Origin of the sequence: Paraburkholderia kururiensis (assembly GCF_034424375.1) — a bacterium.
Taxonomy (GTDB): domain Bacteria; phylum Pseudomonadota; class Gammaproteobacteria; order Burkholderiales; family Burkholderiaceae; genus Paraburkholderia; species Paraburkholderia kururiensis_A.
The window spans coordinates 5611624-5724413 of the sequence record NZ_CP139965.1 but is presented as its reverse complement, the minus strand read 5'-3'; the positions used below and the strand labels follow the sequence as shown (position 1 = coordinate 5724413).

At 65.3% G+C, this 112790-nt stretch carries 107 protein-coding genes and 1 riboswitch (1 of these 108 running past the window's edge); of the genes, 40 read left to right on the top strand and 67 right to left on the bottom strand.

Features of this window, described 5'->3' with window-relative positions; all coding sequences use genetic code 11:
• Window positions 1-82: 82 nt before the first annotated feature.
• Complete coding sequence (locus U0042_RS25700; protein WP_114814270.1) at window positions 83-1285, top strand: MFS transporter; 1203 nt, start codon at window positions 83-85, stop codon at window positions 1283-1285.
• A gap of 200 nt (window positions 1286-1485) precedes the next feature.
• Here U0042_RS25700 and U0042_RS25695 read toward each other — a convergent pair whose 3' ends face one another.
• Complete coding sequence (locus U0042_RS25695; RefSeq protein WP_114814271.1) at window positions 1486-2028, bottom strand: ferritin-like domain-containing protein; 543 nt, start codon at window positions 2026-2028, stop codon at window positions 1486-1488.
• 44 nt (window positions 2029-2072) lie between these two features.
• Window positions 2073-2234, bottom strand: coding sequence for a DUF1328 domain-containing protein (locus U0042_RS25690; protein ID WP_114814272.1), 162 nt, complete (start codon window positions 2232-2234; stop codon window positions 2073-2075).
• Between the two features lie 360 nt (window positions 2235-2594).
• On the opposite strand from U0042_RS25690, the gene U0042_RS25685 reads away from it, so the two are divergent.
• The gene (locus U0042_RS25685) at window positions 2595-2732 is read left to right on the top strand and encodes an entericidin A/B family lipoprotein (protein ID WP_017777893.1); all 138 of its coding nucleotides are present in this window, start codon (window positions 2595-2597) and stop codon (window positions 2730-2732) included.
• Between the two features lie 298 nt (window positions 2733-3030).
• Window positions 3031-5097 carry an NADPH-dependent 2,4-dienoyl-CoA reductase gene (locus tag U0042_RS25680; RefSeq protein WP_114814273.1) on the top strand — a complete coding sequence of 689 codons (2067 nt, stop codon included), beginning with the start codon at window positions 3031-3033 and terminating at the stop codon, window positions 5095-5097.
• Between the two features lie 108 nt (window positions 5098-5205).
• Here the strand turns inward: U0042_RS25680 and U0042_RS25675 are convergent, their stop codons facing one another.
• The 21 genes from U0042_RS25675 to U0042_RS25575 form a co-directional block, all read right to left on the bottom strand.
• The gene (locus U0042_RS25675) at window positions 5206-6144 is read right to left on the bottom strand and encodes an EamA family transporter (protein WP_114814274.1); all 939 of its coding nucleotides are present in this window, start codon (window positions 6142-6144) and stop codon (window positions 5206-5208) included.
• 370 nt (window positions 6145-6514) lie between these two features.
• On the bottom strand, window positions 6515-9793 hold the full coding sequence (locus U0042_RS25670; protein WP_114814275.1) for a multidrug efflux RND transporter permease subunit: 3279 nt from the start codon (window positions 9791-9793) through the stop codon (window positions 6515-6517).
• Between the two features lie 16 nt (window positions 9794-9809).
• Complete coding sequence (locus tag U0042_RS25665; protein WP_232833535.1) at window positions 9810-10436, bottom strand: GNAT family N-acetyltransferase; 627 nt, start codon at window positions 10434-10436, stop codon at window positions 9810-9812.
• On the bottom strand, window positions 10433-10996 hold the full coding sequence (locus U0042_RS25660) for a GNAT family N-acetyltransferase (protein WP_114814276.1): 564 nt from the start codon (window positions 10994-10996) through the stop codon (window positions 10433-10435). The genes U0042_RS25665 and U0042_RS25660 overlap by 4 nt, the downstream gene beginning before the upstream one ends.
• Before the next feature lie 105 nt (window positions 10997-11101).
• Window positions 11102-12463, bottom strand: coding sequence for a TldD/PmbA family protein (locus U0042_RS25655; protein ID WP_114814277.1), 1362 nt, complete (start codon window positions 12461-12463; stop codon window positions 11102-11104).
• Complete coding sequence (locus tag U0042_RS25650) at window positions 12463-13899, bottom strand: TldD/PmbA family protein (RefSeq protein WP_114814278.1); 1437 nt, start codon at window positions 13897-13899, stop codon at window positions 12463-12465. Before U0042_RS25650 ends, U0042_RS25655 begins: the two co-directional genes overlap by 1 nt.
• Window positions 13896-15542, bottom strand: a complete 1647-nt coding sequence (locus U0042_RS25645) for an ABC transporter ATP-binding protein (RefSeq protein WP_419150465.1) — start codon at window positions 15540-15542, stop codon at window positions 13896-13898. Before U0042_RS25645 ends, U0042_RS25650 begins: the two co-directional genes overlap by 4 nt.
• Window positions 15542-16684, bottom strand: a complete 1143-nt coding sequence (locus U0042_RS25640) for an ABC transporter permease (protein ID WP_114814279.1) — start codon at window positions 16682-16684, stop codon at window positions 15542-15544. Before U0042_RS25640 ends, U0042_RS25645 begins: the two co-directional genes overlap by 1 nt.
• Window positions 16638-17687, bottom strand: coding sequence for a microcin C ABC transporter permease YejB (locus U0042_RS25635; protein WP_114814280.1), 1050 nt, complete (start codon window positions 17685-17687; stop codon window positions 16638-16640). Before U0042_RS25635 ends, U0042_RS25640 begins: the two co-directional genes overlap by 47 nt.
• An 8-nt stretch (window positions 17688-17695) precedes the next feature.
• Entirely contained in the window at window positions 17696-19582 is a 1887-nt protein-coding gene (locus U0042_RS25630; protein ID WP_114814281.1) for an extracellular solute-binding protein, read from the bottom strand.
• Between the two features lie 80 nt (window positions 19583-19662).
• The gene (locus tag U0042_RS25625) at window positions 19663-22401 is read right to left on the bottom strand and encodes a TonB-dependent receptor plug domain-containing protein (protein WP_114814282.1); all 2739 of its coding nucleotides are present in this window, start codon (window positions 22399-22401) and stop codon (window positions 19663-19665) included.
• Window positions 22402-22742: 341 nt separating this feature from the next.
• On the bottom strand, window positions 22743-23327 hold the full coding sequence (locus U0042_RS25620) for a helix-turn-helix domain-containing protein (RefSeq protein WP_114814283.1): 585 nt from the start codon (window positions 23325-23327) through the stop codon (window positions 22743-22745).
• A 275-nt stretch (window positions 23328-23602) separates the two neighbouring features.
• Window positions 23603-24814 carry a tetratricopeptide repeat protein gene (locus U0042_RS25615; protein WP_114814284.1) on the bottom strand — a complete coding sequence of 404 codons (1212 nt, stop codon included), beginning with the start codon at window positions 24812-24814 and terminating at the stop codon, window positions 23603-23605.
• Between the two features lie 66 nt (window positions 24815-24880).
• Complete coding sequence (locus tag U0042_RS25610; protein WP_114814285.1) at window positions 24881-25309, bottom strand: ExbD/TolR family protein; 429 nt, start codon at window positions 25307-25309, stop codon at window positions 24881-24883.
• A gap of 9 nt (window positions 25310-25318) precedes the next feature.
• The gene (locus U0042_RS25605) at window positions 25319-25741 is read right to left on the bottom strand and encodes an ExbD/TolR family protein (RefSeq protein ID WP_017777874.1); all 423 of its coding nucleotides are present in this window, start codon (window positions 25739-25741) and stop codon (window positions 25319-25321) included.
• 6 nt (window positions 25742-25747) lie between these two features.
• Window positions 25748-26647, bottom strand: coding sequence for a MotA/TolQ/ExbB proton channel family protein (locus U0042_RS25600; protein ID WP_114814286.1), 900 nt, complete (start codon window positions 26645-26647; stop codon window positions 25748-25750).
• A gap of 78 nt (window positions 26648-26725) precedes the next feature.
• Window positions 26726-27433 carry an energy transducer TonB gene (locus U0042_RS25595; protein WP_114814322.1) on the bottom strand — a complete coding sequence of 236 codons (708 nt, stop codon included), beginning with the start codon at window positions 27431-27433 and terminating at the stop codon, window positions 26726-26728.
• A 577-nt stretch (window positions 27434-28010) separates the two neighbouring features.
• Window positions 28011-28232 carry a pentapeptide MXKDX repeat protein gene (locus tag U0042_RS25590; RefSeq protein ID WP_114814323.1) on the bottom strand — a complete coding sequence of 74 codons (222 nt, stop codon included), beginning with the start codon at window positions 28230-28232 and terminating at the stop codon, window positions 28011-28013.
• Window positions 28233-28375: 143 nt separating this feature from the next.
• Window positions 28376-29155, bottom strand: coding sequence for a molybdopterin-dependent oxidoreductase (locus U0042_RS25585; protein WP_114814287.1), 780 nt, complete (start codon window positions 29153-29155; stop codon window positions 28376-28378).
• A gap of 11 nt (window positions 29156-29166) precedes the next feature.
• Window positions 29167-29823: a cytochrome b/b6 domain-containing protein gene (locus tag U0042_RS25580; RefSeq protein ID WP_232833536.1), complete on the bottom strand. Its 657-nt coding sequence runs from the start codon at window positions 29821-29823 to the stop codon at window positions 29167-29169.
• 23 nt (window positions 29824-29846) lie between these two features.
• Entirely contained in the window at window positions 29847-30710 is an 864-nt protein-coding gene (locus tag U0042_RS25575; protein WP_114814288.1) for a DUF1223 domain-containing protein, read from the bottom strand.
• Between the two features lie 447 nt (window positions 30711-31157).
• Here U0042_RS25575 and U0042_RS25570 point away from each other — a divergent pair, with 447 nt between their 5' ends.
• The 6 genes from U0042_RS25570 (at window position 31158) to U0042_RS25545 (ending at window position 38092) form a co-directional block, all read left to right on the top strand.
• Window positions 31158-31568, top strand: a complete 411-nt coding sequence (locus tag U0042_RS25570) for a GreA/GreB family elongation factor (protein ID WP_114814289.1) — start codon at window positions 31158-31160, stop codon at window positions 31566-31568.
• Between the two features lie 122 nt (window positions 31569-31690).
• A riboswitch (TPP riboswitch) is annotated at window positions 31691-31808 on the top strand.
• A gap of 92 nt (window positions 31809-31900) precedes the next feature.
• The gene (gene thiC / locus U0042_RS25565; protein ID WP_114814290.1) at window positions 31901-33862 is read left to right on the top strand and encodes a phosphomethylpyrimidine synthase ThiC; all 1962 of its coding nucleotides are present in this window, start codon (window positions 31901-31903) and stop codon (window positions 33860-33862) included.
• A 290-nt stretch (window positions 33863-34152) separates the two neighbouring features.
• Complete coding sequence (locus U0042_RS25560; RefSeq protein ID WP_114814291.1) at window positions 34153-34377, top strand: glycine zipper 2TM domain-containing protein; 225 nt, start codon at window positions 34153-34155, stop codon at window positions 34375-34377.
• 343 nt (window positions 34378-34720) lie between these two features.
• Complete coding sequence (locus U0042_RS25555; RefSeq protein WP_114814292.1) at window positions 34721-35155, top strand: hypothetical protein; 435 nt, start codon at window positions 34721-34723, stop codon at window positions 35153-35155.
• Between the two features lie 212 nt (window positions 35156-35367).
• Window positions 35368-36966: an L-lactate permease gene (locus U0042_RS25550; protein WP_114814293.1), complete on the top strand. Its 1599-nt coding sequence runs from the start codon at window positions 35368-35370 to the stop codon at window positions 36964-36966.
• A 163-nt stretch (window positions 36967-37129) separates the two neighbouring features.
• The gene (locus U0042_RS25545; RefSeq protein WP_114814294.1) at window positions 37130-38092 is read left to right on the top strand and encodes a DMT family transporter; all 963 of its coding nucleotides are present in this window, start codon (window positions 37130-37132) and stop codon (window positions 38090-38092) included.
• Between the two features lie 104 nt (window positions 38093-38196).
• Here the strand turns inward: U0042_RS25545 and U0042_RS25540 are convergent, their stop codons facing one another.
• The gene (locus tag U0042_RS25540; protein WP_232833537.1) at window positions 38197-38829 is read right to left on the bottom strand and encodes a LysE/ArgO family amino acid transporter; all 633 of its coding nucleotides are present in this window, start codon (window positions 38827-38829) and stop codon (window positions 38197-38199) included.
• 10 nt (window positions 38830-38839) lie between these two features.
• Complete coding sequence (locus tag U0042_RS25535; protein WP_232833538.1) at window positions 38840-39598, bottom strand: 2OG-Fe(II) oxygenase family protein; 759 nt, start codon at window positions 39596-39598, stop codon at window positions 38840-38842.
• A gap of 180 nt (window positions 39599-39778) precedes the next feature.
• On the opposite strand from U0042_RS25535, the gene U0042_RS25530 reads away from it, so the two are divergent.
• Complete coding sequence (locus U0042_RS25530) at window positions 39779-40534, top strand: NBR1-Ig-like domain-containing protein (protein ID WP_232833539.1); 756 nt, start codon at window positions 39779-39781, stop codon at window positions 40532-40534.
• 587 nt (window positions 40535-41121) lie between these two features.
• Here the strand turns inward: U0042_RS25530 and bamC are convergent.
• The 4 genes from bamC to U0042_RS25510 all read right to left on the bottom strand — a co-directional run bounded on the left by bamC (window position 41122) and on the right by U0042_RS25510 (window position 43963).
• Window positions 41122-42342, bottom strand: coding sequence for an outer membrane protein assembly factor BamC (bamC, locus tag U0042_RS25525; protein WP_114814295.1), 1221 nt, complete (start codon window positions 42340-42342; stop codon window positions 41122-41124).
• Window positions 42343-42555: 213 nt separating this feature from the next.
• Window positions 42556-42744 (bottom strand): hypothetical protein, encoded by a 189-nt coding sequence (locus tag U0042_RS25520; RefSeq protein WP_232833540.1) that lies wholly within the window; start codon window positions 42742-42744, stop codon window positions 42556-42558.
• A 183-nt stretch (window positions 42745-42927) separates the two neighbouring features.
• Window positions 42928-43491, bottom strand: coding sequence for a hypothetical protein (locus tag U0042_RS25515; protein ID WP_114814297.1), 564 nt, complete (start codon window positions 43489-43491; stop codon window positions 42928-42930).
• Between the two features lie 133 nt (window positions 43492-43624).
• A complete protein-coding gene (locus U0042_RS25510; RefSeq protein ID WP_114814298.1) occupies window positions 43625-43963 on the bottom strand; it encodes a nucleotide pyrophosphohydrolase in 339 nt (112 codons plus the stop codon).
• Window positions 43964-44047: 84 nt separating this feature from the next.
• On the opposite strand from U0042_RS25510, the gene U0042_RS25505 reads away from it, so the two are divergent.
• From U0042_RS25505 to U0042_RS25470, 8 genes are all read left to right on the top strand, one after another.
• Window positions 44048-45832, top strand: a complete 1785-nt coding sequence (locus tag U0042_RS25505; protein ID WP_114814299.1) for a VRR-NUC domain-containing protein — start codon at window positions 44048-44050, stop codon at window positions 45830-45832.
• A complete protein-coding gene (locus tag U0042_RS25500) occupies window positions 45829-48177 on the top strand; it encodes an ATP-dependent DNA helicase (protein WP_114814300.1) in 2349 nt (782 codons plus the stop codon). The genes U0042_RS25505 and U0042_RS25500 overlap by 4 nt, the downstream gene beginning before the upstream one ends.
• A 505-nt stretch (window positions 48178-48682) precedes the next feature.
• Window positions 48683-48880: a hypothetical protein gene (locus U0042_RS25495; protein ID WP_026122052.1), complete on the top strand. Its 198-nt coding sequence runs from the start codon at window positions 48683-48685 to the stop codon at window positions 48878-48880.
• 51 nt (window positions 48881-48931) lie between these two features.
• On the top strand, window positions 48932-49066 hold the full coding sequence (locus U0042_RS25490) for a hypothetical protein (RefSeq protein ID WP_327205004.1): 135 nt from the start codon (window positions 48932-48934) through the stop codon (window positions 49064-49066).
• A gap of 12 nt (window positions 49067-49078) precedes the next feature.
• The gene (gene phaP, locus U0042_RS25485; RefSeq protein ID WP_114814301.1) at window positions 49079-49651 is read left to right on the top strand and encodes a TIGR01841 family phasin; all 573 of its coding nucleotides are present in this window, start codon (window positions 49079-49081) and stop codon (window positions 49649-49651) included.
• A 183-nt stretch (window positions 49652-49834) separates the two neighbouring features.
• Window positions 49835-50578: an acetoacetyl-CoA reductase gene (phbB, locus tag U0042_RS25480; RefSeq protein ID WP_114814302.1), complete on the top strand. Its 744-nt coding sequence runs from the start codon at window positions 49835-49837 to the stop codon at window positions 50576-50578.
• A gap of 35 nt (window positions 50579-50613) precedes the next feature.
• A complete protein-coding gene (locus U0042_RS25475; RefSeq protein ID WP_198665394.1) occupies window positions 50614-50769 on the top strand; it encodes a hypothetical protein in 156 nt (51 codons plus the stop codon).
• 123 nt (window positions 50770-50892) lie between these two features.
• The gene (locus U0042_RS25470) at window positions 50893-51162 is read left to right on the top strand and encodes a hypothetical protein (protein WP_114814303.1); all 270 of its coding nucleotides are present in this window, start codon (window positions 50893-50895) and stop codon (window positions 51160-51162) included.
• Here U0042_RS25470 and U0042_RS25465 read toward each other — a convergent pair.
• Together U0042_RS25465 and U0042_RS25460 are read right to left on the bottom strand one after the other, a co-directional pair.
• Window positions 51159-52061, bottom strand: a complete 903-nt coding sequence (locus U0042_RS25465) for a sterol desaturase family protein (RefSeq protein ID WP_114814304.1) — start codon at window positions 52059-52061, stop codon at window positions 51159-51161. The genes U0042_RS25470 and U0042_RS25465 overlap by 4 nt on opposite strands.
• Before the next feature lie 230 nt (window positions 52062-52291).
• Window positions 52292-52876, bottom strand: coding sequence for a Uma2 family endonuclease (locus tag U0042_RS25460; RefSeq protein WP_114814305.1), 585 nt, complete (start codon window positions 52874-52876; stop codon window positions 52292-52294).
• 480 nt (window positions 52877-53356) lie between these two features.
• Between U0042_RS25460 and U0042_RS25455 the strand changes: the two genes are divergently transcribed.
• Complete coding sequence (locus U0042_RS25455) at window positions 53357-53566, top strand: hypothetical protein (protein WP_114814306.1); 210 nt, start codon at window positions 53357-53359, stop codon at window positions 53564-53566.
• A gap of 36 nt (window positions 53567-53602) precedes the next feature.
• Here U0042_RS25455 and U0042_RS25450 read toward each other — a convergent pair whose 3' ends face one another.
• Window positions 53603-53875, bottom strand: coding sequence for a DUF1488 domain-containing protein (locus tag U0042_RS25450; protein WP_114814307.1), 273 nt, complete (start codon window positions 53873-53875; stop codon window positions 53603-53605).
• Between the two features lie 395 nt (window positions 53876-54270).
• On the opposite strand from U0042_RS25450, the gene U0042_RS25445 reads away from it, so the two are divergent.
• Entirely contained in the window at window positions 54271-56235 is a 1965-nt protein-coding gene (locus tag U0042_RS25445; protein WP_198665395.1) for a diguanylate cyclase, read from the top strand.
• Window positions 56236-56940: 705 nt separating this feature from the next.
• Window positions 56941-57417 carry a hypothetical protein gene (locus U0042_RS25440; RefSeq protein ID WP_198665396.1) on the top strand — a complete coding sequence of 159 codons (477 nt, stop codon included), beginning with the start codon at window positions 56941-56943 and terminating at the stop codon, window positions 57415-57417.
• A gap of 72 nt (window positions 57418-57489) precedes the next feature.
• Here the strand turns inward: U0042_RS25440 and U0042_RS25435 are convergent, their stop codons facing one another.
• Together U0042_RS25435 and U0042_RS25430 are read right to left on the bottom strand one after the other, a co-directional pair.
• Window positions 57490-58782 carry an NRAMP family divalent metal transporter gene (locus U0042_RS25435; RefSeq protein ID WP_114814310.1) on the bottom strand — a complete coding sequence of 431 codons (1293 nt, stop codon included), beginning with the start codon at window positions 58780-58782 and terminating at the stop codon, window positions 57490-57492.
• 295 nt (window positions 58783-59077) lie between these two features.
• Complete coding sequence (locus U0042_RS25430; protein ID WP_198665397.1) at window positions 59078-59233, bottom strand: hypothetical protein; 156 nt, start codon at window positions 59231-59233, stop codon at window positions 59078-59080.
• A gap of 90 nt (window positions 59234-59323) precedes the next feature.
• Between U0042_RS25430 and U0042_RS25425 the strand changes: the two genes are divergently transcribed.
• Window positions 59324-60129, top strand: a protein-coding gene (locus U0042_RS25425; RefSeq protein WP_327205003.1) for an IS5 family transposase whose coding sequence is annotated in 2 segments (ribosomal slippage) — window positions 59324-59654 and window positions 59654-60129 — 807 coding nt in all. Because the reading frame shifts where the segments join, the coding sequence is not laid out codon by codon here.
• A 355-nt stretch (window positions 60130-60484) separates the two neighbouring features.
• On the opposite strand, the gene U0042_RS25420 is transcribed toward U0042_RS25425, so the two are convergent.
• Window positions 60485-61290 (bottom strand): IS5 family transposase gene (locus tag U0042_RS25420; RefSeq protein ID WP_155773625.1). Its coding sequence is split into 2 segments (ribosomal slippage): window positions 60485-60960 and window positions 60960-61290, totalling 807 coding nucleotides; the frame shifts between segments, so codons are not numbered across the junction.
• Between the two features lie 449 nt (window positions 61291-61739).
• On the opposite strand from U0042_RS25420, the gene U0042_RS25415 reads away from it, so the two are divergent.
• Window positions 61740-62870 (top strand): porin, encoded by a 1131-nt coding sequence (locus U0042_RS25415; protein ID WP_419150541.1) that lies wholly within the window; start codon window positions 61740-61742, stop codon window positions 62868-62870.
• Window positions 62871-62961: 91 nt separating this feature from the next.
• Here U0042_RS25415 and U0042_RS25410 read toward each other — a convergent pair whose 3' ends face one another.
• The 4 genes from U0042_RS25410 to U0042_RS25395 all read right to left on the bottom strand — a co-directional run bounded on the left by U0042_RS25410 (window position 62962) and on the right by U0042_RS25395 (window position 67404).
• On the bottom strand, window positions 62962-64317 hold the full coding sequence (locus U0042_RS25410) for an LLM class flavin-dependent oxidoreductase (protein ID WP_114814844.1): 1356 nt from the start codon (window positions 64315-64317) through the stop codon (window positions 62962-62964).
• Between the two features lie 36 nt (window positions 64318-64353).
• Window positions 64354-65703 carry an LLM class flavin-dependent oxidoreductase gene (locus U0042_RS25405; protein ID WP_114814845.1) on the bottom strand — a complete coding sequence of 450 codons (1350 nt, stop codon included), beginning with the start codon at window positions 65701-65703 and terminating at the stop codon, window positions 64354-64356.
• On the bottom strand, window positions 65700-66047 hold the full coding sequence (locus U0042_RS25400) for a DUF3088 domain-containing protein (protein ID WP_114814846.1): 348 nt from the start codon (window positions 66045-66047) through the stop codon (window positions 65700-65702). Before U0042_RS25400 ends, U0042_RS25405 begins: the two co-directional genes overlap by 4 nt.
• 133 nt (window positions 66048-66180) lie before the next feature.
• On the bottom strand, window positions 66181-67404 hold the full coding sequence (locus U0042_RS25395; protein ID WP_114814847.1) for an acyl-CoA dehydrogenase family protein: 1224 nt from the start codon (window positions 67402-67404) through the stop codon (window positions 66181-66183).
• Window positions 67405-67730: 326 nt separating this feature from the next.
• Between U0042_RS25395 and U0042_RS25390 the strand changes: the two genes are divergently transcribed.
• Window positions 67731-69086 (top strand): LLM class flavin-dependent oxidoreductase, encoded by a 1356-nt coding sequence (locus U0042_RS25390; RefSeq protein WP_232833592.1) that lies wholly within the window; start codon window positions 67731-67733, stop codon window positions 69084-69086.
• A gap of 23 nt (window positions 69087-69109) precedes the next feature.
• Window positions 69110-70075 carry an aliphatic sulfonate ABC transporter substrate-binding protein gene (locus U0042_RS25385; RefSeq protein WP_114814848.1) on the top strand — a complete coding sequence of 322 codons (966 nt, stop codon included), beginning with the start codon at window positions 69110-69112 and terminating at the stop codon, window positions 70073-70075.
• Window positions 70076-70213: 138 nt separating this feature from the next.
• Here the strand turns inward: U0042_RS25385 and U0042_RS25380 are convergent, their stop codons facing one another.
• From U0042_RS25380 to U0042_RS25360, 5 genes are all read right to left on the bottom strand, one after another.
• Window positions 70214-71065 (bottom strand): transporter substrate-binding domain-containing protein, encoded by an 852-nt coding sequence (locus tag U0042_RS25380; RefSeq protein WP_114814850.1) that lies wholly within the window; start codon window positions 71063-71065, stop codon window positions 70214-70216.
• On the bottom strand, window positions 71062-72720 hold the full coding sequence (locus U0042_RS25375) for a rhodanese-like domain-containing protein (RefSeq protein ID WP_114814851.1): 1659 nt from the start codon (window positions 72718-72720) through the stop codon (window positions 71062-71064). The genes U0042_RS25380 and U0042_RS25375 overlap by 4 nt, the downstream gene beginning before the upstream one ends.
• Window positions 72721-72756: 36 nt before the next feature.
• The gene (metC, locus tag U0042_RS25370) at window positions 72757-73947 is read right to left on the bottom strand and encodes a cystathionine beta-lyase (RefSeq protein WP_114814852.1); all 1191 of its coding nucleotides are present in this window, start codon (window positions 73945-73947) and stop codon (window positions 72757-72759) included.
• A complete protein-coding gene (locus U0042_RS25365; RefSeq protein WP_114814853.1) occupies window positions 73947-74579 on the bottom strand; it encodes a cysteine dioxygenase family protein in 633 nt (210 codons plus the stop codon). Before U0042_RS25365 ends, metC begins: the two co-directional genes overlap by 1 nt.
• 79 nt (window positions 74580-74658) lie before the next feature.
• Entirely contained in the window at window positions 74659-75519 is an 861-nt protein-coding gene (locus tag U0042_RS25360; protein ID WP_269814068.1) for an amino acid ABC transporter ATP-binding protein, read from the bottom strand.
• A gap of 315 nt (window positions 75520-75834) precedes the next feature.
• Here U0042_RS25360 and U0042_RS25355 point away from each other — a divergent pair, with 315 nt between their 5' ends.
• The 3 genes from U0042_RS25355 to U0042_RS25345 are packed head-to-tail and all read left to right on the top strand — an operon-like array spanning window position 75835 to window position 78279.
• Window positions 75835-76686: a transporter substrate-binding domain-containing protein gene (locus U0042_RS25355; protein WP_114814854.1), complete on the top strand. Its 852-nt coding sequence runs from the start codon at window positions 75835-75837 to the stop codon at window positions 76684-76686.
• 2 nt (window positions 76687-76688) lie between these two features.
• On the top strand, window positions 76689-77432 hold the full coding sequence (locus U0042_RS25350; RefSeq protein WP_114814855.1) for an amino acid ABC transporter permease: 744 nt from the start codon (window positions 76689-76691) through the stop codon (window positions 77430-77432).
• A 58-nt stretch (window positions 77433-77490) separates the two neighbouring features.
• Entirely contained in the window at window positions 77491-78279 is a 789-nt protein-coding gene (locus tag U0042_RS25345; protein WP_114814856.1) for an amino acid ABC transporter permease, read from the top strand.
• A gap of 22 nt (window positions 78280-78301) precedes the next feature.
• Here U0042_RS25345 and U0042_RS25340 read toward each other — a convergent pair whose 3' ends face one another.
• The 7 genes from U0042_RS25340 to U0042_RS25310 form a co-directional block, all read right to left on the bottom strand.
• Window positions 78302-79363 carry an ABC transporter substrate-binding protein gene (locus U0042_RS25340; RefSeq protein WP_114814857.1) on the bottom strand — a complete coding sequence of 354 codons (1062 nt, stop codon included), beginning with the start codon at window positions 79361-79363 and terminating at the stop codon, window positions 78302-78304.
• A gap of 26 nt (window positions 79364-79389) precedes the next feature.
• Window positions 79390-80127, bottom strand: coding sequence for an ABC transporter ATP-binding protein (locus U0042_RS25335; RefSeq protein ID WP_114814858.1), 738 nt, complete (start codon window positions 80125-80127; stop codon window positions 79390-79392).
• Window positions 80120-80947: an ABC transporter permease gene (locus U0042_RS25330; protein WP_198665421.1), complete on the bottom strand. Its 828-nt coding sequence runs from the start codon at window positions 80945-80947 to the stop codon at window positions 80120-80122. Before U0042_RS25330 ends, U0042_RS25335 begins: the two co-directional genes overlap by 8 nt.
• Before the next feature lie 10 nt (window positions 80948-80957).
• The gene (locus tag U0042_RS25325) at window positions 80958-82307 is read right to left on the bottom strand and encodes an LLM class flavin-dependent oxidoreductase (RefSeq protein ID WP_114814859.1); all 1350 of its coding nucleotides are present in this window, start codon (window positions 82305-82307) and stop codon (window positions 80958-80960) included.
• Window positions 82304-83980 carry a rhodanese-like domain-containing protein gene (locus tag U0042_RS25320; RefSeq protein WP_114814860.1) on the bottom strand — a complete coding sequence of 559 codons (1677 nt, stop codon included), beginning with the start codon at window positions 83978-83980 and terminating at the stop codon, window positions 82304-82306. The genes U0042_RS25325 and U0042_RS25320 overlap by 4 nt, the downstream gene beginning before the upstream one ends.
• An 86-nt stretch (window positions 83981-84066) precedes the next feature.
• A complete protein-coding gene (locus U0042_RS25315) occupies window positions 84067-85290 on the bottom strand; it encodes an acyl-CoA dehydrogenase (protein ID WP_114814861.1) in 1224 nt (407 codons plus the stop codon).
• 55 nt (window positions 85291-85345) lie between these two features.
• Window positions 85346-86506 carry an LLM class flavin-dependent oxidoreductase gene (locus tag U0042_RS25310; protein WP_114814862.1) on the bottom strand — a complete coding sequence of 387 codons (1161 nt, stop codon included), beginning with the start codon at window positions 86504-86506 and terminating at the stop codon, window positions 85346-85348.
• A 442-nt stretch (window positions 86507-86948) separates the two neighbouring features.
• Between U0042_RS25310 and U0042_RS25305 the strand changes: the two genes are divergently transcribed.
• Window positions 86949-87806, top strand: coding sequence for an IclR family transcriptional regulator (locus U0042_RS25305; RefSeq protein WP_232833593.1), 858 nt, complete (start codon window positions 86949-86951; stop codon window positions 87804-87806).
• Here the strand turns inward: U0042_RS25305 and U0042_RS25300 are convergent.
• The 3 genes from U0042_RS25300 to U0042_RS25290 all read right to left on the bottom strand — a co-directional run bounded on the left by U0042_RS25300 (window position 87803) and on the right by U0042_RS25290 (window position 90042).
• Entirely contained in the window at window positions 87803-88261 is a 459-nt protein-coding gene (locus U0042_RS25300; RefSeq protein ID WP_114814864.1) for a DUF6691 family protein, read from the bottom strand. The two genes, U0042_RS25305 and U0042_RS25300, sit on opposite strands and share 4 nt — an antisense overlap.
• Complete coding sequence (locus U0042_RS25295) at window positions 88258-88704, bottom strand: YeeE/YedE family protein (RefSeq protein WP_114814904.1); 447 nt, start codon at window positions 88702-88704, stop codon at window positions 88258-88260. The genes U0042_RS25300 and U0042_RS25295 overlap by 4 nt, the downstream gene beginning before the upstream one ends.
• 87 nt (window positions 88705-88791) lie before the next feature.
• Window positions 88792-90042 carry an OmpP1/FadL family transporter gene (locus tag U0042_RS25290; protein ID WP_114814865.1) on the bottom strand — a complete coding sequence of 417 codons (1251 nt, stop codon included), beginning with the start codon at window positions 90040-90042 and terminating at the stop codon, window positions 88792-88794.
• Window positions 90043-90168: 126 nt separating this feature from the next.
• Here U0042_RS25290 and U0042_RS25285 point away from each other — a divergent pair, with 126 nt between their 5' ends.
• Window positions 90169-90489 (top strand): ArsR/SmtB family transcription factor, encoded by a 321-nt coding sequence (locus U0042_RS25285; RefSeq protein ID WP_114814866.1) that lies wholly within the window; start codon window positions 90169-90171, stop codon window positions 90487-90489.
• Window positions 90490-90524: 35 nt separating this feature from the next.
• On the opposite strand, the gene U0042_RS25280 is transcribed toward U0042_RS25285, so the two are convergent.
• Complete coding sequence (locus U0042_RS25280; protein WP_114814867.1) at window positions 90525-91355, bottom strand: CmcJ/NvfI family oxidoreductase; 831 nt, start codon at window positions 91353-91355, stop codon at window positions 90525-90527.
• Window positions 91356-91405: 50 nt separating this feature from the next.
• Window positions 91406-91651 (bottom strand): hypothetical protein, encoded by a 246-nt coding sequence (locus U0042_RS25275; RefSeq protein ID WP_114814868.1) that lies wholly within the window; start codon window positions 91649-91651, stop codon window positions 91406-91408.
• Between the two features lie 351 nt (window positions 91652-92002).
• Here U0042_RS25275 and U0042_RS25270 point away from each other — a divergent pair, with 351 nt between their 5' ends.
• Together U0042_RS25270 and groL are read left to right on the top strand one after the other, a co-directional pair.
• Window positions 92003-92293 (top strand): co-chaperone GroES, encoded by a 291-nt coding sequence (locus tag U0042_RS25270; RefSeq protein WP_114814869.1) that lies wholly within the window; start codon window positions 92003-92005, stop codon window positions 92291-92293.
• A gap of 13 nt (window positions 92294-92306) precedes the next feature.
• Window positions 92307-93947, top strand: coding sequence for a chaperonin GroEL (gene groL / locus U0042_RS25265; RefSeq protein ID WP_114814870.1), 1641 nt, complete (start codon window positions 92307-92309; stop codon window positions 93945-93947).
• 137 nt (window positions 93948-94084) lie between these two features.
• Here the strand turns inward: groL and U0042_RS25260 are convergent, their stop codons facing one another.
• From U0042_RS25260 to U0042_RS25250, 3 genes are read right to left on the bottom strand one after another with little or no spacing between them, the layout of a single operon-like run.
• A complete protein-coding gene (locus U0042_RS25260) occupies window positions 94085-94840 on the bottom strand; it encodes an ABC transporter ATP-binding protein (RefSeq protein WP_114814871.1) in 756 nt (251 codons plus the stop codon).
• Entirely contained in the window at window positions 94837-95781 is a 945-nt protein-coding gene (locus U0042_RS25255; RefSeq protein ID WP_232833594.1) for an ABC transporter permease, read from the bottom strand. Before U0042_RS25255 ends, U0042_RS25260 begins: the two co-directional genes overlap by 4 nt.
• 11 nt (window positions 95782-95792) lie before the next feature.
• Window positions 95793-96758: an aliphatic sulfonate ABC transporter substrate-binding protein gene (locus U0042_RS25250; protein WP_419150540.1), complete on the bottom strand. Its 966-nt coding sequence runs from the start codon at window positions 96756-96758 to the stop codon at window positions 95793-95795.
• A 451-nt stretch (window positions 96759-97209) separates the two neighbouring features.
• Here U0042_RS25250 and U0042_RS25245 point away from each other — a divergent pair, with 451 nt between their 5' ends.
• The 6 genes from U0042_RS25245 (at window position 97210) to U0042_RS25220 (ending at window position 102806) form a co-directional block, all read left to right on the top strand.
• Entirely contained in the window at window positions 97210-98199 is a 990-nt protein-coding gene (locus U0042_RS25245) for an AraC family transcriptional regulator (protein ID WP_114814873.1), read from the top strand.
• Window positions 98200-98293: 94 nt separating this feature from the next.
• Window positions 98294-98860 carry a carboxymuconolactone decarboxylase family protein gene (locus tag U0042_RS25240; protein ID WP_114814874.1) on the top strand — a complete coding sequence of 189 codons (567 nt, stop codon included), beginning with the start codon at window positions 98294-98296 and terminating at the stop codon, window positions 98858-98860.
• Window positions 98857-100008 carry an acyl-CoA dehydrogenase family protein gene (locus U0042_RS25235; RefSeq protein ID WP_114814875.1) on the top strand — a complete coding sequence of 384 codons (1152 nt, stop codon included), beginning with the start codon at window positions 98857-98859 and terminating at the stop codon, window positions 100006-100008. The genes U0042_RS25240 and U0042_RS25235 overlap by 4 nt, the downstream gene beginning before the upstream one ends.
• A complete protein-coding gene (locus tag U0042_RS25230) occupies window positions 100005-100766 on the top strand; it encodes an ABC transporter ATP-binding protein (protein ID WP_114814876.1) in 762 nt (253 codons plus the stop codon). Before U0042_RS25235 ends, U0042_RS25230 begins: the two co-directional genes overlap by 4 nt.
• Before the next feature lie 26 nt (window positions 100767-100792).
• On the top strand, window positions 100793-101983 hold the full coding sequence (locus tag U0042_RS25225) for an ABC transporter substrate-binding protein (protein ID WP_114814877.1): 1191 nt from the start codon (window positions 100793-100795) through the stop codon (window positions 101981-101983).
• On the top strand, window positions 101976-102806 hold the full coding sequence (locus tag U0042_RS25220) for an ABC transporter permease (RefSeq protein WP_114814878.1): 831 nt from the start codon (window positions 101976-101978) through the stop codon (window positions 102804-102806). The genes U0042_RS25225 and U0042_RS25220 overlap by 8 nt, the downstream gene beginning before the upstream one ends.
• A 37-nt stretch (window positions 102807-102843) precedes the next feature.
• On the opposite strand, the gene U0042_RS25215 is transcribed toward U0042_RS25220, so the two are convergent.
• A complete protein-coding gene (locus U0042_RS25215) occupies window positions 102844-103395 on the bottom strand; it encodes a cytochrome c (RefSeq protein WP_198665423.1) in 552 nt (183 codons plus the stop codon).
• A 64-nt stretch (window positions 103396-103459) separates the two neighbouring features.
• Window positions 103460-104680, bottom strand: coding sequence for a sulfite dehydrogenase (gene soxC, locus U0042_RS25210; RefSeq protein WP_232833598.1), 1221 nt, complete (start codon window positions 104678-104680; stop codon window positions 103460-103462).
• A gap of 408 nt (window positions 104681-105088) precedes the next feature.
• Between soxC and U0042_RS25205 the strand changes: the two genes are divergently transcribed.
• Window positions 105089-106102 carry an MBL fold metallo-hydrolase gene (locus U0042_RS25205; protein ID WP_114814881.1) on the top strand — a complete coding sequence of 338 codons (1014 nt, stop codon included), beginning with the start codon at window positions 105089-105091 and terminating at the stop codon, window positions 106100-106102.
• 9 nt (window positions 106103-106111) lie between these two features.
• Window positions 106112-107212: a CobW family GTP-binding protein gene (locus U0042_RS25200; protein WP_114814882.1), complete on the top strand. Its 1101-nt coding sequence runs from the start codon at window positions 106112-106114 to the stop codon at window positions 107210-107212.
• Window positions 107213-107246: 34 nt separating this feature from the next.
• Here the strand turns inward: U0042_RS25200 and U0042_RS25195 are convergent, their stop codons facing one another.
• From U0042_RS25195 to U0042_RS25170, 6 genes are all read right to left on the bottom strand, one after another.
• Complete coding sequence (locus U0042_RS25195) at window positions 107247-109304, bottom strand: family 2A encapsulin nanocompartment cargo protein cysteine desulfurase (protein WP_114814883.1); 2058 nt, start codon at window positions 109302-109304, stop codon at window positions 107247-107249.
• On the bottom strand, window positions 109279-110211 hold the full coding sequence (locus tag U0042_RS25190; protein WP_014725921.1) for a family 2A encapsulin nanocompartment shell protein: 933 nt from the start codon (window positions 110209-110211) through the stop codon (window positions 109279-109281). Before U0042_RS25190 ends, U0042_RS25195 begins: the two co-directional genes overlap by 26 nt.
• A gap of 178 nt (window positions 110212-110389) precedes the next feature.
• A complete protein-coding gene (locus tag U0042_RS25185; RefSeq protein ID WP_114814884.1) occupies window positions 110390-110668 on the bottom strand; it encodes a helix-turn-helix domain-containing protein in 279 nt (92 codons plus the stop codon).
• Window positions 110665-111615 carry a serine O-acetyltransferase EpsC gene (epsC, locus tag U0042_RS25180; RefSeq protein WP_114814885.1) on the bottom strand — a complete coding sequence of 317 codons (951 nt, stop codon included), beginning with the start codon at window positions 111613-111615 and terminating at the stop codon, window positions 110665-110667. Before epsC ends, U0042_RS25185 begins: the two co-directional genes overlap by 4 nt.
• 112 nt (window positions 111616-111727) lie before the next feature.
• The gene (locus U0042_RS25175) at window positions 111728-112195 is read right to left on the bottom strand and encodes a rhodanese-like domain-containing protein (RefSeq protein WP_114814886.1); all 468 of its coding nucleotides are present in this window, start codon (window positions 112193-112195) and stop codon (window positions 111728-111730) included.
• Window positions 112196-112381: 186 nt separating this feature from the next.
• Window positions 112382-112790, bottom strand: the 3' portion of a protein-coding gene (locus tag U0042_RS25170) for an amino acid ABC transporter permease (protein WP_114814887.1). Its footprint extends 317 nt past the window's final position; the window shows 409 of its 726 coding nt (coding positions 318-726); its start codon lies off the right edge, out of view; it ends in the stop codon at window positions 112382-112384.

The window sequence follows — 112790 nt, the reverse complement described above, 5'->3', positions numbered from 1 at the left end:
GGCGGGGGTCCGGTATGATCGGCCGCTCGATGTCGGTCGAATTCCGGGCGTGCCGCCACGCCCGATCCCACGCCTAGCCGCCATGTCCACACCCGCTACCGATTCGCCCGCCGCCGGGCGTTCGCTTCCCGCGCTGCTGTTCCTGCTGGCCACCATTGCCGGCGTGGCGGTCGCGAACATCTATTTCAACCAGCCGTTGCTCGACGACTTCCGCCAGTCGTTCCCGCAGGACGCCTCGTGGATCGGCGCGGTACCCTCCGCCACGCAACTGGGCTACGCGGCCGGCATGCTGCTGCTCGCGCCGCTAGGCGACCGGTTCGACCGCAGGCGGCTGATCCTGCTGCAGATCGCCGGCATCTGCGTCGCGCTGCTCGTGGCGGCTACGGCCTCGACGCTCGCCGTGCTGGCGGGCGCGAGCCTCGCCATCGGCATACTCGCCACCATCGCGCAGCAGGCGGTGCCGTTCGCCGCCGAAATCGCGCCGCCCGCCGCACGCGGCCACGCGGTGGGCACGGTGATGAGCGGGCTCTTGCTCGGCATCCTGCTCGCGCGCACGGCGGCGGGCTTCATCGCCGAATACTTCGGCTGGCGCGCGGTGTTCGGCGCATCGATCGTCGCGCTCGTCGTGCTCGCGGCCGTCATCATGATGCGGCTGCCGCGCAGTCAACCCACCTCCACGCTCGGTTACGGCAAGCTGCTCGCCTCGATGTGGCATCTCGCGGTGGAACTGCCCGGCTTGCGCCAGGCGTCGCTCACGGGCGCGGCGCTGTTCGCCGCGTTCAGCCTGTTCTGGCCTGTGCTGACGCTACTGCTCGCGGGGCCACCGTTTCATCTCGGTCCGCAGGCCGCGGGGCTCTTCGGGATCGTGGGTGCGGCCGGTGCGCTCGCGGCGCCGCGCGCGGGCAAGTTCGCGGACAAGCGCGGACCCCGCGCCATCATCACGTTCGCCATTGCGCTCGTCGCGCTGTCGTTCGTGATCTTCGCGTTTTCGGGCGCAAGCATCGCGGGGCTCGTGGTGGGCGTGATCGTGCTCGACGTGGGCGTGCAGGCCGCGCAGATCTCGAACCAGTCGCGCATCTACGCGCTCAAGCCTGAGGCGCGCAGCCGCGTGAACACGGTCTACATGGTGGCGTACTTCATTGGCGGCGCCATCGGGTCGGTAGTGGGCACGACCGCGTGGCGCCTCTCGGGCTGGACCGGCGTGTGCATCGCCGGCCTCGTGTTTGCGGGGCTGGCCGCGTGGGCGCATGCGGCGCGCCACGAGAAGGGGCTCGCGGCGTCGTGAGGGCGGCGTACGCGTGAGCGCAGCAGCGTGCAGGAGAGCGCTGGCGCACCCGGTATAGCGAGGACATAGCGAGCCATGCATGCGCGCACGCCGGGCCGTAGCGCGTACGCAAACGCGGCAGCCCGCGTGGCCTTGGCATCATGCCGGCCACGCGAGCACCGCGCCGCTGCCGATCTCCGTCGCCGCCCCTCCGCTTACCTTCAGCCGCGCTGGTCGAGCAGGTCGGCCATGTCGTCCGCGTGCTCTTCTTCCACCGCCAGGATCTCTTCGAAGATGCGCCGCGTCGTCGTATCGCTGTCGCCCAGGTAGCGAATGATCTCGCGATAGGTGTCGATGGCGATGCGCTCCGCCACCAGGTTTTCGCGAATCATGTCCGTGAGGTCCGCGCCCGGCTTGTACTCCGAGTGCGAGCGCGCAGCGAGCCCGTCCGGCGCGAAGTCCGGCGCGCCGCCCAGTTGCACGATGCGCTCGGCAAGACGGTCCGCGTGCTCCTGCTCTTCCGATGCGTGCTGCGCGAATTCCTCGGCCACCGCTTCGGAATGAATGCCCTTCGCCATGAAGTAGTGACGCTTGTAGCGCAGCGTGCAGACAAGCTCGGTGGCGAGCGCGTCGTTGAGCAGTTTCAGCACGACTTCGCGATTCGCGGTGTAGCTCGATGTGACGGGCCCTTCGTCCATGTGCTGGCGCGCCTGCTCGCGGATCTTCTTCAGATCGAGCACGAACGGGTCTGTAGATTTCGACATTCTGGCCGCTCCTCGTTACGGTTGGGGTGAGTGGGTTGCCGCCTTCAATGCCTGATCACGCCCAGCAGCAGCGTGACGACAAAGACGACAAGGAAGATGTAAAAAAGTATCTTCGCGATCTCCGCCGCGCCGGCCGCGATGCCGGTAAAGCCGAATACGGCGGCGATGATGGCGATCACGAAAAACACGATGGCGTAATGAAGCATGACCTTTTTCCTCCGGTTGGCTGCGCGCGTCGGCGGCTTGCTGTGGCGGGCGGGTCGCTCGTTGTCGCTTTGTTGTTGCCTCGTCGCGAGGTACCGCGCGCCACCACATCCACGCGTCCATGCACGCAGTGATGTCGCGTTGAAATTCTCTTCGGCCGTTTGCTTTTCCGGTGTCCGGTCTTTCCGCGCCTGCGTTTGCGCTGAACGAAAACGCAGGCGCGGACGTCGCGGACACCGAAGCCAGGTGAGCAACCGCCGTTCCCGGCACGCTGCTGCGTTGCGGCGCCCGTTGGTGTGCCCATGCGGGCACGCCACTTGCGAATGCGCTGAAGGTTTCAAACAGAAAGGGAGAAAACCGGTATGACGACTCGACTCATCGCCTGGCTCGTACTCGCCTGCTCGACGGCACTCGCCGCCTGCAATACCGTGGCGGGCGCCGGACAGGACATCTCCAAGGGCGGGCACGCCATTACCAATTCGGCCGAACAGCACGAGTAGCAGCACGGCCGCGGGCCGCAGCGGGCCTCGCCGCGCTTGCACGCTTCTATGGCGGCGGGCTTGCTGCGCCGTTTGCGGTCGGCGTATTCCCCGCTCGTGGGTCCGCTCGCGGGCCCGAAACGCTGCATTTCAACGCTTCGTCGGAGCTCATGGCCAATCGAGGCGGCCGGCTCGCTGCCGGCTGCCGTCCCCGGCCTGACGAGTCCCCGCACCTCCTTCCGTTAGAACCTTCCTTCGACGGCGCCTTCCCCGGCGGCGTGTATCGTCATGCGCGTCCTCCTCTTTGCGCGTGACCCGCATGCCCTCGCCCTATCCGCATCTGCTCAGCGAACTCGACCTTGGCTTCACCACGCTCAGAAACCGCGTGGTGATGGGCTCCATGCATACCGGCATGGAAGATCGCTTCTGGCACTACCCGAAACTGGCGGCATACTTTCGCGAACGTGCGCGCGGCGGCGTGGGGCTCATCGTGACGGGCGGCATCTCGCCCAATCGCGAAGGCTGGCTGCTGCCGTTCGGCGGCACGCTCAATTCCGCGCTCGATCTGCACAACCATCGGCAACTCACGCGCGCGGTCCACGAGGAAGGCGGCAAGATCGCGCTGCAGATTCTTCACGCGGGCCGCTACGGCTATCAGCCGCTCGTCGTGTCGGCCTCGGCCGTGAAGTCGCCCATCTCGCCGTTCAAGCCGCGCGCACTGAGTGTTGCCGGCATCGCGCGCACCGTGCGCGCCTACGCGCGCTGCGCCCGGCTCGCGCAGCGCGCCGGCTACGACGGCGTGGAGATCATGGGCAGCGAGGGCTATCTGCTGAACCAGTTTCTCTGTCCGCGTACGAACCGACGCACCGACCATTACGGCGGCAGCATCGAAAACCGCATGCGTCTTGCCTGCGAGATCGTGGCCGCCGTGCGCGCCGCGTGCGGGCCGCGCTTCATCGTGATGTACCGGCTTTCCGTGCTCGATCTCGTGGACGGCGGCAACACCTGGGACGAAACGGTTCAGGTGGCGAAGGCGCTGGAAGCCGCGGGCGTCACGCTCTTCAATACCGGCATCGGCTGGCACGAGGCCCGTGTGCCCACCATCGTGACCTCGGTGCCGCGCGCGGCGTTCGCGCCGCTTGCGGCGAGGCTCAAGGCGGCGGTCGACGTGCCCGTGGTGGTGTCGAACCGCATCAACACGCCGGAGCTTGCCGAGCAACTGATCGCAGACGGCATGGGCGACCTCGTCTCGCTCGCGCGTCCGCTGCTGGCCGACCCGGAGTTCGTGGCCAAAGCCGCCGCGAACCGCGCCGCCGAGATCAACACCTGCATCGCCTGCAATCAGGCGTGCCTCGATCACACGTTCCGCAACGAACGCGCCACCTGCCTCGTGAATCCGCGCGCGGGGCGTGAGACCGAACTCGTCTACCGTCCGCTGGCGCCGGGCGAGCGCAAGCGCGCGGTAGCCGTGGTGGGCGCCGGGCCGGCGGGTTTGTCGGCGGCCACGGTGGCGGCGTTGCGCGGCCATCGGGTGACGCTGTTCGAGGCGCAGCCCATGATCGGCGGGCAGTTCAACCTGGCCATGCGCATTCCGGGCAAGGAGGAGTTCAGGGAAACGATCCGCTATTTCGAAAGCCAGCTGGCGCTTCATGGCGTGGAAGTGCGGCTCGGCACGCGCGTGGATGCGCCGACGCTGGCCGCCGCGGGCTTCGACGACGTGATCGTCGCGACCGGCATCGTGCCGCGCCGTCCGCAGATTCCGGGCATCGACGCGCCCAACGTGCTCTCCTACCTCGACGTGCTGAACGGTGCGCCCGTGGGGCGCCGTGCCGCGTTGATCGGCGCGGGCGGCATTGGCTTCGACGTGGCCGCGTTCCTGCTGCATCGCGCGGACGAGCCGTTGCCACAGCCGCGCGACGACTGGTTCGAGGAATGGGGCGTGGACGCCGAGGTGCGCGAACGCGGCGGACTCAAGCCGCCGCGCCCCGCCGACCCGCCGCGCGAACTGTGGCTGCTCCAGCGCAAGACCGGCAAGCCCGGCGCGGGCCTGGGCAAGACCTCCGGCTGGGTGCACCGCGCGGTGCTCGCGCGCAACGGCGTGCAGATGCTGGGCGGGGTCGCGTATCTCGAGATCGGCGCGCAAGGGCTCAAGATTGCGCGCGGCGGCGAGGAGCAGTGGCTCGAGGTGGACACGGTCGTGATCTGCGCGGGCCAGGAGCCGCTGCGCGAGCTTTACCCGGCTGCTCAAGGCCATCAGGGCAACCAACGCGCTCCGGTTGCCGAAGGCCGCACGCGCTATCACCTGATCGGCGGCGCGGCGCTCGCTGCGGAACTCGATGCGAAGCGCGCGATTCGCGAAGGCGCGGAACTGGCGGCGCGGCTCTAAAGGGCCTTGCTCGTCGCGCGTCGCGCCCCTGTCGCCTGTTGTTCAACCGCTGTTCGTGACCTGCGACGGGTCGCAAGCCGTAAGCGGATCACGCCCCGCAACAACCGGCTACTGCTGCGCCCGCTTGCGGTCGAACACGAACGACATGCCCACGCTCACGAGAATCACCACCGTCGCGACGATGGTGGACCGCGTCACCGGTTCGCCCAGCAGCAGCGCGCCCAGCGCCACCGCCACGATCGGGTTCACGTACATGCAACTGCTCGCCACGATGGGGCTCGTGTGGCGGATCAGGTAACCGTAGGCGACGTAAGCGGCCATCGTGCCGATCAGCATGAGGTAGACGAACGCGAGGATCGGGAGGAAGTGGATCTCCAGCATCCGCTCGCCCGTGACGAGCGCGACGGTCGTGGACATCGCGCCGCCCAGGCCGATCTGCAACGCGGTGGAGAGAAAGAGGTCCGACGGCAGCCGCAGGCGGCTTGCCAGATGCGCGCCGCCGGCCCAGAAGAGCGCGCCGCACAGAATCGCGAGGCTGCCGCCCGCGGTGCCCGTGGTCTCGCTGCCGCTGCTCAGGATCGCGATGCCCACCAGGCCGAGCCCCACGGCAATCCATTCGCCCTTCGCGATGGGCCGGCCCGCGATGGCGGCGATGACCGTGGCGAAGAGCGGCACGGTCGCCACCATCACGGCCGCCGTGCCGGTGCCCACGGTGCGCATGCCGAAAGCCAGCATGCCGCTCGAAAATCCGACCAGCATGGTGCCCACCATCCCGGCGTTGCGGACCTCGACGAGATCGGGCAGCACGGGGTTGCGCCGCATCGCGAACACGAAGAGGCCGATGCCCGCGAACAGATTGCGCAGCCCCGACATCAGCAACGGCGGGAACGAGCCGAGCGCGACGTGCACGGCCAGATACGTCGAGCCCCAGACGATGTAGACGACCATCAGCGCGAGCGCGACACGTCCGCCGCGCGTGGCGGGCAGGCGCAGTGCGAAGCGCGGGGAAAAACCGGTGGGTAAGCGCGTGGGCAGGCGAAAAGACATGGTTCAGTCCGCCCACCCGGCCGGGGCTGCCGACGCCGCTTGTGCCGGCCGGGCCCACGCCTGCACTGAAAAAATCGCGTGATGAAAACGCACGGCGGCGAACGGCGCACGGCAGGCTGGGCTGAACGGCATGGCGGTAGAACGGGAAGTGCTTGCAGTACGTGTGGAAGGAAACCGGCGCGGCGCCGGATGCGCGAGGAAGCGGACCCGCCAGCGGGCAACCCGACAACGAAGCCACCCCGCAACGGGCGCCGCCGCGCCCTCGCGCATTATGCAATAAGCGCGGCGCGCGGCCGTTATTGAAATGTAACGTGCAGGCCGGTCGGGGTTCGCGCCGGGGTTCGCGTCCGCCCGGCTAGTGCGGCGTGATTTACGAAGGCTCGGCCTCGCCGTCGCGCAGGGCGCCTCTCGTTCCGCTTCTCGTCCCTTCTCTCGTTCCGCTTCTCGACGCATCCCGCGACTCGGCATGCGGCCCGGTTGCTGCCTCGGCATAACCGGCGCGACGCGCCACGCTTTGCGCACGTGCAACGGCACGGCCCGCACGGCGCGCGCGGCGTGCGCTCCTCATCCGCGTCATCTGCATCACCACGCAGAACGCCACGGGCGTGAACACGAGACCGAGCAGCGTCGCGCCGATGATGCCGCCGAACACGCCCGTGCCGATGGAGTGCCGGCTCTCCGCGCCCGCGCCGCTCGAAATGACGAGCGGCACCACGCCGAGCAGGAACGCCGCCGAGGTCATCAGGATGGGCCGGAAGCGCATCGCGCAGGCATCGACGATGGCGCGGCCCAGCGGCACGCCGCGCGCGCAGAGTTCGCGCGCGAACTGCACGATCAGGATGGCGTTCTTGCCCGAGAGCCCGATCACCGTGACCATGCCGATCTTGAAGTAGACGTCGTCGGGCAGCCCGCGCACGAGCATCGCGCAGATCGCGCCCGTCACGCCGAGCGGCACGACCATCAGCACCGCGAGCGGCACGGTCCAGCTTTCATAGAGCGCCGCGAGCGCCATGAACACCGCGACGAGCGACAGGCCGATCAAAAGCGGCGTCTGCCGCGCGGCCTCGGTTTCGGCCTGCGCCGCTTCGGCCCAGTCCCACGCAATGCCGGTGGGCAGCGTGGCCGCGAGGCGTTCCATCTCGGCCATCGCCGCGCCCGAGCTGTAGCCGGGCGCCGCATGGCCGGACACGTCGAGTTCGGGGTAGCCGTTGTAGCGCGTGAGCATGGTGGGGCCGCGGGTCCAGTGCAGCGCCGCGAACGCCGAGAACGGCACCATCTGCCCCGACGCATTGCGCACGGAAAGGCTCAACAGGTCCTGGTCGCGCATGCGCGCCGACGCCTGCGCGCCCACCATCACGCGCTGCATGCGGCCGTTGGCAGGAAAGTCGTCGATGTAGGTCATGCCGAACGTGTTGCCCAGCACGTCGGCGATGGCGTCGAACGGCACGCCCATCGCATAGGCTTTCGCGCGGTCGATTTCGAGCACGATGCGCGAGGCGTCGGGCAGCGTGTCGGAATGGACGTCGGCGAGCACGGGGTCGTGGCGCGCCATGTCGAGCAGACGCTCGCGGCCCGCCTCGAGCGCTTCCATGCCCACGCCGCCGCGGTCTTCCAGATGGAACGAGAAGCCCTCGGCGTGGCCGAGCCCCGGCACGGAAGGCGGCAGTTGCGCCACCACGCTGCCTTCGGGGAACGTCGCGAAGGTTTTGTTGAGCGTGTCGCGCAGCGTCTGCGCATCGACGCTGCGCTTCGCCCAGTCCGTGAGTTCCACGAAGGCCATGCCCACGTTCTGGCCGCTGCCCTGATAGCTCCAGCCGACCACGGTCGTGACGTGGCCCACGGCGCGCTCGCGGCGCAACACCGCCTCCACGCGTTCGAGCGTGGCGAGCGTGCGCGCCTGCGTCGCGCCTTCGGGCATCTGCACCATGACCTGCAACTGGCCGCTGTCTTCGGTGGGCAGGAAGCCACCCGGCATGCGCGTATAAAGCAGCGCGCACACCACGGCGAGCGCCACCTGCACCGCAAAGACGGGGCCCGCGCGCCGCAGCAGCTTCACGACGAGCCAGCGGTAGCGGCCCGAGGCGCGCTCCACGCCCGCGGCAAAGCGCGCCGTGATGCCAGTTTCGCGGGCGCCGGCTTCGCGCGGTGCAGGCGCCTTCAGCAGATTCGCGCACAACGCGGGCGTGAGCGACAGCGCCATGAACGCCGACACGAGAATGGCCGCGATCATCGCAATCGCGAACTGCCGATAGATGCCGCCCACGCTGCCGGGAAAGAACGCCATCGGCACGAACACCGCCGTGAGCACGGCCGTCACGCCGACGATCGCGCCGCCGATCTGCGCCATCGCGCGCCGTGTGGCCTCGCGCGGCGGCAGCCCTTCCTCGTGCATGATGCGGTCGATGTTCTCCACCACCACGATGGCGTCGTCCACCAGAATGCCGATGGCGAGCACCAGCCCGAACAGCGTGAAGACGTTGATCGAGAGGCCGAACGCGTACATGGCGAGGAACGCGCCCATCAACGCGACCGGAATCACGACCGTGGGCACGAGCGTGTAGCGCAGGTCGCGCAGGAAGAGCCACATCACGCAGAACACCAGCACCACGGCTTCGGTCAGCGTGATGAGCACTTCGCTGATGGCGATTTTCACGAAGTGCGCCGTGTCGAACGGAATGGCCACCGCCACGCCGGGCGGCAAGGTCTTCGACACCTGCGCGAGCTTCGCGCGAATCGCGTTCGACGTTTCGAGCGCGTTGCCCGTGGGCGCGAGCTGGATGCCGACCGTGGCCGCCGGGTGTCCGTCGAGACGCGACCAGAACGTGTAGCTGTCGCGCCCCATCTCGACGCGCGCCACGTCGCCGAGGCGCACGGTCGCGCCGCCGGGCAGCGCCTTGAGCACGATGGCCGCGAAGTCCGCGGGCGTCTGCAACTGGCCCTTCACGGCGACCGAGGCGGTCAGCGTCTGCCCGGCCACCGCGGGCGCATCGCCGATCGCGCCCGCGGTCACCGCCGCGTTCTGCGCGCGGATGGCCGCCGTCACGTCCGCGGGCGACAGGTCGTATTCGCGCAGCTTCATGGGGTCGAGCCAGATGCGCATGGCCTCGTCGGAGTCCCATAGCTCGGCCGAGCCCACGCCGGGCGCGCGCTTCAGTTCGCGCAGCACGTAGCGGCTCATGTAGTTGCCGAGTTCGGCCGAATTGCGCGTGCCGTCCGTCGACGTGAGCGTGACGAGCATGAGGAACGTGTTGGCCGCCTTGTCCACCACGATGCCCTGCTGCGCCACCTGCTGCGGCAGACGCGGCTCCACCTGCTTGAGCCGGTTCTGCACGTTGACCATCGCGATGTCGGGGTTCGAACCCGGCGCGAACGTCACGTCGATTTCGAGGTTGCCGAGCGCGTCGCTCGTGGTCTCGTAGTGCAGCAGACCATCGATGCCGTCGAGCCCTTCTTCGATCACGCTCGCCACGTTGCTGTCGATCACCTCCGCCGACGCGCCCGGGTACGTCGCGCCGATCACGATGCGCGGCGGCGCGAGCCGCGGGTACTGCGCGACCGGCAACAACGGCACCACCAGCACGCCCGCCACGATGAACGCGAGCGCGACGATCCAGGCAAAGACGGGACGATCGATAAAGAACGACGGCAAAGGCAATGGCTCCTGCTTAGTTTGCGCGAGGCGCAACGACTGCCGAAGCAAACGGCGGCGCATCGACGTAGCGCGCCATGTGCAGCGCGTCGGCCAGCACGCCGTCGCGCATCGCATAGCCGCGCGAGCGCCCTTCTTCCACGAAGCCGAACTTGCGGTACAGCGTGATGGCCGCGGCGTTGTCCACGAACACCCTGAGTTCGAGGCGGCGCAGCCCGAGCGACTGCTCGGCGCAAGCAATGGCTGCGGCCAGCAGCGCGGTGCCCACGCCGCGGCCCGCATGAGCGTCGTGCACGGCGATGCCGATTTCGGCGCAGTGCGCGCGCCGCGGCGGCTGCGGGATGACGTCCACGTGGCCGATCACGCGCGAGTCGAGCGTCGCGCAGAAGCTCATCGCCTGGACGCTGCCGTGCGTGCGCTTCGCTTCGCGCTCGACCAGCGTTCGTGTGGCGAGAAAGGGCGTGGCCAACGTACCGCGCCGCACGCCGGGCAGATTGAAGAGTGCGGCGAGGGCTTCCAGGTCCGCGGGTTCCGTGCGGCGCACGACGATCGCGCCCGGCTCATGTGCGCTGTGCGCTGCGTCCACGGTGCCCGGCAGGGGCGTGTCGAGTTCTTCCTCGCGTTTTTCCATCTGCTGGTTCATCCGATATTCGCCGCGTGCGCGGCAGCGTTCATGAAAGGCATGGCGTCGCGCAGCCGCGCCATGAGCAGCGTATCGACGAGCACGCCGTCGCGCAGCACATAGCCGCGAAGACGCGCCTCGATCTCGAAACCATGGGCCCGATAGAGGCCGAGCGCCGGCGCGTTGTCGGCATAAAGCTGGAGTTCGACGCGCCGCAGGCCCAGCCAGTTGTCGGCGACATCGAGCAGTTCCGCCATGAGACGCGAGCCGATGCCGCGCCGGTGCCAGGCGGGATGGACGCTGATGCCGAGGGACGCCGAGTGCGCGCGGCGCAGCCGCCCGGCATACAGTTCGGCGCAGCCCACGAGCGTCTCGCCCACCACGGCGACCATCGCGACCGAGGGCGGCGCGAATTTCGCGATCCATTCGCGCGTGGATTCCACCGTGTCGACGGCAAGGCGAATGCTGCCGTGATGGAACACAGTCGGGTCGGCATGCAGGGCGTGGAACTGCGGCGCGTCGGTCTCGCTCAACGGCCGCAGCGTGAGTCCTTCGGGCAGCGCGCGTGTCGTGGTCTTCATGTGCGCGGCTCACGTGTTGTGTGCACCTGTCGTCTCCGTCGTGTTTTCATACGTGCCGCGTTCCGGCGTTCGCGTGCCCGAGGCAACGTGCGATCTGTCTCCCATTCAAAGCGTCAGCTCGAACGACTTCGCCAGCACGCCCGGCAGCTTCATGCCGCCCGTCTCGCGCTCGCCGTAGGTGTGGTCCGAGAGCAGCAGTTGCGGCTCGGCGTCGAGCCGCTCCAGTTCGCTGCCCAGCAGCCGGTACAGGCTGTCGTCGAAGCGCATCGCATCGACTGGCGCCACGATGCGCCCGCCTTCCACCCAGAACGTCGCGAAGCGCGTCATGCCGGTGAGCCGGCCGTTCAGGCGGTCGGAGAAATTCACGTACCAGAGGTTGCCGATGTAGAGGCCGGTATCGAGCGCCTTCAGTACGTCTGCGGCCGCGAGGTCGCCGCCTTGCATGGAAAGCGAGGTGGGCACCTCGCCTTCGTGCGCGCCGTTCGGCACGAGCCCGTATTCGCGGGCGCTGCGCGCGTTGGTCAACTGTCCCGCGCTGCGGCCCTCGGTGACGAGCGGCACGCTCTCGCGCAAGTAGCCGTCCGCGTTGAAGGCAGGCGTGATGCCGAGGCTCAGGTCTTCGGTCATCGTGACGCGCGCATCGAACGCGACCTCGCCGCGATGCAGGCGATACAGCGCGCTTTGCGCCGTCTGCTGCTGACGCGCCGAAAAGCCGTTCCAACCGGTGGTGCCCAGCAGTTCGCGCAATGCCGCGGGCGCGAGGTAGGCGCGATAGCGGCCCGGCGCGAGCACGCGCGGCGCCTCGCCGAGCACGGGCAACCGTTGCGCCGCCTCTTCCATCTTGCGGGCGAACACGGCGTCGTCCCACGACTCGCCCGAGTAGACGGTCTTGATCGCGCGCCCGCCCGGGCCATACAGCGACCAGCTGAAATCGAAGTTCTCCACTTCGTACCAGCCGCGGCTGCCCGCCGACGACGCGAAGCCGCGCGCCACCGTGCCGCCCGCGTAGAAGCCCACGAAGTCGAGATGCCGCGCGCTTTGCTCGACGAGCCGCACGAGCGTCTGCGGCTCGGGCAGCGCGCCCGTGCGCTTCGTCTCCTGGGTCCACGGCGTGGTGTCGAAGAGCACGTGCGGGTCGTCGGATGCATCGCGCAGGCTCTCGCGCAGCATCGCGACGGTGGCCGCCGCTTCGCGCAAATCCGTGGCGGCGTCGCCGCTCGCCGTAAAACTCGCATAGGCCTGGCGCATGCCGTCAATCAGCCGCAGCGTCAGCGTGCCCTGCGATACGTTGCCGATCTGCCGCACCTTGCCCGCGTTGAAGCGGATGAACTCCGAATGCTCGCCCGAGAACCACACGAGCGTGGTTTCGCCGGTGCGGCGCATGCGGCCGATCTCGTCGGCCAGCAGCGCGAAGTGGCGCTGCCAGCCGAGCGCCGCGACGTCGCTGGAGAAATAGGTCTCGGCCATCAGGCGCCTCCGAACACGTCGACGTTGCGGAACACGCACGCGGGCGACGCGTGCCCCACGCGGATGATCTGCGCCGGCTCGCCCTTGCCGCAATACGGCGTGCCGTAGACCTCCCACGTCGATTCGTCGCCCACGGCCGCGAGGCTGCGCCAGAAGCTCGCGGAAATGCCGCGGTAGTTGGGTTGCTTCACGACCTGCGTGAGCCGGCCGTTTTCGATCAGCTGTCCGAACTCGCAGCCGAACTGGAACTTGTTGCGATGATCGTCGATGGACCACGACGTGTTCGACGACATCAGAATGCCGTGCTCGATGCCCGCAATCATCTCCGCGAGCGAACTCGTGCCGGGCTCGATGTTGAGGTTCGCCATGCGGTCGATGGGCGGGCGGTTCCAGCTCGACGCACGCGAATTCGCCACGCCCGGCAGATGCGCGCGCTGCTGCGAAAGCGCGCCGCCCAGCGGCCGTTCGAGCACGCCGTTGCGGATCAGATACTGGCGGCTCGCCTCGCTGCCGTCGTCGTCGAATGCGTAGGACGCGGCCTCTTCGGGCGGCTGCGGGTCGAACGTGACGTTGAGCAGTTCCGAGCCGTATTGATAGGTGCCGAACATGTCGGGCTTCACGAAGCTCCAGCCCGCGAAGTTGCGCTCGTCGCCCAGAATGCGGTCCAGTTCGAGCGGATGCCCGATCGACTCGTGAATCTGCAACATCATCTGGTCGGGCATGAGCAGCAGATCGCGCACGCCCGACGGGCAGTTCGGCGCGGCGAGCAGTTGCAGCGCTTCGTCGGCCACGCGCACGCCCGCACCGTCGAAGCCGCGCCGCGCGAGCACTTCCACGCCGCCCTGCGCGAGCCCGCTGTGATGGCCGCCCAGCGAACGCATCTGCGTGTCGCCGTTCGCGTGCGCCGCCACGCTCAAATGCGGCAAGACGAAACGAAAGCGCTGTTCGATGCGCACACCGTCGCTCGTCAGATAGACCTGCTCGGTCTGCGTGATCTCGACGCTCGCGGTGCGCTCCACGATGCGGCTGTCGATCTGCGCCGCCGCGCATTCGCGCGCCAGCCGCTCGATCCATTCGCGACGGCCCGGCAACGGGGCCTGAACGTTCGGCGACGCGTAGCTGCCGCTTGCCGAAGGCCGCGGCACGCTGCGCTGATCAACGAGCGCGAACGCCTCGGCCGCGCGTGCGCGGGCAAGAGCGCTATCGAGCGCGGCCTGCAAGCCGGCCGCCGAAAGGTCTGCCGTGGCCGCGTAGCCCGCGCCCGCACCGGACCATGCCGTGAGCATCGCGCCGCGGTCGCGCGCCATGCGCAGCGGTTGCACGATGTCGTTGCGCACCGCGTGGGTTTCCGTGCGCTCGTCCACGACGCGCAGCGACCAGAAGTCCGCTTCGCTCGAAAGCGACTTCGCCGCGTGCGTCCAGCTTTCGTCGGTCATGCCAGTTCCTCGCGGGTGTCGGCCTGCGGCGCCTGCATGGAAGCGGCAAGCAGCGACCGGGTGTAGGGATGCGCGGGAGCGCGCAGGACCTCAAGCGTATCGCCCGCTTCTACGATTCGTCCAGCCTTCATCACGATGACGCGATGCGCCATGGCGCGCATGACCGCGAGGTCGTGCGTGATGAAGAGATAGCTGAGCCCGTACTTCTTTTGCAGCCGCGTGAGCAGATTCAATACCTGCTGCTGGACCGACACGTCGAGCGCACTGGTGGGCTCGTCGAGCACCAGCAATTCGGGCTCGACGGCAAGGGCGCGCGCAATCGCGATGCGTTGCCGCTGGCCGCCCGAGAATTCGTGCGGATAGCGCAGCAGCGCGTCCGCCGGCAGCCCCACTTCTTCGAGCAGTGCGCTCACGCGGGCACGCCGCTCTTGCGGAGCGATTTCGCGACGATGCACACGCAAGCCCTCGCCCACGATCTGCTCGACCGTCATGCGCGGCGACAGCGAGCCGAACGGGTCCTGAAACACCACCTGCATCTGCGCGGACAGTGCGCGGCGCGCCTGCGGCGTGCGCAAGCTCGACCACGGCTTACCGTCGATCAGAATCTGACCCGAGGCCGCGCGCTGCAAACCAAGCACCGTGGACGCGAGCGTCGATTTACCGGACCCCGATTCGCCCACCACGCCGAGCGTCTCGCCCCGGCGCAGGGTCAGATCCACTTCGTGCAGCGCGCGAAACGACGCACTGCCGAAGAGCGAACGCCAGCCCTTCGCGTGCGTGCGGTAATCCACAGCGAGTTGCTTCACGTCGAGCACGGTCGCGGCATCCGAAGGCACGGCGCCCACCTGCCGGCGCGGCTCGCTGTCGAGCAACCGCTTCGTGTAGGGATGCTGCGGGTTGGCGAACAGCGCTTCGGTCGTATTGATTTCGACCAGCACGCCCTTCTCCATCACGGCCACGCGCTGCGCGAAACGGCGCACGAGATTGAGGTCGTGCGTGATGAGCAGCACGGCCATGCCGCGTTCGGCCGCTTCCTGTTCCTGAAGCCCGATCAACAGATCGACGATCTGCTGGCGCACGGTGACGTCGAGCGCCGTGGTGGGCTCGTCGGCGAGCAACAGACGCGGACGGCACGCGAGCGCCATCGCGATCATCGCGCGCTGACGCTGGCCACCGGAAAGCTGATGCGGAAAGCTGTCGATGCGTCGTTCGGGCTCCGGAATACCTGTGCGCCTGAGCAGCTCGATGCCGCGCGCGCGCGCCGCATTCGGGCGCAGGCCTTCGTGCAGCCGCAAGCTCTCGGCAATCTGCTTGCCGATGGTGAAGAGCGGATTGAGCGCCGTCATGGGCTCCTGAAAGACCATCGCGACGTCGGCGCCGCGAAGGCCGCGCATCTGCTGTTCGGTCTTGCGCAGCAGGTCTTCGCCGTCGAGCAGGATGCGGCCCGTGTACATCGCATGCTGCACGAGCCGCAGGATGGAGAGCGCCGTCACACTCTTACCGGACCCCGACTCGCCCACGAGCGCCACGCGTTCGCCGCGTGCCACGCAGAGGTTGAGGTCGCGCACGACAGTGCGGTCGCCGAATGCGACGGAGAGGTTTTCGATTTCGAGCAGCTGGCGCGGCGAGGTAGGCATCAGCATCACTTTGCGCCTCCGAATGCCGAGCCGCGCGAGCGGGTGTCGAGCGCGTTGCGCAGCGCGTCGCCCATGAAGGTGAGCAGCAGCAGCGTCACGACGAGTGCGGCAAAGGCCGAAATGGAAATCCACCACGCGTCGAGATTGTTCTTGCCCTCCTGCAACAGCTCGCCCAGGCTCGGCGTGGGCGGCGGCACGCCGAGGCCCAGAAAATCGAGGCTCGTGAGCGAGAGAATGGCGGCGCTCATGCGAAACGGCAGGAACGTGATGACCGGCGTGAGGCTGTTGGGCAGGATGTGACGCCAGATGATCTCGCGATTGGACAGGCCCATGGTGCGCGCGGCCTTCACGTAGTCGAGCGAACGGTTGCGCAGGAATTCGGCGCGCACGTAGTCGGAGAGCACGAGCCAGCCGAACAGCGAGAGCAACACGAACAGCAGCCACAGCGTGGGCTGGAAGATGGAAGCGAAGATGATGAGCAGATAGAGATCGGGCATGGAACTCCAGATCTCGATCAGACGCTGGCCGATCAGATCCGTGCGGCCGCCGTAGAAGCCCTGTAACGCGCCCGTCAGCACGCCGAAGAACACGCCGGACGCGGTGAGCGCGAGCGCCATCAGCACCGAGACGCGAAAGCCGTACAGCAGGCGCGAGAGCACGTCGCGGCCGAACTGGTCGGTGCCGAGCCAGTTCGACGACGACGGCGGCGCGGGAAACGGGCGCACCGCGAAGTAGTCGATGGTGTCGTAGTGGTTATGGTTGGGCGGATAGATCGCGAAGTTGCCGTTCGACGTGATGCGCGAGCGGATGTACGGGTCGAGGTAATTGGCCTTCGCAGGGAAGTCGCCGCCGAACTGCGTTTCCGGGTAGTCCTTCACGATCGGAAAGTAGTAGTGCCCTTCGTAGCGCACCACGAGCGGCCGGTCGTTGGCGATCAGCTCGCCGACAAGGCTGATGGCGAACAGCGTGACGAAGATCACGAGGCTCCAGTAGCCGAGCCGTTGGCTGCGAAAGCGCAGCCACGTGCGCCGCCACGGCGACGGCGATTGCGGCATGTGGGGGGGCGGCGAAAGCGACGCGGCCGGCAAGGCCGCGTCCGTCTCAGCGGTCCATCCGTTCGAACTGGATGCGGGGGTCGACGATGACATAGCAGACGTCAGCAATGAGTTTGGTGATGAGGCCGATCAGCGTGAACAGAAAAAGCGAGCCCAGCACCACCGGGTAGTCGCGGCGAATCACGGAGTCGTACGAAAGCTGGCCCATGCCGTCGAGCGAAAAGAGCGTCTCGATCAGCAGGTTGCCGTTCAGGAAGGCGCCCACGAAGGCCGCGGGCAAACCCGTGAGGAGCGGAATGGCGGCGTTGCGCAGCACGTGCTTCCACAGCACGTCGCGCTCGGGCGCGCCCTTCGCGCGCGCCGTCAACACGTACTGGCGCCCGATCTCTTCGAGAAACGTGTTCTTCGTGAGGATGGTGACGATCGCGAAGTTGCCCACCACGGCCGCGGTGACGGGCAACACGATGTGCCAGAGATAGTCGAGCACCTGGCCGAACGCGGAGAGGCTTTCGAAGTTATCCGAAGTAATGCCGCGCATCGGAAAGAGTTGCCAGAACGTGCCGCCGCCGAACAGCATGAGCAGCAGCACGCCGAGCACGAAACCCGGAATCGCATAGCCCACCAGCACCAGCACACTCGTCACGGTGTCGAAGCGCGACCCGTTGCGCACGGCCTTCGCGATGCCGAGCGGCACCGACACGGCGTAGGTCAGAATCACGGTCCACAAGCCGAGCGTGATGGAGACGGGCAGCTTCGAGCGAATCACACTCCACACGCTCTGATGCTGGAAGTACGACTGCCCGAGGTCGAACGTCGCGTAGCTCTTCAGCATCATGAGGTAGCGCGTGAGCGGCGGCTTGTCGAAGCCGAACTGCTTGCGGATCTGTTCGATCTGTTCGGGGCTCACGCCCTGGCTGCCGTGATAGCCGCCGCCCCCGCTGCCGCCCTCGCCGTGATGCGCGCCGTGGCGCAACTGGTTCACGACCTGCTCGACAGGGCCGCCCGGCACGAATTGCGTCACGACGAACGTCAGCGTCACGACGCCGATCAACGTGGGCACCATGAGCAACAGACGTCGGATGATGTAAGCGAGCATGGTGGTCCTCAATGCGCTGCGGCCGTGGTGCCGGGTTGTGCCGCACCTTGCGGCTTGCAGTACCAGTAGTCGATCACCCAGTCCTCGTACTGGTAGGACTTCGGCAACACGGCGGGAAAGCCCAGCGTCGTCTTGTAGCCGATGCGCGCGTTCGGCATGTAGTACTGGGGCACGAGGTAGTACTCGTTGATGAGCACGCGGTCCAGCGCGCGCGTGGCCGTTTCCAGATCGTCGAGCGTCGTGGCGCTCACCGCCGCGTGCACAAGCGCATCGACGGCGGGCGAACGGATGCCGGGATAGTTCTCCGATCCGACCTCGCCTGCGGCCTTGCTGCCGAAACGGCGCAGCAGCTCGACGCCCGGAATCGTGACCGGCGGATAGATGAACGTGGTCATGTCGTACTGGAAGTTGTCGAGCCGGCGTTGATAGAGCGCCGCGTCGATTTCGTGCAGATACGCGTTGATGCCGAGTGTCTGCAACGCCTGGGTGTACGGAATAATGAGGCGGTCCATACCGGGCTGGTCGTCGATGATCTCGATGGTCATGGGCGTGCCGTTCGCATCGCGCAGGGCGCCGTCCTTGTAGTGCCAGCCGGCTTCGGCCAGCAGTTCACGCGCGCGGCGCAGGTTGGCGCGCAGCGAACCCGGCGGCAACGTGCTGGGCTGACGCACCATCGGGCCGAACACAGCCGGCGGCAGGTCCTTGCGGAAGGGCTCGAGCAGCGCGAGTTCCTTCGGTCCCGGCATGCCCGTGGCGCCGAACGGCGTGTCTTCGAAGTAGCTGTTCGTGCGCACGTACTGGCCGTAGAACATCAAGCGGTTCATCCAGTCGTAGTCGAACGCGAGCGCGAGCGCCTCGCGCACGCGCACGTCCTGGAACTGCGGCTTGCGCGTGTTGATGAGGAAGCCCTGCATCTGCGGGGGCCCATCGGGGAAGAGTCCCTTCGCCAGCAGGCCCGAGTTGAAGTTCTTGCCGACGTATTTGCGCGCCCATTGCGTGGCGCTGTACTCGACGTCCGTGTCGTCGTTGCCGGCCTTGAACGCTTCGAGCTTGGTGTACTGGTCGAGATAGAGCCGGAAATTGATGCGCTCGAAGCGGAACATGCCGCGCCGCGTAGGCAGATTCGCGGCCCAATAGTGCGGGTTGCGGCGGTAGGTGATCTGCTTGTCGTTGCGCCGCTGCTCGATCAGATACGCGCCGCTCGCAATGGGCGGCACGTTCGAGATCTGATCGAACGGGGGACGCGTGCCGTCGGGGCGCATGCCCCACTTCGGCGAGAAGATGGGCAGGTCGCCCGCGATGAGCGGCGCCGCGCTCGATGCATCGGCGAAGTCGAACCGTACCGTCAGGCGGTCCACCACGCTTGCACGTTTAATCACGGCGAACTGCGACGAAAAGAGCGGCGAAGCCTGCGGGCTTTTCAGCGTATCGAGCGAATACTTCACGTCCGCTGCGGTGATGGGGTCGCCGTTCGAAAAGCGCGCCGCGGGGTTGATGTGGAACGTGGCCGAGCGCCCGTCCGCCGCCACTTCGACGTCGTCTGCAATGAGTGGGTATTCGGAGGCGAGTTCGTCCCAGCTGCGCTGCATCAGCGTATCGAACATCAGGTTCTGGATGTCCGGCGCGGCCGCGCCCGTGACGAGAAACGGATTGAGCGAGTCGTAGCTTTGCAGCTCGTTGTAGTTCTGGAAATTCAGCGTGCCTTTGGACGGCGCGTTCGGGTCGGCGTAGTCGAAGTGCGTGAAATCCGGTGGATATTTCGGATTGCCGAACTGGGCAAGGAACGGTTTGGCTTCGGCAGGCAGCCCGTGCGCCGCGAGCATCGTGCCAAATGCGACGGCGCCTAGCCGAAGGAACATCGTGCGAAATACGCGATACATCTGGAGTTTCGTCATGGGTCACTCGATCCGCTGCTTCCCGCCTTTTTCTTTCCGGGCGGGAAGCAGCGTGTCCATCGGCAGAGGCCGTCAGAGCATCAGAAGCGGTACGTCGCGCCGACCTGGAAGAACCGGCCGAGGTTCGTGTACAGCGACTGATCGTAGCCCGTGATATCCGGCACGGCTTGCCATTCCACGTCGAAAGGCGGCTTGCGGTCGAACAGGTTCGTGATGCCGCCGTAGATCGTCCAGTGCTTGATGCCGCGGTACGTCGCCATCAGGTTGAACTGGCTGTAGGACGCCACCGAAAGCGTGCCGCCGTCGCCGAACTCCGCGGCCACCGCGTTCGTGTACGGGCCCGTGTACTGCCACGTGAGCGTCGTCGTGAACATATGGTAGTCCCAGCTCAGGCTCGTGTTGCCCTTCCAGCGCGGGTTGCTTGCGCCGAACGGCTGCAGCAGCGCGAGGTTGTTGCCCGCGAAGTCCTGCGTGGGGGCACCCGGCGTGTTGAGCTTGAAGTGCCACACGTAGGCCCAGTCACCGGCCAGCGTGAAGGTACCCAGCGACGTGCGAACCGCCTTGCGGAAGTTCATGTCGAAGCCGTCGGTATCGAGCGAACCGAGGTTCACGAACGGCTGCACGATGTAACGCACCGTACCGTCAGGATTGCGAATGACCTTCGACGGATCGTTCTGGTCGAGCACGGCGTTCGGATCGGCGGTGCCGATCACGCTGTCGATGTGCACCTTGTAGAACGCGGCGCCGATGTCGGTGGTCGCATCCGGCGAGAGCTCGAAGCCGATGTTGTAGTTCTTCGTGTGCTCAGGCTGCAGGTTCGGGTTGCCGGTGGTCTGCTCCGTCGTGAAGTGCTTGGTGGGCACGCCGCTCGGGTCATTCGGGTCCACGAGGTTCTGGTGGCCCAGATAGACCGCCTGCGAGTTTTCCACGGCCGTCGGGGCGCGGAAGCCGCGGCTGTACGACGCGTAGGTCGTCAGCATGCGCACCGGCTGGAAGCGCAGCGCGAAGCTGGGCGAGAATGCGCCGCCGAAGTCGCTGTAGTGGTCGTAGCGACCCGCGTGCGTGAACGTGAGGTTGTGCAGGATCGGAATGTCGACCTGATAGAACGCTGCCGCCACGTTGCGCGACGCGTCCACGGTCTGCACGTTCGCAGGCGAAATGATGCCCTGCCCTGCCAGCGTCTGCGGATTGATGAGCGACGACTCGTGACGGAATTCCGTACCGATACCGAAGCCCACGTTGCCCGTGGGCAGCGTGAACAGGTTCGTCGTCGACGTCTTCGCCATGACGCTGTCGAGCTTCGAGATGGCCTGCTGGTTGTCGTCGCTGAACACGCCGTTCAGGCCGTTCGGCGTCGCAGCCGGATTCGAGAAGTTGTACGTACCATTGGCGAGCATGTTCTCGACGCCCGCCACGTTGAGGCGGTTCGTGAACGTCGAGTCGACCGTGCTCTGCGAGTGGCCGTAGTCAAGAGACCAGTCCCACGAGCCGAACTTCGCCGTGTCGAACGAACCCTTCACGCCCGTGGATGCCATCCAGTACGTCGAAACCGTATCCGCCACGCCGACGTTGTTCGGGAACGTCAGGTTGATCGGCGTCGGCACGCCGAACGGGTTAAACGGGTTCGAGGCCGGTACCGTACGCGAAAGCTGCGTCACGCTGCCCGTGGAAGGCGTGAAGAAGTTCGACGTGCTCGACAGCGCGGCGGGGCCGACGAGCTGAACGGTCTCGTCGCGGCTTGCCCAGAAGCCTGCATAGGCTTCGGTGGTGTCGTCGATCTTGAAGGTGGCACGCACCTTCGCGTTGAGGCGTGTGGTAGCAGGAATCAGCGAGGTGCCGGCAGCCGTGTTGTACGTACACGATGCGCCGCCCGTATTCGCGGCGCTGCTGCCCGGCGGACACGGGGAAAGCGCTGTGGTGGAGCCGGCGGGGCCCCAGTACGACTGCTGGTTGGGGCCGAGCGGCGCGGCAAGACCGCCCGGATATTGCGTGAAGTCCTGGTTCTTCGTCATGTCGCGATCGGCAAGCGTGGAACCGCTATCGCGGTAGTAGCTTGCGGCCGCCGTCACGTTGAAGCGATCGGAATTCAGGTCGCCGAAACCGCCCAATACGCTGAAGCTGCCCTGCCCGTCGCCGGGATGCTGCGCCTTGCCGAGTTGGCCGTCGATCTGCAGTCCCTGGAAGTTCTTCTTCGTGACGATGTTGACCACGCCCGCAATGGCGTCCGAACCGTACACGGAAACCGCGCCCGTCTTCACGACGTCGATGTGATCGACGATGTTGAGCGGAATCGAGTTGACGTCGAAGAACGTGTCGGTGAAGTTGACCGCCTGCGCGTAATTCGCCACGCGTTGACCGTCGACGAGCACCAGCGTGTACTTTTCGCTCAGGCCGCGCAGCGCGATACCCGCACCGCCCGGTGCCGAGGTGTTCATCGTGCTCTGCGACCAGCTGCTTGCCGAGTTCGCCGCGGTGCCGCGCAGGAAGTCGGCTACCGTGGTGTAGCCGCTCTGCTGGATGTCCTTCGCGGTAATGGTCTGCACTTCGAGATTGCTTTGCTTGTCCGCCGAGCGGATCAGCGAGCCTGTTACCTCGAACTTCTGCAGTTTCTTGACGGCCGGTGCTCCAGCCGTTACCGCACCCGATGCGGCTGCCGGCGCGGCAGCGGCGGGTTGGGCATCGGCGGCGGGCGCCGCGTTCGACGAACCGGTGGTGGCCGGCGGCGTTTGGGCGAAGGCGGACGTGCCGAGTGCCGCCGTCAATGCCATTTCGGCCCATAGTATCTTTCGGATGGCCGATCCTAGAACAGTTAGCTTCATATTCCCCTTCTTTACCCAGTCAATAAGGTCAAGTTGTTATCCCAAACCGGTCTATCCGTCCTCTTCGCTCGCCGAATTCAAGCTTCGCAGGCCCGGTCACCCGTCTTCACCCAGACGCCAAAAACAAGTACTGCAAGAACTTCCCGCTTCAAAACCCAATCACTACGTCTGATCGCGTTATTGCCGTGTGCATGACTTAAATGCGCGAGAGCCGGAAACAGGCAATACCCGGCCGCGCGCCCTACGCATGACGTGAGCACGACAATCAACACTTACAGTTCAGCAATCCTAAGTCACGAGCACAGCGAAGCTCGCACAAAACGACGGGGTATTGCGTACGGCTAGAACAACTTGGGCGTGCCCACCCAGACCAGTACGGTTTCTTCAGCGGCCGTATTCGTCCATCCATGCGGCACCGTGGACGCGTAATGCGCGCTGTCGCCCGCCTGCAATCCGAATGTCGTGCCTTCCAGCGTGAGAGAGAGCTGTCCGCGGACCACATACAGGAACTCCTCGCCTGCATGCGTGGTCACTTCGGAAGGCTGCTGTCCCGCCGGCATCCTGACCAGAATGGCTTCCAGCTTACGGTCGTCCGACAGATTCGTCAGGCGTCCGAACAGATTCGCCGAATCCGCGAACCCGAAGAATTTCAACTCTTCGCCGCGGCATACCGACCGTGCTTCGTTCGGTGTCTCGACAAAGTACTGCACGTTCACACCCAGCGCTTCCGCAATGCCCACCAGCGACGTGATGGACGGCGTGGCATGCCCCCGTTCGACCTGCGAAAGAAAGGGCTTCGAGATGCCCGCCGCTTCCGCCGTTTCCGCCAGCGTGTATCGGAGTCTGTGGCGAAGCGCCCGAATCTTGCTGCCGATCGCCACAGCGTGTACCGCGGCGCGTGCCTTGTTATCGAGTGGCGAAACCATAGCAAGACACAATCCCGTAGTCAAAATTTGTTTGATAAAAGCAAATCATGTTTCGCATGGCTAAGGGCTTTCGCCTGTCGGCACACTGAAATGCCGGGTTTCCCGCGGCTTTAAAGGGCGAACATAGGCCGCTTTAAAGCCACGTGAAACCCATTCGTCGCGCGTGCGCCGAGCCAGACTTGCGCATGCAGCGATCGGTTCGCGACGTCTTCATCTCCCCTTCTTCACTTCAGTCACGCTCATACGGCAACGTGAAGCGTTCAGCCGGCCCACGATTACTTCGCGGCCACGAGCAGCCACAACCTTGCGAGATCCGCGGAGCCATCCGTGCCCTTCACTGCGCGGAATGCCTGCACCGCACGCGCCTTCTCGCCGGCGATGTAATACGCCTCGCCCAGATGCAGTTGCGCCTGATCCGGATGATCGAGACCACCCTTCTTGATGGCGGCTTCCATCTGCTCGATGCCTTGCTTCGCCTGGCCCGCGAACACGAGATTGAAACCGGCGTCGACGGGTACCACGGGATTGGCGCTGTCCGCCGGTCCTTGCGCACGCTTTGCCGCAAGCGCCTGCAGGCGCTTCTCGCGATCGGCGTCGGCGCCGTGACCCAGCACGCCCGACGCGAAGCCCTGATCGATCACCTGCTTGCCTTCGGCCGTCGTTCCCGCCACGATCGCGAGCTGCGTCATCTCCATGTAGTCTTCGGGCGTGTTGAGGGCGCCTGTGGCGCGGCGCAGCCGATACGTGTCGATGTCGAGACGCGACGAATAGCCGGACTTCGCGCGTATGGCGTGGAACATGTCGTCCCAGTACGACTGCTTCGGGTAATACGCAACGAGCTTTTCGAGCGCCGCACGGTACGACGCGTCGTCTTTCACGCGCTGCGCGCAGGTGCCGAGCAGTTGCAGTTGCGCCTCTTCGGGTGCGTGTCCGGCGCGCGTCTGCGCATCGACGCTCGACTTCAGCGATGCGACCACGTTTGCGCAATCACCCGAGAGGTACCAGGATTGCACGAGCAGCGTGCGCATCTGCGGGTCCGCACCGCCTGCCTTCTGGTAGCGCTGCGCGGTGGCAATGGCGCGTGCGTAGTTCTTCTGCTGGAAGTAGATGCCGGCGAGCGCGGCCGTGGTGCGCTGTTCGTCTTCGGCGCTGAGCCGGCCGGAGCCGAGCAGCGATTCGTAGGCCTGGGCCGCCGTTGCGTCGTCGCCTGCCGCCATCGCCGCGGCGCCGCGCATTTCGAGCACCATGTAGTCCTCGTAGGGCGTCTTGTCCGGCACGGCCGCCGCTTGCGCGATCTTCGCGAGCGCGTCCTTGTACTTGTGCGCGCGATACAGGTCCTGCGCCGCGTTGAGCGGCTTCGCCACGTCGGGCCGCAACGTGTCGGCAGCCTGTGCCGATTGCAGCGCCGCGAGCGCGCACAGTCCGCCGAAGGCGGCCGCGATCGCGGCCCGGCGCACTGGCGCCACCCTGAACCATTGATGAGTCATCGGTGCCTTGCCTTTCTTTCGATTGCGAATTGCCTGGGTGTGCTTTGCTGTTGTGACGTGCCACACCTACTGCATGTACTGCTCGTTGCCGATCAGCCCGATCTTCGTCGCGCCCACACGCTGTGCCGCAGCCATCACGGCGGCGACGTCCTTGTACGGCACGAGCCGGTTCGGGCGCAGGTGAATCTCGGCCTGGTCGGGCTCGGCCGCCACCTGCGCGAGCCGCGCTTCGAGCGCCGCGCGGTCGGGCACCAGCGTGCCGTTCCAGGTCGTCGTGCCGTCGAAGTCGATATCGATCTGCACGACTTCGGGCTGCTTCGGCGGAGGCGGCGGGTTGCCCACCGGCAGGTCCATCTTCACGGCGTGCATCTGGATCGGAATGGTGATGATCAGCATGATCAGCAACACCAGCATCACGTCGATGAGCGGTGTGGTGTTGATGTCGACCATCACTTCCGGTTCGCTGCCGCCGCCCGAAGATACGTTCATCCCCATCGTCGACTCCTAGCCGCCGCGCGCGGGCGGCTCAGTGATAAATGAAACCTTCGCGATGCCGGCGCGCTCGCACGCCGTGATCACGCGGCCGATGAACTCGTAGCGGGTGCTCTGATCGCCGCGCACGTGCACTTCGGGTTGCGGCGTTTGCACCGATACGGTCTTCAGGCGATCCAGCAGCGTCTGCGCGTCCACGTGCGTTTCGTTCCAGAAGAAATCGCCATCGCGGTTCACCGCGATCTCGATGCTCTTCGGCTGCGTTTGCAGCGGCTGGATACGCTCCTTCGGCAATTGCAGGGGCACCGTGTGCGTGACGACCGGAATCGTGATCAGAAAAATGATCAGGAGTACGAGCATCACATCCACGAGCGGCGTGGTGTTGATGTTGGAGATGACTTCGTCGCTCTCTGCGTCTCCGACGGTCATGGCCATGGCTCGTTACCCCGCCTGTTCGACGAGCTGCGCCTTGGCGCCGACGCGCGCCGGGCGCTTGCCGCCCGCCAGCACTACCGTATGCAGTTGCGCGCCGAACGCACGCACACGCTCCATCACCGACTTGTTGCGGCGAACGAGGAAGTTGTAGCCGAGCACCGCGGGCACGGCCACTGCGAGGCCGATGGCCGTCATGATGAGCGCTTCGCCCACGGGGCCCGCCACCTTGTCGATGGACGCCTGCCCTGCGATGCCGATGGCCGTCAGCGCGTGATAGATGCCCCACACCGTGCCGAAGAGGCCCACGAACGGCGCCGTGGAGCCCACCGTGCCGAGAAACGCGAGGCCGTCCTGCAGGCGGTTCGATACGCTCGTGATGGCGCGCTCGACCGAGACGTCGATCCAGGTATTGCGATCCACGGCTTCGAGCAGCGCTTCGTCGTGATGTTCGCCGGCTTCGATCGCGGTCTCGGCGATGAAGCGGAACGGCGACGATTCTTCGAGCTGCTTTGCGCCTTCTGCGAGCGACGGCGCGGCCCACAGCTGTTCGTCGGCCGCCTTCGCGCGGCGGTTGGCGCGGAACTGTTCGAAGAACTTGGTGATCATGATGTACCAGCTGCCCATCGACATCACCACGAGCAGGCCGAGCACGAAACGCGCGACGAAGTCGCCGTTCTTCCAGAGGGCGCCGAGACCATAGGGATTCTCGACCGCTTCGGTGCTGGCCGGCGCGGGCGGCGGCGCAGGTTGGTCGGCAGCGGGTGCAGCCGTTTGAGGCGCAGCCTGTGCCGTAGCTGTCGCATCGCTCGCCTGGGCCCACGCTGCCTGCGGCGCCACGAAGGTATCCACCGCGCCTGCGGCGATCACGATGCCTGCCGCAAGAGCGGCGAGAGTACGCTTGTTCATATCCACTCCACTTGTCCGTTGAACCTGTACAACCTGACTCGTTAATCAATCGCTACCGGTACCGCACGTGCGGCGTGTTCAGTTCAAGTTGAACGAGAACGGAACCTGTACACGGACAGCCTGGCCTTGAGAAATGCAGTTGAAGCGCCTCACCGTGTTGAACGCAGCGCGATCGAGAACCGGATCCGCCGACTGCGCGACACGCTCGTTCGTGATGTGCCCTTCGGGGTCCACGACGAATTCGATCAGGACGTCGCCCGTGATGTTGTTTTCCTGCGCCTCCTTCGGGTACGTCATCGAAGCACGCACCTGATCCGAGTTCGGACACACCACGCCGATCTCGTGGCTCACGGGCTTGGCCGGGGCCACAGGCGCAGGCGGTGCCGGCGGCGCAACGGCCGGCGCAGATTGCACGGGCGTGGCCTGATGCGTGATGGTGGGCTGCGGCGGCGCCTGCACCTGCACCTCGGGCGGCGGCACGAACGGCGGCGGAGGCGGCGCGAACTTCGGCGGCGGCAGCTGCACCACGGGCAGCGGCGGCGGAGGCGGCGGCTTCACCGGCTCGATGATCTTCGTTTCGATGGGATGCTGGATGACGTGAACGACCTTGGTCGCAAGGCCGTTGAGAAGCGCATAGACAAGTACGACGTGCAGAAGGATGACGGCAGCGATACCGCCGAAACGGCGCGCGGGACTTTGCTGCTTGCGACCGAACTGGCGCGGACGCCCCTGTCCTGCCAGCCGACCCGCCGCGGCAGGAAACTGCCCTTCGACTTTCGAGACCACCTTCACACCTCCCTGCGTGAACTGCACTTTTCCGTAACCACCGCACCTGCCGTACTACATAGTGGTACTAATCGACTGCAATGGAGCCCGACGCACGATAGCGAAGCGATGGCGGCCGACAATGATTGCGGGAGCGCACGCCATGTTCCAGAGCCTTACCGAAAGTTGCGCGCCGGACTGGATGGGGTGCAAAGATAGTCACTTCAAAATGGGCGGTCAAACTTTTTTTGATGACAACATACACTTTTTAGAATAATCCCTCGAAAGGCCAAACGCCCCATTGTCACAATTAATGTGGCGTGCATGAACGCCGCCGCTACAGCCTTATTTGACGCGGCTCCAGCGGAATACATTACCGCCGCCTTTCTTATTAATTACAAAATACAAATATTCCATTTACATCTCGTTCAAATACCTTAACCATGTAAAAAGCCGCCTCCAAGGCGCATCATTTCATTGCCGGTTCGGCAATGCCTTACCACTTCTTTCGATCAAAATAAAAAAGCCGGGTAAACCCCGGCTCCTGCATGACAGCGCGCCCCGAAACAACGAGTCGGTCGCGCTGACCTCCTCTTCTTTAGTTGCTCATGGCGCCCGACGCTTCGTGCTTCATCGCGTCGCCCTTCTTCATCTTGTCGCTCTTTGCCATCTTGTCGTGCTTCATGTTGTCCTTCGACATCGCGTCATGAGACATGGCGTCGTGGGACATGGCGTCATGGGCCATCGCGCCGCTTGCTTCCTGCGCGAATGCGGCACCGCCGGCGGTCATCAGCGAAATCGTCAGGACTGCCATCGTCATCTTCTTCAGCGTTTTCATGTTGATCACTCCATGGGTTGTGATGAGGTGTGTGTATCCGGCTACGCACCATGCGCAGCCGGGCTTTCTGAAGCACCTGCCGTCCGGGGCGGCTTCGATCGCCTGCGCGTCGCCGCCCGCGCGCGTCAGGAGCCTCCGAACCAGTTGTAGCCCTGATCGACCCAGTAGCCGCCAGGGAACGTGTTAGTAACGAAGATTTCCACGATGTGCTTCGGGTTCTTGTAGCCGAGCTTGGTGGGCATTCTCAATTTCATCGGGAATCCATACTTCGCCGGCAGGCGCTCGCCGTCGTACTCGAACGTGAGCAGCGTCTGCGGATGCAGCGCCGTCGGCATATCGATGCTTTCGTAGTAGTCGTCGGCACATTTGAAGCCGACGTACTTCGCCGTCGTGTCCGCGCCTGCGCGCCGCAGAAACTCGCGAAACGGTGTGCCGCCCCAGCGTCCGACTGCGCTCCAGCCCTCCACGCAGATGTGCCGCGTAATCTGCTCGGCGTGCGGCAGCGCGTAGAGTTCCGGCAGTGTCCACACACGCTTGCCGGTAACGAGACCGCTTACCGTGAGACGGTAGGCAGACGCGTCGACGTGGGGTACTTCGTCGATGCCGTAGTAGGCATTGAACGGAAACGGCCGCGTGATCTGCGCTTCGGTGTAAGTAGGCGCAAGGCGGTAGGGGTCGAAGATCGCGGCCTGGGCGCGATCGTTCAAACGCGAAACTGCACGCAAGAAGTGATTCACCGAGTCTTCGTCCGTCACGTTGCAGCCGGTCAGCATCACGAGACTGCCCAGGCTCATCAACTGCTTGCCGAACGCGCGGCGCGCCGGCATGGCGAGTTCGCGACGCGCGTCGATGAGAATCGACTCGCGGTCGAGTTTCGCGACCGTCTTCCTGTTTTCCATGCTCATGACGCTTCTCCTTAACGCCCGCGCAACATCGCGACAAGCGAGCGCGGAACGATTGCCACCATCACGAGATGCACGGCGACGAATGCAGCCATTAACGACATTGCGACGAAATGCACGACGCGTGCGTTGTCGTAGCCGCCCATCACGTCGCGCAGGAGCGGAAACTGCACCGACTTCCAGACGGCGAGCCCGGACAGCACGAGCACGATCAGATCGACGATGACGAACACATACGCGGCCCTCTGTACGGCGTTGTAGTGGCGCAGGTCGGCATGCGACAGCTTGCCGGTAAGCGCGCCCGCAAGATCGCGCAGAATGGCGCGCGGCGTGAGCGGCAGGTACTTGCGCGCGAACCGCCCCGTGGCGAGATTCAATGCGAGATAAGCGAGTCCGTTGAAAACGAGCAGCCACATCGCCGCGAAGTGCCACAGCAGCGCACCACCCAGCCAGCCGCCTAACGTGACGGCATTCGGGAAACTGAAGCTCGCGAATACCGGCGACGCGTTATAGATGCGCCAGCCGGAAAACATCATCACCAGCGCGGTGAGCGCGTTGAGCCAGTGCGTGAGGCGCAGCCACAGCGGATGAATGACGCCGGGCGGATGCGCGCCTTTCCCGGCAGGCGCGTCGCGATGCAACTCGCGGGCGCTCGTGTTGGGTGTGGCCATATCGGTCTCCTTGAAAAATCCAGTCAGTGGCAGGCAGGTAGGTCGGCTGCCTGGAGGACGTCGCCGCTCGTTGCGTCCTCGACGAAAGCGACTACACCGAACGATCCGCGCGAGGCTCGAGGTGCGTTGCGGGCATCGGTCGGCAAGTCGATCTCGCGCCTGATTTGCGCGTGTCCGGCATCGAGTGCGACGGGGCCGATCCACTCGCGCACCACACGATCGTGATGCAAGGTCGCGCCACTGTTTTCGCCGGCACGCACCTGCGTCGTGAGCGCGTTTTCGTAGACCGCAACGTAGGCTTCCAACGGACCATGCTCGCCTGCGCCGTGGGCCGTGAATCGCGCATCGAGCATGGCGCGCATCGGTTGCGTCAATGCCGCCGAATTCATTGCTGAGGATGCCGAATCGATATTTTTCGGTTCGAGCGTGATCGTGACGTCGGCCTCGGCAGGCTGCGAGCGCACCTGCGCGATACGTGCATCGAAACTCGTGTCTTGCGACCAGCTACGCAGTTCACGCCCCGAAACGAACACTTCGGGCGTATAGACGAGATGGCCCCCAGCGCGCTCGGTGAGGCTTTGTTGCCGCTCCGTGAAGCCGTGCTGCGAAAAACGATCGGTCCAGCCGAGACTGTTCCAGTAATCGACGTGTAAAGCGAGCGGTACGATCCCGCTCGCCGCGCCGCCGTCTTTCCACTGGCTCAGCCAGCGGTCCGCGGGTGGGCAGCTGCTGCAACCCTCGCTGCTATAGAGCTCGACCAGTGCAACGCGATGCGCCGGGCTGCGCGCCGAGCAGAGCGATGCCGCCTGCGCCACGCCGCTCACCGCCCACGCGAGCACGAACGCCCCTACGCGCCTCGTGCTCATCCATCCGTCTCTACTCTGCATGGCCCGCTCCAATTGAGGAAACTGCACGTTGGTCGGCGGTGCGGGCCACTTATGACAGCGTCCGCAAAAAAAATTTGCCCCGATGCAAAGACGACCGCCGACGCGCTCACCAGCCGGCATACGGGCGCGGTGCTATGATGAATTCGTTCCGTCTGCTCAATGCCTCGCGCGATACGCGCCTGCGCTAACGTCCGCTCCTCCCATGCCCGCGCCCCGTACCCGAACATCGCGCCTCATGCATCGCCATTACCGAACGGGTATGGCGGGCACGCGTGTTCGCCGTACGTTCGCGCGAGCGCGCCTTGCCGGTCTTGCCGCCGCGCCGCTCTCCCCCGCCCGGCGCCCGATCTGAACCAGCCCTCCCTCAAGCTTATGGAGCCGGCCGATCGGGCTCCGGGCCACTCGCATCCGCAAGCTTTCTTTTCTGGATCGAACAGGAGAACCGCTGTGAAGAAGAAAAAGATCTGCTATCTGACTGAGCTCGAAGTGGCCCGCCTCACGAAATTCGCGGCCGAGCCCGCGCTCGCACATCAACGGCAACCGCTCCTCGACGAACTGCTCGAGCATGCGGCCATCGTGGATGCGCATGAGATTGCGCGCAATGTGGTGACGATCGGATCGCAGGTCGTGCTGCTCGACGAACAGACGGGCGAATCCATGACGTGGACGGTCGTGTACCCGCCGCAGGCCGACGTGGCGCACGGCCGGCTCAACGTGTTTTCGCCGGCGGGCCACGCGCTGCTCGGTGCAAAGCGCGGCGAACACATTCATTTCACCACGCCGGGCGGCGTGCAAAAAGCGATGAAGGTGGACAAGATCCTGTATCAGCCCGAAGCGGCTAACGACACGTCATCATGAAATTGCCGCGGCGCAGCGCAGTTTTTCGCGCGCCGCGAAGGCCGGGCGACGCATGCCCACGCCATTGCAGGAGCGGTGGAAGACGGGTTGCCAACGGGCAACCGCCCGGTGTATCTTGACGGCTGCTTGCGCGGGGGTCCTGCGTCGGGCATCGCTTCGGCGATGCCTGCTGCGGGTGAGAAATACCCTTTGAACCTGATCTGGATAATGCCAGCGCAGGGAAGCGTCCGGGTTTCGCCTCGGTTTCATCGGCTTTCGGGCCACCTCTTCTCGCGAAATCCGTCCACGTTCATTTCGTCTCCTGCGTAGCGAACCCACATCAGGAGAGATGCATGAACGCCAATCCAAAATTCCTTTCCGCTGACGCGCGTGTGGACGCCGCCGCCGTCGAACCGCTGCCGAACTCGCGCAAGGTCTACGTGACCGGCTCGCAACCCGACATCCGCGTGCCGATGCGCGAAATCACCCAGGCCGATACGCCGACCGCGTTCGGCGGCGAGAAGAATCCGCCCGTCTACGTCTACGACACCTCCGGTCCCTACACCGACCCCGAAGCGCGCATCGACATTCGCGCCGGTCTGCCTGCGCTGCGCCAGCGCTGGATCGAGGCACGCGGCGACACCGAAGCGCTGCCGGGCCTCTCGAGCGCCTACGGTCGCGAGCGCGCCGCCGACGCCGCCACGGCCGAATTGCGCTTTCCCGGCCTGCATCGCACGCCGCGCCGCGCGAAAGCGGGCCGCAACGTCACGCAGATGCACTACGCGCGCCAGGGCATCGTCACGCCGGAAATGGAATACATCGCGATCCGCGAGAACCAGCGCCGCGCCGAATATCTGGAGAGCCTGCGCGCGAGCGGCCCGAACGGCGAGAAGCTGGCCGCGATGATGGGCCGCCAGCATCCGGGCCAAGCGTTCGGCGCCACGGCGTTCGGCGCCACGGCGTTCGGCGCCACGGCGTTCGGCGCCAACGCGCCGAAGGAGATCACGCCCGACTTCGTGCGCGAAGAAGTGGCGCGCGGCCGCGCCATCATTCCGGCGAACATCAATCACCCGGAAACGGAGCCGATGATCATCGGCCGCAACTTTCTCGTGAAGATCAACGCGAACATCGGCAACTCGGCGGTGACGTCGTCGATCGGCGAGGAAGTGGACAAGATGACGTGGGCCATCCGCTGGGGCGGCGACACGGTCATGGATCTCTCGACCGGCAAGCACATTCATGAAACGCGCGAATGGATCATTCGCAACAGCCCGGTGCCCATCGGCACGGTGCCCATCTATCAGGCACTCGAAAAGGTGCACGGCAAAGCTGAAGAGCTGACGTGGGAAATTTTCCGCGACACGCTGATCGAGCAGGCCGAGCAAGGCGTGGACTACTTCACGATCCACGCCGGCGTGCGCCTGCCTTACGTGCCGATGACAGCCAAGCGCATGACCGGCATCGTGTCGCGCGGCGGCTCGATCATGGCCAAGTGGTGTCTCGCGCATCATCGCGAAAGCTTCCTGTACGAGCACTTCGAAGAGATCTGCGAAATCATGAAGGCGTACGACGTGAGCTTCTCGCTGGGCGACGGGCTGCGTCCCGGCTCCATCTACGACGCCAACGACGAAGCACAGCTGGCCGAACTCAAGACGCTCGGCGAACTCACGCAGATCGCGTGGAAGCATGACGTGCAGACCATGATCGAGGGCCCGGGCCACGTGCCCATGCAGCTCATCAAGGAGAACATGGACCTGCAGCTCGACTGGTGCGACGAGGCGCCGTTCTACACGCTCGGACCGCTCACCACCGACATCGCGCCGGGTTACGACCACATCACGTCGGGCATTGGCGCAGCGATGATCGGCTGGTTCGGCACGGCGATGCTCTGCTACGTGACGCCGAAGGAACACCTCGGCCTGCCCGACAAGAACGACGTCAAGGAAGGCATCATCACGTACAAGCTCGCGGCGCACGCGGCGGATCTCGCGAAGGGGCACCCCGGCGCGCAGGTGCGAGACAACGCGCTGTCGAAGGCGCGCTTCGAGTTTCGCTGGGAAGACCAGTTCAACCTGGGCCTCGACCCGGACAAGGCACGCCAGTTCCACGACGAGACGCTGCCGAAGGACTCGGCGAAGGTCGCGCACTTCTGCTCCATGTGCGGCCCGCACTTCTGCTCGATGAAGATCACGCAGGACGTACGCGAATACGCCGCAAAAGAAGGGCTGAGCGACGACGAAGCGCTGAAGAAAGGCATGGAAGTGAAGGCTGTGGAGTTCGTCAAGCAAGGCGCGGAAATCTACCAGCGGCAATGACGTAAGCGTCGGCAAGGCTGCGCAGCGGGTACGTTCGCGCTGAGCTTGCGCTTCGCAGCGCGGCGCGAAGCGAGGGCGGCGCCCATCTCACGTGCAGCTCGATTCGGGCGGTGTGCGATGCAGCGAAACAACGCTGTATCGCCACCGCCCGAAACATTTATTTACCGATCCGACAATCTGCTGACAAGCGTACACACCCTGATACGGCCCTCGTCGATAAGATCGTTTCATCAAGTGCCGGGGCGGCCCTGCCGCCGGCACCGAATCTTCTACAAGAAGGAGTAGCGATCATGAAAGCGGCTCGGCATCCGGGTGCACGGCTGGGTGTGCTGGCAGCAGTGGTAGCGCTCGCCGCGACCCTCTCGGCTTGCGACAACATGACGACACGACAGCGCGATACGGCCATCGGCGCAGGTGTAGGCGGCGTGGCGGGCGCAGCGATCGGCGGCAATGCGCTTTCGACGCTGGGCGGCGCGGCGGTGGGCGGCATCATCGGCAATCAGGTAGGCAAGTAACGCAAGACGCGGAAGCGCCCGGCAGGATTAGAGGCGAATAGCACAACGATCGTCGGCGGCAGCACCCATCAGGGAGATTCGCGCGGCGCACACCCGAACACGGGGTGCGCCGCGTTTTTATTGGGGACGGCGCAGCTGAAATGATGTGAAACAGGGCGCCAAGGCGTTGCGATAGGCGACGCGTGCACGGCGGCGTATGCTCGATCTGTTCGACACACGGCACGACACACGTTCACCTATGCGCCGCGCGTAGCAGGCCCGGCCTCGCAGACCGCGTCGACCAGCGGCAGCGCCATCGTCCTGACATCAAGCGGCGAGAAGCATCGAGAAGGAGCGCCTCAACATGAAGCTGTTCCCCGCTACGGCCCGCCTTGCCAGCGCCGGCGCACTGCTCGCGCTGTCCGGGTGCTACTACTATTACCCGTACTACCCCGCGTACTACTACGCGCCGCCGGTGCCGACCGTAGCCACGCAACGCGAGGTGCCGCTCGCACCGTCTGCGGCCTCGTCCGCCTCTTCCTCCCGCGCACCCTCTTCTGCGGCGCCGGCAGCGTCGGCGCAGAGTGCTCCACCGCCCGACACGGAATATCCCGCTCCGCTTTACGCGCCGCCACCTGTCGTGGTCGCGCCCGTGCCGGTTTATCCGGCGTGGCCTGCTTATCCGGCTTACTACCCTTACCCGTGGGGCTGGTACGGATGGGGGCCGTCGGTATCGTTCAGCTTCGGTTACTGGCATGGCGGCGGCTGGCACGGCGGCCACGGTGGTCGTCATCATTGACGCGGCCTCGCGCGAAGCCTCCCGTAGTTTCCCTGCTTGACGCAGCACGTCCGTCTCCTATGCTGCGTATGGCTATTGAAACACCGCCTTAAAAGACGTCTGCACACGCTGCACGGGGCGCAAGTGGCGGCCTGCCACCCGTCCTGCTTCAGTTCCATCGCACACGGTCCCCCGTGCTCGCGACGATTCGAACAACAACGAAGGAGACGTGGATGTTTCATCAACTGCTCACCCCTATCGGCAACGCGCTGTTGCCGTCGTTCATCGTCGCCGCGCTTCCCATCGTCGTCGTGCTCGTGCTGCTCGGCTGGGCGCGGCGGCCCGCGTGGCAGGCGTCGCTCGCCGGGCTCGTCGTGGGGCTTGTCGTCGCCATCTTCGGCTGGCGGTTTCCCGTCGGCCTCGCGTTCAATGCCGTCGCAGCCGGCGCCGTGTTCGCGATCTGGCCGGTCATGTGGATCGTCTTCGCCGCGATCCTGCTCTACAACATCGCGCAGCGCTCGGGACGTTTCGCGGCGTTCCGCATGTGGCTGCTCGACAACATGCCGAACGACCGGCGCGTCGTACTCGTCGTGGTGGGCTTCTCGTTCGGCGCGCTGTTCGAAGGCATTTCGGGCTTCGGCACGCCGGTCGCGATCACGAGTTCGCTGCTGATCCTGCTCGGCTTCCCGACGCTCGAAGCGCTTACGTTCACGCTCATCTTCAACACCGCGCCCGTCGCGTTCGGCGCACTCGGTGTGCCGATCACGGTGCTGGGTGCGGTCACCCACCTGCCCGCCGACACGCTCGGCAAGATGGTCGGCCGCCAGTTGCCGTTTTTTGCGCTGCTGCTGCCGTTCTACGTGATCGCGGTCTATGCGGGCTTTCGCAACATGCTGCGCGTGTGGCCCGTGCTGCTGGTTTCGGGTTTTTCGTTCGCGCTCACGCAGTTCGTCACGTCGAACTACATCAGCTATAGCTTGACCGACGTGCTCTCCTCGCTCGTTTCGCTGATCCTCACGATCGCGTTCGTGCGCGTGTGGAAGCCGTTGCCGGATCCGCAGTTCGCCATCAACGTCGACCGCGAGAAAGAAGTGCGCGGCGACATCAGCGGCATGGCGGGCTGGTACCCGTGGCTCATCGTGTCGGCTGTGGTGATCGTGTGGACCGTTGCGAAGATCTTCGCGATCGGCGACGTCAAGATTCCGTGGCCCGGCCTCGACAAGGCGGTCTACATCACGCTCTACAACGCACCGTATGGCGCGGTGTGGGACTTCCAGCCGCTCGCCACGGGCACGGCCATTCTGGTGGCCGCGATCATCACGGCATTCGTCGTGGGACTGAAGCCGCGCGAGTTCGGCTGCGCCATCGTCGATACCTGGGTCCAGACGCGCATCGCCATCTTGACGGTGGCCACGATCGTGGGGCTCGCGTATCTCATGAACTACTCGGGACTCAACTACACGCTCGGTCTCGGCGTGGCGTCGGTGGGGGCGTTCTTTCCGCTCGTCTCCGCGTTCCTCGGCTGGGTGGCGGTGTTCCTCTCGGGCAGCGATACCTCGGGCAACGCGCTCTTCGGCAATCTGCAGGTGGTGGCCGCGCGCCAGCTCGACCTGCATCCCGTGCTGATGGCGGCGACCAATTCGTCGGGCGGCGTGATGGGCAAGATGATCTCGCCGCAAAACATCTCGACGGGCGTGGCCACCACCCATCTCAAGGGCCAGGAAGGCCACGTCTTCGCGAAGACGTTCAAGCATTCGATCCTGCTCACCATCCTGCTCGGCATTCTCGTGTGGATTCAGCAGTACGTTCTGCCAGGGATGATTCCGCACTGATCCGATCACGATATCGGGCTGCGCCGCGACGAGCAGTGAAGGACGTTCGCGCTAAAGCGCCGCCCGCAATCTTGCTGTTTCATCGCGGGCTGAAACGTCGGCCGCATGCCCGGTGATACCATGCGTCGCACGTCGTGACTCAACCGTGCGCGGCGCACCCCTCATGAATATCAAGAACGTCTTCCAGCTCGTCATTCTCGCCGCATTGTGGGGCGCCTCCTTCCTGTTCATTCGCGTCGGCGTGACCGGCTTCGGCGTGGCGCCGCTCGTTGCCGTGCGCGTGGGGATCGGCGCGCTGTTCCTTCTCGTTGTGCTGTTCGCGCGACGTCCCGCGCGCGACGCCGTCGCCACGCTGCGCGAGCGCGCCCTGCCGCTCGTCGTGGTCGGCGTGCTCAATTCGGCGGCGCCGTTCTGCCTCCTCTCGTATGCGGAGTTCACGCTGTCGGCCGGAGTGACGTCCGTCATCAACGCAACCACGCCGCTGTGGGGAGCGCTCGTCGCGTTTGTGTGGCTCAAGGACCGGCTCGGCGCGCTGCGCAGCGTCGGCATGGCGCTGGGTTTCGTGGGCGTGCTCATGCTTGTCTGGGATCAGATCGCGACGCCGCATGCAGGCGCGGCGGCATCGGCCGCTTCGCCGTTCGCCACGACGCTTGCCGCAGCAGCGGCGCTCGGCGCGACGTTGCTCTACGGCATCGCGGCCAACTATACGAAGAAGTATCTGACCGGCGTGGACGCCCTCACCGTCGCCGCAGGCACGATGACGGGCGCCACCGTTCTGCTTGTGCCGCCGGCCATCGCGTCATGGCCCTCGGCACCGATTCCGCTCGACGCATGGGGCGCCGTGATCGCGCTCGGCGTCGCGTGCACGGGCATCGCGTACGTCATGTACTTCCATCTGATTGCGACGGCTGGGCCGGCACGCGCGATGACCGTCACGTTCGTCATTCCGGTGTTCGGCATTCTGTGGGGCGCGCTCTTTCTGGATGAGCACGTATCCGCGGGCATGCTCGCAGGCTGCGGCGTGATTCTGGCGGGCACGGCCCTCGCCACCGGCGCGATCCGACGCATGCCGGGGCTGCAGCGACGTGAACCGTCCGCGCCGTGCCGGGGGGAAACGCGCGGGTGAGGTACGCCGCGGCCACGGTCGAAAGCGCTTGCCTCAAACCGCCAGGGCGCTGAACATGCCTGCTGCCCAAGCGATCAGCGGCCGTCGGTCACTCACACTCGGTACTAGAAGAGACGCGCGGAATCGTGCAGTAACCCGACGGTAAGGTATGCCATCAGTAGCGCAATGATCCCGTCAAGCCAGCGCCACGCCACCGGATACCTGAAGAGTCCCGAAAGCTTGCGGCTACTGGCGGCGAGGAGCGTGAACCAGATACTCGATGCGGCGATGGTGCCGATCAAGAACGAGACTCGCTGTCCTTCCGGCTTGGCTGCTCCCGTGGAGCCGATGAGAATCACGGTATCCAGCCATGCATACGGGTTGGCGAAGCTGAGGGCAACGGCCGTGCGCAGCACACCACGATGGGCGCATATTGCGCCGTTGCCCATGTTCGGCATGGACTTGTTCTCGACGCATGCGACGAAGCGCTGCCCGCCGAACCACGCGAGATACGCTGCTCCGGCAAACAGAATGAACGACACGATGCGAGGGTGATGGTCGAGTAGCGTGCCGACACCGGCAGCGCCCACGATGATCAGAAGAGCGTCGGCGACGACGCATACGATAACGATGCCCCAGATAGCACCGCCACTGACACCCTGGCGAATAACCAGGGTGTCTTTCGGTCCGGGCGCAGAGAACAGGGCGGCACCTAGCAGAAACCCCTCAAGAAACAGCGATGGCGGCGAACCGTTCATTGTGTGCAGGTCAAGCCAGCTCCGGTTGCTGGAAGATCGGCTTGTTGCCGAAGCCTGTGTGGCGGTCGTTCATCGCGCGGAACAAATCGACTCGCTGCCTCCGGCGAAAGCCGACGAATTCTTGCGTGCCATCGGGATTCGCAAAGTAAATGAGCGAACTCCGTTTGCGTGGCCGAGCGGGGTTCAGAACCGCATGGTAGGTCGCGGGAATCGCACAATCCGACAACTGGGTTAGCAGCGAACCAGACAACACAGCCAGCTCGTTTTCAAGCAGGCGAACGGGCTCCAGCGATCTACCCCGCAAGATGACAAGCCCATCCAGCGTTGGCCGAATGAACGTCAGCAGATGACCGTCTTCATGGGGGTCTTGCGCGAATTGGCGCTCACTGCCTGGATGCGAAGAGCCATAAACACACAGCTGGAGGTAGGAACTGTCACGGATGGGCGGGAATGATGGAGCGTTGAATTCCTGACAAACTCCGTCGATAAGACGCTGAGCCAGACCGCAGATCTCACGCTCATAGGCTATAGCAGCGCTTAAATAGCGCGTTTGGCTGAAGGGATGCAACTGACGTTTGGCGCTATGCGCGTGCCAGTAGCAAAAGCGCTCGCAAAGATCGGGGTTGGCCTTCGTATGGGCGTACTCCGAACCAAAAGGGAGGAAGCCGTCGGTCTCGTCGACGAAGCAGTAACTTCGTTTAGTCTCATCGGTAATTGCGGAAAAGCCATCGATCAGTAAGGCATAGCTCTCCATCATCGTCGGCGTCATTGACATCGTTCCAAAGCCCGTTCGAGCGATACTCTCCGCGCAGTTCAGAATGCCTCGCATTACAGCCTCCAATTCACGTCGAATTGAGTTACGGGCCAACTATTACGTCGATATTCGATTGGCGCCCGTTGGCCCGGACAGTCGTCTTGCGCTTGTATTCTGGGGATGCAGTGGTTTACCGTGGCAAGCAAAGTGTCCTTTTTGGCGAACAACCCACCGAGCTGCACGCTATTGCAGGAGAAGCACGTGCGACAAAAGCAGGAGACGCTTCGCGCATTGATCGCCCGCCGAGGTCGGGAACTTGGCAAATCGATGACCGCCATTGCGAGGCAGGCGGGCTTGTCGAGAACGTATCTTTACGGACTCGCAGGCGGGGCTGCGCAAGATCCGTCCGTCCGGACGCTGGTGAAACTTGCGAAGGCCATTGAAGTGTCGCCGCTGCTACTGTTCCGCTACTACGCCGACCTGGGGGGCGCACCAACGAAAGGAGCACCGGTAGCCCCTACCAATCGGGCGACGGGCGTGCACGACCCACAGGATGTCGCCGTTTTTAATGCTGACGTCACCACTCCGGACCACGCCGTTGTCTTGCCTGGCGAAGTGTTCCAGAAAGTGTGGGAGATTCAGAACGTGGGCAAACGCCTCTGGTCGGGCAGGCGCCTCGTGCGGGTCGATGGTGAGTACGTCATGGCGCGGCGTACGCCGCACAAGACCGAGCTGGAGATAGTGCTCGATGCGCACTTGTCGAGCCTGCATCGTGAGATTGCGATTCCCGATACCCATCCGGGACAGCCGGTGCGCCTCGCCGTCGACTTTGCCGCACCCAGGGAAAGCTGCACGGTCGCGTCGATCTGGCGCATCGAGGACAGCGACGGACAGCCCTGTTATGGACCGTCGTTCATCCTGCACGTGGTCGTCACCGTCATGGCTCGGTAGGCGACGACTCGGCCCGCAGACAAAAAATAGCCCGCACTCCATCGGAGTGCGGGCAAAACCGTCGCCCTACGAGGATAGGCGACGGGGCCATCGAGACCTCGCGCGAAAGCGCTCCAGGTGCTTCGCGGAAGTCGTCGTCGGGCAACGCGCGCCGGTTCGCGGGCCGGGACGCGCGACGGTGTCGATTCGTGGCGCGCTTACGCGCATGCGCTCGCACGTCGATGCGACTGCTCTCGTGTAACGACATCAGGCACAAGGCTGCGCGGGGGCGCAAAACGCTTGCGCGCTCTGAAAAGCAGCTTGTATGCCAGCGGAAAAACGCGTCCGGGATTGGCCGCCAAGTGATTGATTGCGAAGCGAATGAGCGGCTGCAAAAGGTGTGACGGCGACAAACGCGACGGCGGGCGTCGCGGACACGTTACGGGGTAACGTCACGTTACACGGCAGGCGTTGGTTCTCTCGCCGCCCGGTCCAGAACGAAAACGCGGACACAAAAAAAACCCGCCTGCGAAAGCAAGGCGGGTTTGCGGTCTTCTTCAGCGCGTCCGGCGCAAGCGCCGGACGACTACTTCGACGGATATCTTCGATCAGTGCAACTGATCGACCACGAGGCTCATGATCTGCCGGGCCGGCGCGGACGTGTCCACGTTGCCCTTGTCGTCCACCACGGCCACGCGCGTCTGGTTCTCGGTCACGGCCCGCACGTTGACGCGGTACTGCTTGGCGACCTTCTCCTTGCGGCCATGGAACACCTGGCTCCAGAAGCCCTGCTCGGCCGAACTCATGTCCTTCGGATCGACGTAGCGGATGAAGTACAGGCCGCGATTGCGGTCGCGGTCGTCGACGGTGAAGTTGCTGCGGTCGAGCGCAAGACCCACGCGCAGCCACGCACGGTCATACGGCTCGCCCAGCGTGAGTTCCGTCGCAGTGTATTGCGCCGACGTCGCCTTGCTCAACTCCTCCGGCAACGGTTGTTGCGCGGCAAGCGCGGCGTTCTGCGCCGCCGTTGCGGCCGCAGCGGACTTCGCCGCGCCCGACGCAGGCGCCTGCGTCGCGATGGGCGTGCCCTGCGTGTCGCCCGAGGCCGAACGCGAGTCGGCGAGTTGCAGCGACGCCATGAGCCGCTTCAGATACTCCACTTCGAGGCCGGGATCGTTGGGCCTCTCGACCCACTTGCTGGTCTCGTTGTTCGGGCCGGAGAGCGCTTCATGCAAACCCTTCTGGCTGATGAAGACGTAAGTGCCGCCGTCCGGCGCCTGTTCGAGACGCGTGCGGTACTTGTTGCGCTCCGCGGCCACGTACGAATTGCCCATGGCCTTCGAGAGCGTGTTGCGGATGAACCCTTCGTTGATCTGCGGATGGGTTTCGTTCCAGTCCGTCTCCATCACGCGCTTATCGCGCTGATCGACCACGAGCAGGAAGCCCTGCTCCTGCCAGAAGCGGCGGATCTGCGGCCAAAGCTGGTCGGGCGACTTGCTGTCCACGACGAGCCAGCTTTCGGTGCCGTCGCGCTGCAGATGCATGCCCGAGACGGCCGGTACGACGGCAACGGTGCCGGATTGCGGCGCCGCCTTTTGAACCTGCTCCAGTTGCGAGAGCGTGGTTGCGCCGCCTTGCGGGGGCAGCGAGCGCTGGTCGGCAGTCTCCTCCAGCATGTTGGGCGGCACGGCCAGCGTGGATTGCTTGGCCCTCGTGTCGCTGCGGTAATCGATAGCACCCGGCGTCGGCGAGCTGCAGCCGGCGACCAGCCCGCCTGCCATCAACAGAGCGGCCGTCCGTGTGGCAAGACGTTGATAGAAATCAGTCATGTTCGGGTAATCCTTCGGCTACACCACGGCCTCTATCCGTGGATCAACCTGCCATTCTACCGGTCCGCAACGACGAATGGCAAAAACCGGCTACGGCTGACGTTTCGCCTGAGGTGGCAGGCACGGGCGCGATAGCGCGGCGCCTTGCCGATGCGACGTGCTGCGCGCAAGCCAGGCGTCGCAACTCAAACGCCGCGACGCCCTCACGCCCGCTTACGAACCACGCGCAAGAACCTGCTCGAGCGCCATCGACAAGGCAGCCTCCTCGGCCGCCTGCGCCGTCTCGAACACGCTGCCCGAAACATGCACCTGATGCCACGCGGTCGCGTCTGTCGCGTCGCGAAAGATCCGGAAGCGCGCGCAGAATCCGCGCGGTTTGGCAGGCACCACGTCGATGTCCACCGATGCGCCTTCGATCTGGTGTGTCACATAGCCGTCCATGTCACCCTCCCTCGTCGCAACGAAACGATCGTAGCACCGGGGTTGGCGAGGGGCAGGCAGGCGTGGGCGGTGAGGCAGGTGCGCCCCGCCGGCACGCGCGGCGCAATGGTCGATGGCTCGATGCAGCGGGCAGTGGCCAGCCCGTCAGTCTTCGTCCGCCGTGGTCTTCGCGAGTTCGGGCGGCGCGAGCCAGCGGAACGACGCAAGCCCCGACTCGTTGAACGTGCACTCCGCGGCGATGGGTTTGCCCGGCTTGTGCTTAAAGCTCGCGAACCACGCTTTGAGCCCCGAGGTCGGCGCACTGGCGGCCTCAGGTGCGCTTGCCGCGCCTGTCGCCGACGATGCGCGCGTTACGTCCGACGCAGCCGACACCCGTCCGGCTGCCGCCCTCGCAGCCGAAGCACCTGCGTCCGACTCGTCGCTCTCCTCCGCGGACTCGGCTCCCGACTCGGCCCCAGACGCGACCATCGGCGCCGACGCGGCCACCGACGCCGACGCCGGCCGCGGCAACTCGCCTTCCACGACCACGCGCGAGCCGCGATACGCCACGGACGTATGCGTCACCGACATCGCGCCCAGCGACGTCTCGGCAAGCCGCTCGCGCATGACCGCTTCACATTGACCCGGGTTCGTGTAGAGCGCGACGCATCCGGCCGTGAGCGTGACAGCGGTTGCGAGGCCGGCGACGCAGAGAGTGCGAATTTTCATTGCTGTTCCGTTTCAGGGAGCCGCAATTGTAGCCGACGGGACATCGCGCGCCGCGCCCGCATGGGCAAGGCTTCGTGTGCGTCGGGACAGTCGAGGCGAAGGCCGCCTCGCCCCGAATCCATGCGCGTCGGTATCAAGCGCCGCTCGCGCCGCCCGCGGCCGGATACTTGCGAGCGTTGAGTTCCAGCTTGGCCCGCACGGCGGCATCGAGATCCACGTCCAGCACGCTCGCGAGTTCGGACAGATAGATGGCGATGTCCGCCAGTTCCTGCTCGACGTGCTCGCGCTCGTCGCTCTCCATCACCGCGGCGGACGCTTCCGGCGTCTTCCATTGAAAGATCTCGACGAGTTCCGCCACCTCGACGGAAAGCGCCATCGCCAGATTCTTGGGGTTGTGAAACCTGCGCCAGCCGCGCGCCTCGGCAAATGCGAGCGCCGTGCGCTGCAACCCGTCGATGTCGATCAACTTCATGCCGTTCTCCTTCAGTGGCCGCTGCGCGCCTCCGGGCACGCGACGGCTGCTATCATAGCTGTATATCCATACAGTTGTCGCAGCGTGCGCCCGCCCCTTTCGGACCCTTTCTATTACCTCGCCAATTTCCAGCGGGCGCTCGCGTGGATCGGCGCCCGCTCGGCGGATCTGCTCGGCGCGGAGGAACGGCACTTCATCGAACGATTCGAGATGCTCGAGCGACCGTCGCAGGCGCTTCTCACACGCATGCTCATGCGCCAGGGGCCGCTCTTTCGCACGACCCGGCTGCGCTACGACGAGATCGGCTGCCCCGTGACGGCGGCGCAACCGCTCGTCGCGCTGGGCTGGATCGATGCGCAGCCGCTGCTCGCCGTCGATGAACTCGCTGCGCTGCTGACGCGCGGCGAACTGCCGTCCGTAGCGGCGGGCGCGTCCGGTCAGAACAACGGCCAGGAACCGCCCACCGCATGGCCGCCGCCCGGGCATGGGCGCATGACGAAGGCCGCGCTGGTCGAGGCGCTGCGCCACGCGTTACCCGACAGGGAGGGCGACACGCGGGACACCTCCATCGCCTGCCCCTACCGCCACTGGCGCCCCGCTGCGGACGATCACGTCTTTCGCCTTGCCGTCGCGCCGCTCTGCGAGCGTCTGCGGCTGCTTTTCTTCGGCAACCTTCATCAGGACTGGTCGGAATTCGTGCTCGCCGACCTGGGCGTGATGCGCTACGAGGCCGTGCCGTTCGACAGCACGTCGCGCGCGTTTCAGACGCGTGCCGACGTGGACGTCTATCTCGCGCTCGATGCCTTGCGCGACGCACTCGAGAGCGCGCACGAACCCGACGCTCTGATGGCGCTGATGGAAGCCGCCGAAAACTGCACGAGCGACAACGCCTGGCTGCACACGCGCCGCGAAAAGCTGCTCTTCGCCATCGGTCAGCAGGGCGAGCGGCGCCGTCACTGGGACCTGGCGTTGCAAGTCTACGAGCGTTGCCGCTATCCGGGCGCCCGCTATCGGCGCGTGCGCGTGCTCGAAGCGCTCGGCCGGCGCGGCGACGCGCTCGCTCTCGCGCAGCACATCGCCACAGCGCCCGAGAGCGAAGAGGAAGCGCAGCGCAACGCCCGCACGCTCGCGCGCCTGCAACGCAGCCGCGTGCGTCGCCAGAACACCGGCTCCGGCTCGCCTCTCGTACGCGACGAAATACAGGTGCTGGCGCCGGAGCGGCCAACGCGCGTCGAAGACATCGCGTGCGAGCGGCTCTCCTCGTCCGATGCGCCGGCCTTCTACGTCGAGAACACGCTCATCAACGCACTCTTCGGCTTGCTGTGTTGGCGCGCGCTCTTCGCGCCGCTGCCCGGCGCCTTCTTTCACCCGTTCCAGCGCGGCCCGGCCGATCTGCATGCGCCCGACTTCGTCGCCCGGCGCGCGCCGCTCTTCGCCGCGTGTCTCGCCGAACTCGAGTCGGGCGAGTACGTGCAGACCATCAGGGCCCACTTCACGATGAAGGCCGGCATGCAGTCGCCGTTCGTCGCGTGGGGCATGTTGACGCCCGAACTGCTCGACCTTGCGCTGCGCTGCTTTCCGGCCGCGCATCTGCGGCTGTGGTTCGAACGGCTGCTCGCGGACCTGAAGACAAACCGCTCGGGGCTGCCCGACCTCGTGCGCTTCTGGCCTGCCGAGCGGCGCTATGCGCTGATCGAAGTGAAAGGCCCCGGCGACCGTCTGCAGGACAACCAACTGCGCTGGCTCGAATACTGCGCCGCGCATGGCATGCCGGTGTCGGTGCTGCACGTGCGATGGGAGGAAACGGCACAGATGCCGGCTGAAGCCGCGCCGCACAGCGCGTCGACGGCCTGGGAGCCGCAGCCATGAGCTGGACCGTCGCCGTGCGCGCGCTCTGCGAGTACACCGCCAAACGCGGCGATCTCGATCTGCGCTTCACGCCTTCGCCTACCGCGGACGAAGGGCGCGCCGGCCACCTCGTCGTCGCGGGCCGTCGCCCTGCGCATTACGAAACCGAGGTGGCCGTGTCAGGTACGTGGGGCGAACTCACTGTACGTGGCCGCGCGGACGGCTACGACACGCTGGCCCGTCGCGTGGAAGAGATCAAGACCTACCGCGGCGACCTCGATGCGATGCGCGACAACCATCGCGCGCTGCACTGGGCGCAGGTGCGCATCTACGGCTGGCTGCTGTGCGAAAAGCTCGGGCTCGATGCCATCGAACTGGCGCTCGTCTATTACGACATCGGCACGCAGCGCGAAACCGTATTGACGGAAGCCGCCACGGCGAGCGACCTCAAGGCGCACTTCGACGACCATTGCAGCCGCTTCCTCGCGTGGGCCCGCGCCGAGATGGCGCATCGGGCCGCGCGCGACGCGGCGCTCACCGCGCTGCGCCTGCCTTTCGACGACTTTCGCAGCGGCCAGCGCACGCTCGCGGAGTCGGTTTATCGCGCCGCGGTAAGCGGACGCTGCCTGCTCGCTCAGGCGCCCACAGGCATCGGCAAGACCATCGGCACGCTGTTTCCGCTTTTGAAGGCGTGTCCGCGCGCGGGGCTCGACAAGCTCTACTTCCTCACGGCGAAAAGCTCCGGGCGACAGTTGGCGCTCGATACGCTGCAAAGACTCGCGCAAGCTCAGGGCGCACCCGAAGACCCAGCCGTCGACGCAACCGCGGCCCTGCCGCTGCGCGTGATCGAACTCGTGGCGCGCGAGAAATCCTGTGAGCATCCCGACAAGGCGTGCCACGGCGAATCGTGTCCGCTCGCGCGCGGCTTCTACGACCGGCTGCCTGCCGCGCGCCACGCCGCCGTCGCCGCGAGGCGGCTCGACCGCGCCGCGCTGCGCGCCATTGCGCTCGACCACGGCGTGTGTCCGTACTACCTGAGCCAGGAACTGGTGCGCTGGAGCGACGTCGTGGTGGGCGACTACAACTACTACTTCGACGTGAGCGCCCTGCTGCCCATGCTCGGCGCACAGAACGGCTGGCGCGTCGGCGTGCTCGTCGACGAGGCGCACAACCTGCCCGACCGTGCGCGCAGCATGTATTCGGCCGAACTCGTGCAGACCCGGCTCGACGCCGTGCGGCGCCGTGCGCCCAAGCCGCTCGCGAATGCGCTCATGCGCGTGCATCGGCGCTGGAATGCGCTGCACGCCGCGCAGCAGGAGTCGTATCGCGCGGGCGACACGCTGCCCGCCGACCTCATCGCCGCGCTCGAGCAGGCCTGCGCCACCATCGGCGATTACTTCGCGGAACATCCGCAGCCGCACGACGCCGAACTCGAACGGTTCTACTTCGACGCCCTGCACTTCGCACGTCTTGCCGAGCGCTTCGATCAGCACTCGCTCTTCGACGTCACGCTCGCCCCGCCGCACGCCGTACGCGGCGCGCGCAGCAAGCGCTCCACGCTCTGCGTGAGAAACGTCGTGCCGGCCGGCGCGCTGCGACCGCGCATGGCGCAGGCGCATTGCGTCGCGCTGTTCTCGGGCACGCTCGCGCCCTCGGGCTACTACGCCGACATGCTCGGCCTGCCCGACGAGACCGTGAGCGTCGACATCGGGTCGCCGTTCAGCGCTGCGCAGCTCGACGTCTACGTGACGGGCGGCATTTCGACGCGCTATCGCGACCGCGAAGGCTCGCTTGCATCCATTGCGGACTTGGTCGGCGAGCAGTTCGCGCGACAGCCCGGCAACTATCTGTGTTTCTTCAGCAGCTACGACTACCTGGAACGCGCGGCGAACGTCTTCACGTCGCGGCATGCGCATGCGCCTGTCTGGTTGCAGTCACGCACGATGGACGAAGCAGCGCAACAGGCCTTCATCGCGCGTTTCGTACCGGACGGCTGCGGCGTGGGTTTTGCGGTGCTGGGCGGCGCCTTCGGCGAGGGCGTCGATCTGCCCGGCACGCGGCTCATCGGCACCTTCATTGCGACGCTGGGCCTGCCTCAGGTGAACGACGTCAACGAACAGATGCGCGAGCGTATGCAGCAGCTCTACGGCGCCGGTTTCGACTACACCTATCTCATCCCCGGCCTTCGCAAAGTCGTGCAGGCCGCGGGCCGCGTGATCCGCACGCCGGAAGATCGCGGCGTGGTGTACCTGCTCGACGATCGCTTCTCGCGCGCCGACGTACGCGCCCTGCTGCCCGCATGGTGGCGCGTGCAAACGTGGTCCGTCGGCACGAGGCGCGCCGGTGCGGTCGCCCTGCTGCCTTGAAGGGGCAGCGAAGCCGTTGCGCCTTGCGCGTCCCTTTCCAGCCGTAAAAGCGAACAGAAATTCTGCAAACGAGCGAATGCCCGCATATGAGGATATGCGTAATCGGTCGCGAGAAAACTCCGCATCGATGTAATAAAAGTTACTCAATTCAGCCCTACATTAAAACCCCGCCCGGCAGCATTTTCCGCGCGATAAAGTACTATTATTCCATTTGAATTGAATTCGTCATACATAATCGCGGGGGCGCCGAGCGTCGTCGGACGCCTACGCCCGACGTGCCCTTGCGGCACGGGTGTACGCTCGTTCGATTAATACGGCGCCATTTGTCCCGATGCAAGAAAATGTACCGCCGATATTGCATTCCAAAATTGTGCGGTTATCATGGCACTCCCGTTGCCGAGATACGCCGATTTACTGGAATTAGCCGATTTTTCCTGCCCCATTGGTTTTCAGGTAATTCCTGCCTGGGAAAGCCAAACCCGGCACACCCGACACTGGAGACGCAATGCTGAGTCCACATGAATTCGCCACTTTGATGCTGGTTAAAGAGGCGCCGGACCAGGTCGATTTCAGCCGCGCCGAACTGGACGCGCTGCTCGAACGGCAGCTCGTCTCGCTGGAAGAACTGGCCTGCGGCCAACGTCGCGCCCGCCTGACGAGCGACGGCGATTCCTTCTTGAAGGCATTCGACCGCTCTCATTGAGAAGGCGCGGCGCTCGCGCGGCTGCGCCGCCCCTGACTCGCCGCAGCCGACTTGCTGTACACGAAGTTCGATCAGTTTTCATCGCTCGTGACGTCCATGCATGCCGTGCATCGTCGTCCCGACATTGCCACCCGCCGTCGCCATGCGCGCCGCTATCGTCAACGGCTCGCGCGGCACCGGCTCTAGAGGAGTTTCATCATGGCTCTACCGGGTCAGGACCAGATCGTCACCGCACAGAAAGCCAATGCCGACGCGTTCTTCGCGTTCGCGAACGCGCTCTTCGAAGGCGCGGAAAAACTCGCCTCGCTGAACCTGCAGGCGGCGAAATCGAATCTCGCCGACGCGCAGGGCAATGCGCTCAAGGCGGTCGAGTGCTCGGCCAACCCGCAGGAATGGATCGCGCTGCAAGCCGCGCTCGTCGCGCCGCTCACCGAGAAAGCGATGACCTACGGCCGCCATGTGTTCGACATCGCGTCGGCCACGCAGGCCTCGCTCGCGCAAATCGCGGAAGCGCAGTACGAGCGCTATAACGGACGCTTCCAGGCGTTCGTCGAAGAAGCGGGCAAGAGCGCGCCGGCGGGGTCCGAAGCCGCCATCGCGGCATGGAAGTCGGCCATCGGCACCACGTCCACGCTCTACGACACGCTGCAGAAGGCCAGCAAACAGGCCATGCAGGTCACCGAAAGCAACCTCGAAGCGCTCACCACCGCGGCCTCGAAGGCTGCGCGGCGCAGCGCCGAGCAAGCCGCCGCCAGCACGGCAAAGCGCTAAACGAAGCACGGGCGCTCACGCCCGTGCTTCTTGTTTCGTCCTGCAAAGACAGGATTCCTTATTTCAAGCTGATTGCATATCGGGGCACCGGCGCTTTGCTCGCGCCGGTGCGAATTCGTGTGTTGGCCGAAGGCGGTGTCGCGTGCCCATGCTCGCGGTGCCGCCGTTTTGGAGGAAAAACCGATGGCAAAGCAGATCGCCGTAGTGACGGGCGGCATGGGCGGTATTGGCGAAGCGATCAGCACGCGGCTTCACGACGCGGGCTACGCCGTGGTCGTCACCTGCTCTCCGAATAACACCGATGCCTCAGGGTGGCTCGCTCGCATGGAAACGCAAGGGCGGCAGTTCCGCGCCTATCCGGTCGACGTGGCCGACTTCGATTCGTGCACGCGCTGCGTCGCGCAGATCCAGAGCGAAGTGGGACCGGTGGACATCCTGATCAACAACGCGGGCATCACCCGCGACGCGAGCTTCAAGAAGCTCGACAAGGTCAACTGGGACGCCGTGCTGCGCACCAACCTGGATTCTGTGTTCAACATGACCAAGCCCGTATGCGACGGCATGGTCGAGCGCGGCTGGGGGCGCATCGTCAACATCTCGTCGATCATCGGCAGCAAGGGTGGCTTCGGGCAGACCAACTATGCGGCCGCGAAGGCCGGCATGCACGGCTTCACGAAGGCGTTGGCGCTCGAAGTGGCGAAGAAAGGCGTCACGGTGAATACCGTGTCGCCGGGCTTCATCGCAACGAAGATGGTGATGGCCGTGCCTGAAGAGATCCGCGAAACGAAGATCATCCCGCAGATTCCGGTGGGCCGACTCGGCGACCCCGACGAAGTAGCGGCGCTCGTCGCATACCTCTGCTCGCGCGAGGCCGGGTTCGTGACGGGCGCGAACATCGCCATCAACGGCGGTCAGTATCTCCAGTAACGGCGCGTCCGCCAAACCGTCTACGGAGAACTGCAATGAACGAGACGATGGCTATCGTCGTGGGATCGTGTGCGCTCGCCATGGCCGCGGTCTTCGTCGCGGGACACTACCGCCTCGAGCAATGGCGGCGCAAGAAGCTCCGGCTCGGGCTGATCGACGTGCGGCGGCACGGGTGGTACTCGCGGCATTGAGCGCCGTCGCGAGCCGTTGTGGCGACGCCTCCGGGCACCACTGCGTGGCCGCTCTGCCGGTCCGTGTCAAAATCGGGACCGCTGCGCCGGCCGATCGGCGCAGCGAAACCTGAAGGCAATCGTATGGACATCAACAAACAGCTCGCCGCACTCACCACTTCCGAACTGCAAACAGCCGGCGCAAGCCAGGCAACCGCCATCGCGGTCAGCGTGCTGCTTCGGCATCTGCGCTCGCCCGAACTCGCGAAGCTCCTCTCTGCCGCATTCGAAAACCACCAGGCCGTCATGCTGCAAACGCCGTGGCCCGATCAGATGCTGCAGTCGTTCGAGGCAACGCGACGCTTCCTGGAAGGCGCGGCACAGGCCGGCGTCGATACCGGCGAGCGCGGCTAACGGCGCTCGGCAAGCCCCGAAACGGCGGCTTCAGCCGTTGCCGCCGGACCAGATGCGGCAGACGACGCACGTGATTCACGGCGCCAGGGCCATAGCAGCGCATCGCCGATGCTCCGTGGCGCCGCATGCGAATCCAGACCGATCTCGACAAACTCGTCGGGTCGCGGCCTGTGCAGCGTGCCGAACACCACATCCCACAGCGGCAGCAGGTCACAGAAATTGCGGTTGTAGTCGGCGGCATGCCGCGAATGATGCAGCCGGTGATACTGCGGATGGCTCACGAGCAGAGTGAACCGTCGCGGCGAAAACCGCAGGTTCATGTGCGCCACGTGGTGGTTCACGAGAAACACCATGCCCACTGCCATCCCCACACCTGTCGGTGTCTTGAAGACGATGCCGACAAGCGGATACAGCAACGCCGTCTTGATGAGCGGCTCCAGCCAGAAGTGCCGGTAGCCGAGCGTGACGTCGTAATGCGTCGCGCTGTGATGCAGCTCGTGCATGCGCCAGAGCACGGCGAACCGATGCTGCGCGCGATGAAAGAGGTATTCGAGCAGATCGGTGGTCAGCAGCACCGCGGCAAACGCTTCGCACCAGCCCGCCGCTCCCTCGCGAAACGTCACCCATCCGCCGCCCAGTGTCTGTGTAATGCCTAGCGCAACGCCGAGCGCGAAGGGCCGCAGCAATGCCAGCAACACGAGCATGGCGAACATGTATCGCACGTTGAACCACGCGTGCTTCGCCGAGGGCGCCCGCGCATGCGGGACGCGCGCCTCGATCGCGATTGCGACGCCGAGCACGGCACCGGCCGTCGTGAGCGAAGCGAGGAAGTCCGTCGGCAGGGTTGCGAGCCAGTGTGCCGCGGTGGCCGGAAAGCCGTTACCCATTGTCGTTTTCATCCCCTTCCCGTGGGCATACGCACACTGCGGCGCGCGGCAAATGCCTCGTTGTCTGCCTTGAGTGATCGGCAGATGGTGGGGAATCTTGAGCGCGGAATGGCGTGGAGCACGTGGATCGGGTCGGCGTCGCGGAGCGCGGCGCGACCGGTGCAGCGCGCGACCGTACGCTGCGGCGATCGCCTCGCCGCCATGCCGTCGCGCGAGCGTGTCAGCGTGTCGACGTCAGCACGTCAACGGTCGAAACGTGCGTCCCGGCCAGGAAGGTCCGCGGCGGCCCCGTGGGCAAGCGCGAAGTACAGAGGATCGAAGGCGAGCACGATGCCGAATACCGAAGCCGGCCGGCGCCCGCCCGGGCCCCAGAACTGCACCTGACCGTGCACGTCTACGAGAATCGCCTCGCTGCATCCGCCCTCGAAATAAGCGGCCAGGAGGCGCTCCACGTCGTCGCGCCGGTCGCGGTCCAGCAGCACTTCGACGCAAAGGTCGGGCACGAACGGCACGGGCGCGTCCCGGTCGAACGTTTCCCATTTCTCGCACGGCATCCAGACCACGTCGGCGATTCTGATGCCATACGAAGGCGTGGTCACTGCCGCCAACATCACGGCGAGATGGCCGATCTGTTCGGTGAGCTGGCAATAGGCGTCCGTAAGCACGATCTGCCGCCGTGCGGACGGTGGGGACTGGATCACGGCTTCGCCGGCTTCGTCGACTTCGTACCGTTCATGGCCGTCCGGCGCGGCCCAGCCCGCGTCCGCGCCGAGCCGGCGCCAGCAAGTCAGCAATCCGTTGCGGTCCAGAAGAGAAGGCGTACCCATAAGCGTCTCATCGGGAAGTCACCTAAGCGTATCCCCTCTCCCCGCCTCTTAACAATTATTAAGTATGTGTGCAGCGCACAATCCAGGGTATGCTCAATGTTGCTTCGAGGCCTTTCCAGCTGGGGGTCGGATCGACTCCGCCGCGTCATCGGGCAGGATCGCGCCCCGCAAACCGGCCACCCGCCTGGGTGATAAACGGGGCGCGAATTGAAGTCGAAGACGTAGAGGCTTCGTTGTGCGGCGCGACAGCGCCGTCTGACGAACACACGGCGCGACGTGTCGAATCAGCGCTTCCGGGACCGGAACGGCCTGGCTTGCGCGGCGACGGCGCCAGCGGATGGCCCGTCTCGATGCAGTGTCGCGGTGCATGGCTGAAATGCGCCGCGCGTGCATCACCGCAACGAACACCACAGCTCGCCGGCGGGCACAGCAGCACAGCATGTCTTGCCCCGCTCCGGCGCCACCTACCGGAGGTCCACCATGAAACTCGACGACGCGACCTTTCAGCGACTGCGCCGTCTTGCTCCGGTCCTCGACGACATACTGGGCGCGAGGGAAATCGAGCATGCGGATCAGGCCGTCAACGTAGCGGCGCTTGCGCAACTGTGCGCAGAGATTTTCGACGCGTATCGCGACCAGTACCCGGACGAGACCGCCCAGGCGCGCTGCAACGCGCTCGAATCGCAATAGCCGATTAAATGACCGATTGAGCGGACGTTGAGCTGACTATTTGCGCACGCCGAAGTCGGCGGCGGTCAACATCACGCGCTCGCCCCGGTGCGTGAGCATCTTGCGCTCCGCGACAGCGACGATGCGTTTGCGGCCATCGGTAAATGCCTTGAGAACGCGCAATTCGCTGTCGCCTGGTTGTACCCAGAAATGCTGTTCGAGTGCGTCGCGCGTAATGGCACATTCGATGTCGCGACCTCGACTCGACAGGAAAAAGACCACAGTGCGTCCATCCGGCGAAACGCCGGGTTCACGTTCAAGGGTTTCCACGATGAGAACTCGCCAGAATTTTTTCGGCCGACCCGCGCCCCGACCTGCACTTCAGCAGCACCCTATCGTACAGGCGACACAACCTCATTCTCAAGCAAAACCCGTTGCCTCCGCCGCTTGCCCGTCGGCCGCGCAGCCGCGCGGGGCAAGCCTGTCGTCATGCGCTCACGCGAGCGGTAAAAGTGCCGCGATGCCTCCATGCGCGCACGGCAAACACGGTAAAGACGAACGTCCATCGGCGCGTCTCAAATCTGATTCGACATTCCCTCTACATCATCGGATTCGCCATGGCTTATTCGTCAGTCTAAATAACCGGTAAGGAATGCCGTATACATCGGTTAAAGCGTGAACAGAATATGGACAAATCAAGCGCGACCGCTGAATCGGGAACAGGCATGCTGCATGAACTCCGGCGAGTCGCCGACGCGCAATACGATCTTCTGGACGTCGCCACGGCCGCTGTGCCGCCGGTCCCGCTTGGGCCACGCGATCCTGCGGACGATGCGCGCCCCGCTGCTACGCGTGCCGCTGCGGCCGTTCATCCCGCGCTGGATACGCGCCTTGGCGCATTCGCGCTGGCCGCCGTACTCGCCTTTCTGATCTGTCTGGGTAGCGGTGCCGTGCGCGCCGTGTCGGGCGAAGTGCTGCCTATCTGGGCGGCTAACGGCGTATTGCTCGCGCAGGCCCTCACGACTCGGGAGACGCGCCGGCTCTACGTGCTGACAGGCGGCGCGCTGGGTTTTCTCGGCGCCGACCTGACGCAAGGCGACTCCCTCTACGTGTCGTGTTCGTTCGTCGCCGCCAACATCATCGAGGTCTTCATCGCCCTGCTCTTCGCGCCACGCGTGGCGAGCACGGCTGAGCTGGCGCGGCCGCGTCGATGCCTCGCGTTCATGGCCGGCGCCGTCGTGCTTGCGCCCGCCGTGTCCGGGGCCGTTGCGGTGTCGCTCCTTCACGTGCGGTTCGGTGCCCATCCGTTCGCCTCGTTTCGCGACTGGGTCGTCGCCGACGCCCTCGGCATGACGATCTTCACGCCTGCGGCGCTGGTGTTCTTTTCCGGCGAGTTGAGGGCGCTCTGGCGCTCTGAGCGGCGCAACCGCACGCTCGCGTTGCTGGCGTTGCTCGCCGGCGTCACGCTGATCGTATTCAGCCAGGGCACCTGGCGCCTCACGTACTGGGCGCTGCCGCCCGTGGCCGTGCTCGCATTCGAAGCCGAGCTTGGCGCCGTGTTCGTCGGCGTGCTGCTGTTGATCGCCATTGCGATGGCGTTCACCCTCCATGGCCAAGCGGCGCTGTGGATCGAACCGCATCACGAGTCGAATCATGCTCGCATCATTGCACTGCAGCTCTTCGTGCTCGCGGCGCTCGGCATGGCGTTTCCGATCAATGCGCTCCAGGCGCAACGCCGCAAGCTGCTCGACCTGTTGCGCGAAAGCGAGCAGCGCTACCGCGCGCTGGCCGAAAACGCCGACGACGTGGTTATGCAACTCTCGCTGAACGGCACGGTAACTTACGTGTCACCGCGCGTTCAGTCGAAGCTGGGCTACCTGCCCGCTGCGCTCATGGGCACGGGCGTGCTCGGCCTCGTTCACCCGGCCGACCGTGGCGCCGTCGAGTCCGCCATCGAAGCTGTGCAGCGAGACCGCGGCGAAGTTGCGATCCGCTATCGCGCGCGACGCGCGAACGGCTCGCACATCTGGGTGCAGAGCCTGCTGTCGCCCGCGTTCACGCTGCCGCACCGGCCGTTCGACGCACTCGCGTTCACCATGCGCGACATCAACGCCAGCACCCTCGAAGAGCAGCGGCGGGAGGCCGAGCAGATCGAGCTCAAGCGCCTTGCCTATGTCGACGGACTCTCGGGGCTCTACAACCGGCGCCATTTCGATATCGAACTCAAGCGCAGTCTGTTTTCGGTCGACACGCAGGACGCGAACGCAGGCATCGTGCTGCTGCTCGTGGACATCGACGAATTCAAAGCCTACAACGACGCCTACGGTCATCAGGCCGGAGACGACTGTCTGCGCGCCGTGGCGAGCGCCATTGCGGCCGCGGTGCCGCAGGCCGGCATCGCGGCGCGCTATGGCGGCGAGGAGTTCGCAATCATCCTTGGCGACAGCGACCCCAACGATGCCGTCGAGATTGCCGAACGCATTCGCTGCGGCGTCGAACTGCAACGCATTCCGCACGCGGCGAGCAGCCGGCAGACCGTGACGGTGAGCGTAGGCGTGGCGGCGGCGAGAAGCGGCGCGGACGTCACCGTCCGCATGCTGGTGGGCGCAGCGGACGCAGCGCTCTATCGGGCGAAGCGCCTCGGCCGAAACCGCATTGCCAGTCAGGGATGGCTGACGGCCGAGCTTTGAGCGGGTGGCAACGGTTCGGGTTTGCACGAGGGCGTGGGTCCAGGCCGGGTTCTGAGCCGGGGTGCGCCAAGGTTGAGCGCCGCTGCGCCCGCTTCGATCAATTGCCCAAATTAGGCGCCATACGTTGCCCCTTTCGACCAATTGGATTGCACGCGCAACGCCTACACTGTTTTCCATGGAGCGCGAACATCGGCTCCATCCCCGGCTCCCCTCCGGGGTGTGGTGGACCAGTACCGTTGATATCAGTCGCAGCACGAGCAGTCTTGAAGTTGCAGTCACACGCAGTGGGTTTTTCAGTTGTTTCTCGTTGTGGTGGGTTTCGGTAGTTGCAGTCGGTTGTGGTGGTTGGCTGTATGTGGTTGGCTGTATGTGGTTGGCTGTACGTGGTTGGCTGTACGTGGTTGGCTGTACGTGGTTGGCTGTACGTGGTTGGCTGTACGTGGTTGGCTGTACGTGGTTGGCTGTACGTGGTTGGTTGAGGCAGTCCGTTTTGCGCATTTGACGCTGTTGTTGCACGAAGCAGTTGCAGTCTGTGGTTCCGGTTGTAGCAGGTAGACGCAAGCAGGCAATACGCAGTTCGGGCCGCTCGATCCGCAAGGACGCGAGCGGCCGTATCCATTTGTGCGTCGTCGGGCGCACGTCGACCGCGACACCCTCCCCTCGCCCTCTATAATCGCGTTCGAACCAGATTGGGGAGTTCGATCCGTGAGGACCATCATCGCCGCCGCACTTGCGGCATCCGCTGCATTCGCGCTTGCAGGCTGCATGTCGTCGGCCGAAAAGGACGCGCAACGTGAGCTCGACTTCAACCGCACCGAGGACGCGCTCGAGGCGGCGCAACGTGCCGCGACCGTCTCATGCCGCGACGCCTCGCAGTGCGACAAGGCCTGGGCGCTCACACGCGACTACATCGCGCAACGCTCGGCCACCTCGATCGTCGCCACGAACAGCGAAACCATCGACACCGACGTGCCCGGCGGCTCGGGCAAAGCCGCCTTTTCTGCGACGCGCGTGCCGCACGGCGGCGGCGCCACTATCACGCTCTACGCACAGTGCCGCGGCATGTACGGCCCGAATCGCGCGATGGGCGCGGACTACGACGACTGCGCACGAAAGATCGTCGCGACACAGAACGGATTTCCGCGGTTTCTCAGCGAGCGCATCGCAGCCGGCTCGAAGTAACGACACGCGGCGCGTTACACCGACATAGGTGGCGTTCACGCCGCCACCGGGCTCGCGCCGCCTCTACATCACTTACCCCGGAAGCAGCGTGCCCGCTGCAGCGACCGCCATGATGCCGGCGACGGCCCACCCAGCCGTCCTGAGCCATCCCGTCACCGCGAACTCGCGCATCACGCGTGCGTTCGTGCCCATCAGCATCACCACGATCACGACGGGCACGGCGGCGACACCGTTGATCACGGCGCTCCAGTAAAGCGCCTTCACCGGATCGAAGTGGAAGAACGTCATGGCGGCGCCGCCGAGAATCGCCACGGCAATCACGCTGTAAAACTCGCGGGCGAGCAGCAGGCGCAGCGCAAGGCTGCTGCGCCAGCGGAACACACCGGCCATGCCGTACGCCGCCGACCCAGCCAGCACCGGCAACGCAAGCAGCCCCGTGCCGAGGATGCCGAGTGCAAACACGTGCGACGCCCATTTGCCGGCGATCGGCGCCAGCGCTCGGGCGGCGTCGGCCGACGTCTTGATCTCGACGTGATGGCTGTACAAGGTGGAAGCCGCCGTGAGCATGATGAAGAACGCGATACCGTTCGAGACAGCCATGCCGGTCCACGTGTCCGCGCTGATTCGCGCGAACTGGGCGGTGGCCTGTTGCGGCACGCGCTTGAGCGGCGCGTCGCCGGGCGCGGCGCGCATCTCTTCGACTTCCTGCGATGCCTGCCAGAAGAACAGATACGGGCTGATGGTCGTGCCGAATACCGCGACCACGGCGGTCAGGTAAGCCGCGGATAGCGTGGCGTGCGGACGGACGATGGCCGTTGCGACCTCGCGCCAATCCACGGGCACCACGAGCGCCACGGCAACATACGAGAAGAGCACCAGCGTGAGCCATTTGAGGATCTGCGCGTACCGCTCGTAAGGCACGAAAACCTGCAGCACGACGGACGCCACGCCGATCACCACGACATAGAGCTGCTGCGGACCGCCCACCACCAGACGCACCGACGTTCCCATCGCCGCGAGATCCGCCGCGATGTTGATCGTGTTCGCAACCACGAGCAACAGCACGAGCAGCACCGCGACCCAGCGCGGTGCGAACTGCCGGATGTTCGACGCGAGCCCCTTGCCCGTCACCCGCCCGATCCGTGCGCTGATCATCTGGATCGCCACCATCAGCGGATAGGTGAGCAGCACCGTCCACAGCAGACCGAAGCCGAACTGCGCGCCGGTTTGCGTGTAGGTGCCGATGCCGCTCGGGTCGTCGTCTGCCGCGCCCGTGATCAAACCCGGACCCAGTCTCTTCAGCCAGGATTGATCCGCCGTATCCACGGTTTCCGGTTCGCGCACGTGGCCATTGTCGTTATCCATCGTTGGGTCTCGAGCACAGTGTGGCGGGACTCCAGCAATGTGCGTTCCCGTGCGGCGCATGCTTGCCGTCATTCGTTCACGCTGAGGTCTGCGGAGGACAGTGGCGCATCTTATTGTGTTGTCCGATGTAATTGCCTCGAGCGCGATGGCGTCAACGCATCTTGCATGGCACGACAGGGCTGCGGGCATATTGCCTCTGCACAACTTACCATCGGTTACAAAGCATGGGGCGGCACGTCGCTCCAAAAAAACGAAGGGCGCCTGCGGCGCCCTCGATGTTCCTGCGTGATGTCCTCTAGCAGTTGCCCTTCTTGGCCTGTCCCGGCGGACAGAAGCCGTTGCCCGGACCGCCTTGCGGGTGAACGACCACGCCGGGAGCGTCCGGCACATACACCGCGCAACCGGCCAGCACGCCCGTCGCCATGACGGCGACTGCGATAAGTCTTTTCATCGGATTCCCCGTGAGGAGGGGACCAGCCCCTCCGTTAAGAGTCGCTAACACAACCTGGACATGCAGCCATGAAAGCCATATCCTGGCGTGATGTCCAGACGAAAAATCAGTAATGAACTATGGGCGGCGTTGGAGCCGCTGATTCCGTTGTTCGAGCCGTCGCCCAAAGGTGGCCGACGCCGCACGGTTGATGACCGTGCAGCATTGAACGGCATCCTGTATGTCCTGCAAACAGGCATCCCGTGGGAAGACCTGCCGCAGCAACTGGGTTTCGGCAGCGGGATGACATGCTGGCGACGACTGCGGGACTGGCAGGCCGAAGGCGTATGGGAGCAACTGCATCTGGCGATGCTTCGCCGGTTGCGTGAGCATGACCAGATTGATTGGGAGCGGGCGAGCCTTGATGCCGCTAGCGTTTCCAGCCCCCGGGGGGGCAGGAAACCGGCCCGAACCCGGCAGACCGGGGCAAGCTCGGGTCGAAACGGCACATCGTCGTAGATGCACGCGGTATTCCTCTGGCCATCACGGTCACGGGTGCCAACCGCCACGACTCGATGGCGTTCGAGCCCACGCTCGATGCCATTCCGGCAGTCTCGGGCCTCAATGGCGCGCCCCGTAAGCGCCCAGACAAGCTGCATGCGGACAAGGGATATGACTTTGCACGTTGTCGGCATTATCTGAAGCAGCGCGGCATCACGGCACGTATCGCCCGACGCGGGGTGGAAAGCCGCGAGCGGCTCGGACGGCATCGCTGGGTGGTCGAGCGCACGCATGCCTGGTTTGCCGGTTTCGGCAAATTGCGCATTCGTTTCGAACGGCGTCTCGACATTCATATGGCGTTGCTTTCCCTGGCGGCTGCCGTTATCTGTTCACGCTTCGTTGACGACTTGTGTTAGCGACTCTAAGCCGAAATGGCATCAAGGTGGACTGATGGTTGATTATTTCCTTTCAAGCGGACCGACCTTTATGCGCCGGCTGTGTACCAACATGCCTCAGGCGGTACTGGTACATTGTTCGACAACGCGTATATCGCCGGTTCGGCTGGATTATCGTCAGGCAGTTCGCAGATACTTGCGCGCGTGTGGTATCAAGTACACGTTCTAGCAGGCTGTTGGGATCGCTCCCGCCGCCGTCATCGTAGTGGGAGCGGTAAACGTTGAAACAAAGGAACAGAGAACACTGAGACCGAAACGATGAGCCGGAACGGGGGCTACACAGCGGCGATGCTCACAGTGGCGAAGCTAAGAGTCGCTAACACAAGTCGTCAACGAAGCGTGAACAGATAACGGCAGCCGCCAGGGAAAGCAACGCCATATGAATGTCGAGACGCCGTTCGAAACGAATGCGCAATTTGCCGAAACCGGCAAACCAGGCATGCGTGCGCTCGACCACCCAGCGATGCCGTCCGAGCCGCTCGCGGCTTTCCACCCCGCGTCGGGCGATACGTGCCGTGATGCCGCGCTGCTTCAGATAATGCCGACAACGTGCAAAGTCATATCCCTTGTCCGCATGCAGCTTGTCTGGGCGCTTACGGGGCGCGCCATTGAGGCCCGAGACTGCCGGAATGGCATCGAGCGTGGGCTCGAACGCCATCGAGTCGTGGCGGTTGGCACCCGTGACCGTGATGGCCAGAGGAATACCGCGTGCATCTACGACGATGTGCCGTTTCGACCCGAGCTTGCCCCGGTCTGTCGGGTTCGGGCCGGTTTCCTGCCCCCCCGGGGGCTGGAAACGCTAGCGGCATCAAGGCTCGCCCGCTCCCAATCAATCTGGTCATGCTCACGCAACCGGCGAAGCATCGCCAGATGCAGTTGCTCCCATACGCCTTCGGCCTGCCAGTCCCGCAGTCGTCGCCAGCATGTCATCCCGCTGCCGAAACCCAGTTGCTGCGGCAGGTCTTCCCACGGGATGCCTGTTTGCAGGACATACAGGATGCCGTTCAATGCTGCACGGTCATCAACCGTGCGGCGTCGGCCACCTTTGGGCGACGGCTCGAACAACGGAATCAGCGGCTCCAACGCCGCCCATAGTTCATTACTGATTTTTCGTCTGGACATCACGCCAGGATATGGCTTTCATGGCTGCATGTCCAGGTTGTGTTAGCGACTCTTAGAGCTTCTGCCGTTGACATCGAAGTGAACTGATCGGAACCGGCCTTGTTGGTATGTCTCAAATCCGAAAGATGGTCGATACCGCACGCTTCGCACGAAGCTACCGCCCCATCCGGATGGCGCTGTCAAACGAGAATTCGAGACATCCTTATAAATAAAAAACGGATCGCAAGCTGTAGCTCGTGCCGTATGGCCTCCGATGGGTTTCCTGCGCACCACAAAGGACTCTTCCGGATTTCGCACTGTATCGAGACGCGCTTCGTAACGAATATTTGCCAACCAGCAACCGTGATAATTCGCAGGCCGAATTACATACAACAGAAAACAAGCAACGGACGATGACACAAGCACGAATTTCCAGGGCAACTTATACCATCGCTCTCGCCGGAGCGTTGATGGTGACGACAAGCTCCGCTACGTGGGCACAGGGATCGGTGCAGCTTTCGGGCATCATCGACGCGGGTATCGCCTATGTGAGCGACGCCGGCAATACGCAGGGGCATCAGAGCGCCTGGCAGGCCAAGAGCGGCGACATCAATGGCAGCCGATGGATCCTGTCGGGCAAGGAAGAACTCAGTGGAGACCTGAGCGCGGCTTTCATGTTGGCCAACGGCTTTTCACCGACGACCGGCACGGCTTCACAGCAAAGCCGGCTGTTCGGCTTCCAGTCGTGGCTTGCGTTGCAGTCGCAATCGCTAGGCTCGCTCACGGTGGGGCGGCAGTTCGACGAGGTCGTGCAGTTCGTCGAACCGTTTTCCCTCGGAGGAACACGTTATGGCGGCACGGCCTTCTCGCACGTGTTCGACAACGACAACCTCGACAACTGGACTCGCATCAACAATTCGGTCAAGTACGTGAGCCCGCTGCTGGGCACCCTCAAACTGGGTGCGCTTTATGGCTTTTCGAACCAGGCGGGAGCCTTCGACAACAATCGCGCCTACAGTCTTGGCGCGTCGTATCAATACGGCAATCTCGATCTGGGCGCCGGCTATTTGCAGCTGAACAACGCGTCGAATCAGTCCACGGCTAACTTGAACGGCGCCGTACCGGCGGGCGCGCCGTTCAATGCGGCCCGTCAGCGCACGTGGGCTGCGGGAGGTCTGTTCCACTTCGGCAAGGGTGCGGCGGGCCTCGTGCTCAGCGAGACGCGGCTCGATCACGCCACGTCCATCAACAACGTTGTCGATACCGCGATCAGCCTGCCGGGCGACGATGTGCGGTTCCAGAATATCGAGGTGAACGTGCGCTATACCGTGCTGCCAAATTGGGAGGTTTCGGCCGCCTATACGTTTACGGCGGGCCGCTTCGCTACGCCAACGGGCGTCCGCTATCCGAAGTGGCATCAGGTCGGTATCGTCAACACCTACTTCCTGTCGCGGACGACAGACGTCTACGCCGAGGCGGTCTATCAACGCGCCAACGCGCTGGCCGGAACCGGCATCCGTGGCGCGCAGATCGCGAACTTCTCCCGTGCTTCCGGTCCGAACCAGCTCGTCGCGGCGGTCGGTTTGCGGCGCAGGTTCTGACGAACGAGACAAGCCGGCTGCCTGAAGAATGTCCCCTCACGAGATCGAAGCGGTGCGTGAGGGGCGTCAGGGGCACCTCGCGGGCGGCACTTCAAGGCGTCACCGTTTCGCGCGCGTAGCGCGAAACGGGTTGCCTCAAGCCAAGGTGTTCACGCAACGTGCGTCCTTCGTATTCACTGCGAAAGAGCCCCCGCCGCCGCAACTCCGGCAGTACGAGCCGGATGAAGTCATCAAGGCCGCCGGGCAGCAGCGCCGGCATCACGTTATAGCCGTCGGCACCGTAGTGGACGAAGCGCTCTTCGAGCGCATCGGCGACCTGCCGGGGCGTGCCCACCACCTGCCAGTGTCCGCGTGCGCCCGCGACACGCAGATAGAGCTCGCGAATGGTGAGGTTTTCGCGTCGTGCGAGTTCAAGCGTCAGCTGCTGGCGGCTCTTGCTCGCGTTGGTTTCGGGCAATTCCGGAATCGGACCGTCGAGCGGATAGCCCGACAGGTCGAAGCCGCCTGTCACAGTGGATACGAGCGCGAGGCCGACGGCAGGATCGATCAACGCCTGCAGCGCCTCGAACTTCTCGCGCGCCTCGCTTTCGGTGGCCCCGACAATCGGCATGACGCCGGGCATGATCTTGAGGTCATCCGGCTCACGTCCATAGGCGGCCATGCGACCCTTGACGTCCGCGTAGAACGCGACCGCATCCTCCAGCGTTTGTTGCGCCGTGAAAATCACTTCTGCGGTACGCGCGGCGAGCGCCTTGCCCGCCTCCGACGAGCCCGCCTGCACCACCACGGGCCGGCCTTGCGGCGAACGCTCCACGTTCAACGGCCCGCGGACGTTGAAGAATTCGCCGCGATGGTTGAGCACATGCCGCTTCGCCGGATCGAAAAATCGGCCCGACGCCTTGTCGCGCACGAACGCGCCCTCGTCCCAACTGTCCCACAAGCCTTCCACCACTTCCGCAAACTCAACGGCGCGCTCGTAACGCCGCGTGTGGGCCAGATGCTCGTCGAAGCCGAAGTTCTTCGCTTCGTGCGCGCTCGACGACGTAACGAGATTCCAGCCTGCCCGCCCTGCGCTGATGTGATCGAGCGACGCGAACTTGCGCGCGACGTGATACGGCTCGTTGAAGGTGGTCGACGCGGTTCCCACAAGGCCGATTCGCTTTGTCACGGCCGCGAGCGCGGAGAGCAGCGTCAGCGGCTCGAACTGCGCAACGTAGCTATGCGCCGTGCGGCTCAGAAAATCGACGTTGTCGCCCCGCGTGCCCGCACCGTCCGCGAGAAAGACCAGATCGAACTTCGCGGCCTCGGCGGCCTGCGCGAGTTCGACGTAATGCTGGAAATTGCGGCCGGCGTCGGCGGCCGAGTCGGGATGCCGCCATGCGGCGATGTGATGTCCGCCCGGATAGAGAAAAGCGCCAAGACGCAGATGACCCTTGCGTGAACTCATGATCGGAATGGATGAAAACGAATGGAGCGCCGGACTTCAGGCGCGTTTGAGCAAGGACCCCGCCGTGTACGGACGCGCGAGGCCAAGGTGCTCACGCAGCGTCGTGCCGTCGTATTCGGTGCGAAAAACGCCGCGCTTTTGCAGGATGGGCACCACGCCCTCCACGAAGTCGCGCAGGCCGTCCGGCAGCGCGTCGGGCATCAGGTTGAAGCCGTCGGCCGCGCCGCCCTTGAACCAGTGCTCGATGTCGTCGGCAATCTGCTCGGGTGTGCCCACGATCACGCGGTGCCCCGTTCCGCCCGCGAGCGAGCGGATCAGTTCGCGCACGGTATAGCCGTGGCGGCGGGCCTGCGCGACGGTCGCATGAAAGAACGTGTGATTGCCGTTGCCTCCTGCGGGCAACGCGAGATCGTGAGGCAGTGGCTGGTCGAGCGTCAGCCGCTCCACCGCGATACCGAGCGTGCCGGCGAGACGGTTCAGGCTGTAGCGCCACGGAATCAGGTCGACCAGTTCGTCACGGCGGCGCACCGCGTCAGCTTCGGTTGCACCGATGATGGTCGTGAGTCCGGCCAGCACTTTCACGCCCGGCCGACCGTAGGCCGCGGCGCGCGCGTTGAGGTCGCGCCGGTACGCCGCCGATTCTTCGAACGACTGCGAAGCTGAAAATACCGCTTCGGCATGGCGCGCGGCGAGATCGCGTCCATCGGAGGAACCGCCCGCCTGCACGAGGACGGGATGCCCTTGCGGCGAGCGCGGCAGGTTGAGCGGACCTTGCACATCGAAGTAGCGCCCCCGATGCGCGACGGGATGCACCTTCGTAACATCCACGAAACGGCCGCCCGTCTTGTCGCCCACGAACGCATCGTCTTCCCAGCTGTTCCATAGCGCCTTCACGAGGCCGGTGAATTCGTCGGCGCGCTCGTAACGCTGCGCATGATCGGGTACCGCATCGCGGCCGAAGTTGCGCGCGGACGGCAGGTCGGCCGTCGTCACGACGTTCCATCCCGCGCGCCCGTTGCTGACGTGGTCGAGCGTCGCGAAGCGCCGCGCGATGTTGTAGGGCTCGTTATAGCTCGTCGATGCCGTGCCGATCATGCCAATGCGCGTGGTCGCCGCGGCAATGCTGGCGAGCAGGACGGTCGGCTCGAGCGCGGTGATGGGGCGGAAATCGATCTGGTCGACGATCGCCGCGTTGTCTGCCAGAAAGACCGCGTCGAACTTCGCCGCCTCGGCCATCTGCGCGACGCGCACGTAGTGGTTCACGTCGATGAACGCGCGCGGGTCGGCTTCTGCAAGCCTCCACGCAGACGGAACGAAGCCCGAGTGAAGGATGTTGACGTTCAGATGCAGGCGGCGCGGCCCGGCACCGGTTGCGGCAAGGCTCATCGGTGCACCTTCGGAAAGCCGTGGCGCTCGGCGAGCAGGTCAAGAATTCGCTGCGTGTCGGTCACGAAGCGCCGCTCGCCCAGGCGTTGCGCATCGGCAGGCGCGGGCGGCTCGTCGCCCAGCACGAGCACGGGCAATGACTGATGCGCCTCGTCGAGCGCCGCGATGACCGCCGCGCGCGGACGCTCGAACGGCACGCGGCGTACGTCAAGCCGCGCGGCACGTGCGGGATCGCTCGCGAGCAGCCCTTCGATGGGCGCGCCGTCCGGGCAGATGAAACGTTCGCCCGGATAGCGCGGGTCGGTGAATCCGGGTTCGAGCAACAGGAGAAGGTCGCGGCTCATCGCGTGGTGCACCCTGGTTGAACGTGACAGAGGTATTGTCGAACGCCGGCTGACCTGCGGCCACAAAGAAATCGGCACATCCATATGGCGCCCTGCGCTATGGCATCGTGCGATGCACTGCGCGCCTGCACCGCTAGAAGACGCGACCCTCGGCCAGATGCGTGGTCACGCCGTTCAGCTCGTAGTCGCCGATCACGCGCGCTTTGTGCGTCAGCGGATTGTGGCTGAAGATCGTGCGCAGGTTGCGCCAGTGGCGGTCGAAGTTGTGCGCGCGCGAAGTGGCCGACGCACCGCCTGCTTCGAACATGCGCTCGGCTGCATAGAGCGCGAGCTTGCTGACCACCAGTTGCGTGCGCGCGGTTGCGAGCGCACCCTCCAGTACCAACGCATCGGCATCGGACACGCCGTTGCGGATAGCCTGCGACGAGCGCTCCAGCACACGCGCGTTGTCGCGGACCAGCGCATCGATCGTGTGGCTATGCGCCGTCAGCTCACCGATCACCTGCTGGATGAACGCGTCTTCGCGAGCGGTGGGCGCCGGGCTATGCAGCACCGGCCGGCCATGGCGCAGCACGAAGCTTTTAGCGTCGGCCACGACGTTGCGCACAATGCCCGCCGCCACCGCCACCAGATGCAACTGCCGCAGCGCACCGCCGTGACGGCCTGCCAGGTTCGTCTGCACGCGCGGCGTCACTTCGTCCGCGTGCACGAGCAGATTCTCGAATTCGAGGCTGCCGCTCGCCGTCATTCTCTGGCCCATGCCGTCCCAGTCGTCCAGCACGCGAAAGCCTTCGCGGTCGACGGGCACGATGGCGATCAAGGGATTGCCGTTCTCGTCCTGCACGTTGAGACGCGCGAAGTCCGAGAATGCCGTGCCCGTTGCGTAGTATTTGCGGCCGCTCAGCCGGAAGTGCTCGCCCTCGCGGCGCAGCTGCGTCGTGATTTCGCCGGGACGCGACGTGCCGAGTTCCGTCGACGCGCCCCCGAAGATCGCGCCCTCAGCCACGCGCCGGATCTGCACCTCGTTGAACGCAGTGCGCGGCGAAAGAAGCAACGCCTCGATCTGGTCGAAATGGATACGCAGGGCGTGGGCCACGTTGCTCTCTTCGGCGGCAATTGCCGCGATCACGTGGAATTCGTCTTCGAGCGAGCCGCCAAGGCCGCCCCATTCGGCGGGAAGACGCAAACGCCCCAGGCCCGATTGCCTGAACAACGCGAAGGCGTCGAACGGCAATTCGCGCCGCGCCTCGCGCGAGGCGGCGCCCTCTCCAATCGCTTTCGCGAGCGCGGGCAACCCGGCGAGCGCCGCTTCGAGCGGAGTACGTGCGGAAGAATGCGTGAAGTCGTGAGCGGGCATGCGTGGTTCCTTGAGCTTTGCTTGTACCGAACCTTCAGACAGGCGTGCGCACCCGGCATCGACGGTTCGACGGCAGACAGGCATTCGAGTATAGGGGCGCGCCTGCGCGCCGATAACCACCCATTTGCGCTTACGTTATTCGTCTCGGCGAAATGACGGGGATACAGGGTCTCGCCCGACGGTGACGCGGGAACGTATCGCGCTGCCTGCGCGCGGCGCCATATCGATATCAGTGTTCGTTCGTTTGGATGGCGCCGCGTCCTCAATAGAATGAGACGCCGGCCATCGAGCCCATCCTTCTTCGCCGCAATCGCGCCGGCAGCCGCATGGCCGAACGCACACACAGCACGCTCATGTCACGCCCCATCCATCTCAACCTGTTCATTCACGGCCGCGGGCATCATGAAGCGGGCTGGCGTCATCCGGGCGCTACACGCAAGGCGCTGACCGACATCAGCTATTTCGCCGACCTGGCGAGGCGCGCGGAGGCCGGCCGATTCGACTCCATCTTCTTTGCCGATGCGCTCGAACTGGGCGCCGGCGCCCGCCACGTCGCGAGCGGCGCGCTGGAACCCATCACGGCGCTCGCGGCGCTCGCGCGCGAGACCACGCATATCGGGCTGATCGCCACGGCATCCACGACGTACACCGAGCCCTACAATCTCGCGCGCCAGTTCGCCTCGCTCGACCATATTTCGGGCGGCCGCGTCGGCTGGAACATCGTGACCTCCTGGGTAGGCGGCGCCGGTCCCAACTTCGGCTACGAACGCACACCCGAACACAGCGAGCGATACGCGCGCGCGGAAGAATTCGTGCAGGTCGTCAAAGCACTCTGGGACAGCTGGGCCGACGACGCGATCATCGACAACGCGGCGACGGGCCGCTTCCTCGACCCCGAGCGGGTGCGCCGTATCGACTGGCAAGGCGACTTTTATCGCGTGGCGGGCCCGCTCAATCTGCCGCGTTCACCGCAAGGGTGGCCGGTGCTGGTTCAGGCCGGCTCCTCCCCGACGGGCAAGGCGTTCGCGGCACGTCATGCCGAAGCGGTATTCACGGCTCACCTCACGAAGGCGTCGGCCATCGACTTCTACGCAGAGCTCAAGCAGGCCGCCGTCGTCGCCGGCCGGCGCGAAAACGACATCGTGATCCTGCCGGGCCTGAGCGCCGCGATCGGCTCGACTGATGCGCAGGGACAGGCACTGCTAGAAGAACTCAACGACCTCACGGACATCGACGTGGGCCTGAGCCGCCTCTCGAACCGTTTCGGCGGCCACGACTTCTCCGCGCTGGCACTCGACCAGCCGCTCTCGCGCGACGACTTTCCCGATCCGTCCACCGTCCAGGCGGCACAGAGCCGCGCGGCCGTCATCACGGACCTCGTCGCGCGCGAGCGGCCAACGCTGCGGACGCTGCTGCGGCAACTGGCCGGCGCGCGCGGTCATTTCACCCTTGCGGGCTCGCCGGAACGTATCGCCGACGAGATAGAGGACTGGGTCGAGAGCCGCGCCGCGGATGGCTTCAACGTCATGCCGCCCGTCCTGCCTGCGCAGTTCGATATCTTCGTCGATCATGTCGTGCCTATCCTGCAAAAGCGTGGGCGCCTGCGGCGCGAATACGAAGCCGACACGCTGCGCGGTCACTACGGGCTCGCCCGTCCGCTCAACCCGCATTTCGCGGCCTGAACCGAACCGCCCTCTCGTCCACCATGTCTGCCCTTCGCTGCCGCTTGTGGCAAGTACTCGCCGCGCTTGCCCTTTGTCTCGGCTTGCAACTGCCGGCGTTCGCCGACGCCGTCTGGCCGTCCGTCATCGACATCGGCATCCAGAAGGGCGACCCGCTCGTCGCGTTGCGCGCATCCGGCGAACTGGAAAAGGCGTTCGCCCCCTATGGCGTGACGGTCAAATGGAAAGAGTTCGTGTATGGCGCGCCGCTTGTCGAAGCCATCAACACCGGTGACGTGGATGTGGGCGCGGTCGGTTCCACGCCGCCTATCCTCGCGCAGGCGGGCGCGGCGCCGGGCGTCGTGTATGTCGCTTTTGCTCCGCGGCTGCAAAAGAGCTACGGGCTGATCGTGCCCGCGCATTCGCCCGTGCAGCGGATCGAAGACCTGAAGGGCAGAAAAATCGCTTTCGCCAAGGGATCGCAAGGCCATCTCTTCGTGCTGAAGGCACTGGCCGACGCCGGCCTGCCGCCCTCGGCGGTGCAGTTCGTCTACCTGAACTACAGCGACGCGCGCGCCGCGTTCGAGCGCGGATTCATCGACGCGTGGGCCGTGCCGGACCCCCGCTACGCCGATACCGAACTCGCCACCGGTGCCCGCACGATCCTCACCATCGGCCAGCTTTCGGTGCCGCAGTACGGCTTCTACATCGGCTCGCGCGAATTCGCGCGGCGCTATCCCGGCGCGCTGCGTCTGCTGTTCGACGTGCTCGACCGGCAGACCGCGCTGGAGCTGGCTCATCCCACGCAGACGGCGGAGTTTCTGGCGCAGAACACAGGCGTGCGCCTCGACGTGTGGTCGCGGGCACTGCCGCGACTGGAATGGGGTGTGCGCTATCCGCTTACCGACGAGGTCGTCAAAGCGCAGCAGGACGCGGCCGACCTCGCGTACCGCGAACACGTCATTCCACGCAGGATCGACGTGCGCGAGGCGATCATCGACATCCGCTGATCTGCCGCGACTGCCCGATGCCGACGATGAAGACGTTGTGGTCGATACCGGGCCGCTCGGGCTCCGGTCCCAGCAGTTCGAGCGTACGGCGCGCGTCGTAGTCGCGATCGGCCGCCTGCGCGGCAGGCCTCGGCCATGTCAGTTTTCCTTGTTGGCGGCATATTGGCGGTGCCATTCCAGCAATGGCTGCGAAGGCGGCATGTGCCACTTGTTGCCCTCATCGATCAGGAAACCGGTGCGGTGCCAGTCCTTGACGATCTTGTCGAAGGCCGCGACGGTGTCCGTCTGGCCCTTGCGAACCCAGATCACCGAGGGCGACGGAATGAGTTGCGTCGGCATGGGCGACTCGTAGTCTTTCCATTCGCCGGACGTACCCGCAAGCCGTGCCTGAATGCCGGGCGTCACATGGACCGACGCGACGCACGCGCCGCCGCGCAAGGCGAGCAGCGCCTCGGGCATGCCCTTGAACGCCTTGACCTGGGCACCGTACTGTTCAATCAGCGGCTTCGTGTAATTGCTGCCCTGCGAGACGCACACGGGCTTGTCGCGCAGATCGCTCCAGTCGTGAATGCCCGCACCCTTGTGCACCATCGCGCTGCCGCCGATCTCTTCGAAAGGCGTCGGCACGTAGCTCAATATTTCGTCGCGCTCCTTCGTGTACTGCATGCTCGCGATCAGCGCATCCACCTTGCCCTGCTGCAGGAACTGCACGCGGTTGGGCGGCGTCACCTCGATTGCCTCGAAGTTCACGCCGAGATGGCGGGCAAGGCTCTCGCCCAGCTCGACGTTGTACCCCACGGGCTTGCGCGTGACGGGATCGAGCGTGCCATACGTGCCGTCCAGCACGACGCCGACCACCAGCGTGCCGCGCGATTTGATGTGGTCGAGCGTGGCGTCGGCGTGGGCGCCGTCCATCCATGCGCAACAGGCGAAAAGCGCGGACAGCAGAACATGGGCGCGGCGCGTGCGCCTCGATTGGCGGAGTGTCATGAGTGGATCAACCGGTCGATCGTGTCGATCGTGTCGGCGTGGGAAGGTTGCGCAGCAATGCGAAAGTGCTGGAGTTCGTCCGGTGCGCACTGCGCGATCAGGCCGGTTTCCCAGGCCAGATAAGCGCGTGCGGCATCGAGATTGCCTTCATGCCGGTCGTGTACGAAAAAGAGGTAGTCGATACGCTCGTGGTCCGGCAGCGAGTGCGGCGATGTCTCGAATGCGTAGCCAGCGGCGCGCAACGTCTCCACGCCGTCTCTTGCGATCGAGACCTGCGTGAAACCCGCTTCGCGCAGGTCGTGGGCCGCGAGTGCCGCCACGGCAAAGCAGTCCGCGAACAGCACCACGGAGTCGGACAGCACCGCACCTTCGAGCGCTTCAACGACCTTCGGCCGGATCGCCCAACGCGCGCCTACCGGGTGGCCCTGGCGATGAACCGCACTGGAACGCAGATCGAGCAGATGGAGCCGCTGGGCGCTGTCGCGTAGCTTGCGCAGCGCTCGCGCGTCGATCGGCGCGGCTTCGTCTGCCGCATGCGGCGCAAGTTCATTCGAATCGCGCAGGCGCAGGCGCTGTGCGTCGTGCGCCGCGACCAGGGCCGTTTCGATTCCCATCTGGTCGAGCCACGTGGCGATCACGGGCGCCCGTATGCCGTCGTGATCGACCAGCAGCGCGCGTGCGCCACGCACCCCGATGGTCTGGTCGGTGGCCTGAAGCAGCTGGCCGCCCGGCGCATGCACGGCGCCCGGCACGCCGTCATGCTGGAATTCGGCGGCACTGCGCACGTCCAGCAGGTAGGTCGTGCGGTCTGCCGCGTCGAGCCATGCCTGCGCGCCCGCTGCGTCGAGCGTGGTCAATTCGAAGCGCTGCGCCAGCGCCTTCGCCCGCTCGCGGGCATCGGCGAGCGCGATTCGATCGACGGTATCCGGGTAGCGCCGCGCACTGCCGTATTCGAGCGCGAGTCCGGCCAGGGTCCAGCCCTGCGTGCCGTTTTCGAGCGCGACGACGGGATTCGGCACGCCCAGACTGCGCAGCAGTTGCGCGCCGATGATGCTGCGCGTACGCCCCGCGCAATGAATCACGACAGGCGTGTTCGGGTCGGTTGCCAGTGCGCCCAGCCGATAAGGTAGTTCGCCGTTCGGGCAACTCACCGCGCCCGGGATCGTCATCTTCCGGTGCTCTTCCACCGTGCGGCCGTCCAGCAGGACGAGCGGCGCACGCGCCGCCTGCCGCCTCGCCAGTTCCTCTGCGGCGATATGCGGCGTCCCATAAGCGTGTTCGACGAGTTCGCCAAATGTCTTCGACGGTACGTTCACGCCCTTGAACAGCGTGTAGCCCGCCGCGGACCACCCGCGCGCCCCGCCCTGCAACACGGCAACGCGCGTGTACCCCAGTGCCGTCAGCCGGTGTGCCGCGCGGCGCGCAACGGCTTCGTTGCGCTCGCCGCTGTCGAGCAGCACGACACGCACGTCACGGCGCGGCGCGAGACGGCCGGCGTCCAGTTCGAGCCGGCTGTACGGCAAGGGAATGGCGAAGAACGGATGGCCTTCGCCGAATTCGCCGGCCTCGCGCACATCGAAAAGGGCGATCTCGTCGGCGTCGTTGAGCCATTCGCGCAGCGTCGTCGCGGGAATCAGCGAAAAGAGGTCGGGCATTCGGAATGAGTAGCAATGGATAGAAAGAGGCAACACTCAGGACAACACACGCTGAAACGCCTGCTCGAGATCTGCGATCAGATCGGCCGGATCTTCGAGGCCAACGTGCAACCGCACGACCGGCTCGTTGCCGCGCCAGTAGCGCTGTTCGCGCAGACGCGACGGCGGTGCGACCAGCGCGAGGCTTTCGAAGCCGCCCCACGACGCGCCCATGCCGAAGAGGCGCAAGGCGTCGACGAACGCGGCCGCCTGTTCCGTGCTGGCGTGCCGCAAGGCGAACGACACGAGCCCGTTGGCGCCGTTGAAGTCGCGCCGCCACAGCGCATGACCGGGATCGTCGGGCAACGCCGGATGAAATACGCGCGTCACCACACTGCGCTCGCTCTGGAGAAACCGCGCCACCTCGAGGGCATGGCGGCCGTGCTGCGCAAGACGCACGGCCAGCGTGCGGATACCGCGCAGCGCCAGATAGGCGTCGTCCGCGCCGACGGCAAGACCCAGCGCGTCGTGCGTGTCGCGCAGCCTGCGCGCAAGCGAGGGATTAGAGGTCGCCACAGCACCCTGCATCAAGTCCGAATGACCACCCAGGTATTTCGTGGTGGCCTGCACCGAGATGTCGGCGCCGAGTGCGAGCGGCTGGTAAAGCAGCCCTGCGCCCCACGTGTTGTCCACGGCGAGCGCTATGCCGTGCCCACGTGCGAATGCCGCGAGCGCCGGCAGATCGATCACCTCATAGAGGAACGACGACGGTGACTCCGCGTAGACAAGCCGCGTTTCCGGTCGCACGAGCGCTTCAGGCCAGCCCGCGCCCGCGCTGAAATAGTCGAACGACACGCCAAGACGCGTAAGCAGCGGCTCCACGCGCTCGCGCACCGGGCCGTAGACGCTGTCCTGCACGAGCACGTGGTCGCCGGGCGACAGCAGCGCGACGAAGACGAGCGAGATCGCCGCGAGCCCCGAGGGCGCGAGCAGCACGTGGCTTGCGCCTTCCAGTTCGCCGATGGCCGCTTCGAGCGCACGGTGCGTCGCCATGCCGTGCCGGCCATAGGTGCTGACCGGCTCGCCTGCTTCGCGCCGCTCGTGCAACGCTTCGCGATCCGCATGGCTTGCGAAGCGCACGGTGCTGGCGCGCACCACGGGCACGTTCACGGGCACCGCGCCGTTGTCGAACGAGGGCGAACCCGCGTGCAGCACGCGCGTTCGCCATTGGTCGCGAGGCGCCGCCATCAGCCGACGGCCTGGGTAGCCTGCTGCATGTGCTTTGCGTTGTAGCGTACGACGCGCCCCGTATCCGGCTCGAAGCCGAGGCGGCCCGTCAGCGTATCGAGCGGGCGGCCGTAGAGATGGAAGTGGAGCGTGGGCTGCGCGCCGCCCACGTGAATGCTGTGGATGTCGTCAGGCATAAAAGCGATCGGGACGCCGGGACGTATCACGACTTCCTGTAGCAGTTCGAGCGTCGCATGCTCGGGGTCGCGACCGTCGTCCGTACGCCGGTAGATGCGGTTCAGCTCGGCGCCTTCGATGGCGGCGATGACCGCCCACGTGTCGTGGTTGTGGGGGATCGTGGTCTTGCCCGGCAGCAGCGAGTTCAGGTAGAGCGCCAGCCCGTCTTCGCCGGGGTTGAGCCGGTAGCGTGTCGAGGTATCGCCGCTATCGCGCTGGGGCGGTGGAAAATCCGCCGCATCGAATAGCTCGCTACGTGTCGCCAGTTCCAGCAGCCGCGCGCTGATGGCGTTCAGCGCTTCGCGCGTCACCCCTCGCTCTTCGATGATCCGCCGGGCGCCGGCAAGCAGGTCCTGCACTGCCTCGCGTCGTTGCGCCGCAATGGCGCGGCTGGGTTCAGTCGTCGTGGTCGTCATGGTCGTCGTGGTCGTCGTGGTCGTGAAAGCGGTTTTGTGTGGAGGGGCGCGGGGGTTTCACGCTGCGCTCATGCGGCATTCACGCGCGTCGCAGTGCGCGTCCGGCACGGTCCTCGCCGCGGGCACGCTGCAGGAAGAACCGGGTTCGTTCGTGCGCCGGATAGTGGAAGAGTTGCTGCGCAGTGCCGCGCTCGACGATCACGCCGCCCTCCGTGAAAAACACTTCGTCGCTGATCTCTTCGGCAAAGCGCATTTCGTGCGTGACGAGCACGCAGGTCTGCCCTTCGTCGGCCAGTTCGCCGATCACGTTCAACACTTCGCCCACCGTCTCGGGGTCCAGCGCCGACGTCACTTCATCGAACAGGATCAGGTCCGGTCGCATGGCCAGCGTGCGGGCAATGGCCACACGCTGCTGCTGCCCCCCGGACAAGGCGCCGGGATAGGCCTTCGCCTTGTCGGCAAGGCGCACTTTGGCGAGCAGCGCATGAGCGTCACTCTCCGCCTGCGCACGGCTGCGGCCGAGCACACGCATGGGCGCGATGGTCAGGTTGTCCAGCACGCTCAAATGCGGGAAGAGGTTGAACTGCTGGAACACGAAGCCAATGCGCTTGCGCAAGGCGATACGCTGCGCGTCCGTCTTCTGCGCACGCACGTCGATGCCGTCGACGTAAATTTCGCCCGCCTGCGGCGCGATGAGCCCGTTGATGCAGCGCAGGATGGTGGACTTGCCCGAGCCGGATGGGCCGATGATCGACACGGCCTGCCCGCGCCTGACCGAGAGGTCGATGCCCTTGAGCACGGGCGTGTCGCCGTACGACAGGTGCACGTCGCGCAACGAAAGCAGCGCGCCCTCGCCATGGGCGCGAGAGACCGCATTTTCATCGTGGCGCGCGGCCACGCTCGTCAGCGCCGCGAGTTCTTCGAATGCGATCCGGTTCATGCAGCCCCTCCTGTCGTCGACGCAAAGCGGCGCAAGCAGTCGCCTCACTCAGCAGCGGATCATTCTAGGAAGCAGGACTGCAATCACGAACCAAGGAATAGGCGAAAACTTATCTGACGATCTGCTATGTGCAGCGCAGCCTTGCGAGGCTGCGCGAGGCCACGCTTTAACGTCCGGATGCTTTGCTTAGCAGATTCATTTTGTTTGCCTTGCGCCGGGAATGGCATAGCGTATGCCGTCGCGGCGGCGCGCCTGTCGTAACGACACGCACGCATGTTCGCCCTTAGCGTGTTCCCTCTTATCACCTGATCGCTCATGACATCCAGCCAGGCGGCCCATAACAAGCTTCTCGTATTTCTTTCCCAGTGCGCGGCGATTGCGCTTGCCGCACTCGCCGCACCGGCCCATGCCGACCAGACGCTCGACAAGATCAACGCACGCCACGAAATTGCGGTCGGCGTGATGATCGCGGGCAGCCCGTTCGGCTCGCTTGACCCGCAAACGCAACAGCCGCGCGGCGTAAACGTCGACCTCGCCAACGACATCGGCAAACGCCTCGGCGTGAAGGTCCAATTGGTATCGGTGCAGCCCTCCACACGTGTGCAGTTTCTGCAACAGGGCAAGGTGGACATCCTCATTGCGAACATGGAGTACAACGCGCAGCGCGGCGAGATTCTCGACCACGTGCCGACGCCCTATTACCGCGTCGGCGGCACAGCTATCACGCCCCAATCGAGCGGCATCACGAAGTGGGAGGACCTGCGCGGCAAGCCCGTCTGCATTTCGCAAGGCAGCAGCTATATCCGCCCGGTCGTGGAGAAATATGGGGCCGTGCCGCGTGCGTTTCCGGGTGCAGCGCAGTCCCTGCTCGCGCTGCGCGGCGGCAGCTGCGTCGCGGCAGTCCACGACGCCGCACCGCTTCTTTATCCGCTACAGCAGCACGATCCGGAGTGGCGCGACTACCGTACGCTGCAGCCGGAGCTGGAGCCTGCGCCTTCGGTCATCTGGGTACGGCAAGGCGAAAAGGACACGGCGGCGAAGCTCGACGCGATCGTGCGCGACTGGCATCGCACGGGTTGGCTCATCGAGGTCGAAGCGAAGAACGGTCTGACGCCGCCCTCGCCGGCGCTCGCAGAATGGCACCGGCAATTGCCGGCAGAGCAATAAGCATGGCCGCGTGGTTCCACACGTTCATCGACAAGGCCGCGCACGCCGGGCTCGACTACCGGTTCCTGTTCGATGCTTACGAGCGCACGCCGTTTCTGCAAGGCATCGCCGTGAGCGTGGAGCTGGTCGTCGCGACGCTGGCCGGCAGCGCCCTCGCCGGCCTGTTGCTGCTGCTCGCCTTGCGCCACCGCAGCCCGTGGGTGGCCGGGGCCGCGCGCGCCTTCGTGGAGCTCACGCGCAACACGCCCACTCTCGTGCAGTTGTACTGCGCGTTTCTGGTGTTCAACATGCTGATTACGCAATGGCTGCGCGAGAGCCACGTCGATAATCCGTTCAAGCCGTTTTTCTGGGTCGTGCTGGTGTTGTCGCTGCATAAGGGCGCCTTCCATGCCGAGGCATTGCGCGCAGGTTTCGACGCGCTACCCGTGCAAACGCTGGAGGGCGCGGCTTCGCTCGGCTTCGACCGTGCCACGCGTTTCTGGCGCATCGAACTTCCGCTTGCGCTGCGCACCGCGCTGCCCGCGCTCGTGAACAATTTCGTGGAGCTGGTCAAGGCGACGGCGCTGGCATCCGCCATCGCGGTGGGCGACATGACCTATCAGTCGATCATGATCTGGACCCAACGCGATAACGTGCTGGCACTGATGGTGCTGATTCTCCTGTTCTTCGGCCTGCTGACGTGGCTCGTGAGCCTCGCCGGGCGCTGGCTCGAACGACGCCTGTGGATTCCCGGCTATGGCGCCTAGATGGCTTCCCTCATCGACGGCGTCGTCGTTGCCCAACGCTCGTCCGCACCGCGAGGGCATGACGCATAACGGCGCCCGTTCGCGACGCCTGACGCCCGGCGTGAGCGCCGCGCTCGCCGTGCTCGCCGTCGGCGCGCTGCTCTGGGTTTTCGCGCCCGACAGCGGATCGCGCGGCGAAACGCTCGCGCGCTTCATCGAATGGTCGCCCGCGCTCGCACATGGCTTCGCGCTGAACGTTCTCATCAGCGCCGGCGCGATCGGCATCGGGTCGCTGCTGGGCCTCGTGGTCGGGGCGCTCGCGCTCGCCCCCTCGCTGCCCGGACGCATGGCGAGGCTCTGGGTAGGCGCGTTTCGCAACGCGCCCTGGCTCGTGCTGGTGTACTTCACCACCTACGTCTTTCCGTTCGAGTTCAACGTATTCGGCGTCACGCTGCCGTTTCCCGACTGGCTCAAGGTGACACTGGCGCTTGCGTTGCCCGCAAGCGCCAACATTGCCGAAGTGTTTCGCGGCGCGGTGGCGTCCATCCCCACCACACAGTGGGAAGCGGCGGGCTCGCTAGCGCTCTCCCGCACGCAGATCCTGCTGCACATCGTGTTGCCGCAGTGCGTGCGCCGCATGCTGCCGCCGTGGATGAACGTCTACGCGATCATCACCATGGGCACGGCGCTGTCCTCGCTCGTTGGCGTGCACGACCTGATCGACACCGCGCAGATCGCCAGCAGCACGGTGGCGCGCTCCAGCTTCACGGTGCTCTCGTATCTGGCCACCTTGTTCATCTTCTTCGCTTACTGCTATCCGATCTCGCGCTTCACGCGCTGGCTCGAAAGGCGGTTCGCCAGCGCGTAAGGCCAACACTTCAGGGCAACGCTCAGTCGCGTGACGGAATGGGCCAGACGGCCTTTTGCACGGCGTTGAACCGCGGATCGTATTCGACGTCGACCTTCACTTTCTTCCTGATCGCGTGTCCGTCGTAGAGGATGTCCGCGATCTTCTGCTCCTGCCCGAGCAGACCGCCGTCAAACCGGACAAAGCCGCCGCTGCGCACTTCGTACTCGAATGCGGCGCGTTCGTCCGAGATCTTCAGCGTCTCTTTCAGCACGCCGATCACCTCGTCCCTGTGCGCGTCGTGCCAGGCCCAGTATCCCGAGAGCCGGGCAAAGAAATCCTGGAATGCGGCCACCTTGGCGGGATCTTTCAGGTCGGCCGAAGTCGTGGTCCAGACGTTGAGGGCGGGAATTCCCGTGTCGCGGTCGGTCAGCAAAACACGGCCGGCGCCCGAGTGAACCGTCGTCAGGATCGGGCCAAGCGCGCCCGAATAGACATCCACTTCCCCCGCATTGAAACCGGCCGCAGACGTTGCGCCGTCCGCGAACTTGACGGGCTGAATGTCCTTTTCGGTCAATCCGGCCTTGACCAGCGTAGCCAGGTATTGGGCGTGATTGTAGCCACCGTAGTTGTAGCCGAACTTGTGCTCCTTGATGGCCTGCACGCTGCCAATGCCGGCGCTCGTGCGCACCGCCGTGACCTCCGGCAGATATTCCTTCGAATGGGCATTGCGCCAGCCGGCAACGATGCGCAGCGGCGCCGTTTCCTTCGTCCATTCCGTGCGCGCGTTGGCCTGCTCGATGGTGAGCGACGTATCGCCCATGTGGCCCAGGTCGATCCGGCCGGCGTACAGCGCCGACAGGTTGGCGGCGGGCCCCGTCAACAGGACCCATTCGATCTGGTAAGGCGTTCCGTCCACCACCCCCGACTTGCGGATCAAGGCCGGAAACGCCGGATCTTGATAGGCGATGACGAGCTTCGTCTTCTTGAGATCGACCTGCTGCGTCTGCGCCGCGGCCGTACCGGATGCCGTGAGCGTGATGGCTGCGGGCAGGACAGCAAGAAGCGCAGCGGCGGTAGCGTATAGCGTTTTTTTGAGCGACATGATTAATGTGCGGGTGGTTGGAAAGATCAGGACACGCTGAGCGAAAACTGCCCCAGCAACTCGCGCTTGAGCGCGTTGAATTCGGGCGACGTCACGTCGCGTTCGCGCGGCAGATCCACCGTCGTTTCGTGGCAGATCCTGCCTCTGGAAAGAATGACGATGCGATCGGCCAGGATCAGCGCCTCATCCAGGTCGTGAGTCACGATGACGAGCCCGAACCGGTATCGCGCCCACAGGCTCAGAACGAGGCTCTGCATGCTGCGCCGCGTGAATGCGTCCAAAGCGCTGAACGGCTCGTCCAGCAGCATGAGGTCGGGGCGACGATACAGCGCGCGGGCGACGGCGACGCGTTGCGCCTGCCCGCCGGAAAGACTGACAGGCCAGCTCGCCAGCTTGTCTTCGAGCCCCACGTCCTGCAATGCGGCGCGCGCCCGGTCTTTCGCATCCGGTTTGTGCGCATCGTCCAGCAGAACGTTCTTCCACACGCGCAGCGCCTGAATCAGCCTCGGCTCCTGGAATACGACCGACGTGTTCTCCGACACGTCCGTGCGGCCGCCCGTTGCCGACTCGAGCCCAGCGAGCAGCCGCAACAGCGTGGTCTTGCCGGTGCCCGACGGTCCCACGAGCGCGACCGCCTCGCCCTTGCGCACCGTGAAGTCGACGTGGTCCAGCACGGTGTTGTCGCCATAGCGTTTGCCCACACGCGACAGACTGGCGACAACCGGCGCCGCCTCTTGATCCAGCTGATAGGCGAGCTCAGACATGAGCACCTCTCCAGGCGAGCGCCTTGCGCTCGATCAGCCGCAGCAGCGCGTCGACGGCGATACCCAACACCGCATAAACGAGAATGCCCGCGATGATGATGTCGGTGCGCTGGAACTGGTTGGCGTTATTCAGAATGAACCCGATGCCGGCGCTTGCATTGATCTGCTCCGCCGCCACGAGCGCGAGCAGCGAGATTGCGGCGGAATACCGGACGCCGACCAATATCCCGGGTAACGACATGGGCAGGATGATGAGGCGGACCTGGTGCGCCCGTGTCAGGCGGAAGGTGCGGCCGAGTTCCAGCAGCTTGGGATCGATGCCGCGTATCGCGTGATACGTGCTCAGATACATCGGCGAAATCGCCGCACCGACGATCAATGCCACCTTCGAGAACTCTCCGATACCGAACCACACGACGAAGATTGGTACGAGCGCAATGAACGGGATGGTGCGCAGCATCTGCAGCACGGAATCGAAGCCGCGTTCCGCCGATCGGCTCAGACCCGCCGCCACACCCAGCAGCAGCCCGCCGCCCCCGCCGATCAGGAGGCCCAATGCCGCACGCGCCAGCGACACCTTCAGCGCATCCTGCAGGTCGCCCGATTGCCACAGCTCGCGGTAGGCGGCGAGCACGGATGCCGGCGCCGGCAGCACGAATTCGCTCGTCACGCCCAGCGAGGACGCCAGTTGCCACAGCGCAATCAGCAGCACGGGCACGATGCCGCGAATGAGCGGTTCGTGCAGCGTGGAAAGCCGCGATGCCGTGGCAGCGGAAGCGGGCCCCGGCGCCACGGCCAAGGTGGATTCTCTGGTGGACATAGGAATTTCCTCAGAAGACGGCATCCGCGACCGATGTCGGCGCGGCGCTGGCATAGCGGCTCGGCGGCCGCGGAAGACCGTAGTGGTCGCGCAGTGTCGTCCCGTCGTAGTCCCGCCGGAAGATGCCCTTGCGCTGAAGCAGCGGCACGACGTGATCGACGAAGTCCGCGAGCCCGGACGGAAACACGTCGGCATTCAGGTTGAAACCGTCTGCCGCGCGACCAACGAACCAGCGCTCGATGTCGTCCGCAATCGTCTGCGGCGTGCCTACGATCATTCGATGAGCCCCGGGATTGCGATCGAGCAGATCACGAACGGTCAGGTTCTCGCTGCGAGCGAGCAGCACGGTGGACCGAATGAATCCACTGGAGACATCTGAGCTATCGCCGCTATCGATCAGGTCATAAGGCAACGGCGCATCCAGACGCAGATCGCGAGGCGCCACGCCGAGCGCGCGAGCGAACCGGACCAGTTCCGCACTACGGTCGAGCAGCGCGTCCATGTCGGCTTTGCGCCGGCGCGCTTCCTCGAGGGTGCCGCCGATGACGGGATAGAGACCCGGCAGCACGAGGAAATGATCGGGGTTGCGCCCGTGCGCCGCGACGCGCGCCTTGATGTCGCGGTAGAACGCCTGCGCTCCGTCGAACGTGGTTTGCGCCGTAAAGACCGCATCCGCGTGACGCGCGGCGAGCGCAACGCCTGCCTCGGACCCGCCCGCCTGCACGAGCACAGGACGGCCCTGTGGGCTGCGCGGCAGGTTCAGCGGCCCGCGTACCTGGAAATACGGGCCGTCGTGCGCGATCGCATGCACGCGCGCGGGGTCCGTGTAGCGACCGCTCTCGCGATCGGCGATGAACGCCTCGTCTTCCCAGCTATCCCACAGCTTCAGCACGACGTCGACGAATTCCGCGGCGCGCGCGTAACGCGCGGGCTTGTCCGGCGTTTCGCTGAAGCTGAAGTTGGCCGCCGCCTCGGGATCGTAGGTGGTCACCGCATTCCATGCGACGCGGCCGGTGCTCAGATGGTCTACCGAAGAGAAGCGGCGCGCCAGGTTGAACGGATCGTTGAAGGTGGTCGAAGCGGTGCCGATCAGCCCGACGTGCTTCGTCGCGCCGGCGAGCGCCGTGAGTAAAACCGTCGGTTCCAGCGATTGCGCCGGTCCATGCGCGTGGCCGCGCAGTGCCAGCGTGTCGGAGAGGAACACGGCGTCCAGCCGGCCGCGCTCGGCAATCTGCGCGATGGTGGTGAAGAACCCGAGATCGACGATGGACTTAGGGTTATCGAGCGTGCGCCAGCTCTCGGGGTGACGGCCCGTGCCGGTGATGTTGGTGTTCAGATGCAGGGTGCGCGCCGCGCTCATGGCTGGTGCTCCGCAACGAGCGTGGCCGCCGCGAGGCGCTCCGCGCTGCGCGCGCGGTTGGACGTGCCGAAGTCGATTACGTCGATCGACGCGATGCCGTCGCGCTCGAGTTGCGCCACCAGTTGCAGCTCCCATGCGAGATACGCCTCCATCTGCTGCGCCGACTGGTCCGGCCCGTAGTGATACGGGCTGTACCACGCATCGTCGTCGCCGGTGAGGTTGCCTTCGTCGCCCGTGGCCTGCGGCAGGCCCAGCGCAAACCAGCGCTGTGTGCCGCCGAGCAGTGCCGACGCCTCGACGCCATGCTCGCGCAACCCGTCGGCGAGCAGTGCTGCCAACACGCCGTCGCTCGATGTCAGCACAAGCGGGCGCGCGGGATCGTGGATGCGCGCCAGAAGGTCCTGCAACGCGCTCGCGGTAACGAAGCGTGCCCCTGCGATATGCGCGCGGCGAAACGCGAGGCTGCTGTCCACATCCACCACGTGTGCCCTGCCCGCTTCCAGCGCGCGCGCAAGCTGGTCCGCTTCGATCCAGCGGGTGCGGCCGGATGTGCGCAGCACTTCTCGTGGCTCGGGGCCGGTTTCCAAACGGGCGGAGGCGTTGTCGTCGGCAAGCACGAACACGTGCAGGTACCCCAGTTGTACGAGCCATGACGCGGTCATGCGCGCGCGCACGCCATCGTCGTCGGCAAGCACGACGCGTGCGTGCAGCGTGCCGATATATTCGTCGGTGGCCTGTACCAGCTGCCCGCCAGGCGCCGAGCGCCAGCCCGCGCGGTGGCCCGCTTCGTATTCGAGCGGGCTGCGTACGTCGAAGCGGTACAGCGTATGCGTTGCTGCTTCGCTTTCGAAGCGCGCGAGCGCCGCCCGGTCGATTTCGATCACGCCCGCTTTGGCTGCCACGCGCTGCGCGAGCGTGCGCGCATCGGTGAGCGTCGCGTCATCGGGGCGTGGGGCCGTGCGGATCTGGCCATGTTCGAGTTCGAACCCTGCAAGCAGCCACGACATCGAGCCGCCGGTTAGCGCGGCGACCGGATTGGGAATGCCGGCATTGACGAGCGATTGCGCACCCAGAATGCTGCGCGTGCGCCCCGCGCAGTTCACGACGATCAGCGTGTCCGGCGACGGCGCAGCGGCCAGCGCGCGATAGACGAGTTCCGCGCCGGCGCATTCGACGCCGCCCGGAATGTTCATCGTCTGGTACTCGGGGAAAGGCCGGCTGTCGAGCACCACGACGTCTTCGCCCGCATCCAGCAGACGCCTGAGCGAATGCGCGTCGATATTGGGCGTATGCAGCCTGTGCTCGATGACCTCGCCGAACGCCTTGCCGGGCACGTTGGTTCCGCTGAATACCTCGAAGCCCGCGGCTTCCCAGCCGGAGACGCCTCCTTCGAGAATCGATACGTCGGTATAGCCGAAACGCGTCAGCAGCGCTGCGGCGCGCGATGTGTATTCGCCGGCTTCGTCGACCAGCACGATGCGCGTCGTGCGGCGCGGTACGAGCGGCCCGACCACGAGGCCAAGCCGCCCAACGGGCGCGATCGACGAATAGAACAGCCGGCGGCGGGCGGACACGCCCTCTTCGCGCACATCGAGGATCGCAAGCTCCTCGCGCGCGGCAAGGGCCGCGCGCAACGCGGCTGGGGTCATTCGTGGAACGTAGGTTTGAGTCATCGTGGGGGTGTCCGGGTCGTGTCCAGGTAGTAACCCATGTCGGAATCCGGTGCCGGCTGCCAACGCAGGAGGCGGATGGCGGTCGTTCAAAAGAAGGCAGCGCCCGGCAGCGGCACACCGTTGATCGCATGGTTGCCGAGCACCTTCGCCTTGTAGAGGCCGGGGTTATGCGACGCAATCGTGCGGATGTTGCGCCAGTGACGGTCGAGTTGCGCGGCCTGCTTCGCCGCGGACGCGCCGCCCACATCGAACAGACGGGTCGCGCCCTCCAGCGCGAGCTGGTCGACCACCACTTTCGCTTTGGCGCTGCGCAGCGCCGCTTCCGTGAAGAGCGCATCGTCGGGTTTGCCGACGATCGCGCTGTCGAAGGCCTTGCCCAGCACGTTCGCCGCGTTCAGCACCGCAGCTTCGGCCACGAACGCTGCACTCAGTAGTTCGCCTACGGTCTCCTGGAGCAACGGATCGTCTGCCGGACACGGCGCCACTGCGTGGTAGAAGTTGCGCTCCCGCTGCCGCACCAGGTCCACGGCGTCCTTCGCGACCCTGCGCAGAATGCCCGCGATGATCGTCGTGAGATAGAGCTGCGCAAAGGTGGCTTGCTGTGGAAGCGCCACGTCGTCGGCGTTGGGTAGTACGTCGGCGGCGGCGACCTCGACATTGCTGAAGATCGTGGTGCCGCTCGCGGTCTGGCGCTGGCCGATGCCGTCCCAGTCGTCGCGCACATCGACGCCCGGCTGCCCCACGGACACGCGCGCGCCAACGAAGCGTCCATCGGGCGTCTTTGCGTTGACGATGATGTGATCGAAATACAGGTTGCCGGTGCTGTAGTACTTGGTGCCCGTCAGATGGTGACCGTCCGCCGCCGGTTCGAGCCGCGTATTGCCATCGCCGTCGCCAATGTGCTGCGTGCCGAGCTCGCTCGCCCCGAGGCCGAACAGGTCGCCCGCAAGCACCAGCGCGATCCAGCGCTGGTATTGCGGTAGATGACGCGCACGCAGCGCCTTTTCGACGAACGCGAAATGGTTGCGCAGGATGTGGGGAATGTTCGGGTCCGCCTCGGCCAGATCCAGCACCAGTTCAAACAACTGCGGGAGTGTCGCGCCCGCACCGCCTTCTGCCCGCGGCACCCGGAATACCCCAAGACGTGCCGCCCGCACCAGCGCAATGGCGTCGCGCGCGTCGGCTTGTCCGCGCTCGCGTGCCGCGGTCCCGGCAGCAATCGCCGTGACCAGCTCGCGCCGCGCCGGAGAGTCCGGCTGCACGGGGGCGAGACCCGGATCGGCGGCCAGTCTCGAATCGAGGGTTCCCATCGGCAACGCTCCTGTGAATCGGATGAACGTGTTGGTTGATCTGTCTGCCAGGCCGTTACGTCGCCTGCGGCTGCACGCGTACACGCAGCCCTGCCTCTTCCAGCAGCGGCAGCACGGCCTCGCCGAAGTACGCGAGGTCGGGCTCGAAATCGAAGAACGTCAGCTGCACGCCGTCGATACCGGCTGCCTTCAGCCGCTGCAGGTCGTCGACAACGTGTTCGGGCGAACCGATGATCTGGATGTTGCCCCCGAGCACGCGCTGCTCGCGCTGGTGACCCTTCCACGCCTGCGCGTCGCTCCGACGCCCGGTAAATCCGTCCACCGCGCCGAAATCGGCATGCGAGAGGATGGCGTCGTGATAGGCGCGCGCCTCCTTTTCTGTCGGACGGCAGACGATGGTCGGATTGATGAGCGTGCGTACCTGCCGGCCGTGGGCCCGCGCCGCCGCACGCACCTGAGCCGTATGCGCCGGCAGTACGTCGAGCGCCGCGTCGATCTGGGCGCCCGCCGAACTCGTGATGAAGATGAGGTCGGAGTGTTTCGCCGCATAGGCGATGCCGGCCGGTGAACTGGTGGCGTTGACCAGCACCGGCCGGCCATAGCGCGGCTTCGGCGAGACGAACGCGTTGCGCGTGCGATACCACCTGCCGTCGAACGTCAGGTTGTCGTCGAGCGACCAGAGCTGCTGCATCAGATCGACAAACTCGCTTGCCATCTCGTAGCGCAGGTCGTGCTCGAAGTGCGCTTCGCGACCGAACATCGCGGCTTCGTCGATCGAGTGGCCGGTCACCATGTTGAGTCCCCAGCGACCGCCCGAAATATGGTCGAGCGTTGCGCCGAACTTTGCGAGATGCAACGGGTGCCAGTTTCCGTACAGGATGTGCAGCGTTGAGACCAGCAAGATGCGCTTCGTGATCGACGCGAGCGATGCAATGGTGATGAACGAATCGAGCGATTCGCGGCGGTAGCGCATTGCACCGCCATGCCCGTCCTTACCGAGCCACTGCGCGAGGCCGAACACGAGATCGAAGCCCAGGTCCTCCGCCTTGCGGGTCAAGCGCGCGTTGTAGTCGAACGTCCAGTCGGTGCCGCGCGGCAGCGTCGACATCGACCAGCCGCCGCTCTGGATCGGCAGGAACAGGCCCAGCAGAAGCGGCTGCGCAAGTGCGTGCGACAGCGGACTATCGGGAAACTCGGCGGGAGACGGGGTGGACATGGATCACGGGAGACAAAGTGAATGAAGTGCCTTCAGGCGGCTGGGATCGACGTGAGCTGAGCAGCGAGCCCTGCGCCACGAACCGGACGGCGTGGGTGGAGGCATCGCCGCTGCACAGATGGCTGGCGGCCTGCTGAGCCGCGCCAATCGCGACCAGTTCGGGGAGGGGCTCGCCCCATACCACCTGCATCAGCGATGTCTATTTATAAACGTAGGTATCCTTATTACATGACACCGGCCGATGTTCCATGGGTCGGGCGCTTTACATATAGATGGGCACCCCAACCGCGGCGCCGTACCTTCCGGCTATTCCAATAATCGAGCCGCTTGTACAATATTTCGGAAGAACAATTCCGTTTTATTGTATGGGCGCCCCCAAGACTCACCAACAAAGCAATTCATATATGCAATTCCGCTCAGCCGGTTTCGTCATGCGCGCGGCATGTTCGCGGCGCCTGACTCACGTCACCCATTCCTGTTAGCCATGGCGACCCTTCCCAGTACCGAGGGCGTCGCCGAGCGACGCGAGACGGAATCCGGCGCGCTTGCGCGAGGGTTGAACGTGCTATCCCGCCTGCACGAGGCCGCCCGTCCGTTGAGCCTGCAGGAAATCGCGGACAGCGTCGGCCTGCCCGCCAGCACGTGTCACCGCCTGCTGCAGTCATTGGATCAGGCCGGGTACGTATATCGAGAGGGGCCGCTCTATTGCCCCACGCCGCGTGCAGCCTGCCCGCTGCCGCTTGAACATCCGTTGAACCGGCTTCGGCGCGACACCGCCCCGCTCATGCGCGAACTGCAGGAGCGCCACGGCCCGTCGGTACTGCTCATCGCGTTCATGGGCAACCATCGGGTCACAGTGGACTCCGCCGCCGGCAACTACAGCGTGGCGCCGTATTTCGACACCAACGTCAGTGCGCCGCTGCACGCGTCGGTTTCGGGCAAGCTCTTACTCAGCGATCGCACGCCGGAACAACGCGACGTGCTGCTCGGGCCCGAGCCCTTTGCGGCCCGCACGGAATTCACGGTCCGGCATCGCGCGGCGCTTTATGACGAACTGGAGCAGGTGCGGCAGCGCGGCTGGGCTACCAACGAGAATGAAAACGTGATCGGCATCTGCGCGGTGGGCACGCGGCTCACCGCGCCGTCCGGCCGTGCCGTGGGCGCAATAGTGCTCACCGGTCCGAGCCACTTCTTCCGTAACGGCAACGAAGCCATGCGCGACGATCTGATGAAGGCGTCGGAATTGCTGAACGCGACATCGCATGCGGTTCGGGCGATGTCGCAGTTTCTTGGCATCTAGCTGTCCGGCTTGTCGGGGAAATTCCCCTGCTTTGAACGGATGAACGAGTACAGTCCCCACCCGGCAACCATCGAGGGCAGAAAGTAGACGACTTCGATATTGGGTTGCGCGAGCAGCGCGATCGCGGGGCCGGGGCAATACCCGGCTGCGCCCCAGCCAACGCCGAAAATTGCCGCGCCGACGAGGAGGTTGAAATCGACCGGCGCTTCCTTGGGCAGATCAAGGCGCTCAGCCAGCAAGGCGGCGTTGCGCTTCAGTATGAGACGGAAAGCGATCATGGCCGTCACGACTGCGCCGCCGAGAACGAACAAAAGACTGCCGTCCCATTTCCCTGTCACGTCGAGAAAGCCGAGCACCTTTTGCGGGCGAGTCATGCCGGACAGCGCAAGCCCAATACCGAAGAGGAGCCCGCAACCGAATGCGGATAGTGGCTTCAATGGCTTCAGGGCGTTCATGACAGCCCGATCACGTGACGCACCACATAGGTCGACACCATGGCAGCCGCCACGAACGTGACAGTCGCCACCGCGGAACGCTTCGACAGGCGCGCAAGTCCGCACACGCCGTGGCCGCTCGTGCAGCCATTGGCGAGTGCCGTGCCAAAGCCAGTGGCGAGACCGGCCGCGATCAATAGGACCGCGGGAAATCCAGGGCGCGCGTGCGGCAACCAGGCGGTGTGGCCGGTTGCCCGCGCAATCGCATAAAAGCTCGCCGCTCCGGCAATCAGTCCGAGAATAAATGCAGCCCGCCAGGCAGACCCGCTGCGCGGCCCCCAGACAAGCCGGCGTGCGATACCGCTAATACCGGCAACTTTCCCATTGATGCCGAGCAGCAAAGCCGCCGACAACCCGATCAGCACGCCACCGGCAAGCGAACTCCACGGGGTAAAAGATTCCATCATCGCTTCGGTTCCTCTCCTGTATTGCCGCCGTCAGACGATGACGCTCGAGCCAGGAACTCGTGCAGTATCGCCGGACGACGAGACTCAGAATGGTTTGCCGAAGGATACGCCCACGACGTCTTCGGCCAGATGCACATTCGCATTGCCGCCTCCGAAGGCTGCGGGAATCGAGTTATTGCCATCGACCGTCTTCTTGAACGCATGGCCGTAGAACACACCGAACGACGTCTTCGAATCGGTTTTCCACGTCGCGCCGAGTGTCGCCTGATCCTGCACGACACCTGGGGCGAGAATGTTCAGGAAGGTTTCCGTACTCGCGACCGGCTGGCTCGAATGACTGTAGCCCGCACGCAGCGTCAGGTGACTCGTCACGTCATAGCTGGTGCCGATCTTGATTACGTTGGTATTGCGCCAGCCGAAACCCGGACCGCCGGACGCCCCCATTGCATTGCCCGCGAACAGATTGGCGAGCGGATTCGCAATCGACTTCACGTTGCCGTACAGAATGCGTTGGAAATCGGCCGCCACCGTCCATGCCGGCGTGATTTTCCACGAGAAGCCGATGCCGTAGTTCTCCGGGATGTCGAACGAACCACCATCGGCGAAGAGACCTTTGTATTTGTCGAAACGTCCGTGAATCTTCGACGCCCACGTCACACCGACGGTCAGCGTGGGCGTGATTTCGCCGGTATAGCCAAGGTGGACGCCCACGCCCACTGTCGAATCGGCGCCGCGATCGGTGACGTTGCCGGGTGCGGCCGACATGCTCGTGAACGGTTGTAGCCCGCTCGCGGTGAAGCGCTGATAGGCAATATTCAGGCCGATACCGAACGCATGCCGGTCCAGCAGCTTGTAGGCAATCGTCGGGGAGAGGAACAACTGTTCGAGATCCACACCGGCCGATCCCGTCGCACCGAAGGCGCGATAGGGATTGCTGGCGTAGCCCGTGTCGAGACCGCCGTTGGCGTACAGTGCAAGACCCGCATAGGTGTTCGGCAGCACCTGGTATGTCACGCCGAATTCGGGCAGCGCGAAAATCGAGCGATTGTTGCCTGCGTAGCTGCCATTAGCCCCAAAGCTGTTGCCCGAAATTTCCGCGCCGCGCTTCGGCAGAAAAAGACTGATGTCGCCATCAAAGCGGTTGCCGACGAAGGCAATACCGGCAGGGTTGGCTGCCGCGGCCAACGCATCCTGCGGCAGCCCGATGCCTACGCCGGCCATGCCCTGCGATGCCACACCATAGCCGTTGGAAAAATAGCCGTTGGTCGCCCATGCGAGGCCTGGTGCTGCCGCGACAACAGCAAGGAGTGCGCGCGTGGTCCCTTGTAGCTTCATACGTTTCCCCGAATAATGTTTGAACAGCCAACGGGGACAGAGTCTATTGACCAGGACTCGCACCTCAAACCAAGTTTTTCACATAAGCTTTAGATAGATTATCAACATATAAACTGTGATCATCCAATGAGTTCTTCCGATCCGACCATCGACCTTCGCACCATGCAAGCTTCTGCGAAAAAAGCCTGCGCCCTGCTCAAGGTTCTCGCCAACCCGGATCGTTTGCTGGTCATGTGCCGTTTGTCTCAGGACGAGTTGTCCGTCGGCGAGCTGGAGGATCAGCTTGGCATCCGCCAACCCACCCTGTCCCAGCAGTTAGGCGTGCTTCGCGAAAATGGTCTGGTCACGGCACGCCGCGAAGGCAAGAACATTTTCTATTCGGTGGCGAGCGCCCAGGCGCTTGCCGTGATGGACGTGCTTTATCAGCAGTTCTGTGTCGCTTCCTGATCCGGGCGCCATCGCGCGCCCCGCAAGCGGCGTGCTCAGAAGAACACCAGCGAGCGCAACTCGATGCTGCGGCGCGCCGGTGCATCGGGCGGCGAAGACGGGTCGTCGAACGCGGTATGGGCCGTCAGTCGCGCGATGCTGTCACCTGCGGAATCGTAGATCTTGAGCAGCAGCACTTCGTCGGGCGTCATGTGCGGAAAGTAGTACCAGCGGTGCGCAGGATTGAATACGAACGCGTAGGTTTCGCCGATCTTGTCGCGATAGACGAGGTCCGAGGGCACGAGGTCGGTCAACGCAATGCTGCGCGAGTCGCACAGCGCGAGCGGCGACGACTCTACCGTCTCGCCGACGGGCCGCCACAAATTGACGATGGCGACGCGTCCCTTGAGCAGCGCTTGCGCTTCCTGCGGCGACAGATGATCGCGTACGCGGCGCGGACCCGATACGAAGGTCTGGTCGTTGTGGACGTATTTCACCGGCTCGCGCACGCCGTCGGCGCGCGTGGCGCGGCCATCACGCAGCGTGTGATCGAAGATGACGACGCGCTTCGCGCCCGTGCAGCGCTTGAGCAGCGCTTCGGATTCCGGGTAATACACACGTTCGATGGCAGCTGGGTCCGAAAAATCGGTGAGCGCGCTCGCGTGACGGCGCAACTCGAAGCCGTTGCGATCGAGAGCGAGCCCGCCCGGCGGCGGTGTGATGCGCGCATTCGCGATCCTCACACGCTGCGCACGATAGACGCCATTTCGTAATGGCACACCCGCAGGCGGCTCATACGCGTAAGTGACCGGCCGCTCGCCATTGGGAACGAGGTAGTTCAGCCCGGCTTCGACGACGACAGGCGTTTCGATGACGATATCGCTCATGACTGGCGCTCCATCTGGCGTTGTATCGGCTCCCTCTACATCGGCGAAAACTACTCGCTCACGTGAAACACATCGAGCGTGTAGCCCATGTTGAAGTAGCCGGCGCGCGCGTAAGTCGCAATGCGTTCGAAGTGCGCGGCGTCGTGGCGATGCGGGCAAGGCGCCTCGCGTGCTGCAACAGCGGGGGCGCTTTCCCGCGCGACGACGGACGCAGAGCCGTCTCCTACGCGCCGCCGCAAGCTCTCGAGCGGCCTCGATATTGCGTGGCGATAGAACAATGCGAGGTTCATCGACATGACGGTACCTCCTCGTCATCTGACGTTCACGCATTCAATCTAGTCACCGTTCCATCGCCGCACAAACAAGCATTCGTTCGATGCTTTTCAGCGCTTCGCGATTCGAGTGCATCGTTCGGGAGGGGCGCTACCCGGATACGCCGCCCCGCCTTGCCGCGCCTTTAGCGCAAACCATGCATTGCAAATCCCGTGCTGCCGACAAACGTTCTGCCAATCGATTATTGGAGCCCTTTGCGCGCCGTTTCTATACTCGGTTTCCGGTCAGCACTCGCCGCATGAGAGTGCCAATCGAAGATGCAGCAAAGGTGCTGTGACATCTCCTTTAGTCACTCGTCCAGAAGGAAACAGCAAATGAGTCTACGTCCGTTACATGATCGCGTGATCGTGAAGCGTCTCGATCAGGAAACCCGTACGGCATCGGGCATCGTCATTCCCGAAAGCGCCGCCGAGAAGCCCGATCAGGGCGAAATCGTCGCAGTCGGTCCGGGCCGTCGCGGCGACGACGGCAGGCGTATCGAGCCGGACCTCAAGGTCGGCGAACGCGTCCTGTTCGGCAAATATGCGGGGCAAGCGGTGAAAGTCGACGGCAACGAACTGCTCGTGCTGCGCGAAGAAGACATCGTCGCAGTCGTTCAATCCTGAGGGAGAGTCAAACATGGCAGCCAAAGAAGTCGCCTTCAGCGACAACGCACGGTCCAAACTGGTTGAAGGCGTGAACCTGCTCGCCAATGCGGTGAAGGTCACGCTCGGTCCGAAGGGCCGCAACGTGGTGCTCGAACGCAGTTTCGGCAGCCCCGTCGTGACGAAGGACGGCGTGTCCGTCGCCAAGGAAATCGAGCTGGCCGACAAGTTGCAAAACATCGGCGCGCAGCTCGTCAAGGAAGTCGCCTCGAAAACGAGCGACGCCGCCGGCGACGGCACGACTACCGCGACGGTGCTCGCACAGGCCATCGTGCGCGAGGGCCAGAAGTACGTCGCCGCCGGCCTCAATCCGCTCGATCTGAAACGCGGCATCGACAAGGCCGTGGTCGCGGCAGTCGAAGAACTGAAGAAGATCAGCAAGCCGACCACCACCAGCAAGGAAATCGCCCAGGTCGCGACCATCTCGGCCAACGGCGAAGAGTCGATCGGGCAGCGCATTGCGGAAGCCATCGACCGCGTCGGCAAGGAAGGCGTGATTACCGTGGAAGACGGCAAGTCGCTTGCCGACGAACTCGACGTGGTCGAAGGCCTGCAATTCGATCGCGGCTACCTCTCGCCCTACTTCATCAACCATCAGGACCGGCAGCTCGCCATCCTGGAAGAGCCGTTCGTACTGCTGCACGACAAGAAGATTTCGAATATCCGCGACCTGCTGCCCGTACTCGAACAGGTCGCGAAGTCGGGCCGGCCCCTGCTCATCATTGCGGAAGACGTGGAAGGCGAAGCGCTCGCCACGCTCGTCGTGAACAACATTCGCGGCATCCTGAAAACGGTGGCCGTGAAAGCGCCGGGCTTCGGCGACCGCCGCAAGGCACTGCTCGAAGACATCGCGATTCTCACGGGCGGCCAGGTGATTGCGGAAGAAACCGGCCTGACGCTCGAAAAAGCGACGCTCGCCGAACTGGGCCAGGCCAAGCGCATCGAGGTCGGCAAGGAAAACACCACCGTCATCGACGGCGGTGGGGAGAAGTCGAACATCGAGGCGCGGGTCAAGCAGATTCGCGTGCAGATTGCCGAGGCCACGTCCGACTATGACCGCGAGAAGCTCCAGGAACGCGTGGCGAAACTCGCGGGCGGCGTGGCTGTCATCAAGGTGGGCGGCGCGACCGAAATCGAAGTGAAGGAGAAGAAGGACCGTGTCGACGATGCGCTGCACGCCACGCGCGCCGCGGTGGAAGAAGGCATCGTGCCGGGCGGAGGCGTCGCGCTGATTCGCGTGAAGCAGGCCATTGCGGGCCTGCACGGTGCGAACGCGGACCAGAACGCGGGCATCAACATCGTGCGCCGCGCGCTGGAAGAGCCGCTGCGCCAGATCGTCGCGAATGCCGGCGAAGAAGCCAGCGTGATCGTCGCGAAAGTGGCGGAAGGCTCGGGCAACTTCGGCTACAACGCGGCCACGGGCGAATACGGCGATCTGGTGGAGACCGGCGTGGTCGACCCCACGAAGGTGACGCGCACGGCGCTGCAAAACGCGGCCTCCGTGGCGAGCCTGCTGCTGACGACGGATGCGACGGTGCATGAAGCGCCCAAGGATGCGGCGGCCGCTGCGTCGCCGGCCGCAGCCGGTGCGGGTGGTCCGGGCTTCGAGTTCTAGTGCTCAACGGGAAAATGCCGGCGCCCGCAGGCGCCGGCACGGCAGTATGGCAAGCGCCGGCCAACCGTCACCGTCGTGGCGCTCGGGCCGGTTCAAGGCAACAGCTCAAGCCGGTTTAAAACCGGGTTCAACCGGTTTCAAGCCGGTTGTGCAAACAACGCAGCCAGCCGATCGAGCAACGCAGTTCGCAACACGCCTTCGCTTGCAGCCTGCCGGCTGCGCGGGCGCGGCAACTCCACTCGCAACTCGTGCACGATGCCGCCGCCCGCGCCGTTGTGCCCAGCCTGCATCACGAGCACCCGGTCCGAGAGCAGCAGGGCTTCGTCCACGTCGTGCGTGACCACGAGCGCGGCCATGCGATGCGACGACGTGACCTGCAACAAAAGGTCCTGCAAACGCATGCGTGTAATGGCATCGACGGCGCTGAACGGTTCGTCGAGCAGCAGCACGCTCGGGCGCGAAAACAGCCCGCGTGCGATGGCCACGCGTTGCGCCATCCCGCCCGAGAGCTCCTTCGGCCAGCGCTCTTCTATACCCGGCAGACCGACCTCTCCAAGCAGGGCCGTGACACGCTCCGCTGCTTCGCCGCGAGCGCGCAGCGGAAAGCTGATGTTGTTCGCCACGTCGAGCCACGGCAAAAGCCGCGGCTCCTGAAAGATCACACCAAGCTCCGGCGACGGACCATCGAGCGGTACGCCGCGCAGCGCGACCGCCCCGTCGAAATCGCGATCGAGACCGGCCACGATGCGCAGCAGCGTGCTCTTGCCGCAGCCGCTCGGGCCGAGCAGGCTCACGATCTCGCCAGGGCGCACGGCAAGCTGCGTGTCGCTCAGCACCACGCGACCGCCGTAGCGCTTCAGCCGCACGCGTATGTCGAGCACGGAATCGCTCATCCTCGCCTCTCGCCGGTATTCGTATCGCGCCACACCAGCACGCGCGCTTCGAGCGCCTTCATCGCGCCGTCGGTCAGTTTGCCCATCAGCGCCAGCAGAATGATGGCGCCGAACACGATGTCGGGTCGTCCGGTTTCCCGCCCGTCGCTCAACAGATAGCCCAGGCCGCGCGTGGCGGCGATCAGTTCCGCGGCCACCACGAACATCCATGCGAGACTCAAGCCCGTGCGCAACCCCGTGAAGAGTTGCGGGAGCGCGGCCGGCAAGAGGATGCGCACCAGCATGCGTGCCGGACTCAGGCGATACACCGCGCCGAGTTCCACGAGCTTGCGCTCCACGTTGCGAATGCCCGCCACCACGGCAAGCTGGACCGGAAAGAAAGCACCGATGGCAACGAGCGCAATCTTCGGTGCTTCGTCGATGCCCATCCAGAGCAGCAACACCGGCACCCACGCCAGCGACGGAATGGCACGCAGCGCCTGAAACGACGGATCGAAGAGCGCCTCGAGCCTGCGGCTCAGTCCCATCGCTGCGCCGATCACGATAGCGAGCGCCGCGCCAAGACCAAAGCCTGCGAGCACGCGCAGCGTACTGGCGGCGACCTGGCGCAGAAGCCGCTCGCCGCCCATGTGAACCAGCGTGCCTGCGATCGTCGAAGGCGCCGGCACCAGGTTGGCGGGCAACATCTGCACACGAACCAGCAGTTCGATTGCGCACAGAAACACGACGGGCAGCGCGAGGCCCGCCCAATGCCATCGCCGCAGGCTCTTTTCCGCCGCTTCGGCGTGTCCGGAATCCGATGCGTCATGGCGTATCGCCGCGGCATGCGGCGCGGCGGCCGCGCGCGCCGTACCACGCTCATGCACCTCGCGCACCTCGTGTGCAGGCACGGCGCCAAATGCGTTCGTCTTGCCTGGCGCGAGCGAATCGTCCATCGCCATTGCACGGTCCTTTACGGTGCGCCCGTCGACGCGATCACGGCTTGAGCCGGCTGAACGTCGATCAACGCGTCGATGACCTGCTCCACCTTCGTGCCCGGCTTCACCAGTTGCTCCTGCGTGAGGATAGGCGCTGCGGCCTTGAGCGCCGCGATCTGCTTCGGTCCCGGCTGCGGCTGGCTGAAGTCGTTGCGACTCAATTGCAGCTTCGCCACCGCGAGCGACACCTTCGATTCGTTCGCGACGATCTGTGCGGTCTCGTCCGGATGCGCGGCGATCCACAACCGCGCTTTCTCGTAGACCTTCAGCACGCGCGCGAGCGCGCCCGGGTACTGCTGGATGAAGTCTTCGCGTGCGTTCAGAAAGCCCCACGTGTTGAAGTCCACGTTGCGGTACAGGAGTCGCGCGCCGTTGTCGACCTGCGCCGCGGCCATGTGCGGATCGAGCCCGGCCCACGCGTCCACCTGCCCGTTGACGAGGGCCGTGCGCCCGTCGGGATGCTGGAGATTGACGATCTCGACGTCGTCTGCGGACAGGCCCGCCGTGTGCAACGCGCGCAAGGTGAACAGATACGGGTCGGTGCCCTTCGTCGCGGCGATCTTCTTGCCCTTGAGCTGCGCGAGCGACTGGATGTTCGAGTCCTTGCGCACGACCAGCGCCGTCCACTCCGGACGCGAGAAGATGTAGACGGTGCGGATGGGATTGCCGTTCGCCTTGGCCAGCACCGCGGCAAGTCCCGCGCTGGAGCCGATCTGGATCGCGCCGCTGTTCAGGTATTCGAGCGCCCGGTTGCTGCCGAGACTCAGCACCCACGTGATCTTCGTATGGTCGGGCGCAAAGGCTTCCTCGAGCCAGCCATAGTGGCGAATCACGAGGCTTTCGGGCGAGTAGTACGCGTAGTCGAGCTTCAGTTCCGCGGGTACGGCCTCGGCGGCCTCGGCAGCATGAGCGGCACGCGGCAGGGTCGCTGCGGTGAGCATCGCGAAGGCGATGGTCACGAAAGCGGCGATGGCCGCTCGCGCGCGGACGAAGGCGACGCGCCTTGATTGCTTCATAGTGTTTCCCCGGTTCGGTCGGTCGTATGGAGTGAGCGTGCGCCGCTCCGAAAGGAACGGCAGTTCATACAGCCGGATTCACGCAGTCAGACCGACGATGCTAACGGCCGCACGTGCGTCGGCGAACCGATGTTTCGAGCGAAGCAAATGACGGCGCGCGAATTACGGATCAGCGCGTCGCGCCGTAGGCCTTTGCGCGCGCTGCGTCGCGACCCGTTATCACGCGGGAGCATAAGCATCGAAGGATCGGATCTTTGGCCGGATGCGCACGCGAGGTTAATCTGCCGCTTTCCTTTTCCTGCTTCATGCTGTTTCGCCGGACGCATGCAACGTGGCCCGGCAATAGATCCACGTCCACGTCCGCGCCTCGCCGCCTATGTCCACCACCGCCGAAAAAGCCGCCGACTGGCTGCTCTCGGGTCTCGCACTCAAGAGCACGCTCTTTCACGTCGGGCAGTATTGCGGCGCGTTCAGGGCGTCCACTGCGGGGTATCAGCGCGCGAGTTTTCATCTCGTGCTGCGCGGCGAGTGCTGGCTGCATCTACAAGAGCTGGGTGGCCGCGAGGCGCGCAGCACGCGTCTTGTCGAAGGCGATGCCGTGTTCCTGTTGCAGGACATGAGCCACTGCCTCTCTCCTCACGAGGCGGCGCCCATCGCAGGCGACTTCCACACCCGCGCCGGAACGATGACGCCCCTCGCCGAAGCACCCAGGGGCCCCACGGAAACACCGGGTAGCGTGGGGCTGGCCTGCGGCTTCTTCGAATTCGGCTCAGATCTGGGCGACGCCATTGCGGGGCTGCTGCCCGACCACATCGTCGCGCGGCACGACGATCCGCAACTGGCCGGCGCCCGCGTCGTGTTCGACCTGATCCGTGCCGAGGCGCTGCGCACCCAGGAACTGCCCTCGCCGCTGCTCGCACGGCTCACCGACGTGCTGTTCTTCTACGCGTTGCGCGCCGCCGCCTGCGCCGACCCACTGGTACCCGGGCTATGGTCCGCCATGCGGCGCGCCGAATTCGCGCCGCTCGTCAACGCGATCATCGAGCGGCCCGGCGAGGAGTGGAGCACAACTTCGATGGCTGCGTTCTGCCATATGTCGCGCGCGCGCTTCTGCAAGCACTTCGCCGAGGTATGCGGCCAGCCTCCGGCCCAATTCGTCGCGCTGATCCGCATGAAGGTCGCGGCCGCCCTCCTTCGAAACGGATCGACCACGTCGCGCGCGGCGGAGTGCGTCGGCTATCAGTCCGAGTCCGCGTTCGCGCAGGCGTTCAAGCGCATCACGGGCATGCAGCCCGGCACGTGGCGCAGGGAAGGCGCGGACATGACGGCAGCAGGCCGCGGCGCACGCCATGCGCCCCTGCACTGACCCGGCGAGACGAATCCGCATGAAGTGTGGACGGGCGCGCATTGCTGCTTCGGGCGGGGCTCGCAACAATGAGGCTTTACCGAACGAGGAAGCCATGAGCCGTCTACCGCTGCAGACCATCGATACCGCGCCCGCCGCGAGCCGCCCGTATCTCGAAAAGTCGCTCGCGAACAACGGCTTTTTGCCGAACCTCGTGGCGTCGCTCGCGAATGCGCCCGTTGCGCTCGAAGCCTATCTGACAGTGGGCGAGATCAACGCGCGCGGCGGTCTCACGCTCGCGGAACGCGAAGTGGTGCAGATCACCGCAGCGGCCATTCACGGCTGCGGCTTCTGCGTCGCGGGACATACCGCCGTCGCGGTGAACAAGGCGCGCCTGCCGCGCGATCTCGTCGACGAAATCCGCAACCAGCAGACGCTCTCCGACGCACGGCTGAACGCCATTGCCGAATTCACGCGCGCGGTCATCGCGACCCGCGGCGCCGTGCCGGACGCTGAGCTCCACGCGTTTCGCGCCGCGGGCCTCACGGACGCCAACGCGCTCGAAGTCATTCTCGGCGTGAGCCTCGCCACGCTGTGCAACTTCGCGAACAACCTCGCCCGCAACGAGCTGAACCCGGAACTCGCTGCGTGGCGCTGGGAAGGCGCGGCGCAAACCGCATGAGCGCCATCGCATCCGTGATCGGGCATGGCAATCCCGTATCGGCCGAACCAAGGGGCGAACCAGGAGCCGAACTAAAGGCCGAACTAAGCGCGTGGCTCGATCTTCATGCCGAGGCGCTGGACACCGATTCGTCGCGTGCCGCCGACGTACTGCCGCAACTGGCGAAAGCCGGCCTCGCGCGCGTGGGCGTGCCCGACGCGCTGGGCGGCAGCGGCGGCACGATTGGCGACGCGATCCTCGCCATTGCGGCAGTGGCGCGACACTCGCTGACGGCTGCGTTCGTGCTGTGGGGGCACCGGACTTTCATCGAGTACCTCGTGCAGAGCGACAACGAGACGTTGCGTGACCGCTGGCTACCCGCGCTGCTCGCGGGTCACGTGGCCGGCGCTACGGGTCTGTCCAATGCGATGAAGTACCTGTCCCAGATCGAACCCTTGCAGATGCGTGCCTCGCCCAGCGGCGCGGGATGGTCGCTCGCCGGCACCTTGCCCTGGATCACCAATCTGCGGCTCCAGGGTTTCGTGGTGGCCGCCGCGTTCGAACATGAGTGCGGCGCGCCGCCGTCGATCTTCGCGATCGAACATGACGCGGCGGACGTCGCGCGCAGCGCGGACCTCGACCTCGTCGCCATGCGCGCGAGCAACACCGCCGCGCTGAGCGTGAACGGCACCGTACTCGACGACGCCTCGCGCATTGCCAGCGACGCACGAGCGTTTCTCGTGCGAGTACGCCCCGCATTCCTCGGGCTGCAATGCGGCATGTCGGTGGGCCTCGCAGAACGTGCGCTCGCCGAAGTCGCCGTGGCCAGCGCAGGCTCCCGCGCGGTGCTCGCAGCCGAGGCCGCGGATGTCGAAGCGCAGCTCGCCGGACAAACGAAGCAACTGCTCGACGGCGTACTGGACGGTACGTTCCGAGAGCAACCCGCGGCGCTCTTCGAACTGCGCATTGCCCTCGCAAAGACAGTGGAAGCCGCGGTCGCACTCGAAGTGCAGGCAAGCGGTGGCCGCGGCTACCTGCGGGGCACCGGAGCTACGGGCGGCACAGCGCGCCGGGTGCGCGAGGCGGCGTTCATTCCGGTCGTGACGCCCAGTCTCGTCCAGCTGAAAGCGCAGCTTGCCGCGTATTACGACGGGACGGCGGCACGATGAGCGGTGCGCGTATCGCCGTGAACGGTGTCTCACTCGCCTATGCGGGGCATCGCGTGCTGCATGGCGTCGAACTCACCGTCGAGCCCGGCGAACTCGTTGCCGTGCTGGGTCCGAGCGGCTGCGGCAAGTCCTCGCTGCTGCGTGCGCTGGCAGGCCTCATGCGACCCACGGCGGGCGCCGTGCGCATCGACGACGTGCCCTTGACGGGCCCGCGCGCCGACGTGGCGCTCGCGTTTCAACAGTCGTCTCTGCTGCCGTGGCTGACCATCGAGCGCAATGTCGCCTTCGGGCTCGCGTTCAAGCGACAGCCGCGCCTGTCGCGCGCGAACCGCCGAGCGCGCGTGCTCGATGCACTGCGCGAAGTCGGGCTCGAAGAGGTGCGCTCGTGGCATCCCGCGCAGCTTTCCGGCGGCATGGCGCAGCGCGCGGCGCTGGCACGCAGCCTGGCGCGCGAGCCGCGCGTACTGCTGCTGGACGAGCCGTTCGGCGCACTCGACGAAGTGACGCGGGCCGACATGCAACGCCTGTTGCTTGCTGTCGTGCGCCGCACGGGCGCAGCCACCGTGCTGGTCACGCACGACATCGACGAAGCGCTCGCCGTCGCCGACCGTATCGTGCTGCTCGGCAATCGCGGCACGCTCGCGGCGCAGTGGGCGGTCGACGTGCCGCAGCCTCGCGACATGCAGCTCGAAGCGCTCGACCCGCTGCGCATCCAGATACGCACGGCCTTGCAGCAGGCGATGGCCCGCGCTGCGTGAAGCCGTCCAAACCATCGGGGAATTCCATGTGCCAGTTACCGATATCGCGCCGCGAATGGCTGAAGCTCGCGGCCCTGTTCACCGTCGCGGGCGCGGCGCCGCTCTTGCGCACGCTGGACGCACGCGCCGCCGCCGAGCCCGATGCACCGGTACGCATCGGCTATCTGCCCATCACGGATGCCACACCGCTTCTCGTCGCGCACAACAACGGCTATTTCGACGCAGCGGGCCTGCGCGCCGAGCGGCCCACGCTGTTGCGTAGCTGGGCGCAGCTTGTCGAGGCGTTTCTGTCGGGCCAGATCAACGTCGTCCACCTGCTCTCGCCGATGACGGTCTGGGCACGCTACGGCAGCCGGGCACCGGCAAAGGTGGTGGCGTGGAACCACGTCAACGGCTCCGCGCTCACCGTGAGTCCGGACGTTTCGACACTCGCCGGCCTGGGCGGCAAAACCGTTGCGGTGCCCTTCTGGTACTCCATCCATAACGTGGTGCTGCAGGATCTGCTGCGCGCGCAGGGGCTTCAACCCGTACTGAAGAAGACGACGCCGCTTGGAGCAAGGGAAGTCAACCTGGTGGTGATGGCCCCCTCCGACATGCCGCCCGCGCTGGCCGCGCGCCAGATCGCCGGCTACATCGTGGCGGAGCCGTTCAATGCCGCGGCAGAGCAACTCGGCGTCGGCAAGATCCTGCGTTTCACCGGCGACGTCTGGAAGAACCACGCCTGTTGCGTCGTCTACATGCACGAGCAGGATTTGACGCAGCGTCCCGAATGGTCGCAAAAAGTGGTGGACGCCATCGTCAAGGCGCAGCTCTGGACGCGCTCGCATCCGCAGGAGGCCGCGGCGCTGCTTTCGAAGGAAGGCGCGAATCGCTACACGCCGCATGCGCCGCAACTGCTTGCGCGCGTGCTGGCGTCCCCGCCTGCCGACGGGGCCCGCTACCTTGGCGACCGGGCCATTCTCCACGCGGACTGGCACGAGAAGCGCATCGACTTTCAGCCCTACCCGTACCCGAGCTACACCGAGGAGCTGGTGCGCCGGCTCAAGTCGACGCAAACCGAAGGCGCGGGACAGTTCATCGCCGGGCTCGATCCGGCCTTCGTCGCGCGCGATCTCGTCGACGACCGCTTCGTGAAGAAGAGCATCGAGGCCGCCGGAGGCATGACGGCGTTCAGCCTGCCCGACGGCTTCTCGCGTACGGAGACGATTCTTGTCTAGCGTGCTCGCTAAACGCTCCGCTCGCACGCGTCGCCGCACCCCGTCCGCACGCGAGGGGTCACGCGGGCGCGCCGTCGCTCTCGGCGTGGGCGGGCTGCTTGCCGTACTCGCGCTGTGGTGGCTTGCCGTGGCGCTCGCAGGCAGCCGCAATCCGATGGTCGCGCAGTTCACACCGCAACGCACGTTCGCCGCGTTGCCCGCGCTCGTCACGCAAGACCAGCTGGCCATACACATTGCGACGAGTCCCAAGCGTGTCGGCGTTGGGCTCGCGTGGGCGCTGGTCGTCGGCGTGCCGGCCGGCTTCGCGATCGGCCGCCTGCGATGGCTGGAGCAGATGCTCTCGCCCGCGCTTCAGTTCCTGCGCATGGTGTCGCCACTCTCATGGATGCCGGTCGCCGTCATGTCGCTCGGCGTGGGCGACCATGCGGTGTACTTCCTGCTCGCGTTCTCCGCCGTCTGGCCGCTGTTGATGAACACGGCCGCCGGCGTCGCACAACTGGACCGGCGCTGGATCGAACTCGGCGAAAGCCTCGCCGCGACGCGCATGGAGATGATCTGGCACATCTACGTGCCGGGCATCGCGGCGCACGTGCTAACGGGCGTGCGGCTCGCCATCGGCGTGCTGTGGATCGTGCTCGTGCCCGCCGAAATGCTGGGCGTCAATGCGGGGCTCGGCTATCTCATTCTCGACACGCGAGACCGCCTCGCCTACTCCGAACTGACCGCCGTGATTCTCGTCATCGGCGCGCTGGGTTTCGTGCTGGATCTTGTGGCGCGCGCGCTGTCGGCGCGGTTTCATGGCGGCTCGTCGCGAAGGAACTGACCCGCCCCCCGGAACGATTCGTCGCGCGGGCTACGACCTACAACCGGCCCGGCCGCGGATCGGGGACGAAGCCGTCGCGGTTGGGCATGCGCACGGCCGCAAGCGACTGCGCATCGAGTCGTGCGTCGTCGGGCACGATGCCGTTGCGATTGAGAATCCATGCACTCACCGCGTACACCTCGTCCGCGCTCAACGATTGCGGGGCGTTGTACGGCATCGCACGGCGAACGTAGTCGAAGAGCGTGGTCGCATAGGGCCAATAGCTGCCCACAGTGCGTTTTGGACTTGCACTCGTGAGCGTGCCTTGCCCGCCCACGAGCGGGTCGCCGATCAGCCCTTCGCCCTTTGCTCCGTGGCACGCCGCGCATTTCGCGGCGAAGATGCGCGCGCCGGTGGCGACGTCGCCGCTGCCGGCCGGCAGACCCCGTCCATCGGGCGCCACGTCGATGTTCCACGTAGCGACATCCGATGCGCTGACCGGTGTACCGATTGCGTCGATCGCGGCACGCAAGCGGGCATCGCCATTGCGCGGTGCCGACGCCTGCAAACCCGGCGCCGAACCCGAGCACGCCATGAGCGGCACCACCATCGCGCAGGCCGCAGCCGATGCACGCAAACGATGACGACAAGCGTGCCAGCCATGCAGAAGAGACTTACGCATTCTTCACGCTTCCATCGGCGCCGATGCGCCATTGCTGAATGCCGTTGTAGTGATAGTAGGAATTCAGGCCGCGCGCCTGCACCAGCGCTTCGCGCGTGGGCTGCACGTAACCCGTGGAGTCCGTGGCGCGCGAGAGGATCGCGGCCGGCTCGCCGTTCCACACCCAGCCCGCGTGGAAGCGCGTGAGCGCACGGTCGCGGGCCGGTCCATCGAGCTGCGCTGTCTGCCAGGTGCGTCCGCCGTCGGTCGACACTTCCACCTGGCGAATCGTGCCGCGCCCCGACCAGGCGAGGCCGACAATCGGGTAGTAGCCGTGCACCGTCAGGCTATGTCCCGGCGACGGCCGCGTAATGACCGACTTCGCGTCCATCTCGAAGACGAACTGCCGCGCGCGCCCGTCGGGCAGCAGGCCCGTATATTTCGACGTTTCCTCGCGTGTTTCGAGCGGTGCATCGACCACCTTCAGGCGCCGCAGCCACTTCACGTTCGTGTTGCCTTCGAAGCCCGGCACGAGCAGCCGCAGCGGATAACCGTTCTCCGGCCGCAGCCGTTCGCCGTTCTGCGCATACACGACGAGCGCGAGGTCGAGAACGCGATCGAGCGGCAAGCTGCGTGTCATCGCCGCCGCGTCGGCACCCTCGGCCAGCAGCCAGCGTGGCCGCTTCCCCTCGTCGCCTGCAACGAGACCGCCTGCCGCTTCGATCACGGTAGACAGACGCACGCCGGTCCACTCGCAGCACGACAGCAGTCCATGCGTAAGCTGCACGGGCAGACCGCTCGGACCTTTCCATTCGCTTGCCGTGTTGCCCGAGCACTCCAGAAAATGCACGCGCGATTCGGACGGCAGACGCAAGAGGTCGTCCATCGTGAAGCGCTTCGGCTCGCGCACGAGGCCATGCATCACCAACTGGTGCCGGTCGGGATCGATGTCGGGCACGCCCGCGTGGTGACGCTCGTAGACGAGACCGTTCGGCGTCAGGGCGCCATGCAGATCGGCAAGCGGCGTGAGCGACGAAGCCGCGCCCGGCATAGGCCAGGCGCGCGCGGTGCGCCGCACGACATTCGACTCGTGCGGCGACGGCAACCCATAGGGATGATCGAGAACCGGCGCGCCGGGCGTCTGCGTCCACGCATCGACCGCCAGCGGCTTCAGCAAGGTGGCGGCTTTCGCGCCGGGCGCGACGAGCGCAGAGAGCGCAAGCCCGCCCAGCATGCGGCGACGCGGCGATACAGGTGCGGTGTGCGCCGTATCCGCGCGCGAGGGCGTGGTCGAATCGGGCGAGGAGCCAGGGAGTCTCGGCATGCGGACGTCAGCGGGCGACAGCGTGATCGGGAAGCGTCCGAGTATAGGCAGCGGCCGCCCCTCGCTCAAATCCAATTGCGACTAACGTTATGACGCGTGGCGATATCGGTGCGGGGTTCCAGGCAGCGTTTCGCTTTCCTGATTTTCACTTCCCTTACCGGCAGATTATCGAGCCATGCAGCGTTTGATGCGCCCGCACTTCGGCTGTACAGTGGCGCCTTCGCTCATGTGCTTCGTCGGTTCGCCCAGCACCTGCGAGTACCGTCCGCAGCACGGCAACAACACGCGACAACAAACGACAACGCCAGGAGAACATGAATGACTGAACAACGCTTTGGCCGTTCGCGCCGGGACTTCATGCGCGTCGCGGTCACGGCCGCAGGGTCCGCGTCGCTGCCGTGGCTCACGCCGGCACGCGCCGAAACGTCCGCGGACAACAGCGCTTATTCGCCCGCCAGCGCGAGCCACGCCGACGGCGACAAAGCGCGCGGCACGAAGCTGATCCTGCTCGGCACCAAAGGCGGTCCCACGCCCTCGGCGTTGCGCGCGGCACCGGCCAACGTGCTGCTGGTCGACGGTCAACCCTACGTCGTGGATTGCGGCAATGGGGTCGCGCTGCAACTCACGAAGGCCGGCATCAGGCTGCCGGCTATCCGCGACGTCTTCGTCACGCACCACCACTCCGATCACAACGCCGATCTGCTGAACCTCGTGTTCCTCGCCTGGGCGAGCGGGCTGCAAACACCCGTGCATCTGTATGGGCCGCCGCGTATCGGGAAGATGGTCGACGATTTCGTCGACATGAACGCCATCGATCTCGACGTGCGAACCCGCGAGGAAGGCCGTCCGCCTTTCCGTCCGCTCATCAACGTTCACGAGTTCGATACGCCGCGCACGGTGCTCGAAAACGATCATGTCCGCGTAAGCGCGACGCTGGTCGACCACTACACGATCAAGCCGGCATTCGCGTACCGCTTCGAAACGCGCGAGCGCACCGTCGTTTTCTCCGGCGACACGCGCTATGACGAACGTCTCGCCAGTTTCGCCAAAGGGGCCGACGTCCTCGTGCACGAAGTCATGTATCTGCCGGCCCTCGAGAAGATGCTGAAGACGCACGACAACGCGCCCACGCTGCTCGACCATCTGCTCAAGAGCCACACGACGACGGAGCAGGTCGGCAGGATCGCCGCAGCGGCGGGCGTGGGTACGCTGGTGCTAAGTCACTTCGTGCCCGGCGCCGACCCCGCCATCACCGACGACATGTGGACCGCGGACGTGCGTCAGCACTTCAAGGGCAACATCGTCGTGGGCAAAGACCTCATGGAAATCTGACGGTACGCCATGACGACGCTCCGGCATCCCGTCGCGTTGACGGTCCTGACAGGCTTTCTCGGCTCAGGCAAGACGACCCTGTTGAACCGCTTGCTCCGGCAGGCGGCGATGAGCCGCTGCGCAGTCGTGGTGAACGAAATCGGCGAGATCGGACTCGATCATCTGCTGATCGGCGCAACACGCGAGCGCAGCGTCGCGCTGCTCGAAAACGGCTGTCTGTGCTGCGGCGCGAGGGGCGAGCTGGCCGACACGGTCGACTTGCTGCTCGGGCAGATGGAAAGAGGCGAAATCCCTCCTTTCGAACGCGTGATCGTGGAAACGACAGGACTGGCCAGACCGGGCCCGGTCTTGTCCGAACTGCTGGGCGACGAACGTCTCGCATCACGCATTGCGCTGGACGGCGTCGTGGCCACCGCGGATGCGCTGCACATGCAAGGCCAGCTTGCGCGCCATGCCCAGGCACGCGAACAGCTCGCCGCCGCGGACGCCCTGCTGATCACGAAGACCGACCTTGCCGACGGCCCGACGCTCGGCGCCCTCTATGCCGCGCTCGATGCGCTCAATCCCGGCGCGCCGCGTATTCGCGTGGAGCATGGCGAGATCGACGCGGAGCAACTCTTCGGCTGGCTCGCGCCGCACACCCTGCCCGCCTGGCTGCGTTCGCGCGACGTGCTGCTGGCTGCATCGGGCGAAACGCCCGCGGACGGCGACGGCTTGCCGCTGCAATCAGCAATGCGCCTTGCGGCGCAGCGCAACGCGCATCCGGATGTCGAGACGTTTTGCCTGACCTTCGATGCCCCGCTGCCGCTTGCAGCGCTAGAAACGGCGTTGACGGTGCTGCTTGCGTATCACGGCGAGCAGATTCTGCGCGTGAAGGGCATCTGCCGCGTGGTGGGCGAAGACGCGCCCGTCGTCGTGCACGGTGTTCAACAGCTGTTGCACGAGCCGTTGCGCGTCGCCGCGTGGCCGGATGACGACCGGCGCACGCGTCTCGTTTTCATCGTGCACGGCATATCGCCCGATGTGGTGCGGGCGACGTTCACGCATTTTCTTTCAGGCGAAGAAGCGGCCCCGACCATCCAGCATGGCGAGCCGTCATCGAATCGATAACGGCCCGTGCCCGGACATGTCGGAGCCGCTACCCTCAGGCACTTCGCGCAGACAGATGCCGGATGACCGACACCATCGCGTCCACTTCGTCACAGGTGTTGTAGAACGCGAGCGACGGACGCACGGTTGCTTCGAGCCCGAACCGCCGCAGAATCGGTTGAGCGCAATGATGGCCTGAGCGCACCGCGATGCCCTCTTCGTTCAACGCGCGCCCCACCTCTTCCGTCTCGTAGCCCTTCAGCACGAACGACAGCACGCTCGCCTTGTGCCGTGCCGTACCGACCAGCCGCACGCCCGGCACGGGAGCCAGCCGGCTCGTCGCGTACTCGAGCAGATCGTGTTCGTAGCGCCCGATGTTCTCGATACCGATCCGCTCGACGTACTCCAGCGCCGCACCGAGTCCAACGGCATCCGCGATGTTGCCCGTGCCCGCCTCGAAGCGGTTGGGCGGCGGCTGGAACACCGTGCGTTCGAACGTCACGTCCGCGATCATGTTGCCGCCGCCCTGCCAAGGCGGCATGTCTTCGAGAATGGCGCGCTTGCCGTACACCACGCCGATACCGGTCGGCCCGAAAATCTTGTGGCCGGAGAACACGAAAAAGTCCGCGTCGATGGCCTGCACGTCCACGCGCATGTGCGACACCGACTGCGCGCCGTCCACGAGCGCCTTCGCACCCGCGCGATGCGCGAGTTCGACGATCTCCTGCACCGGCACCACGGTGCCGAGCGCATTCGACACCTGCGTGACCGAGACGATCTTCGTGCGGCTGGAAAGCAGCTTGCGGTACTCGTCGAGCAGCACCTGGCCCGAGTCGTCGACAGGAATCACGCGCAGCTTCGCGCCCGTTTGTGCGGCGAGTTGCTGCCACGGCACGATGTTCGCGTGATGCTCCAGATGCGACACGACGATCTCGTCGCCTTCGCCCACATTGCACGCGCCCCACGTCTTCGCGATCAGGTTGATGGCCTCGGTCGTGCCGCGCACGAACACGATCTCGTCCGCCGACGCCGCGCCGATGAAACGCTGCGCGATGGCCCGTGCGTTCTCGTAGGCATCCGTCGCACGGCCCGCCAGCGCATGCGCGGCGCGATGGATGTTCGAGTTCTCGTGCGCGTAGAAATACGCGAGGCGGTCGATCACGGCCCGCGGCTTCTGCGTCGTCGCCGCGTTGTCGAACCAGACAAGCTGCTTGCCGTTCACGCGCTCCTGCAGAATCGGGAAGTCGCGGCGAATAGCGTTGACGTCGAACGGCGGATGCGCGGCCGGCACGGCCGGGCCTGCGCCCCGCGGATCACGCGCGGCGCGCTCGCTGTCGAGAAAGTACGGCACGCTGTCCGGCGCATGACGATGCGGCTCGACGCCCGGCGCGAAGCGGTGGATAGACAGCAGCGAACGCAGGTCGTCTTCGTGAGGCAGCCCGAACGACTGCGGCACCACGCCCGCCGACGGCACGACGATATCCTGCGCGGGACGCTGCCAGCCATGTTCGGGCGCGCCGATGAAGTAGTACGGCGCAGGCCCTGCGGACGACGATGCGGACGATGAAGACGCCGCAGCCCCTGCCTCGCGAGTAGCGACAGCGGGCGACGGCGCATGCGCCTGCACAGGCGGCACGCCAAGCGCAGCACCGCCTGTACGCGGCTCCAGCGCGGGCGCAATCGTCGCTACGTTGTCGGGCACGCCGGTCTGCGCCGCCGCATGCGGCGCCAACGCGGGCGCACGGTTGCCGAGCGTGAGCACGTGCGTGGGCGCGGAGGGCAACAGGTTGCCGCCCGGCACGCGCCCTGCCGGCAGCGATGCGCCGGGCACACCCGTGCCCGCACCGCCGGGCCCCGCGAGCGGCGAACCGGCAGGCGCCGGGTTCGTGACGGTGGAAACGACGGGCACCGCAGCCGGCCACGCGGAGGGCAGTCCGCCTACGGCCGAGGGCGACTCTTGCGACGCCACATTGCCGGGCAACGTCGAGAAAAACGCGTTGGCGAGGCGTGCGAGCGTGTCCGCATCGGGCAGTCCCGCAGGCGTGGGCGCGGTCGGGATATCGGGCATGGCGTCGCCTGGCCGCACGTTACCGGTAGGTGTCAGCGTAGTCATGGTACTTGCCGATCTCCACGTCATCGAGCACCGCCAGTGCATCCGGCGAATGAACTGCGAGCGAGCAATACAGCGAGATCAGATACGACGCGATCGCCTGGTTGTTGATGCCCATGAAGCGCACCGACAGCCCCGGACCCTGCTCTCCCGCCACACCCGGCTGATACAGACCGACCACGCCCTGGCGCTTGTCGCCTACGCGCAGCAGCAGGATCTTCGTCTTGCCGTCGGCGACGGGTACCTTGTCGGACGGAATGAGCGGAATACCGCGCCACGTGATGAACTGCGAGCCGAACAGATTGACGGTGGGCGGCGGCACGCCACGGCGTGTGCATTCGCGGCCGAATGCAGCGATGGCGAGCGGATGCGTCAGAAAGAACGCGGGCTCTTTCCAGACTTTCGTCAGCAGTTCGTCCAGATCGTCGGGCGTGGGCGCGCCCGTCAGCGGGAAGACGCGCTGCTCTTCGTCCACGTTGGCGAGCAGGCCGTAGTCCGGATTGTTGATGAGCTGGCTTTCCTGCAATTCCTTGATCGTCTCGATCGTGAGGCGCAGCTGTTCCTTGATCTGGTCATGCGGGCTGCTGTAGAGGTCCGACACGCGCGTATGCACGTCGAGCACCGTACTGACCGCATTGAGGAAATATTCGCGCGGATTTTCTTCGTACGGGACGAAGGTCGTGGGCAGCGTTCCTTCGTCTTCGCGCGCCGTGCAAGTGGCGCGCACGGCCTCGGGGTTCTTCACCTGGTTCAGGCGATAGATACCCGCCTCCACCGGCACCCATTGCAGCAGATGCGTCAACCAGCGCGGCGTGATGGTCGAAAGTTGCGGGACGGTCTTGGTGGCATTGGCGAGTTGCCGTGCTGCGTTATCGCCGAGTGCGGTCGGGCCGCTCACGATCGTCGACATTCGGAGGCTCCTGGTCGATAGAAGAATTGCGGGAATGCTTATTACGCCGGGGAATTATCGGAAGCCTGAAAATGGCGCTCAACATGCTATAGCCATCATCGGTCGGCTCGACCGGCAAAGCGTGACGCGTCCGCATGACACGCATGCGAAGCGGTTGACGGACTACGAGCGATGCGAATCAGAAAGGTGGCGCAGGCGGGACCGGGCCGCGCTCCGGTATGGGGGCGCCGGCCGAGGCTGCGGGCGGCACGCCCACCAGCAACGTCGCAATGGGAACGCCGAACGCGCGGGCCAGCTTCTCGACCGTCACGATGGACGCGATCGCCGCGCCGCGCTCGATTTCGCCGACGTACGAGCGGTTCAGGCCGGCATGCTCCGCGAGCTGCTCCTGCGACCAGCCATGCGCTTCGCGCCGTGCACGCACGGCCGCGCCGAAGTTGCGAACGAGTGTGGTCATGAGTGCGCTCCCGCCGTGAGTCCGGCCGCCACCACGCCCGCGGGGCGGCCCGCTTCGCTGCGCAGACTGGCCTGGGTCACGTGGCTGCCGGGGGCGACATCCTGCGTAATCCACACGTTGCCGCCAATCGTCGCGCCGCGGCCTATCGTCACGCGCCCCAGTATCGTCGCGCCGGCATAGATGACGACGTCGTCTTCGACGATGGGATGACGCGCAAGGCCCTTTTCGAGGTGCCCGTCCGCGTTGACCGGAAAGCGCTTTGCGCCCAGCGTCACCGCCTGATAGAGCCGCACCCGCTGGCCGATGACGGACGTTTCGCCTATCACGACGCCGGTGCCGTGATCGATAAAGAAGCCCGCACCGATCTGCGCGCCCGGATGAATGTCGATGCCCGTCTGCGCATGCGCAAGCTCGGCCACGATGCGCGCGAGCAGCGGCAGCCCAAGCCCATACAGTTCGTGGGCCAGCCGGTGATGGATCATCGCGAGCACGCCGGGATAGCAGAGCAGCACTTCGTCCACGCTGCCTGCCGCCGGATCGCCGTGATAGGCGGCGATCACGTCGGTGTCCAGCCGCGCGCGAATCTCCGGCAAGCGCTGTGCGAACGACCGTACGGCTTGCAGCGCACGCGCCTCCACGGCTTCGCTGTCTTTGGCTTCGCGCCGCGCGATGTACTGCAATTCGAGCCTGGCCTGCGCAAGCAGACCATGCAAGGCGGCATCGAGCGCATGCGCGACGTAGAAGTTCTCGCTGTCCTGACGCAAGCTGGGCGGCCCGAGCCGCATCGGAAACAGCACGCCCTTGAGCGCGTCGACGACTTCCGACAACGCATCGCGCGAAGGCAGGTCTCGGCCGCCGGGCTCCAGCGCGCGCTTCTGCTCGTCGCGCCAGCGTTGCCGGACCGCGTACAGCGAACCCACGATTTCATCGATATCGAATACGGCCACAGGCTTTACTCCTTGTCATTCATCGCCGGCAAGTGGCCGAGCATGGTTCGCCCGACGCGCATCGCACCGCTATCCCCGTGATGCGCGCAAGCGATCCGCCGCAGTCGTGCGGCTAGTCCTGCACCCACGGCAGCGCATGGAAGCGCCAGCCGTTCTGGCTGCCACGGTGCTGCGCGTCGTCGAGCGCGCCCTCGAAGCCTTCGAGCACGTTGAACACGTGTGCGAAGCCGGCCTTGGCGGCCGCATCCGCAGCAAGCGCAGACCGGTTGCCGCTGCGGCACAGCAGCAGCACGACGGCGTCTTTGCCTGTTTTCGCTTCGAGCTCGCGCACGAAGCGGGGATTGCGCGTCAGGCTCGTCCCCGTGGCCCAGGCCACGTGCACGCTGCCCGGCACATAGCCGACGAACTTGCGCTCTTCAGCGGTACGAACATCCACCAGCACTGCGTTGCCTTCCGAAACCAGGGCCCATGCGTCGCGCGGCGCCACGCCGCCCGCATAGGCCAGCCCTTCCTTCGCCGCCTGTTCGCGTGCCGTCTCGAGCACTGCGTGGACCGGTCGTTCTTCGAGTACATCTGCCATTACGCCTCCCAGGTTCGTTACATGGCCGTTTCGCGGCAAGCCGTCTATAGCCATCAGGAAACGATCATGCGCGAGCGTCCGCGCAAGGCGAACCAATAAATTTTCATTTCTAAAGAAGCACGGCGAATTGCGTACACCGAGGAATGACGCCTGCACAGCGCGCACGGTTTCGGCGCACGGCCTCCATCAGTACGGTTTTGCAAAAGGACGGACCGGTGCGGCGCGCCGCCGATCCACCGTTGGCCGGGCATCGAACAGGCGTGCCGCGCTCCATTGCATGGCCGAGCACAGCAGCAAATAGACGAAACCAACGAACAGAAAAATCTGCGCCGGATACACCATGAGGCGGTTGTTCACCTGGTTGGCGAGAAACGTGAACTCGGGCACGCCGACGATATAAGCCAGCGACGTGTCCTTGATCAACGACACCCACTGGTTGACGAACGACGGCGCCATGATGCGTACCGCCTGCGGCAGCAACACGTGGCGCAGGGCCTGCCAGCGCGTCATGCCGAGCGACAGCGCGGCTTGTCCTTGCCCTCGGCCCACCGCTTCGATGCCGGCGTACACCGAGTGCGACAGATACGCGCCGCCG

Excerpts from the sequence above, each read along its gene's own strand:
- U0042_RS25700 (WP_114814270.1), top strand. The coding sequence starts at position 83 with ATGTCCACACCCGCTACCGATTCGCCCGCCGCCGGGCGTTCGCTTCCC.
- U0042_RS25695 (WP_114814271.1), bottom strand. The coding sequence starts at position 2,028 with ATGTCGAAATCTACAGACCCGTTCGTGCTCGATCTGAAGAAGATCCGC.
- U0042_RS25690 (WP_114814272.1), bottom strand. The coding sequence starts at position 2,234 with ATGCTTCATTACGCCATCGTGTTTTTCGTGATCGCCATCATCGCCGCC.
- U0042_RS25685 (WP_017777893.1), top strand. The coding sequence starts at position 2,595 with ATGACGACTCGACTCATCGCCTGGCTCGTACTCGCCTGCTCGACGGCA.
- U0042_RS25680 (WP_114814273.1), top strand. The coding sequence starts at position 3,031 with ATGCCCTCGCCCTATCCGCATCTGCTCAGCGAACTCGACCTTGGCTTC.
- U0042_RS25675 (WP_114814274.1), bottom strand. The coding sequence starts at position 6,144 with ATGTCTTTTCGCCTGCCCACGCGCTTACCCACCGGTTTTTCCCCGCGC.
- U0042_RS25665 (WP_232833535.1), bottom strand. The coding sequence starts at position 10,436 with ATGAACCAGCAGATGGAAAAACGCGAGGAAGAACTCGACACGCCCCTG.
- U0042_RS25660 (WP_114814276.1), bottom strand. The coding sequence starts at position 10,996 with ATGAAGACCACGACACGCGCGCTGCCCGAAGGACTCACGCTGCGGCCG.
- U0042_RS25655 (WP_114814277.1), bottom strand. The coding sequence starts at position 12,463 with ATGGCCGAGACCTATTTCTCCAGCGACGTCGCGGCGCTCGGCTGGCAG.
- U0042_RS25650 (WP_114814278.1), bottom strand. The coding sequence starts at position 13,899 with ATGACCGACGAAAGCTGGACGCACGCGGCGAAGTCGCTTTCGAGCGAA.
- U0042_RS25645 (WP_419150465.1), bottom strand. The coding sequence starts at position 15,542 with ATGCTGATGCCTACCTCGCCGCGCCAGCTGCTCGAAATCGAAAACCTC.
- U0042_RS25640 (WP_114814279.1), bottom strand. The coding sequence starts at position 16,684 with ATGTCATCGTCGACCCCCGCATCCAGTTCGAACGGATGGACCGCTGAG.
- U0042_RS25635 (WP_114814280.1), bottom strand. The coding sequence starts at position 17,687 with ATGCTCGCTTACATCATCCGACGTCTGTTGCTCATGGTGCCCACGTTG.
- U0042_RS25630 (WP_114814281.1), bottom strand. The coding sequence starts at position 19,582 with ATGACGAAACTCCAGATGTATCGCGTATTTCGCACGATGTTCCTTCGG.
- U0042_RS25625 (WP_114814282.1), bottom strand. The coding sequence starts at position 22,401 with ATGAAGCTAACTGTTCTAGGATCGGCCATCCGAAAGATACTATGGGCC.
- U0042_RS25620 (WP_114814283.1), bottom strand. The coding sequence starts at position 23,327 with ATGGTTTCGCCACTCGATAACAAGGCACGCGCCGCGGTACACGCTGTG.
- U0042_RS25615 (WP_114814284.1), bottom strand. The coding sequence starts at position 24,814 with ATGACTCATCAATGGTTCAGGGTGGCGCCAGTGCGCCGGGCCGCGATC.
- U0042_RS25610 (WP_114814285.1), bottom strand. The coding sequence starts at position 25,309 with ATGGGGATGAACGTATCTTCGGGCGGCGGCAGCGAACCGGAAGTGATG.
- U0042_RS25605 (WP_017777874.1), bottom strand. The coding sequence starts at position 25,741 with ATGGCCATGACCGTCGGAGACGCAGAGAGCGACGAAGTCATCTCCAAC.
- U0042_RS25600 (WP_114814286.1), bottom strand. The coding sequence starts at position 26,647 with ATGAACAAGCGTACTCTCGCCGCTCTTGCGGCAGGCATCGTGATCGCC.
- U0042_RS25590 (WP_114814323.1), bottom strand. The coding sequence starts at position 28,232 with ATGACGATGGCAGTCCTGACGATTTCGCTGATGACCGCCGGCGGTGCC.
- U0042_RS25585 (WP_114814287.1), bottom strand. The coding sequence starts at position 29,155 with ATGAGCATGGAAAACAGGAAGACGGTCGCGAAACTCGACCGCGAGTCG.
- U0042_RS25580 (WP_232833536.1), bottom strand. The coding sequence starts at position 29,823 with ATGGCCACACCCAACACGAGCGCCCGCGAGTTGCATCGCGACGCGCCT.
- U0042_RS25575 (WP_114814288.1), bottom strand. The coding sequence starts at position 30,710 with ATGCAGAGTAGAGACGGATGGATGAGCACGAGGCGCGTAGGGGCGTTC.
- thiC (WP_114814290.1), top strand. The coding sequence starts at position 31,901 with ATGAACGCCAATCCAAAATTCCTTTCCGCTGACGCGCGTGTGGACGCC.
- U0042_RS25560 (WP_114814291.1), top strand. The coding sequence starts at position 34,153 with ATGAAAGCGGCTCGGCATCCGGGTGCACGGCTGGGTGTGCTGGCAGCA.
- U0042_RS25555 (WP_114814292.1), top strand. The coding sequence starts at position 34,721 with ATGAAGCTGTTCCCCGCTACGGCCCGCCTTGCCAGCGCCGGCGCACTG.
- U0042_RS25550 (WP_114814293.1), top strand. The coding sequence starts at position 35,368 with ATGTTTCATCAACTGCTCACCCCTATCGGCAACGCGCTGTTGCCGTCG.
- U0042_RS25545 (WP_114814294.1), top strand. The coding sequence starts at position 37,130 with ATGAATATCAAGAACGTCTTCCAGCTCGTCATTCTCGCCGCATTGTGG.
- U0042_RS25540 (WP_232833537.1), bottom strand. The coding sequence starts at position 38,829 with ATGAACGGTTCGCCGCCATCGCTGTTTCTTGAGGGGTTTCTGCTAGGT.
- U0042_RS25535 (WP_232833538.1), bottom strand. The coding sequence starts at position 39,598 with ATGACGCCGACGATGATGGAGAGCTATGCCTTACTGATCGATGGCTTT.
- bamC (WP_114814295.1), bottom strand. The coding sequence starts at position 42,342 with ATGACTGATTTCTATCAACGTCTTGCCACACGGACGGCCGCTCTGTTG.
- U0042_RS25515 (WP_114814297.1), bottom strand. The coding sequence starts at position 43,491 with ATGAAAATTCGCACTCTCTGCGTCGCCGGCCTCGCAACCGCTGTCACG.
- U0042_RS25510 (WP_114814298.1), bottom strand. The coding sequence starts at position 43,963 with ATGAAGTTGATCGACATCGACGGGTTGCAGCGCACGGCGCTCGCATTT.
- U0042_RS25500 (WP_114814300.1), top strand. The coding sequence starts at position 45,829 with ATGAGCTGGACCGTCGCCGTGCGCGCGCTCTGCGAGTACACCGCCAAA.
- U0042_RS25495 (WP_026122052.1), top strand. The coding sequence starts at position 48,683 with ATGCTGAGTCCACATGAATTCGCCACTTTGATGCTGGTTAAAGAGGCG.
- phaP (WP_114814301.1), top strand. The coding sequence starts at position 49,079 with ATGGCTCTACCGGGTCAGGACCAGATCGTCACCGCACAGAAAGCCAAT.
- phbB (WP_114814302.1), top strand. The coding sequence starts at position 49,835 with ATGGCAAAGCAGATCGCCGTAGTGACGGGCGGCATGGGCGGTATTGGC.
- U0042_RS25475 (WP_198665394.1), top strand. The coding sequence starts at position 50,614 with ATGAACGAGACGATGGCTATCGTCGTGGGATCGTGTGCGCTCGCCATG.
- U0042_RS25470 (WP_114814303.1), top strand. The coding sequence starts at position 50,893 with ATGGACATCAACAAACAGCTCGCCGCACTCACCACTTCCGAACTGCAA.
- U0042_RS25465 (WP_114814304.1), bottom strand. The coding sequence starts at position 52,061 with ATGAAAACGACAATGGGTAACGGCTTTCCGGCCACCGCGGCACACTGG.
- U0042_RS25460 (WP_114814305.1), bottom strand. The coding sequence starts at position 52,876 with ATGGGTACGCCTTCTCTTCTGGACCGCAACGGATTGCTGACTTGCTGG.
- U0042_RS25455 (WP_114814306.1), top strand. The coding sequence starts at position 53,357 with ATGAAACTCGACGACGCGACCTTTCAGCGACTGCGCCGTCTTGCTCCG.
- U0042_RS25445 (WP_198665395.1), top strand. The coding sequence starts at position 54,271 with ATGCTGCATGAACTCCGGCGAGTCGCCGACGCGCAATACGATCTTCTG.
- U0042_RS25435 (WP_114814310.1), bottom strand. The coding sequence starts at position 58,782 with ATGGATAACGACAATGGCCACGTGCGCGAACCGGAAACCGTGGATACG.
- U0042_RS25430 (WP_198665397.1), bottom strand. The coding sequence starts at position 59,233 with ATGAAAAGACTTATCGCAGTCGCCGTCATGGCGACGGGCGTGCTGGCC.
- U0042_RS25415 (WP_419150541.1), top strand. The coding sequence starts at position 61,740 with ATGGTGACGACAAGCTCCGCTACGTGGGCACAGGGATCGGTGCAGCTT.
- U0042_RS25410 (WP_114814844.1), bottom strand. The coding sequence starts at position 64,317 with ATGAGTTCACGCAAGGGTCATCTGCGTCTTGGCGCTTTTCTCTATCCG.
- U0042_RS25405 (WP_114814845.1), bottom strand. The coding sequence starts at position 65,703 with ATGAGCCTTGCCGCAACCGGTGCCGGGCCGCGCCGCCTGCATCTGAAC.
- U0042_RS25400 (WP_114814846.1), bottom strand. The coding sequence starts at position 66,047 with ATGAGCCGCGACCTTCTCCTGTTGCTCGAACCCGGATTCACCGACCCG.
- U0042_RS25395 (WP_114814847.1), bottom strand. The coding sequence starts at position 67,404 with ATGCCCGCTCACGACTTCACGCATTCTTCCGCACGTACTCCGCTCGAA.
- U0042_RS25390 (WP_232833592.1), top strand. The coding sequence starts at position 67,731 with ATGGCCGAACGCACACACAGCACGCTCATGTCACGCCCCATCCATCTC.
- U0042_RS25385 (WP_114814848.1), top strand. The coding sequence starts at position 69,110 with ATGTCTGCCCTTCGCTGCCGCTTGTGGCAAGTACTCGCCGCGCTTGCC.
- U0042_RS25380 (WP_114814850.1), bottom strand. The coding sequence starts at position 71,065 with ATGACACTCCGCCAATCGAGGCGCACGCGCCGCGCCCATGTTCTGCTG.
- U0042_RS25375 (WP_114814851.1), bottom strand. The coding sequence starts at position 72,720 with ATGCCCGACCTCTTTTCGCTGATTCCCGCGACGACGCTGCGCGAATGG.
- metC (WP_114814852.1), bottom strand. The coding sequence starts at position 73,947 with ATGGCGGCGCCTCGCGACCAATGGCGAACGCGCGTGCTGCACGCGGGT.
- U0042_RS25365 (WP_114814853.1), bottom strand. The coding sequence starts at position 74,579 with ATGACGACCACGACGACTGAACCCAGCCGCGCCATTGCGGCGCAACGA.
- U0042_RS25360 (WP_269814068.1), bottom strand. The coding sequence starts at position 75,519 with ATGAACCGGATCGCATTCGAAGAACTCGCGGCGCTGACGAGCGTGGCC.
- U0042_RS25355 (WP_114814854.1), top strand. The coding sequence starts at position 75,835 with ATGACATCCAGCCAGGCGGCCCATAACAAGCTTCTCGTATTTCTTTCC.
- U0042_RS25350 (WP_114814855.1), top strand. The coding sequence starts at position 76,689 with ATGGCCGCGTGGTTCCACACGTTCATCGACAAGGCCGCGCACGCCGGG.
- U0042_RS25345 (WP_114814856.1), top strand. The coding sequence starts at position 77,491 with ATGACGCATAACGGCGCCCGTTCGCGACGCCTGACGCCCGGCGTGAGC.
- U0042_RS25340 (WP_114814857.1), bottom strand. The coding sequence starts at position 79,363 with ATGTCGCTCAAAAAAACGCTATACGCTACCGCCGCTGCGCTTCTTGCT.
- U0042_RS25335 (WP_114814858.1), bottom strand. The coding sequence starts at position 80,127 with ATGTCTGAGCTCGCCTATCAGCTGGATCAAGAGGCGGCGCCGGTTGTC.
- U0042_RS25330 (WP_198665421.1), bottom strand. The coding sequence starts at position 80,947 with ATGTCCACCAGAGAATCCACCTTGGCCGTGGCGCCGGGGCCCGCTTCC.
- U0042_RS25325 (WP_114814859.1), bottom strand. The coding sequence starts at position 82,307 with ATGAGCGCGGCGCGCACCCTGCATCTGAACACCAACATCACCGGCACG.
- U0042_RS25320 (WP_114814860.1), bottom strand. The coding sequence starts at position 83,980 with ATGACTCAAACCTACGTTCCACGAATGACCCCAGCCGCGTTGCGCGCG.
- U0042_RS25315 (WP_114814861.1), bottom strand. The coding sequence starts at position 85,290 with ATGGGAACCCTCGATTCGAGACTGGCCGCCGATCCGGGTCTCGCCCCC.
- U0042_RS25310 (WP_114814862.1), bottom strand. The coding sequence starts at position 86,506 with ATGTCCACCCCGTCTCCCGCCGAGTTTCCCGATAGTCCGCTGTCGCAC.
- U0042_RS25305 (WP_232833593.1), top strand. The coding sequence starts at position 86,949 with ATGTTCGCGGCGCCTGACTCACGTCACCCATTCCTGTTAGCCATGGCG.
- U0042_RS25300 (WP_114814864.1), bottom strand. The coding sequence starts at position 88,261 with ATGAACGCCCTGAAGCCATTGAAGCCACTATCCGCATTCGGTTGCGGG.
- U0042_RS25295 (WP_114814904.1), bottom strand. The coding sequence starts at position 88,704 with ATGGAATCTTTTACCCCGTGGAGTTCGCTTGCCGGTGGCGTGCTGATC.
- U0042_RS25290 (WP_114814865.1), bottom strand. The coding sequence starts at position 90,042 with ATGAAGCTACAAGGGACCACGCGCGCACTCCTTGCTGTTGTCGCGGCA.
- U0042_RS25285 (WP_114814866.1), top strand. The coding sequence starts at position 90,169 with ATGAGTTCTTCCGATCCGACCATCGACCTTCGCACCATGCAAGCTTCT.
- U0042_RS25280 (WP_114814867.1), bottom strand. The coding sequence starts at position 91,355 with ATGAGCGATATCGTCATCGAAACGCCTGTCGTCGTCGAAGCCGGGCTG.
- U0042_RS25275 (WP_114814868.1), bottom strand. The coding sequence starts at position 91,651 with ATGTCGATGAACCTCGCATTGTTCTATCGCCACGCAATATCGAGGCCG.
- U0042_RS25270 (WP_114814869.1), top strand. The coding sequence starts at position 92,003 with ATGAGTCTACGTCCGTTACATGATCGCGTGATCGTGAAGCGTCTCGAT.
- groL (WP_114814870.1), top strand. The coding sequence starts at position 92,307 with ATGGCAGCCAAAGAAGTCGCCTTCAGCGACAACGCACGGTCCAAACTG.
- U0042_RS25260 (WP_114814871.1), bottom strand. The coding sequence starts at position 94,840 with ATGAGCGATTCCGTGCTCGACATACGCGTGCGGCTGAAGCGCTACGGC.
- U0042_RS25255 (WP_232833594.1), bottom strand. The coding sequence starts at position 95,781 with ATGGCGATGGACGATTCGCTCGCGCCAGGCAAGACGAACGCATTTGGC.
- U0042_RS25250 (WP_419150540.1), bottom strand. The coding sequence starts at position 96,758 with ATGCTCACCGCAGCGACCCTGCCGCGTGCCGCTCATGCTGCCGAGGCC.
- U0042_RS25245 (WP_114814873.1), top strand. The coding sequence starts at position 97,210 with ATGTCCACCACCGCCGAAAAAGCCGCCGACTGGCTGCTCTCGGGTCTC.
- U0042_RS25240 (WP_114814874.1), top strand. The coding sequence starts at position 98,294 with ATGAGCCGTCTACCGCTGCAGACCATCGATACCGCGCCCGCCGCGAGC.
- U0042_RS25235 (WP_114814875.1), top strand. The coding sequence starts at position 98,857 with ATGAGCGCCATCGCATCCGTGATCGGGCATGGCAATCCCGTATCGGCC.
- U0042_RS25230 (WP_114814876.1), top strand. The coding sequence starts at position 100,005 with ATGAGCGGTGCGCGTATCGCCGTGAACGGTGTCTCACTCGCCTATGCG.
- U0042_RS25225 (WP_114814877.1), top strand. The coding sequence starts at position 100,793 with ATGTGCCAGTTACCGATATCGCGCCGCGAATGGCTGAAGCTCGCGGCC.
- U0042_RS25215 (WP_198665423.1), bottom strand. The coding sequence starts at position 103,395 with ATGGTGGTGCCGCTCATGGCGTGCTCGGGTTCGGCGCCGGGTTTGCAG.
- soxC (WP_232833598.1), bottom strand. The coding sequence starts at position 104,680 with ATGCTGGGCGGGCTTGCGCTCTCTGCGCTCGTCGCGCCCGGCGCGAAA.
- U0042_RS25205 (WP_114814881.1), top strand. The coding sequence starts at position 105,089 with ATGACTGAACAACGCTTTGGCCGTTCGCGCCGGGACTTCATGCGCGTC.
- U0042_RS25200 (WP_114814882.1), top strand. The coding sequence starts at position 106,112 with ATGACGACGCTCCGGCATCCCGTCGCGTTGACGGTCCTGACAGGCTTT.
- U0042_RS25195 (WP_114814883.1), bottom strand. The coding sequence starts at position 109,304 with ATGACTACGCTGACACCTACCGGTAACGTGCGGCCAGGCGACGCCATG.
- U0042_RS25190 (WP_014725921.1), bottom strand. The coding sequence starts at position 110,211 with ATGTCGACGATCGTGAGCGGCCCGACCGCACTCGGCGATAACGCAGCA.
- U0042_RS25185 (WP_114814884.1), bottom strand. The coding sequence starts at position 110,668 with ATGACCACACTCGTTCGCAACTTCGGCGCGGCCGTGCGTGCACGGCGC.
- U0042_RS25175 (WP_114814886.1), bottom strand. The coding sequence starts at position 112,195 with ATGGCAGATGTACTCGAAGAACGACCGGTCCACGCAGTGCTCGAGACG.